This window comes from Pantoea coffeiphila (assembly GCF_016909495.1).
Taxonomy (GTDB): domain Bacteria; phylum Pseudomonadota; class Gammaproteobacteria; order Enterobacterales; family Enterobacteriaceae; genus Erwinia; species Erwinia coffeiphila.
Genome location: NZ_JAFBFW010000001.1, coordinates 345,123 through 460,465, shown reverse-complemented (window position 1 = coordinate 460,465; position 115,343 = coordinate 345,123). Strand labels below are relative to the sequence as shown.

Genomic DNA, 115,343 nt, shown 5'->3' with positions numbered 1-115,343 from the left:
ACCGCGTTCCAGGATCAGACCGTTTTCGAAGCATTTTTTCTGCAGCAGCGCGGACAGCGCGCCGTCAGCCGGGTAGCAACCCATATGATCCTGCGCTTCATTTGGCTTAACGATCTCAATACCGATCATCATGCCCAGACCGCGCACGTGGCCAATGACCGGGTAACGCTGCTGCAGTTCAGCCAGCTTACCTTTCAGCCATTCGCCCTGCGCCGCCACTTTTCCAGCAACGTTGTTTTCTTTCAGGTGCTTCAGCGTGGTCAGGCCGGTGGCCATTGCCAGCTGGTTGCCACGGAAAGTCCCGGTGTGGTGGCCAGGAGACCAGGCATCGAACTCTTTCTTAATGCCCAGCACGGCCAGCGGCAGACCGCCGCCAACGGCTTTCGACATCACAATGATGTCTGGCTCAATGCCAGCGTGTTCAAAGGCAAACAGCTTACCGGTACGGGCAAAGCCAGCCTGAACTTCATCAAGGATCAGCAGGATGCCGTGCTCGCGGGTCACCTTACGGATACGCTGCAGCCACTCGGCAGGAGCCGGGTTCACGCCGCCTTCACCCTGAACGGCTTCCAGAATTACCGCCGCAGGTTTACGCACGCCGCTTTCAACGTCGTTGATCAGGTTGTCGAAGTAGTAGGTCAGTGCTTTAACGCCTGCTTCACCACCGATACCCAGCGGGCAGCGGTATTCGTGAGGGTAAGGCATAAACTGCACTTCCGGCATCATGCCGTTGACCGCTTCTTTCGGTGACAGGTTGCCGGTTACCGCCAGCGCACCGTGGGTCATACCGTGGTAGCCGCCGGAGAAGCTGATCACGCCGGAACGACCGGTGACTTTTTTCGCCAGTTTCAGCGCGGCTTCAACGGCATCGGCGCCGGAAGGACCGGTGAACTGCAGGCAGTACTCTTTACCCTGGCCTGGCAGTAAAGAAAGCAGATATTCTGAGAAGCTGTCTTTCAACGGCGTCGTCAGATCGAGTGTATGTAACGGCAAGCCGCTGGTAATGACATTTTGGATGCTTTGCAGGATATCAGGATGGTTGTGGCCCAGAGCCAGCGTTCCCGCACCGGCCAGGCAGTCAAGATATTGATTATTCTCAACATCGGTAATCCACACGCCTTCTGCTTTTGCGATTGCAAACGGCAGCTTACGTGGATAACTCCTAACATTTGACTCAAATTCAGCCTGGCGCGCCAAATAGGTTTCATTGTTTCCTTTTAATGAATCTGCACCGAAATTATCAATACGGACTTTATCCGTCATCATATCTCTCCTACAACCGTGAGTTTCAGAACGTCACAGTTGAATAAATGAATGAAAAGTTAACTGCTGTGAAAAAACGCGGCCAATATAGGCCATTTTAAGTCGCTACTCAATGATTAATTTTAATTAGTTATACTTATGATTTTATCATAGGAATCAATACGTTGTTGATTTGCTGAACAATCGTCTTTCGGGGGATTTGTTCCAGTCGCTTTATGCATAAATTTTCGATTTATGAATATTTAAGGCAATAAGGGAGGAGGGGTTGTTGTTTGCAAAATCCACAAACAGAGCAAAAATCGAACAATATCAAGGCGAATCGCTCGATTAATAAGCAAACAAAGCGCGGGAATTACGTAGATTTACAGATGATGATGTTGCTGAATTTGCATAATCCACAGCACTTTTGCTGTCTCAGAACCGTGATTAAATACGCTATGGGTTAAATGACTTTTAAACTGGAAACTATCGCCCACCATTAACGTGACGCTGTCACCTGATACGGTAAGCGACAGTTCACCTTCCAGCAGCAGGCCTGCTTTTTCCCCGTTCCCCATCAACATTTCCCTGGGGCCGGAGCCGGGTGGAATGGCGATCAGCATAAACTGTAAGTCATGTTCACCGCCTGGCGACAGCAGCTCTTTGGCAACGCCGCTCTCACCAACGTGAAAATGAGGACGGTCCTGTCGCCGCCGCACAAAATGCTCCGGCCCGCCAGCGGGCGGTTCGTCGGCATCCAGCAGGGTGGTCAACGGCACGCCGAGGGCAATACGCAGCTGTTCCAGCATCCGCACCGTGGGATTGGTCTGGTTGCGTTCTATCTGGCTGATGGCTCCGGCTGAAACACCGGCCTTTGCGGCAAGCTCATTAATTGTCAGGCCGCGCAGTTTGCGCATCTGCCGCACTCGCAGGCCGATGTTGGCCTCAAGGGATAACGTGGGTGACTGACTCTGTTTATTCATTTGACCGAATCCCGTAGCGCATCAGAACTGCGATTAAGATTCAGTATAATGAATTAACCCCAGCCTTTGTCAATCTTGAATCGCTTTGCCTTCCTTATAATCCAAAAATTGAATAATTCATCATAATCATGAGCTTAAATGACTGATACATGATTTTCAGCGCGGGTTTGAGGGCAATAAGTATTCCCTATGCTCCAGCCTCTGTCGCGCGTTGACATCTTTTTTAGTGAAGCAGACATTCAATATGTTGAATATTTGCTGGCTATTTGAGCGCTAACATTATCACCGGGGAGAAAGAATGGACTGGAGCAGCGTGCATAATTATCTGCCTTTCTTGCTGAAGGGCGCGGAAATGACCATTACGATCACCGTGCTGGCGCTGATCATCAGTACACCGCTGGGCCTGCTGTGGGCTGCCGGGAAGATGAGCGGGTTGCGTATTATTGTCTGGCCGGTATCAATCATTATTAACATTACTCGCGGTCTGCCAATGATCGTGGTGCTGTTTTATATCTACTTCGTGTTTCCCGATATTGGCATCACGCTGACCGCATTTCAGGCCAGCGTGATCGGTATTGCCTTCTGTTTCTCCTCCTATATTGCCGAAATCTTCCGCGCCGGGATCGAATCCGTCGATCGCGGCCAGCTGGAGGCCGCGCGTTCCATGGGCATGGGATTCGGCAAAGCCATGGTTCGCGTGGTGCTGCCGCAGGCGTTTCACGTCGCGCTGCCGCCGTACAGCAATACGCTGGTAATGATGCTGAAAGATTCCGCCCTGGCTTCCACCATCGCCGTCACCGAGATGACCCGCCAGGGGCAGCTGATGGCCTCATCCACCTTTGATAACACCACCATTTATACACTGGTCGCCATTCTGTATCTGGCGATGTGTCTGCCGCTGATGGCGCTGACCAAACGCCTGGAAACCCGCCGCCTGAAAGGAGCCTGAGATGATCGAAATTAACGATGTGCATAAACGCTTTGGCCCGGTTGAGGTGCTGAAAGGCGTCAGTTTCAACGTCAAACAGGGGGAAGTAGTCTGCCTTATCGGGCCGTCCGGCTCCGGTAAGTCGACCATTCTGCGCTGCATCAACGGGCTGGAAAGCTATCAGGGCGGCGAGATCCGCGTGCTTGGTCAACGCGTGGATAATCAACAGCGTTCGATTAACGATCTGCGTCGCCAGGTGGGGATGGTGTTTCAGCGCTTCAACCTTTTTCCCCATCGTTCTGTGCTGGAAAACGTGATGGAAGGGCCAATTCACGTTAATGGTGAAGCGCGTTCCGTTGCCGAGAAGCGAGCGAAATCGCTGCTGGATCTGGTCGGTCTGGGCGAAAAAATCAATGCCTGGCCACAGCAGCTCTCCGGCGGTCAGCAGCAGCGCGTAGCCATTGCCCGTACGCTGGCGCTTCAGCCGAAGGCCATTTTGTTTGATGAGCCCACCTCAGCGCTGGACCCGGAACTGGTGGGCGAAGTGCTGCAGGTCATGCGCAACCTCGCGCAGGAGGGGATGACCATGATCGTTGTCACTCACGAAATGCAGTTTGCCAGCGAAGTGGCCGACCGCGTGTGCTTCCTGCACAGCGGCAACATCGTTGAGCAGGGTACCACCGATCGGGTGCTGGGAAATCCGCAGGAGCCGCGCACCCGGGATTTCCTGCGCCGCGTACTGCGCGAACCGGCCATTCATCACTGTGAGCACTGCCGAAAAAATGCCTGACCTTCACTCTCAATGGGACGATAAAAATGAAAATGATCTCCAATCTAAAGCGTACACGCCTGTCTTCTCTGCTGCTGGCCGGCGCACTGTGCTGCGGAACATTTGCCAGCGTTGCGCAGGCCGAAACGCTGAAGCTGCTCGCGGGTTCCACGCCTGCAAGCCGTCCGACCTGCTTTATGGATCTGGAAACCGGTAAGTTCCAGGGCTTTATGCCGGAAGTAGCGGAAGAAGTGGCGAAGCGGGCCGGATTTGAAGTGAGTTTTAACGCTATTCCGTTCTCTGCGCTGTTGCAGTCCCTGCTGTCCGATAAAATCGATATGATCGTGGCGGGCATGACGCCGACCGACCAGCGCAAAACCAAAGTCGACTTTTCCGAAGGGATCACCGGCATCGGCGAGGGGATTTACGCCCGCGATGATAATAAAAAGGTCTACCGCACGCCTGCCGATTTCAAAGGGGAAACCATTGGCATCATGGCCGGTACCGATTACGGCCGCCGTATTTCTGAAATGAATATCGCGAAAGAGGTGAAATTCTATGAAAATGCGGCGGATCTGGCACGCGATGTGTCTCTTGGCCGGGTCAGCATCGGTATGAACGATTATCCCATTCTGAAAGGCCAGGCCAGCATTGGCAATCTGAAGGGCATGCACGTGGTGGAAACCTATCAGGCCACAAAAGTCTCGCCGGTGGCATTTGCCGTGCGCAAGGGTAATGGCCCGCTGCTGGAAAAAATCAACGCGGCTCTCACCAGCATGAAACAGGACGGCACGCTGGAAAAAATCCTGAATAAATGGGGCATTCAGTATATCCCGGCCTGATTGGCTGATTGGCTGATTGGCCAGGCTAATATGTCGGCGCGGGCTGACAGGATTGTTGTCGCCAGCCAAAAGCGGCAGGCGGCAGGCGGCAGGCGGCAGGGAATCTCTCTGCCGCCTCTGGTGGAAGGCAACCGGCAGCGTTAATATGTCCGAAAAAAACGACAGGGTTTTTTATGTCCCGCCCCGAACTGCAAGACAGTCTCAAATTTGCCGATCACTACACCCATCCTGATTTTCCTTTATATAAGGTAACCTCGCTAAACGCCGATGCCGACTACAGCGAAGCGATCGCCTTCTTCGTTAATGGCGTTGAGGATGATCCACAGTGCCAGAACAATCTGGCGATATTTTTCGCCCTCGGCATTCACTATCAGCAGGATCTGGAAAAAGCACGTACGCTGCTTATCTCGGCTATCGAGCTCAAACTGTCGCAGGCGTACTTCAACCTGGGCCTGTTGGAGCACTACCGCCTGATACCGCGCACAGCATTGACGCTACATCGCTTTACCAGCGCGCTGTCACTGGGCATAAAAGAAGCCAGCTATTATCTTGGCCAGCATGAAGAACGGAACATCAGCCATGCGGATTTCGATGGCAATGCCATGGATCGCTCCGAGGCGTTTGGCGATGCGCGAGTCAGATCGTTGAGATACTACGCCGTTGCTGCGGACGTCGGGCACGTTCTGGCGCTGACCCGCATGGGGGATATTTATCATAGCGAAATGGAGGTGAGAGACGATGCGCTGGCGATGAAGTATTACTCGCAGGCGGCGCAAAAGGATCATCTTCCCGCCATGTTTTCGGCGGCAACGTTATTGACCCGTGGCTACAGTCCGCGGCTCAGCGTGACTGAAACGGATAAGTCCGCGTTTTACATCCATGAAGAATGCGACCCGGAGCGCATCACGGCATTGCAGGCGATAATTATTGAACAAACCCGCGATCCAGAGGCTGCAATCACGCTGCTGAACCGAGCCTGGAATATACACCGGTCCGTAGAAGCGCTGGAAATGATGGGGGATATCCGTAAAGAAGAGAAAGACTATCGGGGCGCGGGATCGTATTACATGACGGGGATGCATAAAGGCAGTATTCCCTGCCTGGCGAAGTGCGGCGAAATGTTTTTAATCTGTGAAGAGATACGGAGTAAAACAATAGCGAGAGATCTGTTTAAACAGTTCAAAGCGCGGCTGGCCGAGTCACGTCTTCTCAATCCTAAGATGCTGGAGCTGACCGAAATGATTAACAGCTATAAGGAAGCGCTGAAGCCAATCCCGAGGAAGAAAAAAACGGTCGACGGAGATAGCGATAAGACCGCCGAATGAAGCAATCAAAGGCTCAATCTGGCTATTGATGAGAATAATGCGGCTACTGTTCATGCCGGACAGCTTATCACAAGGTTCCGGCACATTGAGCTTGGGGATTTTACTCCCCCGGCACGAGTTCTCAGGGCAGCTTTCTGATCAAGCGCGCCGGGTTCCCGGCATAAATTCCTTTAACCGTCACCGGCCGAATCACCACGCTGCCGGCGCCAATCACCGCACCGCTGCAAATCGAGGTGGTCAGCACGGTAGCACCGCTACCAATAGTGACGTTGTCACCGAGAGTAATGGTAATCCAGCTGCTGGCATCCGGGTCCGGCGCGCCGCTGCGGAACAGATCGTTGGCGAAGGTAACGTTATGGCCGATAAAGCAGTTTTCACCCACGGTGACGTTTTCGCAGAGAAAGCTGTGTGACTGGATGCGGCTGCCGCGACCAATCACGCAGCCTTTCTGGATCTCAACAAACGGTCCGACAAAAACATCGTCGTCCAGCCGACACTGGTAAATATTTGACGGGGTGATGATTTTGACGTTTTCCCCGGTTTTGACATCACGAATGCTGCACTCAATGGTTTTCATCTGCATTTCATCCTTAAACTGCGTTGATACGTTAGTGGTTAAGAGGCCGATACTAACACCATCTGAAGCCGGTCGTCAGGCGCGACCTTTACCCTGCTGGCGCAGCAGATAAATAAACCAGGGGGCACCGATAAAGGTGGTAAGCAGCCCTGCCGGGATCTGGTTAGGGAACATCACGATGCGGCCGCACCAGTCGGCGATCAGCATCAGCAGCGCACCGATAATCGCCGCCATCGCCAGCTGCGGCATCGCCCGGCGGAATCCCATAATGCGCGCCATATGCGGCGACATCAGGCCGATAAAACTCAGTGGCCCGACCGTCAGCGTGGCGCCCGCGGTCAGTATCGACGCCAGCAGCAAAATTGTCATGCGGGACCCTGCCAGCGGTACGCCTAACGATCTGACCGTATCGTTTCCCAGCGGCAGCATGGCAAGCCAGCGGCGGCAGAGCGGCATCATCACCAGCAGCACCAGAGCAAGCAGCATACTGGAGGCCGCCTGCACAGGTTCCACGCCGTAGGTAGAGCCGGAAATCCAGTTAAGTAGATTGCCCAACCGCGGATCGCCGCTGGCCAGTAGCAGGGAAACGATCGCCGAAAACAGCGTGCCCAATCCCACACCCGCTAACAGCAGGCGCTGGGAGGAGAAATGCTGCCGCCCGGCGACGAGGAGAATGGTGGCCAGTGTCAGGGCCGCACCGCCGCTCCCGGCGTACAGCTGGGTGGCAAAACCGGCGGCGGGCAGGAAAAACATCACCGCAATGACCGCAGAGGCCGCCCCCGCGCTGATCCCCAGCACTTCCGGGCTGCCCATCACGTTGGCGGTCAGCTTCTGGATCAGCGTACCGGCCACGGCCAGCATGATACCTGCACTCAGTGCCGCAACCGTGCGCGGCCAGCGCCACGGCAGAACGTGCCACACATTATCACCCGCCCAGCTCAGCCCGTGACTGTTGCGGCCGACCATCAGAACAATGACTAACGCCAGCAGCAGCAGCCCGGCGGCGCAGGCTATCCATAGCCAGGGCCGCGCACGTTCAGCACCAGGTGCTGAAACCGAAGCGGAAGGCGGGGCGGAATGCCGCAGGCGCGGTAGCAGCCACAGCAGGATTGGCGCACCGATCAGCGCGGTTGCGGCCCCGGTCGGGACCTCCTGCCAGACCTGCGCCAGCAGCACCATCGACTGATCGGAGAGCCACAGCAGCAGCGCTCCGACCAGCGGTGCCAGCAGCAGGCGGGGGATCAGGCGACGCGCACCCAAAAGCCTCGCCAGCAGCGGGGCAAACAGCCCGATAAACCCAATAACGCCAACGGCGTTAACCAGCAGGGCGCTGAGCGTAATAGCCAACCCAAGCGCCATCAGCCGTGCCAGGTTAAGCCCCAGGCCAAGGTTGCGCGAAACGTCGTCATCCACACCTAGCAGTGTCAGTGGCCGCACCAGCAGCAGCGCGATTACCAGCGCAATAGACAGGCGGGGAGCCAGTGAAATGACCTGCTGCCAGTCAGTCTGATTCAGCGCACCGCTACTCCATAAAAACAGGCTTTGCAGGTCCTGATAGTGGAACAGCGCCAGCAGGCTGTTTATCGCGCTGCAGTACAGACTGAGCACCAGTCCGGCAAGAATTAATGTCACCGGCGAAAGCCGTTTTCCCCAGGCGGTGCCGAAAACCGCCGCGCCGATAACCAGCGCGCCGAGCAGGGCGGCAACCGGCTGCATCGCCGTGCCGCCGGGTAGCATACCCAGGCTGAAAAGCGTGATTCCCAGCTGTGCGCCGCTGGCCACCCCGAGCGTAGCCGGTTCCGCCAGCGGATTGCGCAGTACCTGCTGGAACAGCACACCCGCCAGCGCCAGCCCTGCACCAACCAAAAGCGAAACCGCCACGCGCGGTAGCGTTGTGTAATAAAAAATGATCTGACGGATATCGTTGCGATCGGGGTGAAAGAGGGCATCAGACCATAATTGCCGGGGCAGAACCTGCTGCGCGTTATACAGACTGAGCAGCAGCGCAACAAAGCCCACCAGTACCAGCAGCGCGAGGGATTTGTACTGAATTCTTACCATTGTTTTTCCTGTTGCTGCAGCATCCGGCAGAAACGCAGTGCGGAAAGGGTGGCACCGAATATCCACAGGGCGGGCACGGTTCTCAGCATATTTTCCCTGACGAAGGGAATAGCCTGCCACAGCGGCGTGGCGGCGACGCGTGCTCTGGCCTGCTCATCGCGATGGTCCAGGCAGATAGCGCGCAGCGGCGGCAGGGTCGCCAGACGCTCAAGGCCAACCATCGCCGTACCCCAGCCGTTATCGTCGCCCTGCCAGGCGTTTTCGATGCCCAGGCGGGCCATCACGTTACCAAACAGGCTGTTTTTACCGAGGATCATTACGTGGCGATCGTCAACCAGGGTGAACACCAGCAGCGGCTGGCGGCGAAATCCTGCAAGCTGCCCGCGTGCTTCCTCTAACTGGCGATCGAACCAGGCTAAATGATCATGCCCGGCCTGCGTTTTATCCAGCCGATCGGACAGCTTAAGCAGACCATCACTGACAGTGCGCAGCGGCTCTCCCCGTTCACTGGTAAAGCTAAATTCCATCGAAGGGGCGATGGCGTTCAGCTGCGATGAGCGTGGCCCGTAGCCTTCGGAAAACAGCAGCAGGTCCGGCTTCAGTTCGGCGATGTATTCCAGGTTGGGTTCGGAACGTCGGCCAATATCCAGCACCGACGCTGGAATAGTCGGTTCACCTACCCAGATGCTGTAATCGTGGGTATCGGCGGCACCTAACGGCGTCACGCCGAGGGCAAACAGCATCTCCAGCGGCAGCCACTCCAGCGCAATAATACGCTGCGGTACAGTGGCGCTTGCTGATGCCAGCGGCAAGAGCGGTAAAAGGGCCAGCGCCGTCAGCAAACGACGGCGCGGCAAATCAACCCAATGCGGAGACTTCCCGGCGAACCGCCGGGAAGAATAACCATCAGAAGGCATAGGAAACGCTGACCGAGTAGTTACGCGGCGCACCGTACACGGCGTAATCGCTCAGCCAGGAATAGTAGCTGCGGTCGAACAGGTTATTGACGTTGGCCTGCACGGCTACCTGCTTGTTAACCTGGTAGCGGGCAAACAGGTTCGCCAGCGGGTAGCTGCTCTGATAAACGCGGGTCGTTTCGCCATCCGGTCCTGTCGCATCCTGGAAGGTACGGCTCTGCCAGTTGACGCCGCCGCCGACGGTCAGCTCACGCAGCATCGGCAGCTGGTAGCGGGTGAACAGTTTGAACGAGGTCTGCGGCATATTGCTGTTGAAGCGGCCTTCCGTATCTTTCGCAACATAGCGCGTGGCGCCGAAAGTCATTTGCAGATTGTCGGTTACTGCACCGTTGATCTCAAACTCGGCACCCTTGCTGACTGCACCTTTGGTCGAATAGTAAGCCTGTTCGCTTGATCCGTTAACGAAGTTGTCGCCGTCGGCCTGCGCGGCGTTTTCCTGCTCGATGCGGAACACGGCGAAGGTGGCGGTCAGACGGCCGTTGTACCAGTCCGATTTCAGTCCGGTTTCATAGTTTTTACCGGTGACCGGCGACAGATACTTACCGTCGCGATCGCGGTAGGTTTGCGGCTGGAAGATCGAGGTGTAGCTGGCGTAAGCCGACCAGGTATCGTTAATGTCGTAGACCAGGCCACCGTACGGCGTAATGTTGTTTTTACGCACGTCGCCGCTGCTGCCCATGGTGCTCCATTCGGTATAGCGCGCGCCCAAAATCAGCGCTAACGGATCGGCCAGCGAGAAGCGCGCGGCGGTATAGGCGGATTTCTGCCGAACAATGTCATCGGCGTTCTGATACCAGTCGCCCCATTCTGGCTCCTGCGCGCTGCCATCCCAGCTGTTAAAATCGCCCATCTGATCATAATCCAGTGAGCCATCGGCGCTGTAGGTGGCATTATGCTGGCGGCTGTAACTGACGCCTGCAACCAGTTCATGCTGGCGACCGGCCAGTTCAAACGGACCGCTGGCGTAGGTATCCACCGACTCCAGCTTGCGCTTGCCGCGATCCTGGCTACCGAAGCCGGACACGCCCTGGCCGGTGGTCACATCCGGGAATTCCATCACGTACAGCAGTTTATCGTTAAAGGTTTCTTCCGCGTGGGTGGCATTAACGCGGAACGACCAGCCGTTATCAAAGTTATGGCTGACGTTGGCAAAAATTTTACGCGAATCGGTGCTGTAGCGCGTCCAGTCTGCCGCCGGGTTGGTACTGCGGTTAAAGTGGGTGCGTGAACCGTCGCTGTACCAGGTCGGCAGACCGCCCCAGGTTGGATTGCCGGTATTACTCTGCTGATAATCGTAGCCGAGCGACAGGGTGGTGTTGTCGGTGACGTCGGCATCAATCACGCCATACAGGAACTTTTTGGTTTTGTGGTAGCGATCCAGCCAGCTGTCCTGATCCTGATAACCGGCTACGATTCTGCCACGCACCGTGCCCGCTTCGTTAAGCGGGGAAGAGACATCGGCCACATAGCGCTGCTTGTCCCAGCTGCCGTAGCTGGCGGTGAGATTGCCGGTAACCTCTTTGCTGTCCGCATGCTTACGTACCATATTCACCGAGGCGCCCGGGCTGCCCGCGCCGGTCATCAGCCCGGTCGCGCCGCGCACGATTTCAATGCGGTCATAGATTGCGGTGTCTTCAGCGGCATCGCCGTAGTTCCAGGTATCGCTGACCGAGGTAGGAATATCGTCATAGGTGTAGCTGCTGATCTGGAAACCTCGGGCGAAATAGGCTGACCGTTCGCTGTCGATCAGTTCGGTGGCAACGCCGGTGGCGTTATCCAGCACGTCGCCCACCGATTGCAGATCCTGATCCTGAAAGCGCTGTTTCGTCACCACGCTAAGCGACTGTGGTACGTCACGCGGCGCCAGCAGCATTTTCGTTCCGGCATGGGTGGTTTTCACCTGATAGTCCTGTGCTTCGTTTGCATCGCCATCGTCTGCCGTCGCCGTTACCACCAGGTCCTGCTGCGCTTTATCCTTTTGCGACGGGGCCGTTGAATCTGCTGCGTGCGCCGGGTGGGTCAGCGTATGAATCGCCAGCGCCAGCAGTGAAACGGTAAAAGTATGTTTAACAACCGATGCGCGCTTAGCGGCACCGTTTTCCCTGCCAACAAAAGACATAAAAGCATTCCTTATGCGGAATAGTGGTTTAAATGATTATGATAATCATTTTTCTTTGCAGGCTCATTGTAAAGATTTCATTGTCTTGTGTAAAAAAATATAAAACATTACATTTCAATGAATTAAAGGACAGTTAAACGAAAGCATGCGCCGCCGAATGGATGCCAGTGTAAGGACCCGGATCTGTGGAGTCGGTAAGACTTCAAGGATGATTAATTCGCTGATTTCTCTGCAACATTACGATGAAAATCGGAAACAGTAGCGCCGCCACGGCAGCGATAATTAACAGCCTGTCAAGATGCCAGGCTGCCTCGTCTTCACCAAGCAGCAGCGGAGCCAAAAAGAATGCAACGGTAGTAGCGAGGTGCATTAACGACGTTTGTAGTGCCACAAATTGGGCGCGCTGCCCCTCGGAGGGATACGAAATGGTGACCGCCGATGACACCACCAGACGACTATAGGATGCGGCGAGAAACAGGACAATAAACAGTCCAGACAGCGGAGAACCGGACGCAGCCATGCCGAGACTGAGCAGAAAAATAAGCGTCGAACTAACGGCCAGTTGTCGTGCATTACAGTACGCCAACAGTTTCCCGGTTATTTTGGTGGCCAGCAGGCCTGCAATGCCTCCGGCAAGAAACACCCAGGGTAACAGCGGCAGTGCCAGCCCCATCTGCCGTGTCAGCAACGGAACCAGAATCGGAATAATCAACATCGGACTGAACTGCACCAGGGCATTTGCTGAGGCAAAGAGCAGGGTATTTTTACTTAACGTCAGCGGAGCAGGAGCATACCCAATCGACGTCTCCGCAGGAACGAAGAGGGTAACCAGTGGAATAGCAAGCAGGCACAGCAGGCCTATGACGTTCAGTGAAAGATGCCAGCCGAAATGGGTACAAATCAGTAATATCAGCGGCATTCCAGCAATGCTTACCATCGAAAACGCAGCAATGACCGTCGCCAGCATCTTCCCACGCATATCGGGTGGGGTTTGATTGATCAACAGACCGATGGCGACACCCATCGTTGTACCGCCAATCATACCGGCTAAGAACCGGAGTATCAGCAGCACGCCGAAACTCTGCGTTAGCGTGGCCATGACCGTCAACGTGCCCAGCAACGCCATATTCAGCATTAAAAAACGTTTTTTATTCACCCGACCCAGCCAGTAAAAAGCGGAGAAACCGGAAATAACAGCACCTGCGGTATACAAACCCGAGACATAACCTGAGTATGAGACGGGGACGGCGAAATCAGCGGCCATAAATGCGAACAGTGGATTAAAAACCATATATTCCAGCGCATTAGCAAACTGAACAAGAGCGATAACCAGTGCCATATGGCGCAGTTGACGGAGATGAGGATTCGACATGGCAGATAACCTGAATTGAAAGAAGAACCCAGCTTAATCTCTATCAATGATGATTATTAGCCGCAAAAAATTAATCGTTGCGTTATCAAAAATGGGATGATGAACGCAAAATTATTACCCGGCTGACACACCATGCCGCTCGAATTTATACCGTTGAAATGAGAAAAACGAATTCAATTTATGCCAGGCGAAAACCCGGTTTACTGATAATCGGGGAGAGGAAACGGGCCACTAAGGGCCCGTATATTCTCAGGCAGAAAGCGTCGCCAGACGGGCAGCGAAGCCCATAAACAGCAGTGCAATAATACCGTTTCCGGCGCGTGAAACATTCTGACGCTGGCGGAAAAATGTTGCCATCGCTGCACCGCCAAATATCAGCAGGGAGAGATAAATAAAGCTGAAGGCTTCCAGGATAGCCGCCAGCAGGAAATAGGACAGGCCGGTGTGCGCATAGTTGTAGTCAATAAACTGTACGAAAAACGAGATATAAAACAGAATGGCTTTTGGGTTGGTCAGGCTCAGGGTCAGCGACTTTCTGAAAATATTTTCCTGGCTGATGCTGACTTCTTCCGCGCGCTGGCTTTTAGCAAAAAAGTTGGCGTGAATAATTCTGATGCCGAGGTAGAACAGATAAAAAGCCCCCAGTAAACGCACCAGGGTAAATAACAGCGGCGACGCTTTGATAATCGAGGCTACGCCGATAAAGGACAGGAAAATCAGCAGAGCATCACCGGTAAACACACCCAGTGCTGCCCGGTATCCGGCGGCAACACCTCTGGATGCGGCGGTCTTCAGCACGTAAATCGAGTTCGGACCCGGCGCGATAATAATTAACAGCAGGCCCGCAATATACGTCCAGAGATTGATAACACCAAATTGTTCCAGTAACACCCCGACCTCCATACTATTCAGACTGGCGGCTGCCTTACGGCATACGCAGATTAAGAGCGGCATTCTAACGCCTGATATCGACAGGAATAAAGCCTTCTGCTGAAAGTGCGGGAATTTCATGTTCAGGTTACCGCCCGGGTGATAAGACGCACGTAGGTAAACCGGGGATGGGGGTTAAAAAAGCAGGAGGTCATTCTCCTGCTTTACGTTAACCACACTTATTTTTTAGCGGGTTCCTGCGGTAGAGCATAGGCAATCACGTAGTCGCCGCGATCCTTATTGGTACCGGTACGCGTAGCACCACCGGCCACGACCACCACATACTGACGGCCATCTTTGCCCATATAGCTCATCGGTGCGCCCTGGCCGCCCACCGGCAGCCGCCCACGCCACAGCTCTTCGCCGGTATCACTGTCCAGCGCACGCAGATAATAATCGAGGCTGCCGTGGAAGAAGGTCAAACCGCCTTTGGTGACCATCGGCCCTCCCATCGTTGGCATACCTACAGGGATATGCAGATGAGGAATAATGCCTTCGTCAGGCAGGAACGCGTTACGGATACGCGCGTCTTCCAGCGTTCCCATCGGCACCTGCCAGCGCGTTTCACCGGTCTGTAGGTTGATTGCAGTCATTGAACCAAACGGCGGTTTAAAGCAGGGAACGCCCAGCGGTGATATAAACATCGAACGCTCAACGCCCCACGGCGTACCCAACTGCTGCGAGTACTCGCCTTCGCTTGATGGAGCCAGACCCACCTTCGCCGCATCCTCCCGGCTCAGGAAGCGAGCCCACATTGCCATGCGGATATCGTTAACGTAGAGCATGCCCGTGGAGGCATCCAGCGCGCCGCCGCCCCAGTTCATCCCACCGTAATAGCCCGGCCAGATTAGCGTTTTCTTCTTATCGGACAGCGGCGTAAATTCGCCTTCCCAGCGCATCTGTTTGAACTGAATGCGGCAGTAAAGCTGATCGAAGATCGTGGCTCCCCACATGTCCGGCTCTTTTAGCGGCGCAACGCCAACGGACAGCGAGGAGTAAGGCTGAGTCGGCCACGGCTTCATGCCCGGCATGGCGTCTGTTGAAACTTTACGCTGTTCAACCGGGTACACCGGCTTTCCGTTACGACGATCGAGGACAAAAATCTGCCCGCGCTTGGTCATCTGAATCACCACCGGCAGGATCGAACCATCCTCACGCGGCATATCATAGAGAATAGGCTGAGTGGAGACATCATAGTCAAACATGTCGCGGTTGGTTGTGCGGAAATGCCACTTATCGATACCGGTTTTGGCATCGATGGCGACGATGGAGTCATTATACTCATCGGCGTAGTCGTGGCGGTTTCCGTTCCAGAAGTCCGGCGTCTGGTTGCCGGTTGGGATGTAGATTAACCCCAATTTTGCATCGTATGCCGCTGTCCCCCAGAAGTTTGGCGATTCCGGTGGATAAACTTCACCATCAGGCAGTGGCGTGCCGCGTTTAGGATTGGCCGGATCCCAGGCCCAGGTGATGGCGCCGGTACGGACGTTATAAGCACGAACTACGCCCGACGGCTGCCCAACGCTGTCGTTATCACCAATCAGGCCACCGACCACCACCAAGTCTCCAGCGACGGTTGGCGCCGCCGTCGGGAAGTAGACTCCCGGCGCACGCGGACCCAGTCCTTTCAGCAGGTCGACGCTGCCGTTATCACCAAAGCCCGGACACATCTGGCCGGTTTTGGCATCCAGCGTAAACAGTCTTGCATCAATTGAGGTTAATACGATGCGTGCCTGGCACTGTTCGGTTGGGTTCGACGTCGGCGTTTCGGTGTACGCCAGACCGCGACAGCGCTGCCATCCTTTACCTCCATCGCCTTCACCGGCACCCGGCTTCAGTTTTGGATCGAAACGCCAGCGCTCCTGGCCGGACTGCGGATCCAGCGCGATAACTTTGCTAAAGGGGGTACACAGATACACGGTGTCATCCACTTTCAACGGCGTAACCTGATATTCCGCGCCGTTAATCGCCAGGTCACCGGTGCGATAGGTCCAGGCAACCTCAAGGTCTTTCACGTTATCTTTATTAATCTGCGTGAAGGGAGCAAAGCGATGGCCGCTGGCGTTGCGCGCCCAGGAACGCCAGTCATCGCCTTCATTCTCACCGGCCTGCGGATTGACGATCGGCGCGGCCGATTTTCCTTTGGCGCTGACTTCAGGGTGAGGCTGGAACATACCGGCAAAAACGGCAACTACGCCCACGCTGAATACCCCGGTCAAGGCGATCGCCAGTTTCGGCTGCACACGATAGAGACCATCACGATTTTTCAGCATCGGAGAAAATGCGCTAACAATAACGGTGACGATAATAAATACGATTGTGCGCGGCACCAGCTGCCAGAAGTCTAAACCGACTTCGTAGAATGCCCATACTCCCGTGATAATTAACAAAATCAGTGCCAAAAGCAGGGCAGCAATGCGCTGCTTTACCAGCATCCAGCCGGTCAAAGCTAGCCCTGCGCCGGCAAAGACATAAAACCAGGAACCCCCTAACGAGATGAGATACGCGCCACCGGCGGCGAGAAGAACGCCCAGAAGCGTAAATATCCCTCCAGTTAAATAGAGTAGAAAAAGTCTTACCTTGTTCATTTAAAAACCTATGTAATTAAAACTTGTTAAATTATTGACGTAAAGAAACGCCCTGAAACTCTCAGTAAGAGTGCAAGGGTAGGGGCGGTAAAAATCATTCCCGAGCCGTCAGATCAGGCATATTGCTGAGCATTGCAGAGTCGGAATTAAATTTTATCCTGAGGGTCAGAGTTTGTGCAGCATCTTCCTGATGAACAATATCCGTATTTATTGACTGTATTATTTAAACGATAACTGAATTGCTTGTTGTTATGTTTCGCGACATTTATAAACCAATTGTCATGGTTGTGTTAACTAACTCATTAAAGAGTTTTGCCTTGCATCACAAATTAAGTATCTTGAACAGATCTGTTCAGTGATTAAATATCATTGCATTAAATAAAATGATAGCGGATATGCACACTACCTGTATGGATTTAAAATAAACTATTGCTGGTTGTTATTCGGCCTGTCTGTTCGAGAACTCATCTGACGGGTTAATCGATATTCAATTATGTGGTCGATCCGGGAATTATCCCGGATTGATGTTTCAGCTGCGAAGGTAGGGGCGGGAATGGTGATTGGTTGGGCAGAATAATCGAAACTCAACGGGACCGGTATCAGGCGAAACGTCGCCCAGTCCACAGGCATTCAGGGCATGACGGATTGCGGTAATAATTTGCGTATCCGGATCCTGATCGATGATCAAATCCATTGCGCCGTCTTTCAGGCAGCTAATATGATAGTCGTACATCTCATGACCAACCCAAGTTACGCTGGATACACGGTCAAATTCCTTCAGGGCTTTGAATATGCCATCCGATCCATCGCCACTGTTATAAATGCCAACCAGTTCACCTTTTTTAATTTCGTCAACCACGATGTCATAACAGGCCTGACTGCTGTTGTCGGTGATTATTTCAACTTCTTCAAAGCTGCCCGATGCGAGCATTTGCTGGCTGAACCCGTCACTGCGTTCTGAATGCGTACCAAAATGCTTATTACACAAGAGTTTCAATACTCTGCCAGGGCGCTGACTTAAGCGCTGAATAAACCAACCGGCCGTTTTACCCGCCTGGTAATTATCAATCCCTGAATATAAGCTGGTGGTGAGTTCCGGGAACTGGCTCATTAAGGTAATCACCACCGTTCCCTGGTCAATCATCGAATTAAGATGATTACGAATGAGTGGCGTATCACGGGCAACGACGATAATAGCATCCCGTCGGTGGCGAGAATGGATTAATGCTTCAATGACTTTTTCTTCCGCATCGGGTAGCGAAATACGATGAATGCGCACACGTTTATCAAGCAGATGGAGGATGCGGTTTAACTCTTCCAGATAACGTTTAACGATTGGCGTTGAAACATGGGAAATAAGCACATCAATATGTATAAGCTGGTGTTCTACATCGGGCAGTATTCTCCTGACGTCTAACTGCTTCGCAGCATTCACCACACGACGTCGAGAGGATTCAGAAACGCTGCCGATTTCATTCAGCACTCTGTTAACTGTTGATTCGCTAACGCCAGCGAGTCTGGCGATATCAGAAAAATTTGCCTTTTTTCTGTTTGAAGCCGTTTTCGTTTCTTTTTTGTGAGTTGCCAAAACCGTTCAGCCCTGAGTGAAATCATCTGCAGAATGCAAACTTGCGGGCTACAGTATATAACTGCCGTCATCAGACGGCAGCAAAATCAGTGAGGTAATTTCTCCAGATCCTCTGCCATCAGTCCGGTGACGGCAAGAACTGAGTCAGCATCCATACCACGGGTAAGAAGTGAGCGGGCAATGGTCAGTGCGGCTTCACGCTTACCTTTAATCACTCCCTGCTCTTCACCAAGGAGAATGCCTTTCTTAAGACCTTTCTTGATACCTTTCTTAACGCCAATCTGTTCAAGCTGTTGGGCAATAGTCATCAGTCCGTCCTTATGCTGAGGCATCCTTTGTGCCAGTTTCCGTACGAAAGCAGACGCATCCGGGGCTTCCCCTGTCTGCACCAGGTAGTTTATCAGCGAAACTAACTGCTGTCCTGTGAGATAGCCTGCAATTAAGACGGTGCAAAGCCGATCGAGTAATTCTGTCAGATCGCGCTGGTGGATATGTTTCTGCAACAGTGTCAATGCGGCCATGCTGCGGTGGTGCATAATGTCGTCGTCGGGGATTACCGTAACATCAATTAGGGGAAAATCTTCGCGATACAGTTTTTCCGCCATGCCAGGATCGTAGAATTCCTGCAGCCAGTTGGTCGAGTAAGGGTAAGGGCTTCGCCTGCCGTTATAAAACAGAAATGGAATCACCAGCGGAAGACGGCTGTGGCCAGCATCAAGGTGGCGCTGCATTGCCGCGATGGCATAGCGCATCAGTCTGAATGCCATATGCCTGTCGGGTGAGGATTGATGTTCAATCAGGATATGAATATAGCCCTGACCGGAGGTGGTTTGTACGCTGTAAAGCACATCGCTGTAAAAAGCGCGCAGGTTTTCTTCAACAAAGCTGCCTGATTCCAGCTTTAAGGTGCTGAGATCGCAAAGCGCGTAAATTTGCTCAGGCAGGTGCAGCGCGATAAAGTCTCGCGCCGTATCTGGATGGCTAAGGAATGTTTTAAATACCGCATCATGCGGAACGGATGTCGTCCGTGTCATCGTCCTGGTCGCTGGCTGTTGAAATATAAAACTCTACATCAGCGCCAGGCGTGTTTCCGATTGGCTAGTAAATTTCTGGAGGCACCTTCAGAGATTATTTTGTGGATGTAACATTGCTGATATTGGCGCAGGTTTAGTTAAACCCGTTCTCCATAAAATCAACCATCGCACCTTTGTGTGCATCGACATTACGGATATAACGCATCAGGGTTTCCGGTTTTTTCCACGTGCCTTCCTGCATAATTTGCGGAACGGAATAGCCCTGCCGGGCCATATCCTGCGCGGCCCCGACGCGGGCACTGTGTCCGCTCCATCCCTGATAGCGACCTTTATTTTTCTTTGCGGGCGTAGCCGGGCCCACCTCGCGCCACGCCTGCAAAAAAATATTTTCCAGCGCCGGGAGCGTTAACGGCCTGGCGTTGTTGATTCTGGCCGAATTAGAACGATGAACGGGGCAGAACAGATAAGCATCCGGTTCGGCTGCCAGCCCGGAAATCATCAGCCATTCCGTCAGGCGCTGCGAGGAGTGGCTGCTCAGCGCTTTAATCAGGCCGCCGGTCTGAACAATGGTTTTGGTCCACGCCACGTCCAGAATAATTCGTCCATCCTCCGTCCGGCTGATATCACCCACCCGCAGGCGGGAAAGTTCGCTAACGCGCAGCAGGGTATTGTAGGCCAGATGCAAAAAAGCCAGGTCACGGACCTGCTGCAGTCTGTCCGATCCTGCCCAGCGTGCATCCAGCCGGGAAAGATCGCTCAGCCGAAAAGGCACGGCCTGGCCGGTGCGTTCGCCGCTGACGACCGCACTGCGGTTAATCTTTTTGAGGGTGCGAAACACCAGCGGCGAAGTGCCGGGAGATACCAGACCGGCATTACGATGCAGCATAGCGATCAGCGCGGCGTGGCTGGCAATAGTTGAAGAAGACCGACCGCTGCTCTGTAGCCAGGACAGGTAGTCACGCAGATCGGCAGGGGAGATTGGGAAAAACGTTCGACCATGTTCTTCCGCCCAGCGATAGCAAATGCGCATCACGCTGAGCAACTGCCGCCAGGTGTTTGGCGAGAAGGCATCTTTGTCTTCGACGAATTCTTCAAGCGTTGTTCGCATCGCATCGCCAGCTGTTGAAGAAAGAAAAAAGGACTGATTCTGAATGGCTTTTGTCATTTTTACTCTCTGCCTTCCGGTGACGACTTAAGCCCGGCCATCCGGTCAAAGGTACCGTCACGCAGAACGAACCGATGGTAAAGCGCCGCCAGAATATGCATGGCCATGATGCCGCAGAGCACCCATGCCAGCAGAGCGTGAAGCGCATTGGCCGGTGCGATCATCCAGCCGATTTCCGTTCCGGTTTCCGGAATGAGGGGCAGCCCCCAGGGGCTCCATCCCTCTCCGCTGCCGTACACGCGCAGAAGAGCAATCGCCGGGATGATAAACATCAGGGCATACAGCATCAGGTGAGCGGCGTGGGCGGCGGTGCCCATCCATCCCGATGAACGGGGCGGGCGGCGGTGCCTGTTGGTGAACCCCCATGCGGCACGCACGACGACGAGCGCGATAGTCAGCAGGCCGACCGTGCCATGATCGGGGCCGAACCGGGCGATGTTTTCGACCGTTTCTGAAGGGTTGAACGCCTTCCAGCTCAACGCCATGATCAACTGCCAGAGAAGCAGGTAGGCCATTCCCCAGTGCAGGATGCGGGTGACCAGGCCGTAACGTTCGGGCGTGTCCATCCACTGGCGGCCGGTACGATTGGGGTCTTTCATGCTGCACCTTCCGGGTTCGCGGGGAGAAAAGAGGGCAGGTATTGGATGAATTCTGTCATATTTGCTGAATAAATCGCCTGTCATTACCATCGATCGCGCTACGTGAATTCTGCCGAATCGGCAGAGGGATTATGCGCAATCTTTCACGTAGCGACGCCATTTTTAACTGTAGAATTGCCCGGTTACAGCCCGGTAAAAATCAGGCACCCAGGCGTACGGTAAAGTCCGGTTCCGCAGCGGATCGTATGATAACGGAATTTTGATCCCAGATCCTGACTTTATATAATGCCTATTATATAAAGTTAGAAAACGATCCGAGAGATCATTTTTATAATTATTCATATTTATCATCAGGTTAGATTGTGAAGGGCGGCTGCGGTTTTATCGTCGCGATCCCGTGAACAGAATGCGAATCTGAATTAGCGGAATCCCGAGGGTTCAATGCCGTATCGATCGCTGAACTGTCTACTAAAGCTGGTCACGGAACTGTAGCCGACGCGGCCCGCCACCGTTTTTACCGGAAGATCGGAGGACATCAACAAACGCAGCGCTTCTGCCACGCGGGCCTCGATAATAATCGCCCGCAGGCTGGTGGATTCAGCGGCCAGACGGCGGCGCAGCGTGGCGCCACTAAAACCCAGCTGCTGTTCTATTTCAGCGGCATGCCATAAATGGGCAGGATCTTTTGCTACCATTCGGCGAATCTTCATTGCCAGGCCAGGATCTCGTGCGCGCAGCAATCCGTGGCAGCCCATGGCATAAAGCATCAGCACCACTTCGACCATGGCATGAAGAGAAAGGGGGCGTATACCGCCAGTCATCGCCTTTACCCAGCGCTTAAGCGGTGCAAGCAGATCGCCGACGGACACGGCAACCACATCGCCAATGTCCTGTTGCGCGGGGTCGGCAAGCAGCAGCCGCGCGGCCTCCAGCTGTTCCTCCGCCAGCGACAGGCTCAGCGCAACAAATTCTCCGCTGTCTTTGCAGGGTGCATATTCGATGTCCAGACTTCTGGCATTCGGGACGACCAGCATCTCACCGGGGTGTACGGTTACCCAGTCACCGTTTTCCCGGTAGCTGAAAGTGCCCTGAAGTGGAAAAGAGAAGGTCGCTACTTCCGCCTCAAAGCGTTTTACCTGATGGGTTTTCACCGCGCGCAGACAAACGCAGGGCAACGGCGACTGAGAGCGCGCAAGCTGGAGCAGCTGGTGAAGCAAATGCTGCACCTCAGTATCATGGGTTTCAGAAACCTGCATAGGACCGTCAAAAGGGAAATGGAGTTTTTACTATATGCCGCCCGGGTCTGTTTTCTCAAGCGGCCTGTGCTTTCATCGTGTTTTAACCTCAGATCGCTGGCGACCAGAGGTCGTAGTCCAGCGCAAATGTTGCGCCGTCACGTTTTACTTTACCGGTTGTGGGCAGATTAAAATGCATTCCGCTGACCGACAAATTATCACTGGCCGCGCGGTCAAGCAGCTGATGACGCACCGCCGATGCTGAAGCCGGATCGCTGTCGAAGGCAATAGTCACCTCCGGCTGGGCAATCTGAATATGAGGAAAATGCACAATATCTCCCCAAATCAGCAGCGATTCGCGCTCATCTCCCAGTAAATAACCACTGTGGCCCGGCGTGTGACCAAACAGAGGAACTGCCTGAATACCTGGCAAAATCGCTTCCTGACGGAACGGCACCAGCCGATCGTCGTAGGCATTAAAGGCGTTTCTTGCCAGATCGATAAACGGGCGCTGGGCGTCCGGCACGCTGGCATAGCGATTTTCATCCCGCCAGAAAGCCAGCTCTTTTTCATGCACAAACAGCTGCTGTACGTTGCGGAAAAGAGGCGTTTGTAGCGGACCGGCCAGGCCACCGATATGATCGGGATGGGCGTGCGTCAGCAAAACGGTATCAATCTGCAGCGGGTCGATGCCCGCAGCGGCCAGCGCCACCGGCAGTCGCCCGCCCCAGCCGTTAACGCCACCGGCACCGCTGTCGATCAGAATGGTACGTCCGGCCGTCTGGATAACGTAAACGTTGATATTGATACGCGGCACGGCTGGCGCACCGCGTCGCTCTAACAGCGCTTCTGCCCGCGAACCGTCGATGCCGGAAAGGAGTTCAAACGACACGTCCAGATATCCGTCGCTGAGCATTGTCACCAGCATGTCGCCGATTTTTTTGCGGTTAATGGCCGGTGCCTGCCAGGTAAGCTGAGTCATTATTTTCTCCGTGAGCTGATTTCATTCAGTCAAATCATGCCGTTAAGCATAGCAAGACCGATCTCATCGTTTCGCTCACTTTGGCTCGCCAAACGCTCAATCCCTCGCATTCACTTCCTGTATAAGGTCAATCAACGCTCGAAGCGCGACTGGAATATGGTGTCTTCCTGCATAGTAAAGTGACAGACCGGGCATCGGCTGTAGCCATGGAGACAACACGCTAACCAGCTCGCCGTTGCGCAGCTCATTTTCGATATACCAGCGCGGGATCTGCGCAATGCCTGAATCATGCCGTACGGCGGAAAGCATCAGCTGCGGGGAATCAAGGATCAGCGGACCAGGCACATGCAGCGTGAAGAGTTCCCCTTGACGATGAAACTGCCAGCCAGAAGGCAGCCCGCCGGGCAGGCGTCCGCGAATGCATTGATGATGCATCAGATCTTCCGGCCTTTGCGGCGGGGGATGGCGATCGAAATAAGCTGCAGAAGCCACCACTGCCAGCGGGATTTCACCGGAAATCGGCACCCGGATCATATCCTGCGGCACGCTATGGCTTGACCGTATTCCGGCATCAAATCCTTCACCGATAACATCCACCATCCGTCCATCGGTAACGATATCCAACGTCATTTCCGGATAGCGTTGCAAATAGCGATGCAGAATCGGTGTAAAAATCATCAGTGCGGCACCCAGCGCACAGTTAATCCTTAACGTACCCGACGGCGACAGGCTTCGGCCGCTGGCTTCTTCCATCGCCTGCTGGATCTCGGCCACGGCGGGAGCAATCCGTTCGACAAACTGCTTGCCTGCATCCGTCAGTGAAACGCTGCGGGTGGTGCGGTGAAACAATCTGATGCCCAGCCGGGATTCCAGTCCGGCGACGGTATTGCTCACCGCCGTGGTTGACATCGACAGCTCCAGCGCCGCCGCGCGAAATCCCCGCCGCCTGGCCACGGCCAGTACCACATTCAAGTCTGTCACATCTCTGGACATTGGTTCGATTTCCGGGATTCTTCATGCCTGATTAACTATATTATCAAAACAATAAGTCGTCGATACACTCCATTCTTCCTCCCCATGAAGACAGAACAGGAGCCATGCCATGTGGTATATCGACAAGGCCTATATAGGCGGTAAATTTGTTGCGGTCAGCGGCAGCAAGGAAATTGAGAGTATTAATCCGGCAAACGAAAAGGTTATTGGCCGCGTGCGTCTGGCGGATCGCAATGATGCCCGACGGGCGATTATTGCCGCATCACAGGCGCAAAACCGACTACGGGAAACCTCCCGAAAGGATCGTGTTGAGATGCTGATGGCGCTCAAATCTGCCGTTTTACGCCGGACGGCAGATCTTCAGCAGGCCACTATTGAGGAATATGGCGGGCCGCTTTCTCGTTCACGCTGGGTCAGTCAGTATGCTTCGCAGTGCTTTTCCGATGCTGCGGATACATTACAGAATTACCCCTTTACGAAGAAAATCGGTGCGGCAACGGTGGTCATGGAGCCTGTTGGCGTGTCGGCACTTATCGCACCGTGGAACAGCGTGACGGGCTCGGTATGCAGCAAGCTGGCCTTTTCGCTGGCTGCGGGCTGTGCATCGGTGATTAAACCCAGTGAACTGGGGGCGATGCAGACGCAGGTGCTGGCGGAGGCGCTGCACGAGGCCGGTCTGCCCGATGGGGTGTTTAACATTCTGCTGGGCAATGGCGATGATGTTGGCGATGAAATCTGCCGACATCCGCTGATTGCCAGAATCTCCTTTACCGGTTCAACGGCCACCGGTAAAAACATTGCCCGTACGGCCACTGAAACACTAAAACGCGTCACGCTTGGACTGACGGGAAAATCCGCTTCGATTCTGCTGGATGATGCCGATCTTGACGTTGCGATTCCGCTGGCGATAAACGCTGCATTTCTCAATAACGGACAGGCCTGCGTTGCCGGGTCGCGGCTTCTGGTGCCAGAGTCGCTCTTAGAAGACGTTATCACGCGGGTCCGATTGCATGTTTCCACGTTGAAAACGGGGCTGCCGGACGATCCGGCGACGGAGATCGGCCCTCTGGCTAACCGGAGCCAGTACGATCGTATCCAGCGCTACATTCGCCTGGGCATTGAACAGGGCGCGGAGATTATCGTGGGCGGCGAGGGGCGACCGGACGGATTGGAAAAGGGCTTCTTTGTCAGGCCGACGGTTTTTGCAAAGGTGGAAAACCAGATGGATATCGCCCGTGAAGAGATTTTTGGCCCGGTACTGTCCATCATCAGCTATAGCGATCGGGGCGATGCCATCCGTATTGCCAACGACTCGCTCTACGGACTTCAGGCGTATGTGTTTACCTCCAACACAGAAAGCGCGTTACACATTTCCCGGCACCTTCAGGCGGGCAGCGTGCTGATCAATCGCATTATCCCTGAACTTCTGGCCCCGTTTGGGGGCGTTAAGCAGTCCGGTATCGGGCGAGAATTTGGTATTTTTGGACTCGAATCCTTTCTGGAGCCCAAGTCCATTGTAACGGGTTAGCGTTCTCGGAAAGGCCATGTCGGTGCCAGAGACATCATTTCGCCGATGCCTCTGGCCGCTGACCTCATCAGCTACGTGCTTCGCTTAACAGCTGTTGTATAACCTGTTCCTGCTGTTCGTAATCACCTTCGCCAAAGGCGGTATAGCGCAACTGGCCCATGGCATCAAAAATGTAGTGTGCGGGCCAGTACTGATTACCGAAGCGGTTCCAGATGGCATAGTTGTTATCGGTGACCACGGCGTAGGGCAGTTTCCAGCGGGCGATAGCAGCGGAAACCGTCTGCGCATCGCGCTCCCAGGGATACTCAGGGGTATGAACGCCCACCACCACCAGCCCCTGGCTCTGGTATTTATTGGCCCAGTCGCGTACGTGCGGCAAAGTGTGCTGGCAGTTAATGCAGTCAAACGTCCAGAAATCAATCAGTACCACTTTACCCTTGAGCGAATCAGGAGTGAGGGGTTCACCGTTCAGCCAGCCGGTATCGCCGGTCAGCGATGGCAGTGCGCTGCTGGTTTGCTGAACGGCTACCGGCTGCAGTTTGATCTGCGGCTGCGGGCGGGCAAAGTGCTCGCTCAACCGCTGCTCCAGGCGCTGGGCAAATTCCGGTCCGCTCTGCAGCTGACTCTGCGCACCGCTGGCAACCAGTGCCACCGACCCGAGCATCAGCCCGCCCGCCAGCTGGCGAAAACGGGTGGTGATCATCATCCCCGGCCGCATCCGCGCTAACAGTTCACGGCCGGCAAACCAGAGCAGAGCCAGCATTGCGGCGCATCCGCTGCCGTAAGCGGTCAGCAGCAGTGCAACGGACACCGATGATGTGCCGCTGACCGACAGGCTGAGGATTGCGCCCAGTATCGGCCCGGCGCAGGGTGACCACAGCAGGCCAATGGCCATCCCGGATAGCAGGGCTGCGGCCAGCCCCTGCTGGCGATAGCTTTCATCGTTGATCCGGTTGCCGAGGGCAAGCAGCGGACGGCTGAGCCACTGGGCCATTCGGGAGGAGAGCAGCGTTAATGCAACAAGGGTGAGAAAACCGAGTGCTATCCAGCGCCCGGCGGCGGTAACGCCGGTAACCCACTGACTGGTCACCGACACCAGCAGTGCCACGGCGGTAAACATCAACACCATTCCGCCGAGCAATGCGATAATTTTACCTCTGCTCCCGCGCACGCCGGCAAATACAAAGGGGATCACGGGCAGAGTACAGGGGCTGAGTAAGGTCAGCATTCCGGCAATAAAAGCAATCAACAGCGTCATAGAGAAACTCCTTCAATAGCAAACGAGGTCAGGGTCTGCCTCCTCGGGCAGTGGGCCTATTTAACCGCTCGAATGTATTGGTGGTGTTTCTCGATCTGGCCGATTTTGTCAGCTCGTTTATCTGCGGGCGATAGCGATACACTTTGCTACAAACGCGTCTCACGCAGCATTACGGCTGCCTGCAATCCTCCCTGAGGAAGGTTGCTGAGCGTCAGCATGCCGTTCATCTGGCCGACCAACTGTGACGCAATCGCCAGCCCCAGCCCCGTGCCACCGGTGTGGCGACTGCGGGAGTTTTCCAGTCGATAGAAGGGTTCCAGCACCGCCTGCAGTTCCCGTTCGGGAATACCGGGGCCGCCGTCGCGCACGCAGAATTCAATGCCGCCCGAGCCGGGCGGGTAAAGCACAATATCGGCGCGATAGCCGAATTTAAGTGCATTATCGGTCAGATTAGTGATGACCCGCCGCAGCGCCTGCGGCCGAACGCTAAAGCGATCGTCGCCGTCACACGGTGTAAAACTCACCGGCAGCCCGATATCCTGATAATCGCAGGCAAGGGTGTCGATAAAGGCATTCAGGCTGACGGTTTGCGGTTTCTCTTCCAGCCCACCCGCGCTGCGGGCGTAAGCAATCCCTTCACGAACCAGCCGACTCATTTGATCCAGATCGCTCTGCAGCTTATCGCGCAGATCCGGCTGTTCCGACATCTCCACGCGCAGCTTCATCCGGGTAATCGGCGTTTGCAGATCGTGTGAAATGGCCGCAAGAATTTGCGATTTCTCTTTCAAATGTTCCTGTATACGGTTCTGCATATCATTAAACGCGCGGGCGGCCTGGCGAACCTCCAGCGGGCCGCCTTCCGGCATCGGCTGGATTGCCGGTGAGGCTGGCTTCAGGGTATCAACTGCGCGAATAAACTGCGTGAATGGCCGTGTGACCTGGCGAACCGCAAACCAGCCGCAGCCGATCAGCAGCATCAGCTGGGCGAACAGGACTATCGGTAACCAGGTGGCAATGGCAGGCATGTGCGGCCAGAGATTAATAGTCAGCGGGCTGCCATCATGCAGCCGAAGGTGGACCTGAATATGTTCGCGGCTGCCGGGAAGGGAGACGATCGTCATCGGCCACGTACTACCCAGCGCGGCCTTCAGTGAGTTAACCGCATCGCGCGAACGCAGGCTGGTGGGGGGATGGCCGGTCTCACCCGGCGACAGCTCGTAGCTGTAGTTTCCTCGCGCCAGTCGGCTCAGCCACTGCGGGCGTTCAGCCGCAGGGAGCCTGTCGAGGATCGCCACGCTGGTGGCAACATCGTACTCCAGATTCCCCAGCATCACCGTTTTGGCACTGTTCATGCGTTCAATCAGCAGGCTGGCCAGCGTCATGCCGTTAGCCAGCAGCAGGCCAAGCATGACGATCAGCAGCAGGCGGGCCAGTAATGTTCGTGGCCACAGCCTCATTCGAGAGCCTCTTTGATAATGGCGGCGGCAGCCAGTACATAGCCTTCACTGCGGACCGTCTTGATCAGCGACGGTTCCCGCGCATCTTCCCGCAGCCGCTGGCGTAGCCGACTGACCAACAGGTCGATGGAGCGTTCAAACAGCTCCGCATCGCGACCCTGGGTCAGATTCAGCAGCCGATCGCGGGACAGCACTCGCTGCGGATGATCGAGAAAAACCCGCAGCAGTCGATATTCCGCACCGCTCAGCGCCACCACCGTTCCCTGTGTATCCAGCAAGTGTCGGGAGGTGGTATCCAGCTGCCAGTCGCCAAAAGCAATGATCCGTCCGGCTTCCGTCACCTGCAAATTCGGCGGCAGGGCGCGCGTGCGGCGGAGGATCGCTTTGATCCTCGCCAGCAGTTCCCGGGCAACAAACGGTTTCACCAGGTAATCATCAGCGCCCATCTCCAGCCCAAGAATACGGTCAGCGTCTTCGCCGCGCGCGGTGAGCATCAGTATCGGCATATTTTTCTGCGGGTCGCTGCGCAGCTGACGACACAGCGTCAGACCGTCATCGCCCGGCATCATAATATCCAGTACGACCAGGTCGATATGCCTGTTCCCCAGTACCGACCGCATCTCGCGACCGTTCGCCGCCCCGGTTGCGGCGTAGCCTGATTTAATCAGGTAGTCGACGATCAGCTCACGAATGTCGCGATCGTCATCCACCACCAGTATGTGATCGATATGTTCCAGGGGAGGCTCCTTAGTTACATGCCCGCTGCGTCAACGACGGCCTGAACGAATCGTTCAGGATCTTCCTGCGGAGGATTGTGTCCGATATTACCGCTAAACGTGCGGTGTTCATATTTCCCGCTGAACTTAGCCCGATAGGCCGCCGGGGCCGGATGCGGTGCACCGTTGTTATCGCCTTCAATGGTGATGGTCGGCACGCCGATAGTGGGGAGCGCCGCCAGCTTTTGTTCATAGTCCGCGTACTTTTCTTCGCTCTTTTCCAGACCTAACCGCCAGCGGTAGTTACTGAGGGTAATCGCCACGTGGTCGGGATTGTCCAGCGCGCGGGCGCTTTTCTCGAAGGTGGCATCGGTGAATTTCCAGCCTGGCGACGCCTGCTGCCAGATCAGCCGGGCGAAATCTTTGGTGTTTTCAGCATAGCCTTTAGCACCGCGTTCGGTGGCGAAGTAAAACTGATACCACCATTGCAGTTCGGCCTGCGGCGGCAGCGGTTTACGGCCAAGCTCCTGGCTACCAATCAGATAGCCACTTACCGATACCAGAGACTTTACGCGTTCCGGCCACAGGGCCGCGACAATATCGGCGGTGCGTGCACCCCAGTCATAACCGGCGAAAACCGCCTGCCTGATATTCAGGGCATTCATCAGATCGACCACGTCCTTCGCCATTGCCGCCGGTTCGCCGTTGCGCGGGGTTTTATCCGACAGGAAGCGCGTGGTGCCGTAGCCGCGCAGCCAGGGGACAATCACCCGATAGCCTTTAGCCGCCAGTTGCGGTGCCACCCGGGAGTAACTTTGAATATCGTAGGGCCAGCCGTGCAGCAGAATAACCGGCTGACCATCGCGTGGGCCGATATCCACATAGCCGACGTTCAGCACGCCCGCATTAATCTGCTTAATCTGTTCAAATCCGGTGCTGTAGTCCTGAACCGTCTGCGTTGCTGATGCCTGGCAGGCTGCAATCATAGCCATGGTGCCCAGCAGTAAGGGCGATATGCGTGTTTTCATTTTGTACCTCAGGAGTTGTTTTGTTTGTTGAGGCTATGAAAACACGCTGATGTATGCGGAATGTTTTTATCTTTGCGGGTTGTGCATCAACCTGTATCGCTCAATAAGGCAGATACAGTGTGATACAAAAATGCCACAGGACAGTCCTGGGCGAGGATTGCGTGCGGTGCGGTGCGTGAGAGCCATGTTCGGTGGGGTCAACACGTTAATTTGCGGTCAGCCACTGTCGCTGACCGTTGCGCGTGTTGATGGAGGAAAAATGGAGGATAACTTGTGGGGCCGATCAGTTGGCGTCAAAAATCACATAAACCTTACGCATTTGCGTTTCCACCACCCAGGTTCCCTGCGTATTGGCTTCGAAAAACAGCGTATCGCCGCCTTTAAAGCTGACCGGTTCTTCACCGTCGGTGGTGAAGGTGCCGCTGCCGCTGAGAATATGCATGACTTCCGCCTGCTTCACGCCGCGACGATAGCTGCCCGCCGAGCATTCAAAGATACCGGTATCGATATCCTCCTTGCCGGGGATTTTTTTCTCCAGCCCAAAGACCTTAATCGGCGGGCTGCCCGGTAAACCTTCCACGCTACCGCACGCTTCAAGGGATTCAATGGCGGCGGGCTGTGCAATTTTCTGTACTTTCATTTCAGGGTATTCCTTGCAGTGGATGCCGGAGCAATATCGTAAGGTGATGAAAAAAATCAGGTTAATGATGTGATGGCATTAAGATTAGCGAATTGATTAAGCAGATGGTCTGATTTATCGGCAGGGGTTTAACATTTTTACGCGAAAATGAGCGGGGTTAAGGCAGGAAATTTTTGCTATGCCGGGAAAAGGTCGCCCGTTGTCCGTCAGGCGCGGGGCAACCTTTATCACTACCTGGCGACAGAGCCAGGCTTATTGCCCGGTCATCGCCCGTTGGCGTAGCTTACTCCAGCCAGCAGCGATCGCCGTCGCAGACTACCTTTTTACCTGGCTTATCGTCCGCCGGGATATTCTTCTGGCACTGCGCAGCCAGATCGTTAAGCGCCTGAATAATATCCTCATGCAGACCCGCGTGCTGCGCCGCGTCTATTGCCTTCAGCGCATACTGATGCGCATCCTGCCAGGCTTCCTGCCGGAATCTGACCAGCGTCAGGCTGCGGGCGATATGGCACCGGGTGATCCATTCACCGCTTTCTGCCGCCTGGCTTTCAGCTTCCAGCAGCGTATCGGCGGCAAAGGCGAGCAGGGCATCCTGACGATCGATTTCCGGATTCACCTCAATACCGTCAACGATGATATAGCCGAGATCCTGGCGGAGTCTTTCCGTCGAGTCGCCGAATTTTTCTTTCAGTTGGCGGGCGTAGCTCAGCGCCGCATCTCCGCCGGGCAGCCGCAGCATCAGGGCCAGTTTCTCCAGCCCCAGCACCTGTTCCAGGACCGGATTCTCAGCGAATGCGGCTTCGCAGGCGGCAATCGCGCCTGGCAGATCTTTATCGGCGGAGAAGGCCATCAGCTGCTTTTCCAGCACTTTCCTTTCCGCCACCATGCTGTCTTTTACCCACTGCCGGTACTCGCTGGCCGCACGTTCAATATCAAACGTACCGGCGACAACCTCGGCCAGCGGCGCATCCAGCTCCATTGGGTGACCAAACCAGGCGATACGGCCCTGCTGGTCAATCAGGAAAGCCGTAGGGATACCCTCCTGCCAGCTTGGCTTCAGCCAGCTGCCGGGGATATCACCCGGTTGTTCTGCCGTTGCCGCCGGGTTAAAGGCCAGGGTATAGCCCATTTCAGCCTCGCGTTCGCTGGCGAATTGACGCACTTCGTTAATATCGTCTTCCCAGATCGCGGCACCGAGTATCGTCACCTGCGGATATTGCTGCTGTAGCTGGGTGAGATGCGGGAAGGTGGCGACACAGGGCCCGCACCAGGTGGCCCAGCACTCCAGTACGTAAACCTGGCCGGGTTCAAACGCGGTAAACGCCCGCCCTTTGATAAATTCCAGGCGTGGGAATGAAGGTGCGGCATCGCCGATAAACAACGGGTTAACTGACATAGTGACTCCGGTAATGTTAACTGCCTGCTTATTCGCGCAGGGGATTTAATGGTGACCTGCCAGCAGGGTGATGAATTGCGCTTTTAGATGTGCGCGATCCTCTCGGATCTGTTTCTCTATAGTGCCGATCAGTGTGAAATAATCGGGATTGTTGGCAATTAACTGGCCGACAATATCGCTGCGCAGCGTGGTCAGCTGCTCTTCTGAATATTCTCCGGCTTGATTGGCAGTGTGATTCGCCAGCGCTTCTTCAAAGCGTTGATTAATTTCCTGCTCGCGCTGCTGCCACCGATCGCTCCATCCGCAGCGGATTTTGGCAATGTGGTAGTTAAGGCCCTGTAAGGGCGACAGCAGCTCGGTAAACAGGGTGACCGACTCAGCGAGCGGCCAGCACAGCGCTTCCAGAAGTGCGATAAGGTAATAATTCAATATCGAATCATCCGGCGACTGCGGCAAATCCATTACCGCCTGTTGTAGGCTCTGCCAGGGCGCAGCGTTACCCGGCAGCGGCGGGCTGGCGCGATGCAGCGCCGTCAGCCTCTCCAGCAGATCCAGGATCGGCGGTGCAATCTCTTCACGGCACACTTCCAGTTGTTCCTGCACCGTGCCCAGCAGTGCGCTTAACAGCGCGGGTTCAATGCCGCTGAGATCCTGGCCCGCAGCCAGAGTGGTAAACCACTCTCGCGCCCAGTGGATATCGAACGCCTCATCCTCAAACGCAAGCCGGTCGGCGAGCAGGGCAAAAGACGCGGGGAGGCCGGTCACGCTAACGTAATCGTCCAGCCCGCCGCGCACCGCGCAGCCGCTGAAGGTGCCGGACTCGCCCTGCCAGAAGGCGCCGTGAGGATGAATTTTTCCGCTCAGCCAGCTGTTTTCAAGCTGGCTGAGCACCTGCTGTTTTCGTTGCGGGCTGCCGCCAAAGGCGATACTCATACGGCGGGTCCCTTGTCTGATTGTCCCAGCCAGGCGTTCAGGCGCAGTTTATTCATCACGCCGCTGTGGCGCGCCACTTCACTACCGTGACGGAACAGGATCAGCGTCGGAATGCTGCGAACCGCCAGCAGACTGGCAATCTCGGGCCGCTCGTCGATGTTGACCTTCACCACCGCCAGTTCTCCGTTGCGCTGCCGCGCCGTTTCATCGATCAGCGGGGCAATCATCTGACAGGGCTGGCACCATTCGGCCCAAAAATCCAGCAGCACCGTTGCCTCTCCGGCCAGCAGATCGCCCAGCAGGTCCGCATGTTGATCGTCGGTTTTTTCTGTCACAGCGTTGGCTCCTGCGGTAGAACGTTGAGCGGGCTCAGTCCCGGTAAGTCGTTGTCTTTCAAACGGATGACCGGCAGTCCTGGCGGCAGTGCGCGACAGATATCCGCTTCTGACTCAGCCATGTCCGCCACCACCACCCACGCCATCTCCAGCGGCTTGATTAAAGTCGCCGCCAGCCGTTGCAGATCGTCGGTGGTCAGGGCGGACAGCTGTTGCGCATATCGTTGCCAGTAGTCATCGGTTTTTTGCTGGACAACGATAAAGCGGACATCCTGCAGCTGCTGACCTACGCCTTCCGAACCGCCGCGCAGCCGCAGCAGCTCTCCCCGGCGGAATTTTTCCAGCTCTTCCGCCGTTACGGGCCTGTCGCCGTCGATCGCCGTCAGCTGATGCAAGACTTCATTCAGGGCATCGCCGCTGCAGTCGGCCTGTACGGTGGTGTAGAACCCCTGAATCCGTGCGGCTCTGGCCTGCGTCAGGATGCCGTGAACGCCGTAGGTCCAGTTATGTTTTTCACGCAGCGAGGCGTTAAGCCGGGAAGCGAAGCCGTTGAGCAGCGCCTCATGCAGCAGGTTGAAAGCCGCATCGTCCTGCGTTTCACCCGGAGGGATCAGCGAGGCGGCGGCGATGGTCGTCTGGCTTACTCCTGGTTTATCAATCAGATACACGGCAGCCGGACTGGCAGTCAGTGCCGGCAGAACCAGGCTTTCGCTGGCGGATTCACTGCGCCAGTCGCCAAACAGCGTATTCAGCTGACTGATGAGGGCATCGAAATCACCGCTACCGGCGATCACAAGCTGCGCGCCGTCCGGCACCAGCAGCCGCTGCTGATGTTCTGACAGACCGGTAAAGCTCATCTCCGCCAGCGTGGCGGGCGTGCCAGAGCCGAACAGCGGCTGGGCGTACGGGTGCCCGGCGGAGAACAGCGTCTGCGACAGCAGCAGGGAAACCATGCCGTCCGCCGTGTTGAGGTGGGATTCCAGTCGATTAATTTTACGACTGCGGCTGCGCTCAAACTCCTGTTCGGTAAAGTGGCTGTGACGCACGCGGGCAGAGAACAGTGCCAGCGATTCGCCCAGACGAGAAGTCAGCGCCCGCAGCGTAACCAGCATATTGTCCTGGCCGATACTGACATCCATATCCGCGCCCAGGCGCTCAGCGCGATCGGCTATCTCATCGGCGGTGAAATCTCCGGCTCCGCATTCAGAAAGTAGCTGGCTCAGCAGCTGCCCGGCCCCCGCCGTGGCAAATACATCCCACGAAGAACCGCGCGGGATAACCAGCGAGATCAGCGTTTCCGGCTGCTGTGGGCGGGAGGAGAAAATAACCGGCATGCCGTTATCCAGCCGCGCGCGCAGCAGTTCAGGCTGGGCGAACTCGCCAGATAGTACGATCGGCGGCACTTCTCTCGATGGTGTTGGGATCTCCGCACTGCGGGCGGTGAACGGAATAATATGCAGACTGTAGCGGTCTTCATTTAACCAGCGTGCGGCAGTCTGACGAAGCGTCTCGCCGCTGACGGTCGCAACGCTGTTCAGCAACCGGTTGTAACCCTGCGCATCGCCGAGCATGCCGACGCTGAAAGAGAGCAGATCGGCGATATCCGTCACCGTCGAATAGCTCTTCAGCGCGCTGGTCATATAAACCTCACGTACCCGTTCCAGGTTGTCTGCCGGAGTGCCGCTGGCGATAAAATCGGCCAGAATCGCCAGAATCGCCGCCTCCAGTTCAGCGGGAGAAGCACCGTTCTGTGCCTGGGCCGAAATGGTCAGCTGGCTGCACACCAGCCCCGGATCGATCCACGCATTAACAAAGGTCGCTATCGCCGACTCCTGTACCAGCTGCCGGTGCATCACCGACAGCACACCGTGGGTCAAAAGCTGCGGCAGCAGCAGCAGGGCGGTGGTATCCGCATCACCGTACGGCGGTAAATTCCAGCTCAGCATCACGCGGGCATGGGTTACCCGATCCTCAAGGATCTCCCTGCGCCCGCCCCGGATCGCACTGACCCAAACTGCGGGGCGCTGTAACGGCTCCCCCGTTGGGATATGTGCAAAAAAGCGGCTGACTTTTTCTTTTGCCGTTGCCAAATCAATGGCCCCTGCCAGCGTCAGCACCGCGTTTGAAGGGCGATACCAGCGCTGGAACCAGGCGCGGGCATCCTCCAGCGTGGCATTTTTAAGATCGGCTTCTTCGCCCAGTACGGTATGTGCGTAGGGATGGCCGACCGGGAAGCAGGCTTTGATGCTGCGTACCGACGCCATGCCATAGGGGGCGCTTTCACGCTCCTGTTTTTCGTTCAGCACCACGTTTAGCTGGCGATCCAGCACGTCCTGCTGGAGTCCTTCAAGAAAATGCCCCATGCGATCGGATTCCGCAAACAGGGCAAAATCCAGCGCCTCCAGCGGTACGGTCTGATAATAATTGGTGCGATCGCGGCTGGTGGTGCCGTTCACCTGTAATGCTCCGGCCTCAAGCATCCGTTCCAGATACGAGCCGGGCAGGTTGCCGCTGCCGCCAAACATCAGATGCTCGAACAGATGGGCAAAGCCGGTTTTCCCTGCGGGCTCATCCTTCGCCCCCACGCGATACCAGACGTTCACCGCCACCACCGGCGACTGGTGATTTTCGTAAACGATCACGGTTAAGCCGTTTTCCAGGGTGAATGTTTCACAGGGAATGGCCAGCGTATCGCTATCCGACAGCGCTCCTGCGCTATGCTGTACGTTCAGATTTCGTGTATTCATGCAAACTCTCGATTTACCTGCTGCTGATTATCAGAATGTCCCGTCAACGCTAACCACCACATTGCGCGGCGCGCCGTACCAGTTACCGGAGTCCACGCCGCCGGTGGTGCCGTAATAGCGGCGGTCAAACAGGTTGTTGACGTTGAGCGCCACCGACCACTGGTCGTTAAACTTGTAGGCGGTGCGGGCAGAAAACACGCTGTAGAAACCCTGGCCAAACTGGTAGGCCACGTAGTTATCGTCGCAGGTGCCGTCGGCATTGACCTTGCCGCAGACTTCACCGGCGGTGAAGCTGCGGGTCTGCGCAATCACGCCCAGCCCGACGCGGGTTTTATTCAGATATTCGTTGCCGCTCAGCTGAACATCGTTCCACAGCTTGAACATATGCTTCGGGGTAAAGGACGACAGCGTTTTGTCCTGACTGGTGTTTTCCGGGTCGGGACGGGTTTTATTGTTGTTATAGGAATAACCAAAATTCACCGACCAGCGCGGCAGCGGTTCGCCGGTAATATCGAAATCGACCCCTTCACTGGTTTCTTCGGCACTGCTTATGCGATAGCAGCCGAGAGAGCAGTTGAAATTCAGGCTATCGAACTGCGCACCGTCACGACGCAGGGCGCGATAGGCGGAAAGCGAGGCATTGGTTGAACCGTTGCTGTATTTCACCCCGATCTCTTTCGTACTGCCGGTCATCGGCGGCAGCGGCGTATCGTTGGCGGTACGCATATAGGCCTGGAACTGATAAAGATCGGTATAGCTGCCGTACACCGACCACTCTGGTGAAAAATCGTAGCGCAGCGCGTAGTAAGGCACCGACGTGCGCGACGTTTTCACATTAAGCCCGACGACATCCATCACCTGATAGTTGGCGTCGTAGCGATCCCAGCGGACTGCGGACTGGAAGTGCAGATCCGGCAGGAAGGGCAGCAGCACAGCGTCAATTTTCGCCACCAGATTCGCGCTGTTATAGCGGGCGAGGGTTGAGCCTTCTGGCTCCCAGTCGGGTTCGGGAACAGAGAGAGAGGCATCGCCATAGGTGCGGTTGTACGAGGTGCCGGTATACTTGTTTTTCTGATAGCTGCCGGAGAAGGAAACCTGCTGCGGCAGGGAGAAAACATCAAACTTTCCCACCAGATTGGCATCCGCCAGATACTGCTTGCCGATGGCATCCTCCGCGCTCATATCGGTATAGCGCGCATCGTCGATCAGATCCGGCAGTGCGCCGACCAGCGATCCCTGGCGGTTGCTGTAGTCCTGACTGAAGTATGTTAGCTGAGAATTCAGCGCCCAGTGTTCCCCCAGCTCCTGTTTCAGCTGGGTAAACAGTTCGCGGGAGATCAGCTGACGATGGCTCCACGGCAGGGCCAGGCTGGTATCCCGGGCGTAATGCGCGTCGGCACCGGACTGATAGCGCGACAGGCCGCCTTCCCACGGCAGATTCTTTTTCTGCGTGTAGCTGCCGCCGACGGAAAACAGCGTGGTGGGCGTCAGATCGGCTTCGAGAATACCGTATAGCAGGCGGGTGCTGTCGCCGGACGGATGATAATACTGATCCTTATCCTGCCAGGTGGCGACGGCTCTACCGCGCAGTTTGCCGTCAAACGCCAGCGGGCCGGTGACGTCAACCGACGAGCGATAGTCATTCCACGAACCGGCCTGTGCACTTACCGCAACCTGGCCGTGATCCAGCGGTCGTTTGCGGGTCAGGTTAATACTGCCGCCGGGAGAACTGCTGCCGACGCTATTCAGGCTGTCGCCGCCGCGCAGGATTTCCGCATGGTCAAACATCGACATATCGAAAGAAGAAAACGAACTATTACTGTTGGAGAGATTGTCAAACAGCTGAATGGGCGTGCCGCCGTCCAGCTGAATATTGGTGACCCGCCAGCCGCGCGAATAATATTCCTCATTTGCGCCGGTTCGCCTGACGGTGATCCCGGCCACTTTTGACATTACGCCATCCAGATCGGTCAGGTTCTGATCTTTAATTTGCTTGCTGGTAATGACGCTAACGCTTTGCGGCGTTTCCTTCAGCGACTGTGGCGTTTTCGAGCCAATGCTGACTGCCGTGGTGGTGTAGCTGTCGCTGCCCTCGGTGGCGGTGACATCGGTACTGCCGTTACCGCCGCCTTCCGCGACGGTGGCATCGCCGTCCACCCTCACCGCATCCAGCACGTTTGCACCGCCGCCGGATGGCGTGCCGATCAGCGTGACGGCGTTATTCTGGCTGTCGAGAGTAAAGCTTAACGCGCTGCCCGCCAGCAGCTGGTTCAGCGCCTGCGTTGCGCTGAATTTCCCACTCACTCCCTGAGTTGCGTGTCCGTCGGTTAAGCTGCTGGGCGCAATTAACTGTAGCCCGCTCTGCATACTGAACTGCAGCAGCGCGGTGCCTAAATTACCGGCCGGTATGTGATATTCCGTTAGCGAATTCGCCGACTGCTGCGTATTTTCCGCCGAAGCGGAATAAACCACTGATGAGGGTAAAAATAACGCTGCTGCTATCATTAACGACAATGTTTTTATATTCATCTTGCCTTGCTTCACCATTGAATCCCCAGAGTCATGACTGTTTTAAATAAAACGTAATGACTATTTAAAAACCTCACTGCTTTTAAAAAATAACTTCTTCACGGTTTTTTTCAGGCGGATTTAATTGATATTCCTGCTGCTGCTGAACATCAATAACGGACGTATTCAGGCCAATACACCATTTTCCTTTCGGCTGTAATAGCAGCATTTCTTTATGGAATTCGGTAATTGAAGGGCGATGCCCGACGCTGATAAAGGTGGTGCCGATATCGGCCAGCAGCAGATAGAGACGGCGTTCAGTATCGATATCCACCGCGCTGGTGGCTTCGTCGAGGAAGGCGAACCGGGGCCTGGCGAGCAGCACGCGGGCAAAGCCAATCCGCTGCTGCTCGCCGAGCGACAGCACTTTCCCCCAGTCGCGTACGCTGTTGAAATCGCCGTATTTCTCGCAGAGGTCGGGCAGGCTGACCTTCTCCAGGGTGGCCTGAAGCTCATCATCCGACACCTCGCGTTCGGTGTTGGGATACAGCAGCTGGGCACGCAGGTTAGCCAGAATCATGTAGGGCCGCTGCGGCAGGAAAAAGCACTCTTCAATCGCGGGCATGACGATTTCTCCGCACCCGCGCTGCCACAGACCGGCCATCGCGCGCAGCAGCGAGCTTTTACCGACACCGGTCTGCCCCTGAATCAGCAGATGTTCACCGGGCGACACCGTCAACGAGAGATCCTGCACCAGCGCCTGCTCGCCGCCCGGCGTTTCCAGGCTGACGTTATGCAGGGCAATCAGCGGGCCACGCCGGATGCGGATGCTGTGCTGCTTTTCATCTTCACGCTGCTGGTCCAGTTCATCAAAGCGTTCGACAATCTGCGCAAGGCGTACCGCGCTCGGTGCCATGCTGGCGATAGTCGGGATAAACTGGGACAGGGTAGTCAGGGCGGTCATCATCTGCGTGGCGGCGGTGGTGGCCATGGCAATAGCACCGAACTCAATTTTATTTTCAAAAAACAGCGGGGCGATCAGAAAGAACGGCGCCAGGTTCCACAGCTGGCCCATACCGAAGTTGATCATCGACATTTTCAGCTGGTAGATCAGAATGGCCATCCGGCTGTCGGTGGCGCTGGCCAGCCGTCCGTCAATCTGCTTCTTTTCCGTCTTTTCACCGCGATAAAACGCCACGGTTTCCGCATTATCCCGGACGTGCAGCAGGCCGTAGCGTAAATCGGCTTCCGCGACCGTGCTGTTAAAATTCAGCCGAATCATCGGGGTGTACATCACCAGGGTTATCGCGGTGGAAATCACCGCGTAGATAATCACGTACCACATCATCGTTTCGCTAATCGACGCAATAATAATTCCGCCGGTGAGCAGCCCCATCAGCTGGCTGATGATTTGCAGTGGGATGCCGGTCAGTACGGTGACAAACGGGTCAACATCGCCCTGAATACGTTGGTCGGGGTTATCCAGATCCTCATGCACCGTGATGTTGTAGTAGGTGCGGTGGCGCAGGTAGCGGCTCACCAGCCAGTCGGTCAGCCAGCTGCGCCAGCGCACAATCAGCACGCTGCTCATGTAATACATCACCGACTGAATGAGCCAGGTCGCCACGGTAACGGCGGTGATCAGCCAGAACAGGCTGGCGTAGGTACTCTGCTTGCGCGCCACAATGGCGTTGGTCATCTCGGCCGTCAGGTTAGCGGTCCAGTAACCGATGGCGGCAAACGAGGGCGTCATCAGCAACAGCACCGACATCAGCAGCCACCAGCGGCGGTGATCGCGCTGCCGCCAGAACGGAAACGTCAGCATCCCTATCCGGCGCATCAGCAGGCGGGAAATACGGTAATCTTTTTTATTGATTTCGGGGGTTTTGCTGTCTTTCATCGCACAGCTCCCGGAGAGATCTCGCAGGCAGGATCGTTGCCAGTACGCATTACTTCACCTTAACGTTTAGACGGTTTGGCATCCTCCCCGGTTACGGAGAGGATGAACGTGTCTCATTTAGAACGCGTGGGGTGTAGCGAATCTGCAATCAGCAGGAGGGAAATAATTTTGCGGCGGCGACTGGCGTGCTGCGAAAGTCAGCCTGCGTCAGGTGCCTGACGTATCCAGATCACCGGGCCAAGGCGGGTCACACGCAGCGGCAGCGCTTTTTCCAGCTGGCTGTACCAGTCGTCAACGCGGGCAATATTGATGCTGGCATTGAGGCGCAGCGTATCTTTCTGCGGATAATCCAGATACACCGCCCGGCTGTCGTAGTGGCCCAGGGTGTGAACAATTTCGTTAAGCGTGTTGTTTTCAAAAATCAGCAGGCCTTTCTGCCAGGCGAGCTGCCGCGCGGCATCAACCTGCGCCACCGTCAGGCTATTATCGCTGGGGTTCAGGGTAACCGACCGGTCCGGGTCAACGGTCACGGTTTTCTGCCGGTCGCCGGACACGCTGACCTTGCCACGCTGCACGGTAACCACGGTATTTTCGCCGTCAATCTTCACGCCAAACGCGGTCCCCAGTACCCGGATATGGCCGCTGCCGGCGTCAACGGTGAACGGGAGCTGCTCGTCGTGCTTCACGTCAAAAAAGGCTTCGCCTCGCGCCAGGGTCACGTGACGCTGGGAGCCGCTGATCTCAACGTTGGCCGCGCTGTCGGTATTCAGCCACATGGTGCTGCCGTCATTGAGCGACACCTCACGAAACTCGCCCAGTCGGGTAGCATAGTTAAAGCGCCAGTAGCTCATCCACTGGTAGCAGCCCATCGTGCTGATGACCAGTAAAAAAAGCGCCATCATCGCCCGTTTTGGCGGCAGGGCAAAAGGCCAGCCGGAGGCAACAACATTGTCGGAAGGATAGAGGATCGCACGGTGGCTTGCTTCCAGCGGCTTACCGAGCTGTACCCACAGATCGGTCGCACGCGAAAGCGCAGCCTGATGCTCCGGGCTGGTCCGACGCCAGGCTTCAAACTGTTTTAATTCGGCGGACGAGAAGCTGCCGGACATCATTCTGACCAGCCAGTGAATGGCTTCATCTTCCAGAACTTCGTCCTCGGGCCTACAGGGATCGTTATTGAGCGCCACAGTTATTTTCCGTTTCGGAGCTTAATGTTCCATAAATTCATGGTGTTGCCAAAGCGTGAAGCGGTCATCCCCCGGACTTTTTAATCACGTCGCGGCACTGGATCAACGTTCTGACCGCATATTTTTCAACCAGACTGATAGAGATATCCATCCGTTTGGCGATCTCTTTATGGGTCAGCCCCTCAACGCGGTTGAGGTAGAGGATCTCGCGGCACTTTTCAGGGAGTTCAGACAGCGCGGCATCAAGAAGGTTAATTTTTTCCACGCTGTAGTGGCTGTCTTCCGGTGAGGGCGAATAGCTCTCGAACAGATGGAGTGCGCCGCTGAGGATCTGTTCCCGTCGCTTTTCGTTACGACGATAGTCGTTTGACGCATTTAACGCAACGCGAATCAGGTAATTCCTGGCATCGCTGTACTGCGGGAACTCATTGGCTACATTGATGATCTTGAAGTAGATCTCCTGAGTAATGTCCTGGGCAATATGGGTTGCGCCAGTGCGATAGCTCACAATTTTAAACAACGTGGCGTAAACGTCGACAAAGACATCAACAATGTTGACGTCAGCTTCTTTGGCTAACATAGCGGTGCCTTATTAGAATGGTTGAAACCAACCCCGGTTGGCGACAAAGTGGCACAGCGCATGAAAAAGTTACAGTCTTTGCGTTATATGATATTCGTATATCATTTTTCAACTGACGGAAAAGTACCGCAACCAGTGATATTACGAATCGGTTAAGAATATTTTAATTGTCATCACCCATGATTATTTAAATCTCTAACTTTATGAATTGTAATGAGTTGGCTATATCTGTAATTCTGCATACGTAACCCGTAATTATTATTATCTTTCAGATAACAGGCTATTTACCCTCTGCCGTTGTTTAATTCAATCCATACGGCGGATTTAAAAAGTGAAAATTGCAATTATCGGTCTGGGGCTGCGCCTGGGCTATGTGGCAAGGATTTTTTCCGAACTGGTGCCCAATCTGGAGATCGTCGGCTATGCCGATCCTGAGCCGGTTGGACTGCCCTACACCAAAGAATTTGGGGTAAACACCGGAAAAGCGTTCTCCGCGATCGATGAACTGCTTGCCGTGCCCGATCTGGATTTAGTGCTGATCGGGTCGCCGAATCATCTGCATCTTGAACATATCACCGCCGCGCTGGAAGCCGGCCACCGGGTGCTGTGCGAAAAACCGATCGTCGCCACTGAAGAACAGACCCTGGCGCTGGCCCGTCTGATCCATCGCTTTGGCGCAGACCGCATTCTGGTCGGGCTGGTGATGCGCTACACGCCGCTGTATGCCGACCTCAAAGCCCTGAAAACCAACGGTACGCTGGGCGAAATCTCCAGCATTGAAGCCTCTGAACATATCCCGCCTTATCACGGCGCGTTCTTTATGCGCGACTGGCGGCGCTATGAGAAATATTCCGGCGGTTTCCTGCTGGAGAAATGCTGCCACGACCTGGATATCTACCAGGGGATCGTCGGCGCGCGCGCCGTTCGCGTGGCCAGCTTCGGCGGTAGAAAGCTGTTCGTACCGGAAAATGCGGCGCTGGAGCGCGAGGACATTCACCACAGTAAACCGGCAGGCTGGCAGGGCAGCACGGCCGTATTTGATAACGACGGCGATATCGTTGACTACCAGACGGCGATTATTGCATACCAGAACGGTGCAACCATGGCATTTCACGCCAACCTCAACGTACCGGATCTGTTCCGCCGCTTCTGCATCGTGGGTACTACGGCCACCGCAGAGGGCGATTTCATCCGCAATACCCTGCAGGTGCACCGCTCGCCGGACGGGGAGAAAATTGTCGACAACCATCACTATTCCCGCACCGAACTGGGCCATCACTACGGCGGCGATGAGCGGATGGTGAAGGACATTGTCGATCACCTGCTGCATAACCAGCCGCTGCCGGTATCGGTGATCGACGCGCTGGAAGCAGGGCTGACGGCGATCAAAATAGATGAAGCGCGCCGCAGCGGCAGCCTGCTGGATCTGACCGAAAGCTGGCGGCGTTTTGACGCGGCGCTGAACGGCGAAGTCTGATGTCCCGCTCGTATCGCCGCGACAGGCGGCTGGCGCTGCTGCTGATGGCTCCGGCCGTGTTCTATCTGCTGGCTCTGGTGCTATGGCCGCTGATTAACACCGTGATCCTGTCGTTTACCAATGCCTCGCTGCGGCAGAGCTATCAGTGGACAGGGTGGCAGAACTACCGGACTCTGCTTAACGACGACTTTTTCAGCGTGCTGCTGCGAACGCTACTGTGGACGCTGTTTGCCGTGGCAATGAAACTGCTGTTTGGCCTGATTGGCGCACTGCTGCTGAATGCCTCGCTGGCGGGAAAAAAGCTGTTCCGGCTGCTGATTATTCCGCCGTGGGTGATCCCGGTGGCCATCAGCATGTTCATCTGGAGCTGGCTGTATAACGGCCAGTTCGGCGCGATTTCCGGCCTGCTCCAGCGCAGCGGCCTGCTGGAAGGGCCGTTTGAGTTTCTGGCCTTCCCCAACAGCGCTTTTTTTGCCTCAGCGATTGCTGATATCTGGGTCGGTATTCCCATGGTCGCGCTGTTTCTGCTGGCGGCCCTGCAGGGTATACCGGGCGATTTGTATGAAGCGGCATGGGTGGACGGAGCAGGGCGCGGCTACCGTCTGCGGCGCATCACGCTGCCTCTGATGTGGCCCGCAGTCGCCAGTATGGGTGTGCTCTCTTCGCTGTTCACTCTCAATGCTTTCGATGCCATCTGGATACTGACACGCGGCGGGCCGCTGGATGCGACCAACACGCTGATTATTGACGCTTACCGTACGGGGATTGGCAGTTTCCGCTTCGGGCTGGGTGCCGCGAAAAGCGTGATGATCGCCGTCGTTACGCTGCTGTTTGCCTTTGGCTATTTTGTGCTGCTGCGAACCCGGCAGCCGGGAGAAGTGCGTCCGTGATTAACCGCTATCGTCTGCATGAAAAAATCGCGCTGTATGCGGCCATTTTCCTGTTTCTGCTGGTGCTGCTGTTTCCCTTTTTTGAGGCGGTCAAAGCCGCATTCAGCCCGCTGTCTTCGCTGTTTCGCGCGCCCTGGCATCCTTTGCCCCAGCACTTTTCACTGGAGGCCTGGCAAAACATGTGGCAGCGGGTGCCGTATCTGCCACGTTACATCTTTAACAGCGTGCTTATCGCCGGTGTTTCAACGCTGCTGACGCTGCTACTGTCCGTGCCCGCCGCCTACGCGCTGACCCGGCTGCCCATACCCGGCGTGCGCTACTTCTGGGCGCTGTTTCTGGGGGTGAACGTCTTTTCAGGCGCGGTACTGCTGATCCCGCTTTACCGCATGATGAAAGCGTGGGGGATGCTGAACAGCTATGCCGGGATGATCGTTCCGGGCACGGCGTTTTTAATCCCCACGGCAGTGTGGCTGCTGAGGACCTATCTGGTGCAGATCCCGCGAGATCTGGAGGATGCGGCGCGCTGCGACGGCGCAGGCCGGATCTATATTCTGCGCCGTGTCATCCTGCCGCTGATCAAACCCGGGCTGGTGGCCGTGGCGGTGATTACCTTTATCAACAGCTATGCCAATCAATTTATCTTCGCGCTGACCTTTAACTCAAAGCGTGAATACATGCCCATCGCGGTCGGCATCTTCGACTTCTTTGGCCGCAATACCGTGCAGTGGAATGAATTAATGGCGGCCTGTCTGGTCGGCATCGTTCCCGCACTGCTGATTTTCGTCGTCCTACAGCGGTATTTAATCGATGGGTTAACCAAAGGTGCCGTTAAGCATTAATTTATCTTTCATTCAGGGGAAATATGAACAAGTTAGCCATGGGGATTTTACTGGCGCTGGCGGCATCCGGTGCGCAGGCGGCCAATGAAAAAATTATCAATTTCATCCAGTGCGGCAGCAAAGCCTCTCCGGGAATTGAAGAGAATATCAGCGCGTTTAACCAGGCCAATCCCGGTTACAAAGTCGTGCTGGAGGTGGTCGGCTGGGATCAGTGCGAGCAGAAGGTCACCACGCTGGCCTCTGCCGGTAATGCCCCGGCGCTGGCTCAGGTAGGCTCGCGTACGCTGACCCGCTTCTATCAGAACGACCTGATCGTGCCGGTGCCGCTCAGCGCGGCGGAGAAGAGTAGCTACTATCCGGCGGTGCTGGATACCGTCCATTATGAAGGTGAATACCTTGGCCTGCCTGTGGCGCTGTCCACCCGCGCGCTGTTCTGGAACAAAGCACTGTTTAAGCAGGCGGGCCTGAACCCGGAGCAGCCGCCGAAGACCTGGCAGGAACTGCTGGACGATTCGCGCATTATCAAAGAGAAAACCGGCGCGGCGGGCTTCGGCCTGACCGGTAAAGCCTTCAGCAGCACCACGCACAGCTTCCTGCTGTGGCTGTACAGCAACGGCGGCGCGGTGCTGGACGGCGACAAAGTGGTGTTTAACTCACCGCAGGCGGTGGAAACGCTGGAGTGGTACAAGAAGATCCTGCCGTACGCCGAGCCGGGTCCGGTGGCCTACGATGCTGAAGCGCTGCGTCCGCTGTTCCATCAGGGCAAAGTGGCGATGTTTATGTCCGGCTCGTGGGAGCGCGGTCAGTTCCCGGCGGGTCTGGAGTGGGGCGTTGCGCCGCTGCCGTATGGCCCGCACGGTAAGCCGAGCAATCTGCTGGTCACCGACAGCCTGGCGATTTTTAAAGGCACCGGCGTGGAAGATAAAGCGATTGCCTTTGCGAAATTCATCACCACCCCGGACCGTCAGCTGGCCTATGAGAAGGGCTATGGCTTTACCCCGGTGCGCCCGGATCACGGACCGAAACAGCTGGTGGCGGAAGATGCCAGCTGGAAGCCGTTTATCGACGGCGTGGCCCTGGGGAAAGCGGAACCGCTGTTCTACGATCCGGAGCAGTTCCAGCAGACGATCAACACCGCTACCCAGCAGGTGTTACTGAATCAGGCCACGCCTGAGCAGGCCGTGAAAACCGCCGCCCAGGCACTGGAACAGAACGGCAAATAAATGCCGGTGGCCCGTCTGAGTGCGGGCCATGACCTGAGGAAGCTATGCGTCAGTTACGTATTGAACATCTGGAAAAACGCCATCAGGGTCAAATAATCCTGCATGACATCAATTTAACCATTCAGCAGGGCGAATTTGTGGTGTTTGTCGGACCGTCCGGCTGCGGGAAAACCACGCTGCTGCGCAGCCTGGCGGGGCTGGAGGAGATCCACGGCGGCCGCATCCTGCTGGACGATCGCGACGTCAGCGAGGCATCGCCCATTGAGCGTGAAGTGGCGATGGTCTTTCAGTCCTACGCGCTCTATCCCCATCTCAGCGTCTTTGAAAATCTGGCCTTTCCGCTGCGGGTGGCAAAGCTGCCGGAAGCGCAGATCGTCGCGGCGGTCCACGCGGCGGCAGAGTCGTTACAGCTGACGGCATATCTGCGGCACAAGCCCGGTATGCTCTCGGGCGGGCAGCGCCAGCGGGTGGCTATCGGCCGCGCGATCGTACGTAAACCGGCGATTTTTCTGTTCGATGAGCCGCTGTCTAACCTTGATGCCGGGCTGAGGGGCAGCATGCGGCAGGAGATCTCACGCCTGCACCGTACGCTGGGCGTCACCACGCTGTACGTCACCCACGATCAGATTGAGGCGATGACCATGGCCGATCGCATTGTGGTACTGAACAAAGGTCGCATCGAGCAGAGCGGCACCCCGCAGGAGCTGTACTTCCAGCCGCGCAGCCTGTTTGTGGCGCAGTTTATTGGTCATCCGCAGATCAACACCTTTACCACAGCGATTGAGCAGCAGCGCGACGGGCACCTACAGCTTGCGCTGCCGTCATTGCCGCATATCCCGCTGCTGACGCTGTCTGAGCCCCATTTAAGTGACAACGTCACTCTGGCGATCCGCCCGGAGCATATCCTTCTCAGCCAGACGGCGACGGGCATTGAAGGTGAGCTGCCGTTTGAGATCGGCAACGTGGAATGGCAGGGAAATCAAAGCATGCTGTACGGCGAAATCGGCGGGCAGCCCGCTTGTTGCGTAACGGCGGACTACATTGACAGGTCGCAGCTTTCCCGCTGCTATGTGCGCTTTCCGGCTGACCGCATTCTGTTGTTTGACGCCGGGGGAAATCGCTGCGTTACTTATCCAGCGCCACCCAGCGTTTGCCAACCAGAATAGTCAGCGCCACAATCGACAACACTGCAGCAAGATGCATGACAAAGTCCAGCACGTGCAGATGTACCGGGTGGCAGAAGGCCAGCAGGCTGACCGCCAGGCTGGAAATGCCCACACCCGCCATCGCCAGGCTGCGTACCGGATGCAGCGAACGGCTGCGGCGCAGGCTGGCAATCATCAGCAGCATCATCGGCGTACTGACCACCATCAGGAAGGTGAAACAGCGCGTGCTGTCGTCATCATGCAAGATCGCGCCGTTGCCCTGCATATTTATCACGCTCAGCCCCAGCCACATCAGCGCAATCGGCAGCAGCGCTTTCCAGCTGATGGCCCGCCGCCCGGCAATGCTCAGCGTGAAGGCGCTGCGGATCGCCAGCGTCCCGAGTAAAAAAGCCAGGGCAATTTGAAGGATCGCCAGCTTCGCACCGGGCTGCGACCAGTCGGTCAGCCCGCGCGGCACCAGAAAGCTGGCGGCGACGGCGCAAGGCAGGGCGACGGCAAGCCAGGCCATCACCCGCAGACCCGTGGGCCAGATGCGCCTGACGGGCTTGATTTCCCGCCCGAGTTTTTCAATTAAAGCATTATGATCGGTCATGACTGGCTCCAAAACGGCGCAGGTTTTTTAGCGCCCGGTGCAGCAGGGATTTCACTGCGGCGACCGTCAGATGGTTATGCGCGGCGGCTTCCGTCAGGCTCATTTCGCGCAGGTGAACGTGTTCAACAATTTCCCGCTGCCGCAAAGGCAGCTGGCTCAGATAGCCTTCCAGCTCCTGCTGGTTTTCCGCACGCTGCATGTTCGGCTGGCTTACCGGCTCCGGCAGCGTCTCTTCCGGAATTTCCCATTGCTGGTAGCGCCCGCGCCGCCGCAGGGCATCGATCGCGCGCGCGGAGATAATGGCCATCAGCCACGGCAGAAAGGGAAAGGCGGGATCGTAGGTATGGCGCACACGATGTACCGTCAGCAGCACATCCTGCACTACATCCTCGGTTAACACATCGTCAGCAACCTGTCTGCGCACCTGTGAACGGATCACCGGCACCAGCGCTTTCAGCAGCCGGGTATAGGCAGGCCGATCGCCTGCCTGCGCCTGTTCCATTAGCGCGGGCCAGCTTTCGCGCGCGCTGTCGTTCATTTCCATCTTCCGCCTTGTTATTACGCTTTTTTACCGGCTGCCTGGTTCAGTGCGTTGACCACAATGCCCGGCGTCAGCACCTGCGGCAGTACTTTCGGTGGTCCGCCGTCGGCGGGATACACCACGTACAGCGGCAGGCCGCCCTGACCAAACTCGTTCAGGGCATCGTCCACGTCGGGGTTAAATTTGGTCGAATCCGCCACCATATACCGCGTGCCGGTTTTGGCCAGCGCCTCTTTCACCGCCTGGGTGGAGAGCGAGGTTTTCTCGTTAACCTGACAGGTTATACACCAGGATGCGGTAAAGTTCACAAAGATGGCTTTACCCTGTCCGCGCTCGGCGGCAACGGTCTGCGGCGTCCATTTTTCCTGCGCGATTTCCGCTGCGGCCGCTTCTCCGGGCAGTGCATCCCCCGGTTTGATCAGGCCAGGAAGCGGGGCCAGCACGGCCACAATCAGCACGGCGGTGAGCGCATACATCAGCCTGTGGCCTTTCCCCTGCAGGTGGCGATGTTGTGCCATCCCGTACAGCCAGGCTGCGAAACTCAGCACCACGGAAGCGGCCAGCAGGGTTGCCAGCGCGGCGCTACCGGCCTGCTGCGCCAGTACCCACACCAGCCACGCGTAGGCACCAAACATCGGGAAGGCCAGCCCGCGCTTGAGGATATCCATCCACGCTCCCGGTTTCGGCAACAGCCGTGCCAGCGCCGGAAACAGCGAGATCAGCGTAAAGGGCGCGGCAAACCCCAGCGCCAGCGAAAAGAAGATCACCAGCGCCACCGCTGGCGGCTGCACCAGCGCATAGCCAATCGCGCTGGCCATAAACGGTGCGGCGCACGGCGTGGCGACGATAATTGCCAGCGCGCCGGTCAGCGCGGAGCGAACAAAAGCGCCACGGCCCACATCAAGCGCACCCACGCGCTGCGCGGATAAGCCGACTTCAAAAACGCCCAGCAGATTCAGCGCCGCCGCAAGGATCACCAGCGACAGCAGGGCGATAACCAGCGGCGACTGCAGCTGGAATCCCCAGCCCACCGCCGCGCCTCCTGCGCGGGCCGCAAGAAGTATTCCCGCCAGTGCCATCATGGTCACCGTTACGCCCAGCAGAAAGCCCAGACCTTCGCGACGGGTGCCGGCGGAGTTATCCGCATGGCGCAGCAACCCGAACGCCTTCAGTGAGATCACCGGAAACACGCAGGGCATAAAGTTCAGAATGATGCCGCCAATAAAGGCGGCCAGCATGGCAGTTAACATCGCTGGCCTCGTTGTTTAGTGGGTACGTGGATGAGCCGCGTCGTACTGCTTCACGGCGGCCAGCGTCTTCTCGATATGGGTTTCCGGGTTTCTGTCAGTGTAGCTCAGCAGAATGTTGCCATCCGGTGCGATCACATAAGAGGTACGGTCCGAGAGGGTTTTGCCCTTCATCTGCATCTGGGTCTGGTATTCACCGGCGACTTTGGCTCCCGGATCGGCGGCCACGGCAAATTTATCCCGGCACTCCAGTTTGGAGAAGTCGCTCACCTGCTCGGTATTTCCGGCGGTTACGCCAATGACCGTTGCGCCCATTTTCGTAAAGTCATCGGTCGCTTCGGCAAAGTCGTGAGCTTCAATCGTGCAGCCCGCGCTGAAGGCCGCCGGGAAGAAGTACAGTACGACCGGGCCTTTTTGCAGCGCCTTTTGCAGCGAGAAGGTGATCGGCTTACCGGCGAGTGCGCCCTGCAGTTCAAAATCCGGGGCCTTCGCCCCGGCGGGCAGAGCGGCTCCGGCATTAAAGGCGAGGGCGGACAGGCCCAGCGCGGCGGAGAAGGTCAGTGTAGAGGCGAGTTTTTTCAGTTTCATTATCTGCTCCTGCGAAGTAAGTGAGTACCGGTTTGGTTGACTCCTTAATCAGTTCGCAGCAGCAGACAGAAAAGTTGCGCCGGGCAGAAAATAATTATTCTCCCCAGCGTTTCCTCAGATAGTTGACCGCGTCCTGCGTCTGTGGCTGATTCAGGTAGTTCTCCCGGAACAGAATGGTGCCACTGATTTGCGGCAGCGACTCATTCAGATCGAGCTGTTTCTTCAGCTCCGGCACGCCGCCGCCGATGGTCCAGTCCGGCTCGTTCTTCGACGGTTCGCCGACTTTATACAGCGCAATGCCGATATAGAGACGGGTTTTGGTCGGTTTCACCACCTCCGCCCACCACTTCGCCAGCACGTCATAGCGGGCGGCATCGCGGGCGAAAGGCCAGTAGATTTGCGGGGCAATGTAGTCCAGCAGCCCCTGCTGCACCCAGCGGCGGGTATCTGCATAGGATTCGTCATAGGCGGCAGCGCCGCGCGTGTCGGAGCCTGCGGCGTCATGGGAACGGTTGCGCCATACTCCGGCCGGGCTGACGCCAAACTCCACATCTGGCTTCAGCTGTTTAATGGTGCGGGAAACCTGTTCAATCAGCAGCTGGGTGTTGTGCCGCCGCCAGTCGGCTTTGGAGGCAAAGCCCTGGCCGTACTGTCTGAAGGTCTGGCTGTCGTTAAGGGCAGATCCTGGCGACTCGGTATAGAAATAATCATCAAACTGCACGCCGTCAACGGGATAGCGCGCGACCACCTCCGCGACAATGCTGGTGATCCAGTCGCGGGCGTCGGGAATGCCCGGGTCAAGCACATAGCGATCGCCGGAAGTACGAATCCAGTCGCGGTGCAGCACAAAAACGCTGGCCGGATTCTGCGACAGAGTGCGGTTCAGTTCGGCAACGGTTCCGGGTTTAGTATTGACCGTGACTCGATAGGGGTTAAACCAGGCGTGAACCTTGATGCCGCGCCGGTGCGCTTCATCCAGCATAAACTGCAGTGGATCGTAGCCCGGGTCCCGGCCGATTTTGCCGGTCATCATATCCGACCACGGCAGGATTTTTGACGGCCACAGCGCAGTACCGTCCGGTTTCACCTGGAAGAACACCGTATTGATACCGAGGCTTTTCAGCTTGTCCAGCTTATCGGTCAGCGCTTTTTTTTGCTGGCTGATGCGTACGGCATCGTTGCTGATATTGACCGACGCGATCGGCGGCCAGTCCAGGCGGGAAACGGTGGTTAACCACACGCCGCGCATCGGCTGCTGGCTGTGTGGCGATATCGGCGGCTGAGGCTGATTCGGATTCGCTACGGGCGGTAGCGGCGTAACCAGAGAAACCGGCGGTTTGCTGGCACAGCTGGCAAGGAGCAGCGCGGCGGCGATAAGCATGCCGGACTGACATTTAGCCCGAGGCGAGAGATGACGGAACCGGACGATGATGGACTTCCTTATTTAGGCCAGGGTTAAGTGAACGGTATTTTCTTATTATTTATAGTGAAGTCAATGTAGCATCTTACGCACGAATCAGCGCTTCGTGCTCGCCATAAATTTATACTGTAAATGCCCACCACGATAACGAGTGAGCATGATGAAAATCCGCAAAATCGAAACCATTCCGTACCGTATTCCCTATACCAGGCCGTTGTCTTTTGCCACCGGTACCATCACCGCCGTCGAGAATGTATTCGTTCGTATTCACACCGATGAGGGGATTGTCGGTGAGGCGGATGCTCCGGCACGGCCTTATATTTACGGTGAGTCGCAGCAGTCGATTATCACCGCCATTAATCAGTGGTTCCTGCCTTCGTTGAACGATATTGACCTGTTGGATAATGAGAAAGTTGGCCACGCCATGGCCTGGGTTACGGATAATCCCGCCGCCCGAGCCGCCGTTGATTTGGCTATCTGGGATGCGACAGGTAAATACCGCCAGATGTCATGTGGTCAACTGCTGGGAGGATGGTGCGATGAGATCCGCGTCAGTCATATGATTGGCCATGATCTACCGCCGAAGATGGCGGAAAGCGCAGTTTCAATGGCAGAAAAATATGGTATCAACACTTTCAAAGTGAAAACCGGGACGGCGCTGCAAACCGATATTCTCGCCTGTAAACTGATAAGAAAAGCGTTGCCGGAGGCGAATCTCTACCTTGACGCCAACCATGGCTGGAGCTCCGCCGAGGCGATTGCTGCCGGACTGGCGCTGAAAGATGAGGGGTTTTTATTCTTCGAAGAGCCGTCACCGGCAGCAGACAGAATCGGGCGCAGGAGGCTCAATCAGCATCTTGGCCTTCCCGTTTGCGGCGATGAGAGCTGCCGCTCGCTTGAGGAAGTGGGCAGGGAGATTAGCGATAATATTGCCAGTATGATCTGTATTAAAACGGCCAGAACCGGCTTCAGTGAATCCAGGAAAATTGCCGCGCTGTGTGAAGGTTTAAACGTGCCGGTATACGTTGGCAATCAGGGGGATACTAAAACCGGTACGCTGGCCAATATTCACTTTGCCTGTAGCTTGCGCCATACCAGTCTTTATGCGGCAGAATTGACCAACTTCCTTGATATTGCAGATGATTTACACGCGGAGGATATTCCGATAGTGGCAGGGAAAATTAAGCGGCCAGCAACGGCAGGAATGGGAATCAGTATCGACCCGGGCAAACTCAGTTATTATCGCTGTGATAAGTAGATAAGAGCTGAGCCTGCCCGTGATGAGATTATTTCAGATGCTGTTGCAGTTCGGCACCTGCCTGCGACAGGGCGGTTTTCACCGTTGGCTCTTCGCTTAACGGATTCAGTAAGCCGTAGTCATGGATCATACCATTGTAGCGGGTGACGGTCACCGGCACGCCTGCTGCATCCAGCTTACGTCCGAAGGCTTCACCCTCGTCACGCAGCACGTCCAGCTCCGCCGTCTGGATCAGCGTCTGCGGGAAGCCTTTCAGCTGTTCCGTGCTGGCTCGCAGCGGGGAGGCCAGAATGTTGTTACGATCCGCGGCACTGGTGGTGTAGTTATCCCAGAACCACTTCATCATGTTGCGGGTCAGGAAATGGCCGTTGGCGAACTGATGATATGACGCGTCGTCGAAGTTCGCATCGGTTACCGGCCACAGCATCACGTTGTAACGAATTTTCGGTGCGCCGAGCTGTTTGGCCTGCAGGGCAACCGCTGCCACCATATTACCGCCCACGCTGTTACCCACCAGAGCCAGACGACTGCCGTCAACGCCGATTTCACTGCCGTGCTCGGCAACCCAGCGGGTGGCCTGATACGCCTGATTAATCGCTACCGGGAAGTGCGCTTCCGGGGAAGGCGTGTAATCAACGTAAACGGCCGCCGCACCGGAATCACGGACCAGATCGCGGATCAAACGTTCATGAGTCGGGTAATCGCCCAGCACCCAGCCGCCGCCGTGGAAGAACATAAACACCGGAAGTGTGCCCGTCGCATTTTCCGGTTTGACGATTTTCAGCCTGATGTTCTGACCGTTCACCTGAATTGTTTTATCGCTTACCTGGGCGGCAGGCAGCTTCGCACCCTGCTGGGCACCGATCAGCACCTGACGGGCTTCCTGCGGGGTCATCTGTTCCATCGGTTTACCTTTGCCTGAATTCAGCACGTCCAGGAAAGCTTTTACACCGGCGGTAGGGGCAGGCGCGTTCAGTGGCTGAGTGGTCGCTGCGGAAGCGGCTGAAGCAAAGACGGCGGATGTTAATAAAATCGATGCAATTTTCATTAGTGTAGCCCTCTGTATTTTTTGAATAAAAACTTAGTGTTGGATTATCCCGGTTAGTGATGTCTGACTGCTTGCTCACTTACCTTGTGCGAATAATACTTGCACGCAAGATACTTATGGTCAAACTTTATTTATAATAAAATTCTGCAATCTCGTTCAGCTGGTGGAAAAAATGAAAGAAAACAGCATATTAGATGGGCAACTTTGTTTCTCACTCTATTCGGTAACCAATGCGCTTATCCGTCAGTACCGCCCGTTACTGAAAGAATTCGATCTGACCTACCCGCAGTTTGTCGTGCTGCTGGCGCTCTATGACCAGGATGATATTCCGCTGCGTGAACTGAGCGAAAAAACGTTGTTCGACTCGGGGACGCTAACGCCGCTGGTACAGAAACTGGAGGCGAAGGGATTCCTTAACCGGGTATCGATTGCCGAAGACGAAAGGGTGAAAAAAGTGGTTCTGACGCCAAAGGCGAGGGATCTTCAGGATAAAATCGTCGCCATTCCGAAGCAGATGCGCTGCTTTATGCGCATGGACGATGAAGAATTGGAAATGTTACGAACCTTCTCGAAAAAACTTTTACAAGACCTTTAACAGACGCGATCTGCGCTGATTCTCATTTCGTGCAGATCGCTGTTTTACTTTCAACTTCATCGTCAGCCCGTTATCCCGCTCTCTCGTTTTGATATCTGCTCCGCCGCCTCCGTCGCCAGGTTAAACGCCGCGTTCCCATCTGAGATCTCACATCCATCGTCACGTCATCGATCTGCTGTAAGCAGGGCGCAGAGTCGTGCTTCATCACAACCTAAACCCCTGATCTTAGTGTTACAAATTGGTTGAAAATTTGCATAGTTAGTTGACAGAGTATTTACAAATGTAAATAATAAAAATACTTGGTGTATACATGCAATACACAAAAGAAATGCATGAAGCCTGCTTTCGGGGTCTTCAGGGCAGATCTGTTCTCATCACGGAGTTTATTCTTAATGGGTATTTCACGAAGAAAATTGCTGGTTGGCACCGGGATCGGCGCTGGTATCGTTGCAGCGGGTGGGGGAGCTTCCCTGCTGACCGACAATCTTCCCGCCGCGCCGGATTCATTACTGAAAATTGATGCGCTGCCTTCCGACGATCCAACGCCGGGCTGGTTCCACACCAGCCGTAAACGCCAGCCGCAGCCCGCGCTGGTGGGCGATGCGAAAGCACCATGGGTAGTGATTGGTGCCGGTTTCACCGGACTGGCCGCCGCACGTCAGCTGGCGCTGAACTTCCCGGACGATCAGATCATCCTTGTTGAAGCGCAGCAGGTTGGATTCGGCACGTCCGGCCGTAACGCCGGATTCCTGATCGACGTACCTCACGATATCGGCGCACCGGACTATATCGGTGATAAAAAAATTGCCCGTAATATCCTGAATCTGAACCAGACCGGGCAGCGCATCCTGAAAGAGCAGGTGGAAGAACACAATATCGTTGATGCCCAGATGCGCCATTCGGGTAAATACCAGGCCGCAGTGGAAGACAGCGGTATTGCGGTGCTGGAAGCCTATCGCGGCGGTCTGGAATCATTGGGGCAGCCATGCAAGATTATCGACGGTAAGGATCTGCCCGACCATCTCGGCACCAAATTCTACCGTAAGGCACTGTACACGCCGGGCACCATCCTGGTTCAGCCGTCAGGGCTGGTGAAGGGCCTTGCGGACAGCCTGCCAGCCAACGTTAAGCTCTACGAAGAAACGCCAATTACCGCCATTGAATACGAGCCGGAAATTGTGTTGCATCACGCAACCGGCCGCATCTTTGCCGATAAGCTGATCCTCGCCAACAACGCGTTTGGTACGCACTTTGGCTTCGGCGAGCGGACCATTTTCCCGATTTTCACCTACGGCAGTCTGACCCGCCCTCTGACCAAAGCGGAGCAGGACAGCATTGGCGGCCAGGAATTCTGGGGCGTTATTCCTGCCGATCCGTTCGGAACCACCTCGCGTCGTACCCACGATAACCGCATTCTGATCCGTAACAGCTTCAGCTTTAACTCGGACGGACGCTACAAACCGGGCTACACCCAGAAGTATCGTGAAACCCACCGTCAGTCGTTTGAGCGCCGCTTCCCGACGCTACAGGACGTTAACTTTGAACATACGTGGGGCGGTGGTCTGGGCATGACCCGTAACGGATCGAGCCTGTTCGGCGAACTGAGAAAGAACGTCTACGGCTCGCTGGGCTGTAATGGCCTGGGGACCGTGCGCGGCACCGCGATGGGCACCATGCTGGCCGACTGGCTGGCGGGCAAAAGTAACGACACGATTAACTTCCTGCTGTCGCTGCCAAAACCAGAGTGGAACCCGCCGGAACCGCTGCTGACCATGGGCGTTAACTTCACCCTGCGTAAAGGCATGCACGACGCGGGCCAGGAAGCGTAAATCCGACAGTAAGTCGACATCCAGGCTGTGTTCGTTAACCGAATGCAGCCTTTTTTTATGCTTTATCAAATGCATGATCTGCATTGCATGTTGAAAACAACACACTGCATAAAACGTGTGGGATAGATTAGACTCGATTTTTAATATTTGATTATATTAAAAAAAGAGAAAACTATGCACATCAGGGACAACCGCATATCACATTTATCAACGCTCGACGGTGATAAATGAACATTCCCAACCTCTCAGGCTATCTGAATCAGTTTCAAATCTTTATTAAAATTGCCGAAACCGGCAACCTCTCGCGAGCGGCCAGGGAACTGGGGCTGACGCCGTCGGCGGTAAGTAAAAGCCTCTCCCAGTTAGAAAGCATCACCGGCAATCTGCTCATCAATCGCGAAAGCCGACCCTTCCAGCTGACTCTGGATGGACGGCGTATTTTACAGCTGGCCAGGCGGGTTATTGCGGACATCGAAAGCATTGCCGACGGCAGTCGCGTGCCGGGTATGCAAGGTGAGACTCTGCGCATCAGCTGCTCGGTGGCCTTTGGCTGTACGCATATTCCCACGCTGTCGAGCGATTTTCAGGCCCGGTATCCGGGCGTGGGTATTAACGTGATGCTGGACGATCGCTTTATCAACCTCGATCGTGAGGATATCGACGTGGCGTTCAGAATTACCTCAGAAGCGGCAACGCAGAACGAGGACGCGGAGCAACTGATGGATATCCGCTGGTTTTACTGCGCTTCCCCCGAATACTTACGCTGTCATCCGCCGATTACCGTTCCCGCCGATTTACGTTTCCATCACTGCCTGGTTTATCCGCAGATGACCCATGATGGTAAATGGATGTTCCGTCATCATGCCAAAAGTGAAACCGTAGCGGTGACCCCACATCTGTCCTGCAATTCCAGCCTGCTGCTGCTGCAAAGAGCGCTGCTTCATGGCGGAGTGGCCTGCCTGCCGGATTACCTGGCCTGTCATTACATTAATAGCGGCAAACTTGTCCGCGTGCTGTCGGACTACGATCCCGGCGTTACCCATCGGCTACAGGCAAGAGTCCGTCATTCGGCCAGAGATAATAAAACACTGACTCTTTTTCTGGCATTTATTAAGGCCCGCCTCGCGAAAAACTGTGACCCGACAACCGATATTTAGGACACTAACTGTGAAAGGCATTCACAGTTGACGGAGAGAAAGCCGCGCACATCACAAATCATCTTTTCCGTGGAAAACACTTCATGGCAAACGATCGCCGTTCACGGAATATAAGCCTGCGGAACGGAGAGTTAAAAACTTCGAGCGCGTTTTCTACGTTAATGCGGCTTTCTGCAATGCAGATAATTCGCGGGCATGTCTCTTGAACCGAGGTTTAAAATGACGATAAATAATGAAGAGGCGGTAAATCATCTTAAGATCCCATTCACCAGTTACGATCTTGGCTGGGTGGTGTTATGTATTGGTATGGCGATTGGGGCAGGGATTATTTATATGCCCATCCAGGCCGGGGTGAAGGGGATTTGGGTCTTTGTTTTCGCTATTGTCCTGAGCTATCCGGCGATTTACTGGCTGCAGGATCTGTATCTGAAAACGCTGACGCAGACGAAATCCTGCGACAGCTACGCCGAGATTATTACCCAGTATCTGGGGAAAAACTGGGGAGGTCTGCTGGGTATTGCTTATTTCCTGATGCTGCTGATGGGTATTCTCAATTACTCGATGAGCCTGGTGAACGACAGCGCAACTTACTTACACAGTTATCATCTTACCGATACGTTTCTTTCTAAAACCAGCTGGTATCCGTTGATCCTGCTGGCAATTATTGTGGCAATTGCCAATCAGGGCGAAAGGCTGCTGTTCCGTATCTCCGGGCCCATGATTCTGTTCAAGCTTGGGGTGATCGTTTTTCTTGGACTGGTGATGCTGCCTTACTGGAGCCTGAGTAATATTTCGGCTTTCCCTCCGCTGCTGGCATTTTTCCGCGATGTGCTGCTGACGCTGCCGTTTACGTTGTTTTCTATCCTGTTTGTGCAGATCCTCAATCCGATGAATATCGCATTTCGTAAGGTTGAGCGCGATCCGCTGGTGGCCTCTTATCGCGCGATTCGGGCAACCCGCATCGCCTATATCGTCCTGGCGGTCAGCGTGCTGTTCTTTGCTTTCTCCTTTAGTTTCGCGATTACCAAAGAAGAGGCGATATCAGCTTTAGATCAGAATATTTCCGCACTGGCGCTCGCTTCCCAGATTATGCCGGGGAATATGGTGAATATTTTATCGGTGACGCTGAATATCTTTGCCATACTTACCGCGTTTTTCAGTATCTATCTTGGTTTTAAAGAAGCCGTTGTTGGTCTTGCAGTGAATATTATTTCACGCATTGCCGGAACAAATAATATCAATCGTGCAAAATTATCCCTCGCCGTTGCGGTCGGAATTGTGATCTTCCTGTGGATTTGGGTCAGCTTTGACTTCTCCGTGATGCTGCTGATGCAGATTTCCGGCCCGATATTTGGGCTGGTGGCCTGTTTAATTCCTTACTATCTGGTATCGAAGGTTCCCGCGCTGGAAAACCTGCGAGCTAAACGAAATTACTATATTGCCTTCTACGGCATCCTCCTGTGTATATCACCTTTTTTGAAATTCGTAGAGTAATCCGCTGGCAGAGGCTGGTGGCACACTGAATGGACGTGAATATGAAAAATCTTAATCCCGAAAAATTAACCCTGGCAACCCGATTAACCCAGTTGGGCAGGAGCACGCAGGATCAGCGGGGCTTTGTTAACTGCCCGGTGTATCGCGGATCGACGGTAGTGTTTAACAGCGTCGAGGATCTTGAACACAGCCGGGCGGAGTTCGCCTACGGCACGCTGGGTACGCCAACGATTAAAAACCTTGAAGATGCCTGGACCGAGCTCGCCGGTGCGGCGGGAACGGTAATGTCACCCTCTGGCCTCGGGGCCGTGGCGCTGGCGCTGATGACCACGCTGAAGGCGGGCGATCATCTGCTGATGCCGGATACGGTTTACCGGCCAACCCGAAGTTTTTGCGAACTGACGCTGAAAAAATTCGGTGTGACGACCACCTATTACGATCCGCTGGTGGGAGAAGGTATCGTCAACCTGCTGCGGCCGGAAACCACTACGCTATTCCTTGAATCCCCGGGATCACAAACCTTTGAGATTCAGGATGTACCGCTGATGACTCGCATCGCCCGCGAGCGCGGTATCAAAACGATTATCGACAATACCTGGGCCACGCCGGTGTTCTTCCAGGCGCATCGTCACGGCTGCGATCTCTCGGTGGAAGCGGGAACCAAGTACCTGAGCGGCCACTCGGATCTACTGATGGGGATGGTGAGCGCCAATGCCGAAACCTGGCCCGATTTACGCGCCACCTATGACAGCATGGCGATGTTACCCGGTGCGGAAGACTGTTTCCTTGCCCTGCGCGGGCTGAGAACGCTGCATATCCGCCTTAAGGAGGCGGAAACGCGCGCGCTGAACGTTGCATCATGGCTGGAGGAACAGCCGGAGGTAAAGACCATTTTACATCCCGCCTTCGAGAGCTGCCCCGGGCACCATTTATGGCAGCGTGATTTCACGGGTTCGACAGGGTTGTTCTCAATTATCCTCGAGCCGGCATACGATAAATCGGCGGTCACTCGTATGCTTGATGGTCTGGAACTGTTCGGTATGGGCTATTCATGGGGCGGTTTCGAAAGCCTGATCATTCCGTTCAACTGTCAGGATTATCGTACCGTAACGCAGTGGAAGGAGCAGGGCGCAACGCTGCGCCTGCAGATTGGCCTGGAAGATCCGCAGGACCTGATAGCAGATTTACGGGCGGGGCTCGACCGTCTGCACGGGGAGGAATAGCGCTTTAAGCGTAAAATCTGTGCGTCGAGTTAACATCGACATCCCGGTCCTGATTAACCCCAGCCAGGACCGGGAACCTGAGATAAATCTTTAAATACGTGATAGCCCGGTGATATCTGTCTCAAAGTGCCATACTGAGCTAATCCGATTTGCAACAAGGATTTGTCCTCTTAATATGAAAAATATATTTTCCTCACTCTTTGCCAGCCCCGAATCCCTTCTTCAAGTCATGAGCCGTCAGGATATTATGGAGTCGATCCAGGAAGGCGATCGCATTATCGTTGATGAAGATGGCAACGTCTCTGTTAACCCGACCAGCCCGGAAGTGCAGGATGTCTTTTTTCAGCACGTCCAGACGTTAAAGGATGTCTGAATGGGTACCGCTATTTTTATGGTTCTGATGGTCTGTGGATACTGGTATACCAGCCGGGACCTCTCTACGCGGCTTAAAATCAAACGATCGTTTGGCTGGGATGTTTACTTCCTTGTGGCACTGTACGGCTGCATATTTGTATTACAGGGCCTGTTAGCGACAGCGATTATATGGTCGGTATTATTGGGTATTTCTACGGTAAACAATCTACTTTATCCCGCACCCGGCGCGCATCTTAACCTTCACAGTGAGTTTATGACCTGGAGCTTTCTTGGCATTCAGGCACCCGTGGTGATCATGCTGGGGCTGGCGATAATCTTTTGTCTCTATCGATCAAACTGGGCGCTCAGCGCAAGGCTGAATGCCGGTAGCAGAAAGGATCTCTATCAGCGACTATCGCGTTCTAACGGCATCGAACAGCTGCTATTTCAATGTATGGAAGAGGGCGAGTTAGCCTGGGTGACACTCAAGTCACGCAGAATCTATATCGGTATGATCCATGCAGCCACGTTTGAATATGAAGGTACGGCCAACATTGTGCTAATCCCCATGTTGAGCGGTTATCGCGATTCGAGAACGTTGAAACTGGCTATTGAGCATAATTACAGTCATTGGTATGAACAGCACGGGATTGATTTCACCTCTCAGCCGAAGAACGTGCTGTCTTTCCGCAAAGTTATTATGGTTTCCCAGATTGAAAGTTTGTCCCTTTTCGATCCTGCACTCGCTAACGCTCTGGCGCCAGAAAGTGGAATTGACAAGGGGTAAGCGCAGTGCACCTTGTCTTATTTGTTGACATTAACTTAATTAACTTTTGGTTAATTTTCATTGCTGCCGTCAGTCATAGGAATTATCTATTTGTGCCGCTTCACTTCGTAATCTTGCCCTATACTGAGCTTCTCAGAGGGTTATGCATTACCTGTGGAGGAGTAAACGATGTTGCAGATGCTGATAAAGCGAAAGAAGGGCCGAACGCATAATGAAGACCGTAATTTAGCCTTATTATTAGCCACCACCGCCGGAATTCTCAACGCGATGGCGTTGGGTGCTTTTGGTATATTTCCCTCACATATGTCAGGCAATACTTCGCAGATTTCTTCTGAGGTCACTAACTCCGATTTGAGTGATTTATCGTTTCTTGCCGCGATTATTTTGGCATTTGTCGTCGGGTCGATGGCTTCGCGGATGCTGGTGATTAGCGGCATCAAAAATAATATCAGAACCATTTTCAGCATCATTCTGTTACTGGAAGGTATCGCGCTGGCGGTGATGTCGCTGTTTGAAAAATTCTACTATTCCCACGCCAACAACCGCGAAGTGATCGTGTTCCTGGGCTTTCTGATGGGGCTGCACAACTCAACGTCTACGCAGCTTTCTAACGGGCGGGTTCGTTCAACACATATCACCGGGACACTGACCGATGCCGGAATCGCACTGGGGTCGCTGCTCTGCGTCAGCCTGCGCAGGGACCCGTCGCGAGACCTGAAGGCGCACAGCAATCAGCTTTTTACGCATCTGGTCACTATCGTTTCCTTCCTCGGTGGCGGTATCTGCGGGCTGCTGCTGTTCAAGCTTTTTGGCTTTAACTCGATGATCGCCATGGGCGTGTTTCTTACCCTTGTTGCCGTGCTGTCGATTACCGCGACGGTCTATCAGGTAAGACGCCGCGGTTTGAGTCCCTGCTGATTCACGCAGAGGTATCCCATAACTGCATCATCTGAGTAATCGCGCTATTCAGCTGGTCGAGGCTGGCACCATCACGTGCCTGGATCGACAATCCGAACAGAAAGGTGGTGAAAAGGGTGGCGAGGGCGTTGACATCAGCCCCCTTTTTCAGCTCGCCGCTGGCCGCGGCGCGTTGAAAAGCGGCCATAATGCCTTCACGGGTTCGGTTGCGCGAGCGGGTCAGTGGCTCAGTGACGTCCGCGTGCTCAGCGGATGTTGCGCTCATTGAGCCTAATGTCACCATACATCCCGGTGGATGGCTGGGGTCGCACTGCATTTTTGCTGAAGCTCTCAACGTTGTTTCTACCGCTTCACGCGGGGACAAACGGCTGTCCCACAAGAATTCGCTAACCTGCCCGTGAGTGGCCAGATATCGCTGCACGCATTCGCGAAACAGCGCTTCTTTTGAACTAAACGCCGCGTAGAAACTGGGCGCGGAGATGCCGTTATTAATTCCGGCCTTAAGCTGGGCAAGAGACGTTGATTCGTAGCCATGCTGCCAGAACAAATGCATGGCATCTTCAATCGCTTTGTCCCGGTCAAAAGTTCTTGGTCTTCCCATCGCTGCCATGTCTGCCTCCGTTTTCCAGGTCTGCGGATTACTATACTAAACGATACATATATCGTTGACAAAAGAATTGCCACCCACTAACGTACCGATCGTTACACATGTAATCAGCCGATGAGTATCCGATGCTGAGGGATAACTCATCGCCATATATATACCAATCGATACATTTATAAATAAGAAGGGCATATGGAGAAAGACATCGCGTTACCTTGTTCAAATGAAATCGCCGCTTCACTCTCGCGAACGAAAACGCAGCCGCTGCCGGTTTCAGCGCTGCTAGCGCTGGCGATGACGGGATTTATCTGCATCATTACTGAGACCTTACCAGCGGGGTTACTGCCACAGATTGCGGCAGGGCTGAACATTTCAAATTCGCTGGCAGGGCAAACGGTTACCGCTTACGCCCTGGGTTCTCTGCTGGCCGCCATTCCATTGACCATTGCCACGCAGGATACGGCAGGCGAGGGTGCAGACATTGCGCTGTCGATGAACGTGGTGGCATGGAATGGTGCGATTGCCGCGGCGGGTATTTCCGGCGGGATACTGCTGGATAACTGGGGAGCACCGGCGCTGCCGCCGGCACTGATTCTGTTGCTGACCGTCGCTTTTGTTATCACCTGGCGGGCACGGCAGTATGGCTTTCGAAAAGGAGCGCGAATGGGGCATTAATTGACACGTTGTTCGCTCTGCGGAAAATATCGTCAGGCCACGGCAGCTCTCGCAGGTAACTGAATAAATTACGGTTCATTTCCTTCATTTAGAGACGGTTCAAACCATAACGAGCGCTGCGCCCGCCGCCGGGACAGGCCAGCAGATATCCGAGCTCAACCAGCTGTGCCAGATGGCGCGTGGCGGTGGCGCGACTGACCTTTGCCACCGCCTTGTACTGGCTGTTATTGATGCCCTCGCTAAAATCGCCGTCCAGCAGGCGGTTCAGCACTTTAATCTGCTCGGTGCCAATCTGCGCGGCGTCGAACTGCTGCCAGTAGCGAGTTTTAAACACGGTTTTATCGATAACCGCCAGCGTTTCTTCAATCGAGGCTCTGAGCATGTCGATAAACCAGCTCAGCCAGACGGTGATATCCAGCTCGCCGCGCTGGGTATTTTCCAGCACCTGATAGTAGTCCTGCCGGTGGAGATTAATCGTGCGGGACATCGCGTAGAGCCTGACCGTGTTGCTTTCCGCCTGGGCCAGCGCCAGGTCCATAATCAGGCGGCCGATCCTGCCGTTACCGTCCTCAAAAGGATGAAGCGTTAAAAATCTCAGATGGGCAATCCCGGCGCGCAGCAGCGGGTCTAGTTCCGGATCGTTGCGGCTGTCGTTAAACCACTGTAAAAATGCATCAACGTCGTCGGCAATCGATGCGCTATCCGGTCCTTCAAAATGCACAACCGGTTTTTCAAGACGGCCCGAAACCACCTGCACCGGACCGCTGCGCAACTGGCCGCCAACGATCGGATACAGCAGGCCGGAACCGGCGGGGAAAAGCAGGGCGTGCCAGTGCAGCAATCGCGCCAGAGACAGCGGCTGGTCGAGGTTTTCGATAGCGTCCAGCGCCGATGCCACCAGGCCTTCGGTTTTTTTATCCACGGCATAGGTCATGCCGTCCTCGATACCGAGATGATGCGCCAGCGAGGATCGCACCGAGTGGGCGTTGACGCGTTCTCCTTCGATATCACTGGAGTAGAGAATGTTGGCCAGCACGTTATCCAGCGTGCTGTTTGCCTCATCCAGCAACATGCTGCTACCGTAGAGTTTCCCCTGCAAAAAACGCGTGGCGCGCAGCAGCGGCTCGATGCGCTGACGGTCCCAGCTGAACGCTGGCCAGTTTTCCTGCTGCCAAATCCACATGCTGCGGCTCCTGAGTTGAATAGATACCTTATTCTACTCATAGAATGAGTCAAATGTAATGCGTATTTGCATCATGGCGGATGAAGATCAACTGATGTCGCTACGTGAATTGTCGCTGGTTATCCCACACGATAAACTTCAGAATTCGCGTAGCGCGATCGTTTTTAAACGGAAAAATCGAGACAAAAGGGTCATCACAGTGCGTATTCATCATACTACTAAAGCCAGAAAACTTTACCGCAAGATCAATACAACCACGTGGGGCGTTGATCGCAACGATCACGGCGGTGAGTACCGCTGGCAACGACACAGCAAAAATAAGGTGGATGAAAATCTGCCATCGCGTGAAGGCATGCATGGCCAGCGTGGCCGGGGCCGTGACTACACGCCGTTATATAAATTCCTGCTGAGCAAAGTGGGCCAGGTCTGGGACGACGTCTACAGTGAGGCAGTCAGCCGACTGGACAAGCCAGATCCGATTTTCTATATGGTTATGCTGCGCAGAAAAGAATGGCGCAGCTATGTTCGCTGCGATGAATCGAGTTTTTACAGTGGGCTGTGCATCGATGATGCAGGTTTATTGCAAAAGGTGAACCCGGCATTTACCGCAGAAGACATCCCGGTGAGGTGTGATTGCTGCACATATACATTTAACGGCGAGCCGGTGCCGGTAAGCAGTAAGAACTGGATGAAGCCGCTTGAAGAGGAGAATTGGGAATGATGGATTCTGGTTATGCAGCGAGCCGGTGGAACGGTTTTACAGGAAGCAACTCCGGTCGTTATTTGAGGGGAGGTAATGTGGCTGAGTCTGGTGCTGCCGGAGATAGTTAATTTAACATAATATACATTATGCGCACCTGTGATGTCAGCCCAAAGCGATAATGTCGTGTTTTACCAAAGTTAAAATGTCGCGTTTCCGGTAGCCTGCTTTTTGTTCTTACAGACAATCCGGAGCGTCGTAATGTTGGTGACCATGAGCCAGAAAGAACTGAGTCGCATTCCAGTACTGCAGCAGATTTGTGACAAACGCCTGACCCAGTCTGCTGCCGCAAAACTTCTCAACATCAGTGTTCGGCAGATCCAGCGTCTACTTATCCGTTATATCTCAAACGGAGCTGAGGGACTTACTTCGCGAAAACGTGGCCAGCCGGCAAACAATCGCGTACCAGAAGCATTGAAAATGCATGTTCTCGCGTTGCTACGTGAAAAATACAGCGACTTTGGCCCTACGTTAGCCACCGAGAAGCTTCTCGAACGTCATAGCATCAGGGTCTCCATTGAGACACTGCGTAGCTGGATGACTGCTGATGTCTCTGGGTACCACACTCGCGCCGTAAGGCCCGGATTTATCAGCCCCGTTATCAGCGTGACTGCCTGGGTGAACTGGTCCAGATTGATGGTTCTCACCATGACTGGTTCGAAGGCCGTGCAGATAAATGCTGCCTGTTAGTTCCATTGATAGGCGTTCAGGCCAAGTCTGAAACGCCAGCCCCCTGCTCTTTTGGTTGGATGCCGGTTTGGGCAAAATCAATGCTGTTTCTCACCCATGATCTCTCGACATCGCTGCTGGTCTTCGATGATAGCTGATTGCTCCTGTGTACTAAGCTTCTTCCAGGTGCTGAGCATCCTTTCACCCAGTGCGGGGATATAGTGATTTTTATGCAACGCGTAATCAGAGTTTCCACCTTCGACGAGGTTTTCCATATCACGCAAAAAAAACTGTGAGTCACTGTGATCAATCGAGCAGAATACCGCGCGGTAATAGCTTTCATCTTCCTCGGAGTAGTGCGGTGTAAGCCAAAAAGCGATAGCGCCGCTCAGTGCAAGTGCAGGGAGAATGAAACGTATTTTTTTTATCATTGGTGCATTTAGCAGAAAGAATTAAGCGCGCAGTGTACCTTATCGGCCACCGCGCACTACGTTTTTTTCTGGTCCTCGCCCTTCTCATGGAGTAAAAAATGACCGGGACGGGGGAAAAAACGGCTGCGTGAAACCTGCTTAGCACCTCAGACCCGAAGTCAAAATTCTGTCCCACCTATGGAGCTATTATGACGGTAAATGAAGACCACACTCTCTTGCACTACGGTATTACTGGCGACGGTCCCCTGGTTATCCTGCTGCATGGCCTGTTAATGGATGGCAACAGCTGGGTTTCCAACGGACTGGTCGATGCATTACGTGATGATTTTACGGTTGTTTATCCTGATCTATTAGCCCATGGCAAAAGCGTAAATATCATCAACGCCGCATTCGATCAAAAAAGTCAGGCAGATGGCATCAGGCACTTAATTGACAGTTTAGGCGCTAAAAAAGCCCATATTGTCGGCTATTCTTCTGGCGCATGGCTGGCGATTAGCCTGGCCAAATATCATCCAGAGAAGTTATCTTCATTAGTCATTGGCGGATGGGATGTGCAGAATGGCTTACCCGAAGGACCAAATGGTCGCCTTGATTTCGATGCATTTTTCGCCTTTGCTCAGGAAACGGCTCCCGCATTAACGACATGGGTATCCACTGAAAATAAAGCACCGTTGCGCTCAACCTTTGAGGCATTAGCTGGATATGAGGGCTTTAAAGACGCCCCGCAGATCGCTGATATCAACATTCCCAAACTGTTTTGGGCAGGCGAACAGGATATCTATTATCAGCCGTTAAAAGACTGGTCGGAAAAAAATCGGCAGGCATTTATATCCGCACAGGGCGACCATGTCAGTGCAATAACAGAACTTGCACCGGATACTATTGCGCGAATTCATCACTTCCTGAAAGACGCGCGTTAACCGCAATCGGCAGGAATAGCCGCCTGCCTGATTAACCCCGTAATCACTGATGGAGCAAACGTGCGCCCCGAACGTATCGTCATTTTAGGTAATGCAGGAAGCGGAAAATCAACGCTGTCCCGAATCCTTGGTGCAAAAACGAATTACCCGGTGGCGCATCTGGATCGGTTATTTTGGGGACCACAGTGGACAAAACCAGAACCGGAAGCTTTCCGCGCCCGGGTGAGCGATGTGGTAAACACGGAAACATGGATCATTGAGGGAAACTATCCTCGCAGAACATTCGACCTGCGTATACCTGCTGCCGACCTGATCGTCTGGATGGACACGCCCCGTATCATCTGCCTGTTCAGGGTATTAATGCGGTCACTGCGTAATCAAAAAAGATCTGATTTACCAGACGGCTGCACGGAGAAAATCAATGCCGAGTTTTTCGCATTTCTGCACTACGTCTGGAAATTTGAAAGTAACGACAGGCCAAAAGTCGAGAGGCTTCGCCTTGAATATGGTCCGAAGGTGCCAGTGATCCACCTTAAGAATAAACGCCAGATCGAGCAGTTCCTGTCCTCTCTTTAACTTCCCTGCCCCATTTCTCCCAGTTGCCAGTAAGGTGGCGTTCCGTAAACGCCAACGAAATGGTCAATCACCGCCCGTACATTCAGCGGTGGATGGCGGGCGTTGGGATAGATGGCGGCGATATGCTGCGGCTCGGTGTGAATGGCCGCCTCGAAGTCGGGCATGATGCGCACCAGTCCACCTTTATTCAGGCTGTCATTGATCAGCCAGTCGGGAAACAGCACCAGTCCCATCCCATCAAGTGCGCTGGTCAGCAGAGATTCCGCATTATTGGAAGTCAGTAATCCTGCCACCGGATAGTGTGTCCAGCTCTCCCCTGGCTGACGGAAAAGCCAGCGATTGGGGCCGGAAGAACCGCGGTAAACCAGACACTTATGTTGACTGAAATCGGCAGGCGTTGCCGGCTGGCCGTGCTGTTCTAAATACTCGGGTGATGCCGCCAGATAATAACGCTGCGTGGCGAATATACGCGCATGAAAGGAGGAATCGGTCAGCGTGCCTATCCTGAACAGCACGTCGGTGGCATCGCGGTGTGGATCGATGAAATCATCCGTCAGCATCAGCTCCATCTGTAAGCGGGGATATCGCCGGGACAGCGCAGTCAGCCAGGGCGCAATATGGCGCTGGCCGAAGAAGACCGGCGCGTTAATACGTATCAGCCCGGCGGGTTCGAGGGATCGGTCCTGCATCTCTTTACGGGCTTTATTCAGCTGTTCGGTCATGCTGCGGGCGTAGTCAATAAACAGTCGGCCTGCTTCGGTGGGGATAACGGCGCGGGTATTGCGGTAGAACAGCTGCTGGCCAAGCGTGTCCTCTAACTGAATGATCACGCGCGAAACCATAGAAGCCGACACCCCTTCCCGCCTGGCAACGGCGGAAAAGTTCTGTTCATCATACACGCCGATAAAAAATACCAGCGTGCGGAAATTTATGCTGCCAGCATCAAACATTATCCTGATTCCTGCAAAGGTGTTTCCTGAATTATACCGTTTTTCATGATGCAGCGCTGCTATACCATCGCAACCCTAAATTATCGGGGACTGATTTATGCAGCTTATTTTTATATTACTCGTCGTTGCCGGCGGCATGGGGTTATCGGTTGAGGCGGGATTACTGGGGCCATTAGGAAATGAAGTCGGCGGGCTGTGGGCAACGTTCAGCGTTTTTGGCGTGGGTGCCGCGCTGACCTTCCTGCTGATGTTGTTCTTTAGCCCCCGCAGCAGCCCTTCCTTCTTCACGCAGCCATCATGGACCCTGCTGGGCGGTATTCTTGGCCCGGTGTACGTGGTGATCCTGACCGTGGCCGTGCCGGTGATTGGTATTGCAATGACGATGATCGGCATTCTTGCCGGGCAGGTTTTCAAAAGCGTGGTGATTGACCACTACGGACTACTGGGTACGGAGCATCGCAAAATTGACCGTAAGCGGTTTATTGCGCTGATTTTTATTATTGCTGCACTGATTCTGGTGGCAAAGGGCTAAGGTGAAACAATGAATATAGTGATGATTATCCTGGCCGTGATCGGCGGTGCGGTACTGAGTATTCAGGCGGCTATTAACGGCAAATTAGGCAGCCAGGTCGGCGTGTTTCGCAGCGCGTTTCTGACCTTCTCGCTCGGTGCGCTGGTCAGCGCCCTGCTTATTTTCTTCTTTGAACCGGCGCATAACTTAACCCTGCTGGACGTGCCGAAATGGCAGCTGCTGGGCGCGCTCTGCGGTGTGCCTTATATCGTGATCATGGTACTGGCCGTTCAGCGTATCGGTGCGGCAGTAGCGACGGTGGCGGTTATTTTTGGGCAGCTGGCGATGAGCATGCTGATTGATAATTTTGGCTGGCTGGGGAACGAAGCGATCCACTTTTCCGCAACGCGGCTGGGGGCGGTTGTCTGCCTGGGGATCGCGCTTTACTTTATTTATTCCAGCAATAAAACCGATGCCGAAAAGTCCAGCGACAGCCAGGCCTCAGCTGAAGCCTGAAGCCTCCTGACAATATTCGGCTCCACGAATGCCCTGCGGTAACAACTATCTCGTTGCTGCAGGGCTTAATCTTCCCGCTTCCCGCGCCGCAGTAAATACAGAATCACCATGACGGCGATGCCAATCAAAGCAGCACCCGCAAAAATCACCGATGCATTGCCGGGGATAAACTCCATAAAGGAGGACAAAAACTGCCCGGAAAAAATCGCCATCGACAGCCAGGCAAGATTTCGCCCGCGTACGTGCGCCTCGCTCAGTTCGACGGTCATGTGATTAACCAGCGGCACCGACAGGCCGAAACCACATCCCATCAGAACCCCTCCGGCAATAAACGGCACTACCCCAGATGATACAGAAAAGATCAGGTGCGCCGCGGCATAACAGGCAAAAGCGGCGTAAAGTGTACCGAACTCCCCCAGATGCCTGACCATTTTCGGCATTGTTGCTGCGGCAAATACGGCGATTAGCGAGACAAATGACAGGAAATAGCCCGTTTCCGCCGCGCTGATATTGAGATGATGAAACTGCTGCGGAATAACGATTACCCCGTTAAAGAAGCACAGCATAGAAGCTAATGCAGCAAATAAAACCGTTTTAAGCTTACCGCTGGCCGGAGCTGAATTTCGGATCGCCTCCCCGCTATCGTCGCCTTCCGGCTCGGCGGATGGCCTGGGCACAAACATTAACTGCATCGCCAGTAACAGCCAGGCGACAAGATAAAGCAGAAACGGCCAGCGCCAGCCCAGACTGGCCAACAGTCCGCCAATGAAAAGGAAGATCACACCGCCAAGTTCGATCGACATGCCCTGGGCCGCGATCATTTTCATCCGCGCCTGCCCGCTGTAGAACAGAGAGATCAGTACGGTACCTGCGGCCATCACCACCGCCGTTGCACCGCCAAGCAGTAACCTGTCTATCATTACCGGGAGCGTGCCGTGAAGAAGTACGCCACCGCTGCCTAACAGACCGTAGCAAAATAGCCCCCACAATAGCGCCCGGTAAGCCCCTACCCGGTCAATAAAGCGGCCAGCCAGTGGCCCAAAAATTACCACGCCCAGCGACGGAATGGTTACCAGCCAGCTGGCCGCTGAAGGCGTGCCCAGATTTTCAGCGACCGCCGTTAATCCGGGTACGATTACACAGCCCACCATAATGGTCAGGCAGGCCACCGCCAGTAGCGTAAACGCACCCGTTTTCTTTATCTTATTCATTGCCATGCTATCCAAATAATGGGATTAATGTCCGATATGTGGTCATTATATTCAGATCATCATCCAGTCAAGTCAACGGACAAAAGGTAAACTGAATGTCAGCGAAGCGCGTTCGTTAAGAGAGCCAGCCATTTTATCCATCAGGCGGATAACGCGTGATATCCTGCTGCAAGATGTTTTAAACCGGAGATGAAGATGAGCAATGATGCAGACAGCAGTGGTTCACAGGTAATTGCCCGGGCAGCCACAATTCTGCGGGCGCTGGAGCTACAGCCAAAAGGCATGACCATCTCCAGCCTGTCGCGCGAAACGGGTTTGCCCCGCACCACCGTTCACCGACTGGTCACCTCGCTGGAGTCACAGCAGCTGCTGATATCGGGCAGCACCGGCGTTCGGCTTGGACCGGCGCTGGCACGCCTGGCGGCCTCCGCGCACACCGATGTGATTGCACTCGCGCAGCCGTCGATGGAAACGCTGGGACGCCGTACGCGTGAAACGGTGGATTTATGCGTTTATCGCGGTAGCCATGCCGTCTCCGTCAGCCAGTTCGTTTCTGACCAGGAGCTGCGCGTGGTATCCGCGGTGGGCACAGCGTTTCCCTGCCATTGCACCGCACACGGTAAAGCGATTCTGGCGATGCTTGCCGATGAGAAAATTGCGGACCTGCTCGGCGGCCAGCCGGATGTGAGAACGGATAATACCCTGCGAACGCTGCCTCTGCTGCTGGATGACATCCGGCAAACCCGCGCGCGACGTTATGCGATCGATCGCGAGGAACATGCGCGTGGCGTCTGCGGGATGGGCGTTTATCTGAATACCGGGGCCGGTGAACATTACGCGATTTCGGTTGCCGTCCCGGCCCTGCGCTTTGAGGAGAAGTTCGATCACCTGCTCAGCTCGTTAATGCAGTGCAAAGCGGAGATCGAAGCGCTAACGAGCTAACATTTACAGTTTTTTCCTAAAGCCATAGGTATCTTCGCGTGGCATTGTTGACCACGTTGTTAACACTAATGACGTATTTTATGAGGGAATATTTATGAAAAAGACGATTATCGCCCTGTCAGCCATTTTACTGGCCACTTCCGCATTTGCCGCCACACACGCAACCGATGAAACCGTCGCCAACGCGCAGGCCGGTGCAAATACCGCTAAAGAAAAACTGCACGAAGCGCAGCATCAGGGCCAGGAGCAACAGCTGAAAGCTAAACATGCTGCCGAAGGTAAAAGCGACAGTTTAAGCAGTAAAGTGAGCGAAGGCTCGCAGAAGACCTGGAATAAAACCAAAGAAGGGACTGAGAAAGGCTGGAATGCGACCAAAGAAGGCACACAGAAAGGCTGGAACAGTACCAAAGAAGGTGCCAGCGACCTGAAGAAAAAAGTGACCGAGTAAACGCTCCTCGCTAATTAACCGTTTGATGCCGCAGCCCGTCTGCGGCATTTTCTCGTTCAGCACCGGGTTTACAGCCTGCACAATTTTTGCCACTATACCTTCTTCACCTTCCCTGAGGATGTCTGCCGACATGATTTAATGCCTGTATTCCATCGCAATATCTCCCGCATCTTATCCGGTGTGAATTTTGATATTGGGCAGGCAGCTATCCTCGTCAGTATTTATTTCCGATCCGGCATCACGGCCTGCCCTGTTTATTCAGGAGCACAACTATGCCTGTACACTGCCATTTTTCTGAACTCTCAATTACGTTCAACGACACTGCTCTGTTTCAACAGATTAGCGGTACTCTGACACAGCAAAACCAGGGACTGACCGGTATTAACGGCTGCGGCAAGTCAGTGCTGATGTCGATACTGGCACTGCGTCGCCAGCCTTCAAGCGGCACGATTAACTGGCTGACGCCGTTTTATTACGTCCCGCAGTTAACACGTTTGCCCGGAGTGACTCTGGCAGATGCGCTGGGGATCGCCGACGTCCGTGCGGCTTTTCGCAGAATGGAAAACGGCAGTGCCAATGCCGATGATTATGATTTTCTTGCCAACAAATGGGATTATCCACTCCGCTGGCAGTCGCTGTTGGACAGTGCGGCGCTGGGTCATCTTTCGCTGGAAAGCCCTTCCGCGCAGCTAAGCGGCGGCGAACAAACCCGCCTGGCGCTGTGCCGTGCATTTTTGCAACAGGACTCATTTTTACTGCTCGACGAGCCGGAAAACCATCTCGATAGCACCGGTCGCCGCTGGCTGAGCGAACAGCTGCAGCGACATCCTTCCGGGTCGCTGGTGATTAGCCACGATCGGCGGCTACTGAATGAAATGCAGCGCATTTACGAACTCAGTTCTGGCGGGCTGGTGGAATATGGCGGTAATTACCGCGATTTCTCGCAGCAGAAAGAGCGTCAACTCAATGCGTTACGCAGTGAGGAAAAGCAGTTACAGTCCGGCCTGCGTAAAGAAAGGGATGAGCTACAGCGCACGCTGGAGAAAAAAGCCCAGCGACGGCGTCGGGGCGATCGCGTCCGTTCTTCGGGGTCGCAGTCTCTGTTGCTGCTGGATATGAAGAAGAACAAAGCGGAGAAGCAGCAGTCAAAAATTACCCAACGCCACGAACGCGTCATGGCCAACCTGGCTGAGCAACGAAGTGTTGTTAACGAGAAAATCGAGCACGTAACACCGCAAATGCTGAAATTTTCCTACACCGATGAGCAAAAGCGCGTTCGCGTTAATACTCAGGATTTACGTCTGCCTTTTGGCTCGTCGCAGCCGCTTTCCCTGACCATTTCCGGCGGCGAGCACTGGCATATCGCCGGGCGTAACGGCAGCGGAAAATCTACCCTGCTTAAAGTGCTGACGGGCCAGCTGGCGGCAGCGTCGGGGCGTTACTCACTACATGGCCACTGGCGCTATCTGGATCAGCACCTTACCCTGCTGAATTCCGCACTGCCGGTGGTTGAAGCCTTATGCGAATTTGACCCTTTAGTTACCGCTGAAAGCTGGCGTACCCGCCTGGGTGCGCTGCGCATCAGGGGCGATAAAAGTCTGATTCCGCTTGAACAGTTGAGCGGCGGAGAACAGCTGAAAGTTATCCTGCTGGCCTTAACCTGTTCATCCCCCCTGCCGGATATCTTATTGCTGGATGAGCCAGACAATCATCTGGATCTTGATTCACGTCGGCTGTTAGAGGGGGTGTTGAGATCATATAAAGGAGCGCTGCTGTTAGTCAGCCATGACGAAGAGTTTGTGAATAACTGTGGCGTGACGCAGACCCTGCAATTATGATCGGGCGGACTTGATTTCAACCGTAATCAGACCCGCCATTTATCCTGACTCACCGATGCTGGCACAGAATCTATTCATCGCCAGCATCGGTAAAGTATCGCATTAAGCCAGCGTTAACACTTCCGCCACCGGTTTACGCGGCTTCTGCGGCCAGTTGTTATCCAGCGGATACCCCACGACGACCACCATCAACGGCAGCTCCGTTGGCAGCAGAGCAAAGTCTTTTGCCACCTGTTCGGCATCAAAGCCAATCATCGGGCATGAACCCAGCCCCATTCCCTCGGCGGCCAGCATCAGTGTCATTGCCCCCAGAGAAGCGGAACGCACGGCCTCATCACGCTGTAGCACCGCGTTATTTTCATGGGACGCCGTGGCCTGCTTTACCCAACCTTCTACAGTACGCTGCTCCATGATCTGCGCGTCCACGCTGGGCTGGAGTGCAGCCGCCAGCTGCTGGTGTGCAGAGAGCGTACCGCAGATGATGAAAGCCACGGAAGCGTCGACGATCTTCTGCTGGCCCCAGGCGGAGTCTTTCAGCAGATTTTTCGCCTCAGGCGAGCGCACGGCAATAAACCGCCAGTTCTGCATATTAAATGCCGTTGGGGCTTTGGTTGCCAACGTGACCAGAGAGGTAATCGTTTCATCATCAAGAGGACGATCGGCCTGAAAACGGTTAATGGAGATACGTGATTCAATAGCGTTCTGTACGGAAGATTTCATGTAATTACCTTATATAATAGTCTGTTAAAGAGAGTCATTGTCCACGGCGAACCGTTGTCCACTGCACGGCGAATACGCTAAGCAGCACGACGATTAGCCCAATAAAGGCGGTACCGGTCATTGACTGGGAAAGCACGATCCAGCCCAGTGCTACGGCGGCCAGTGGGCTAAGCAGACCGAGTGAGGCAACGGCCACGCCGGGAAGCCGGGTTATTCCGCGGAACCACAACGCATAGGCAAGTAGCGCACCGGCAAGGCTGAGATACGCATAGGCACACCACTGCGGCAAGGTCAGCACTGGTAGTGGCGCATCGACCAGCCACGCAACGGGGGCCAGCATCAGCCCGCCAATCACCAGCTGCCAGCCGGTAAGCGACAGTACGGGCAGATCGACCTGCCAGCGCCGGGTCAGCCATACTCCGGTGGCCATACAGGAGGCACCCAATAGCGCAGCGATCACGCCTATTGGTTCAAAGGTGGTTTGCGGTGACAGCAGTAAAACCGCCATTCCGATCACCCCGGCCACGGCGGACCACAGCGTAATTTGTGCGGGCGCACGCCGATCAACCGCCCATGCCAGCACCATCACCAAGAGCGGCTGAATGGCACCCAACACGGCGGCCAGTCCTCCCGGCAGACGGTAAGCAGCAACGAATAACAGCGCCTGGAAAACCCCGATATTCAGCGCGCTCAGCACCACTAAGCGCCACAGATCGCGCCGCAGCGGAATGCGGCGAGTGAACAGCAACAGCAGCAAACCCGCCGGTAAAACTCGGATCAGCGCAGCGGTAAACGGCCTGTCCGGCGGCAGGATTTCAGATGTGACGATATAAGTAGACCCCCAGATCGCGGGGGCCAGTGCCGTGAGGATCACGTCACGCCAGTAATGCATTGAGGATGTAATGTTCATGACTTTACCTTCAGTTCAAGATAATATTAGTGTGTCGATCGGTTATCTTGAAGTCAAGACAAATGAGTGTACCTATGAAAAATCGTGAACATGATGCCGTGGATGCCATTCTGCAACAGTGGCAGCGCGAACGGCCCGATCTGGACGCCAGTCCGATGGGACCAATTGGACGTATTAATCGATGCGCGGCCCTGCTGCAGCAGAAACTGGAAACGGCCTTTGCCCGATTCGATCTCAGTATGTGGGAGTTCGATATGCTGGCAGCTCTGCGCCGTTCAGGTGAGCCAAGCCTCAGCCCGACCGAACTGTTTTCAACGCTGATGGTCACATCGGGGACGATGACACATCGGCTTAAGCGACTGGAAACTCGTGGATTTATCGAGCGAGTGCCCAATGCTCAGGATGCGCGCAGCATGCTGGTTAAACTGACGGAGAGCGGGCGGGAGCTGATCGATCGGGCGGTTGAAGAACACATCGAGAATGAGCGGCAGATCCTGTCGGGGCTGTCAGCTAATGCACTAAGTGATCTGGATAATTCGCTTTCGGCGTTTTTACGCACGCTGGAGCAGTGATTTTATTCTTTTTTGATTACCGTAACGCTACCGATCGGGCCCGCCCTACCGACGGGCCTGATGTTTTTTACGCCAGCGTTACCGGGCGCCCCTCGCGCGCGCTGATAAGCGCAGCATCCAACACGGCCAGCGTCTGGATTGCCTGCTCGGTGGTCACCGGGGGCTCCACACCGCTTCGGACGGCTTCAACAAACGCTTCATAGTAGGCATGGTAGTTCCCCTGTTCGGAGGGAATGGCCTCTTCGCCGTTAGCGGTACGTAGCACGCCCCACCGCTCCTGTTTTTCATAACCCCAGGCCGCCAAATCGTCGGCCGGGCGCTGACCGGCGAAAATCGCCTGCGCCTGCACATCGGTGCCGTTAGACGTATAGCTACCCTTGTCGCCGTAGATTATCAGCTCGCGGGTGGCTAACCGGTTGAGTTTGCTGGCAGAGATATGCGAGTGAACGCCGCTGGTATGGGTCAGCGTGATAACGAAACTGGCATTGGTCGGGCCGTCCGGATGGTCAACAATATCCGTATGGGCATAGACCGATTTCACCGGCCCCAGCAGCCAGAGAGTCTGATCGACCAGGTGGCTGCCGATATCCCGCAGCAGGCCGCCCGCCTCACCGCCTTCCAGCGTATGCGGATCGTCGAGGTCCATGCGATTATGCAGACGCCACAATTTGCCAACGCGCTGCTGTTCAATCACCTTGCGCAGCGTCTGAATGTCAGCATCGAAACGGCGGTTATGATAAACGCTCAGCACCACGCCTTTGGCCTTCGCCGCATCGGCAAGCTCGCGACCGGTTTTCGCATCCGGTGCAAAAGGCTTATCGGCAATCACCGCCACGCCTGCCGCAATCGCTTCCAGAACCAGCTCGCGGCGGGTAGCGGGCGGCGTGGTGATGGTAACAATATCAATGCCTGCAGCCAGCATAGCCGTCAGGCTGGGGTAGATCGGCACATCGGGAAAATCTGCCTGAGCGCTGGAGATGGTTGCCGGTGCGCGAGCAACGATTCCCGCCAGCTCCAGACCTTTGGCCGCCGAAATAAACGGCGCGTGAAAATTTTTACCGCCTGAACCGTATCCTACGATGCCTATTCTCATGCTTTCCTCATTGTGGGTGGGTAATTAATGTTATGAGTGCTATCTGAGTACTTAAAAGTCGGATGCAGGAGGCGCTATACGCGCAGCCGCTGGCCGACATCAATGCGGTTTCCGTGGGGATCGGCGAAGACAAATGCACGCAGGCCGTAATCTTTATCCTGCACGCCTTTTATTATTTTTGCGCCGTGCTGTTTGCAAAGCGCAAACATTGCGTTGGCGTCGTCGACCAGCAGATGGGCTATCGGGAACGGGGCGGCTTTATGCCCGGGCTGAAGCGATAAATGCAGTTCGCTTTCGTCGCGTTTCAGGATGATAAAACCGACGGGATCGCCATTTTGAAAGGTTTTGGTGAATCCTAATCCATCAATATAAAAACGCTGCGCAACTTCCATATCCTGCACGGGCAAAATAGCCGCGATACGGCCAAAATTCATCGCAGTGAGTGTCATATACACCCTCAATATTTTCAGAGCGATCGCATATATCAGACGGTGCTGTTGCCGGAAGGCGTCGATCGAATGGCTGGACGTTGCCAGAACAGCCTTCAGCATATCCGGCAAGCGCCATCCGTTCAAATTGTTTTCACACGCTTTTCGGGTGAAAATCGCTGAAAATATTCTGTTTTATCCCTGATAGCGAACCGCATCGATGAGCTTTGAAAATGCCGCAGTGTGCTGTTTTCGGCTGGGATAATAAAGATAGTAACCGGTGAACGGTTCGCACCAGTCCTGTAATACGCTTTGCAGTTTACCCTGTTCTATGTATGTTCTGACCGAATCTTCAGGAACGCAGGAGACCCCCATTCCGGATAATGCCGCATCAATGCGCGCAGAGAGCGTATTGAACACTAACTGCCCTTCTACCTTGACCCGAATGGCTTTGCCATCCTTGCTGAATTCCCAGTGATACAACCCGCCGAGCGTGGGCAGACGCATGTTAATACAGCGATAATTTTGCAGCTCATACGGCGTTTGTGGCACGCCGTGTTCTGCAAAATAGTCCGGCGTGGCAACGATCGCCATTTTCCAGTCAGGGCCAATACGCACCGCTACCATATCTTTTTCTATCGACTCACCCAGGCGTACGCCGGCATCAAAACGCCCGCTGACGATATCGGTCAGCGCGTTATCAATGGACAATTCGACGTTCACATCTGGATAGCGTTGTAAAAAGGGTTTCAGCAGCGGCCACAGCGTGCTGGAAAGCGCATGTTCACCGGCGGTAATGCGGATATTTCCCGAGGGATTTTCCTGATTATCCGCCAAATCCTGTAGCGCTTTTTCAATTTCCGTAATCATCGGCGCGACGCTCTGAATCAGCCGCTCCCCGGCTTCCGTAGAGGCAACGCTGCGCGTCGTTCGGGTTAACAGGCGGGTATTCAGCCGTTCTTCCAGTCCGCGGATGGAATGGCTCAGCGCTGACTGTGATACGCCCAGCTTGGCTGCCGCTCGGGTGAAACTGCGCTCGCGTGCGACCATCACCAAATAGATGAGATCATTAAAGTTTTCTTTGAGCATTGTCCGCCTTTGACAAGTAAGTTTGACCCTCACTCACTACTATACACAAAATGAAATACATGTGTATTCTTCACAAATCTTTCGGAAAAATTTTACTTTATGTGAGAAAGGTCGAATTTAGAGCACACAATTTTTGCGAGACAACTCGCAAACTCCTCTGCCAGGCATTTCAATAAATGAATTAAAATCATAAACCCTATCATTTTTACCCCGTTAATCGATCGTAATCCGTCATGTTATTCTGCTCCCGCATCAGGCCGTTCTGGTCATCTTTTTAATCCTGAAATTATGGCAAAGGTGAAAGAATGGATAGACAGGAACTCATCATTCATGAACTGATTGCCTGGATTGACAGTAATATCCGTCAGCCGCTGAAAATTGAAGATGTTGCGCAGCGCGCGGGGTATTCGAAGTGGCATCTGCAGCGTATGTTTCAACGTATTATGCGAATCAGTCTGGGAAATTACATTCGCGATAAAAAACTGGCGTCCGCCGCTCAGGATTTAATCGCTGGCGGCGAAAGCGTGATTGATATCTCCACCAAGTATGGCTACGACTCGCAGCAGTCATTTAGTCGTTCATTCAGCAGAAAATATCATGTGCCTCCGGCTACATGGCGTCGTTTAAATTCTCAACAATCCCATTTTTGAGGTTATTCCTCTCTTAATACCGGCTTCCGGGAGAAAATAATAATGCCCATCAAGGTGGCAATTAAGCCTCTGGCTTTGCTATGCGCGCTGTTCGCTTTAAATCTAACCGGCTGCGATGATTCCTCCGTTAACTCAACGCAGTCAACGGTGGTTCCCGAAGTTCAGGTCGCTACGCTGGCCGCGCAGTCGCTGCCGGTCACGGCGGAACTGCCGGGGCGCATGCTGGCTTACCGCATTGCGGAAGTCCGACCGCAGGTTTCCGGCATCATTTTGCAGCGTCTTTTTACCGAAGGGAGTGACGTTGTCACCGGTCAACCGCTCTATCAGATCGATGCCGCTCCCCTGCGCGCTGAATTCAATCGTACCGTCGCCGCTCTCGCACAGGCCAGGGCCAACGCGCAGCTGGCGCAGGCCACCCTTGCACGCTATCGCACATTGATCGGTGCGCAGTACGTCAGTCGTCAGGACTTTGACCAGGCGGAGGCGACGGCGGCTCAGACGCGTGCTGCCGTTGAGGCGGCCAGGGCCGCTGAGGAAACGGCGCGGATCAACCTGGGGCGAACGACGGTCACCTCGCCGCTTAACGGCAGAATCGGGCGTTCTTCGGTAACGGAAGGCGCGCTGGTGCAGGATCAGCAGAGCGATGCGCTGGCCACGGTGCAGCAGCTTGATCCGCTTTATCTGGACGTAACGCAGTCGAGCCAGGAATTTCTGCGCCTGCAGCAGGAACTGGCCTCCGGCAGACTACAGCGTCAGACCGGCAGTGTGCCGGTCAGCGTAATCCTCAGTGATGGTTCACTTTATTCGCATCCCGGAACGCTGGCGTTTTCGGACCTGACCGTTGACCAGACCACCGGCGCAATTACCCTCCGCGCTATTGTACCTAACCCCGATCGTCAGCTGCTGCCGGGCATGTTTGTGCGGGCGCGTATCAATCTGGGGAGCGATCCACAGGGGCTGACCATTCCGCAGCAGGCGGTCAGCCGCACTCCGCGTGGCGAAGCAACCGCACTGGTGGTGGATCAGGATAATCGTGTTGAAGTCCGCCATATCACCGTTTCAACAGCCTCGGCCAATCGCTGGGTGGTCACCAGCGGTCTTAAACCCGGTGAAAGAGCGATCGTTTCCGGGCTACAGCGTGCACAGCCTGGAATGAAGGTCTCTCCTGTTGATATTGCCGCTACGCCAACCGGAGGCGCAAACTGATGTCCAGATTCTTTATCGATCGCCCGGTTTTCGCCTGGGTTCTGGCGATTATCGTCATGCTCGCCGGGGGCATTTCCCTGCTGAAAATGCCCGTGGAGCAGTACCCCGACGTCGCACCCACCGCCGTGCAAATCCGTGCCACTTACCCCGGTGCCGATGCCACCACCCTGCAAAACAGCGTTACACAGGTTATCGAGCAAAATATGAGCGGGCTGGACGGGCTAATGTACATGTCCTCGACCAGCGATTCTTCCGGCACGCTGCAGCTGACGCTGTCGTTTGAAAACGGCACCGACGCAGATATCGCCCAGGTGCAGGTGCAGAACAAGCTCCAGCTGGCCACGCCGCTGCTGCCGCAAGAGGTTCAACAGCAGGGAATTACGGTGCGTAAATCTTCCAGCGTGTTCTTCCTGGTGCCGGGATTTGTTGATGAAAGCGGCCGGATGAGCATGGAAGATATTGCCGATTACGTGGCGGCAAACCTGAAAGATCCCATCAGCCGCATCAACGGCGTGGGTGATACCACGCTGTTCGGCTCACAGTACGCCATGCGTATCTGGCTGGATCCGAACAAGCTGAATAACTACCAGCTGACGCCGGTGGATGTTATTGCACGGATCCGCGTGCAGAACGCTCAGATTGCCGCAGGTCAGCTCGGTGGTGCGCCGCCGGTGAAGGGGCAGCAGCTTAATGCGTCGATCATCGCGCAGACGCGGCTGACCTCGCCGGAAGCGTTCGGCAATATTCTGATGAAGGTTAACGGCGACGGATCGCAGGTGAGGCTGCACGATGTGGCGCGCATCGAGCGCGGCGGCGAAAACTACAATTTCGTGGTGAAGATTAACGGTAAACCGGCCTCGGCGCTCGGCATCCAGCTGGCGACCGGAGCGAATGCGTTGGATACGGCGAATGCCATCCGCGCGCGCATCAACACCCTGAAGCCCTTCTTCCCGCAGGGACTAAAGGTGGTGTATCCCTATGACACCACGCCATTTATCAGTATTTCGATCAATGAAGTGGTGAAAACGCTGATTGAAGCCATCGTGCTGGTTTTCCTGGTGATGTACCTGTTCCTGCAAAGCTTCCGCGCCACGCTGATCCCCACCATCGCAGTACCGGTGGTGTTATCGGGAACGTTTGCCATCCTCAGCGCCTTTGGTTATTCGATCAACACGCTGACGATGTTCGGCATGGTGCTGGCAATTGGTCTGCTTGTCGATGATGCCATTGTGGTGGTGGAAAACGTTGAGCGGGTGATGGCGGAAGAAGGCCTGAAGCCGAAGGCCGCCACGCGCAAATCAATGGGGCAGATCCAGGGGGCGCTGGTCGGCATTGCGCTGGTACTCTCCGCAGTGTTTGTGCCGATGGCGTTCTTTGGCGGCAGTACCGGTGTGATTTACCGGCAGTTCTCTATCACTATCGTGTCGGCCATGGTGCTCTCGGTGCTGGTGGCGCTGATCCTTACCCCGGCACTGTGCGTCACCCTGCTTAAGCCGCTGAAGCCGGGCGAACACGGGCAGAAACACGGTCTGTTCGGCTGGTTTAACCGAAAGTTTGAGCAAAGTACGCAGCACTACAACAGCTCGGTGGCCCGGATGCTGCACCGCAGCGGCCGCTATCTGCTGATCTACGGCGTCTTGGTGGCGGGTATGGCGCTGCTGTTTGTGCGTTTGCCGACCTCATTCCTGCCTTCAGAGGATCAGGGCGTGCTGGCAACGCAGGCGATTCTGCCCGCCGGGGCAACCCAGGAACGAACCCAGGCGGTGCTGGATCGCGTCAGTGACTACTACCTCAACGCGGAAAAAAGCAACGTTGAAAATGTGCTGACGGTGAACGGCTTTGGCTTTGCCGGGCGCGGGCAGAACGTCGGCATCGCCTTTATCGGCCTGAAGGACTGGTCTGAACGCGGGGGCGATGAGAATAAGGTCGATGGCATTGTCAGCCGTGCCGCCGGGGCTTTTGGTAAAATTATGGATGGAACCGTAGTGGCGTTTAACCTGCCGCCGATAATCGCGCTGGGCAACGCCACCGGCTTTGACTTCGAGCTGATCGACCAGGCCGGGCTTGGCCATGAAAAGCTATTGCAGGCGCGTAACGTTCTGCTCGACCTGGCGCGCCAGCATCCGGAGACGCTGACGGCGGTGCGAGCCAACGGCATGGAAGACAGCCCGCAGTTCAAACTCAATATTGATGAAGAAAAGGCCACCGCGCTGGGTGTCGATCTGACCGATATTAACAGCACATTAAGTACCGCGTGGGGCGGCAACTACGTCAATGACTTTATTGACAGCGGCAGGGTCAAAAAAGTTTATGTGATGGCCGATGCCCGCTGGCGCATGCTGCCGCAGGATCTGGATAACTGGTACGTGCGTGCAACCAACGGCAAAATGGTGCCCTTTGCCAGCTTCTCTACGGCGGAATGGATTTACGGTTCTCCGCGCCTGGAGCGCTACAACGGCCTGTCATCGGTGGAGATCCTCGGTCAGCCCGCCGTGGGTAAAAGCTCGGGCGAAGCGATGGCGTTGATGGAACAGTTGGCACAGCAGCTGCCCGAGGGTATTGGTTTCGACTGGACCGGGATGTCGTATCAGGAACGGATGACCGGAGAGCAGGCTCCTGCACTGTACGCGCTGTCTCTGATCGTCGTATTCCTGTGCCTGGCGGCGCTGTACGAAAGCTGGTCGGTGCCGTTCTCGGTGATGCTGGTGGTGCCGCTCGGCGTGTTCGGTGCGCTGACAGCAACCCTGCTGCGCGGACTGAACAACGACGTTTATTTCGTGGTAGGTCTGTTAACCACGATCGGGCTGTCGGCGAAAAACGCCATTTTGATCGTCGAATTTGCAAAAGACCTGATCGAAAAAGAAGGCAAAGGCGTTATCGAGGCCACGCTGGAGGCGGCGCGCATGCGGCTGAGGCCGATACTGATGACCTCGCTGGCCTTTATCCTCGGGGTACTGCCGCTGGCTATCAGCACCGGCGCCGGTAGCGGCGCGCAGAACGCGGTAGGCACCGGCGTTATCGGCGGGATGGTCGCCGCAACCCTGCTAGCGGTTTACTTCGTTCCCCTGTTTTTTGTCGTCGTGCATAACCGCTTCGGCGGCAGTGCTCGCGGCGAAGACGACGATGCCTGATTGATCGGGCTGACCGGCAGCCGATCGGGTTTTCTACCCGCTTGCTGCCGGTCACTTTCTACGACTTATGCCCTGCGACTCAACGAGATAACACCCGTGAATAATTCCACCATTGCCAAAACCGGCATCGCCTTTATTGCCATCCTCAGCGCGCTGATGGCCTTTACTTCACTGTCGACGGATATTTATCTGCCCGCGATGCCAGCGATGTCGATTTCGCTACACGGTGATGCGGCGCTGACCGTAACCGGTTTTTTGATTGGTTTCGCCATTGCCCAACTTATCTGGGGGCCGATTAGCGACAGATTTGGACGCAAGCCACCGCTGTATATCGGCATGATCCTGTTCGCTATTGGCTCAGCGGGATGTGCCCTGTCTACTGAAATGTATCAGATCGTATTCTGGCGAGTTTTCCAGGCGGCAGGTGCCTGCACCGGTCCGATGCTGGCACGCGCCATGATCCGCGATCTCTTCAGCCGCACCCGTGCCGCACAGATGTTATCCACGCTGATTATCGTGATGGCGATTGCACCTATTGCCGGTCCGCTGCTCGGCGGACAAATTATGCGCTATTCACAGTGGCCGGTGATTTTCTGGTTTCTCGCAGCCGTTGGCGTGCTGATGTTTTTCGCCCTGTTCTGGCTGCCTGAAACTCTCCCTGCGGAAAAACGCACGGGTGATTCGCTCGGCAGCGCCTTCACTAACTACCTGCACCTGCTGGAAAATCGCAGCTTTATGCGCTTTACGCTGTGTGTGACCTTTTATTATGTCGCCGTGTATGCCTTCATCGTTGGTTCGCCCGCGGTCTATATCAGCGGGTTCGGCATCGATCCCCAGCATTATGGCTGGCTGTTTGCAGTCAACATTGTCGGCGTGGTGGGCATGAGCTTTATCAATAAGCGGCTCGTTCAGCGATTTCCTCTGGCGGGAATAATGACGACATTTACCCTGCTGTGCGGGATGATGGCATTTGGACGAATGGGGGATCAGGCCATAACCGACGCTGAATAACCAGGCAGCGAAAGGAAAAAGATCGAATTTAGCACCCATCGTCATTTTACTGACAAAAATGTCAGCAAAAAGTCAGCCTGCGGACCAGAGCTGTAATTATAATAGCGGCCGTAAACCGAGTAAGAACAGAGAAACACCCGATCATGAAAATACTGCTGGTGGAAGACGAGCTGAAAACGTCCTCCTATATCACCATGGCGCTGAGAGAACAGGGATTTATTGTCGATACCGCCCATGACGGCAGAGACGGCCTGTTCCTGGCCGTCGAATACGATTACGACGCGATCATTCTTGATGTCATGCTGCCAGAGATGGACGGTTATGAAATGCTCGCCAGCCTGCGCGAAAGCAAAAGAACACCGGTGCTGATGCTATCCGCGCGCGGCTCGCTTGATGAGCGGGTCAAGGGCCTGCGCCTGGGGGCCGATGACTATCTGCCGAAACCATTTTCACTGACCGAACTGATTGCCCGATTGCAGGCGCTGCTCAGACGCCGTTCGATGGACAGTTACGATATTGCCCATTTACAGGTTCACGATCTGACTATCGATCTGCTGGCGCGCCGGGTAATTCGCGACGGCAGCCGGATTGATTTAACCCAGAAAGAGTTCGCCCTGCTCAGTCTGCTGGCCCGACATCAGGGCCAGGTCATGTCAAAAATGATGATCGCCGAACAGGTATGGGATATGAATTTCGACAGCGATGCTAACGTCGTTGAAGTCGCCATTAAACGGCTGCGGACCAAGGTCGATGCGCCGTGGGATATCAAACTGCTGCACACCGTGCGCGGTATGGGCTACGTGCTTGAGTTTCGAGATTAACCATCATGCTCAATCTGTTCAGAAAATCCATTTCCGCCCGTCTGGCATTAATGTTCACTGTGGCGACGGTAAGCATGGCGCTGGCCTACGCCGTTTGCCTGCGCGTGACGTTGCAGGAGTCGCTGGAAAAGCAGATGCATAACGAACTCCAGTTTCGTTATTCGCTGGTTGAACCGATGATTGTCTCCCGGGCTTCTGCCTATGACTGGCAGCTGCTAAAAGCGAAATTCGTTAATCTTTCTACCTCCGAAGGGGGGCGCGTACAGTACTGGATTATCAGCGACGACCCGTTTTATCACCTCGGTGGACCGGTGCCGCAGGGTGTGAACCTGAGAGCGCTGGAAGATGGTTTCAGTAAAGTTGACCTGCCCGATGCCAAAAAATGCCCGCTGTTCCTGATGGCAAGTACCCTTCCCGCCAGCGGTAACAGGCCCGCATTACGTTACGTTGTAGCGATTGACTCCACGCCCTATATGGGCACGCTGGAAGAATTTACCCGGGTACTGCTGTTTATCACCTTCTTCGGCGTGATTATGGTCGCTCTGCTGGGTTACTGGATTTCCCGCGCGGGCATGAAGCCGATAAAAGCGCTGAGCGCGCAGTCGCATCAGCTGGTTCCCGGGAAACAGAAACAACGGCTGTGTATCGATTCGCTGCCGGAAGAACTGCATGCGCTGGCAGAGGCCTTTAACGGCGTACTGGTCCGCCAGGAAAAGGCCTGGGAGCAGCTTGAGAGCTTTAATGCCGACGTCGCGCACGAGCTGAAAACACCGTTAACCAATTTAATAGGCCAGACCCAGCTGGCGCTTTCCCGCGACCGCAGCGTAGAACAGCTGCAAAATATGCTGGGATCGAATCTTGAAGAGCTTGAGCGCATGTCGTCGATTATTAATGACATGTTATTCCTGTCTCATGCCCAGACCGGTAAGTTTGCCGCTCAGATGGCGCAGGTTTCCCTTCGCAATGAAAGTCAGAAAGCGGCTGAATATCTTGAGCCGTCACTAACGGAACGCCATTTGTCAGTGCGCATCAACGGCGACGCTACGGCATATGTAGACCGCAGATTGTTTACCCGCTCTCTGGCTAATCTTCTCAGCAACGGTTCACGCTACGCCCGCGAAGGCAGCACGATCGATATTAATATCGTGCAGTCCGAGAGGTTCATTTCGGTGTCGGTGTTAAATGAAGGTGCAGAGATTGAGTCTTATCACCTTGAACGCCTGTTTGAACGCTTTTATCGCGTTGACGGTTCCAGAACGCAGAGCAGCAGTAATCACGGGCTGGGACTGTCGATTGTTAAAGCGATTGCGCTGGTTCACGGAGGCGATGTTTTTGTTAACAGCCGCGATGGCGTGAATACTTTCGGTTTTACCCTTGCCGTAGCCGAAAAGCGCTAACCTTACCGCGCTGTCAGCCAGCGGTCACCTTAATGACAGCCCCTGTTTGCCAGGATGATAATGAACTTTCATCCTTCCAGACAAACAGGGATCTATCATGTATGAAAAAGTCGTTTTAATTATTGCCCGCATTATTATCACCCCGCTGTTTATTTATAGCGGCATGGGTAAAATTCTGCATTTTTCAGATAACGTGGCCAAAACGCCTTTCGGCGATACGTTGGTCGGACAGTTAATGATCGTGGCGGCGATAATTATTGAGTTAGGCGGCAGTCTCTGCTTCTTAATTGGGTATCGATTAAAGGCCGTGTCGATTATCTGGATTGTCTATGTATTCCTCACCAGCGTGCTTTTCCATCAGTTCTGGCTATATACCGGCGCCCAGCAGAGCAGCCAGTTTATTGCCTTCGGTAAGAATCTGAGCATTATTTCCGGGCTGCTTTATTTCTCCCTGTTCTCTCCTGAGCGCCGTCAGTCGTAACGTCCGTTAGAGTGGAGAACGGTTAAAACCGGCGGTCTGTCCCTGCCGCCGGCGATCTCGCCATGATACACGACAGAAAGGTTCAGACGTCAAAAAGCCAGCCTGATTATCAGGCCGGCTAAGTGTTTCATTATAAGGAGTAACGCGATTCAGCGGATTACTGGTAAATAATCGCCGTTCCGCTCAGCAAGTTATGCCCACCGGCAGCGATAATTTTATAGCGGCTGGCGTGCTGTTTATCCGCTTCCTGTTTAATCATGCTCTCAAGATTTGACAGCGTGGTGGCACCAGAAACGGATACGGTTCCTTTCTTCACCAGGCCGCTGGTATCTTTAACGGCTTCCGCCGCATTAGCGAAGGATGAAATAACCAGAGCACCGGTTAGCAAGGTCATAGCGATACGCTTTTTCATAAATATCTCCCATTTGAATTCATTATTTCTGATGGGATAATTATATTTCATCGACCCTGTTCTTTAGCTGACATGAAAATGACATTGCTGTCATAATCCGGAATTAACGTGCTTCTTTACCCCTGGTTTTCCTGGATTGACAATAATGTGTCAGCCTGTTTCAGGCCCCGGTTAATATATCGACAGCGTATTGGCAAGAAGGTCATTTAAGTTCTCAGGTATTTCTCTTGCCGTCCTTTTATCCCCTGCCAGAACCAGGTTAACACTGTTGCAGAGGTAAAGTGTATTCATGCCAATTTGTATGTTGTAACTAATGGAGACCTCTATGATAAAACCGTTCGGAACTGCATAGGCATACGGGATATTGACGGGGGATTGATCTTGCCAGACGCAGGCGACGAGCAGTTTCACCTGCCCGCCGCCTGCTGCGGATTACTTATCGTGGTTTTCCATATACTGCTTGTCTTCGATACGGTTGCGCTCTAACTCAAACTTCGGCGCGATAAAACCATACAGATTCCAGCCAAGGAACGTTGCCAGCGCGCCCCACGTCAGGGCTTCAAAGCCTGCGCTGTACAACGCATAGTAGGTATAGAGCGTTGCGATAATCATGATGGTATTGGTTATCCGCATCTCGCGTTTACTGACGTCGGCCAACCGCTGCATGGTTACCAGAGCCGCCATCGACAGCAGATACGGGATCAGGTTGGTAATCACCGCCAGGTTAACCAGAATATCAAACTGCTTGGTCAGCGACGGGCTGATGGTCATAAAGGTGACAATAGTCTGCCCTACTACCAGAATCAGCATGCCTTTTACCGGCGCGCCCATCTTGTTCACGTGGGTGAAGACACGATGGTAGAAACCGGCTTCTGCCCCGGATTTACACACCTGAGCAAAAGTAAACTGCCAGCCCAGCAGCGAGCCGATACAGGCCAGGCACATCAGCGCCATAATGATTTTACCCACCAGCGGCGTAAACATATGGCTGAACGCCACACCAAACGGCGCGGTGGAGTTAACCAGATCCAGGTTCGGCACAATCCCGGCGATGACGTTGGTAGAAATGATATAAATCACCGCAGCGCCCAGCGTTCCGCCCAGTACCGCAATCGGCACGTTGCGCTCGGGATTTTCAACCGCATCGCTATTGGCGCAGGCGGATTCCAGACCCAGGAACGCCCACAGCGTAATAGAAATCGAGGAGCTGATCGCCGAGAACAGCGGCTTGTGATGCGGATTCCATGCCTCTATATACTGCTGTGGACTGAACCAGAACCAGCCGATAATGCACAGCCCGACAACCGGAATGATCACCCCCCAGATAGTGATTGAACCGAGCTTACCGGTAACGGCGGAACCGCCGAAGTTGGCCAGCGTGGTCACCCACAGCACGGCCACGGTGGCCAGACAGACCCCCACCGGCGTCAGCAGCACATCGAACAGTTCAACCCCATAGCCAACCGCCGTAATGCCAATCGTCACGTTGGTGACAAGGCAGGAAATCACGTAGGTGTAGTTAGAGATAAAGTTACCGCCGGTGCCCAGCGGATACTGTGCGTAACCAAACATCCCGCCGGGTTTACGGCTGAATCGACCACATTTCGCAAAAGAGTAGGCCAGCGCCAGCGAACCCAGCGCGGTTACCAGCCAGGATAATATTGAGATGGTGCCGACTTCCGCCAGCTTGGTCGGCAGCAGGATAATCCCCGAGCCCATCATGTTGATGATGGTCAGGATGATCAGCTGCACGACGCCCATTTTTTTCGTCGGTTTTGAATCAGACATAGTTTCTTATCCTTATGACGGCCGCCCGGCAACACTGCCCGCGCGGCCGTTCTTATTATTGTTTAATAACGTAACCGCAGACCTGAACGCTGCCCTGTGCATTAACCTGCGAATAGACGCCCTGCAGTTCCGGCGCGAAGCCAGGCAGGAGATCGATAACCATCTCCCAAACTTTGAAATACTTCAGTACCGCCCCGCCCCACACTTCGCCAGGTACGATACAGATAATTCCCGGTGGATAAGGTAAAGCCCCCTCTGCCGCGATCCGTCCTTCGATCTCATTCAGGGCCACCAGCTCGGTGTGGTTACGCACAAACTCCAGATTGGCTTTTTGTGGCAGCATTGCCTGCCGTGGCAGAGTCTCCTTACGGAACAGCGCCTTTTGCAGATCCTTGATGTTGTTACGAACGTAAATATCGTGCATTTCCTGGCACAGACGACGCAGGGTATAGCCCTGATAGCGTTCGGCGTGATCGGCATAGATTGACGGCAGAACATCACACAACAGCGCATCTTCAGCCACCAGCTGTTCAAAGCGAGAGATCAGCGCGACCAGATACTGAATTTTTGGTAAATCTGAAGAGGGAGTAATCAGGAACAGGATCGAGTTGAGATCGCTTTTTTCCGGCGTAATGCCGTGTTCACGCAGGAAGTTACACAGGATAGTGGCCGGGATACCGAAGTCGGCATAGCCGCCGGTGTCAATATCAATGCCCGGCGTGGTCAGCAGTAGCTTGAACGGGTCAACAAAGTACTGATTTTTTTCGAAACCCTGATAGGCGTGCCACTTTTCGCCCGGAACATAGTCAAAAAACTTCAGATCGTTGGCGATTTCGTCGGTGCTGTAATCCTGCCACGGTTTACCTTCAATCATCGGAGGAATAAACGGTTTGATCATGGTGCAGGTTTTCAGGATCAGTTTCCGCGCTTCAATGCCAACCTTAATCGCATCCTGCCAGATTTTCACGCCGGCTTTGCCTTCGTGCATCTGGGCATTCACATCCAGCGAGGCGAAAATAGGATAGTTAGGACTGGTAGAGGCATGCAGCATATAGGCATTGTTCATATGCTTGTGGTTGCAGTAATAAGGCTGATGCTTCATATGACGATCTTTTTTATGGATCTGTGATGCCTGGCTGAAGCCCGCCAGCAATTTATGCACTGACTGGGTTACCAGGATACCCGGATCGTTCTCTTTCAGCTCCAGCAGCATCGGCGAGCAGTCACGCATCATCGGGATAAACTGTTCGTAACCGACCCAGGCCGAATCAAACAAAATGTAGTCACAGAGATGACCAATTTTGTCGACTACCTGACGGGCGTTATAAATACAGCCGTCATAGGTGCCAAGCTGAATAATCGCCAGACGGAATGGACGCGGGCAGTCGACCTTCTCCGGCGCAACGGCTTTAATCTCTTCTCTGAGGTAACTTTCTTTAAAACAGCGGGCATCAATTCCGCCGATAAAGCCAAACGGATTACGACAGGTTTCCAGGTAAACCGGCGTTGCTCCCGCCTGAATCAGCGCACCGTGATGGCAGGACTTATGGTTATTTCGATCGAAGAGAACCAGGTCGCCCGGAGCAAGTAGCGCGTTGGTCACAACTTTATTCGAAGCCGACGTGCCGTTTAACACGAAGTAGGTTTTGTCGGCGTGGAACACTTTGGCGGCATGCTGCTCGGCCTGACAGGCAGCGCCTTCATGAATCAGCAAATCGCCCAGACGCACTTCGGAACTGGCCATATCGGCGCGAAAGGCCGTTTCACCAAAATAGTCAAAGAAGCGCCTTCCCGCGGGCGTCTGACGGAAGAACTGGCCGCCGTTATGGCCCGGCGTTGAAAGCGACACATTACCTTTTTCGGTATATCGAGTCATCTCTTTGAAAAATGGCGGCAGCAGGTTTTCTTCATATTCACTTGCCGCAAAATTGATTTGCTTACCAAAAAATTCTTTCGTCACACCATTAATATTAATGACGCCGCGCATCCGTTCCAGAATGTCTGGCGGCAATATCTCATCGTTCTTGAGTGCAGCAAAAACGGGGATATTAAACTGGGTTTGATTAACGGAATCCAGATGCCCATCCCTGATGTCCTCCATCGTTAAAACAACGGCGCCAACATCGGTAAAATCCGTTTCTGTAATATCAATAATTTCCCGTTCAATGATAAAACTATTTAACGTTTTCTGGGTTGCAGCAATTTTAAGTTTTTTCATGATTTTCCCTTGGCTTTTTTCAGATCCATTTATGGCGTGTGCGTTACCGCAGCGATTAAATCCTGCAATCGCCATGCCAAATAAACAATCCATATAACTCAATGGGTTAACACAAATAGTGCTGTTTAAAACCCAGACATAATTCAAAACGTTGTACTTCCGTCTGTTTTTCGACACACTCCTCGTTAACCCTGTCAGGGATAAAAACTAAGGAAAAAAAATTTTCAGGAGCCGTAAACAGAATGGAATCGCAAAAAGAACTGGTGCGCATGGTGTCGCTGTTTTCCCGTTTTTTTGACTTAATTCATCAACCCATCACGATTATCGATCGGCAGGCGAAATTCATTTATTACAACCAGGAAAGTGCTGGTATAGACGGTTACAGCGTCCAGTCTGCGCTGGGGAAAAGCGTGCAGGACGTCTATGGTCTGTGCAAAGAAAAGAGCACCATGCTGCAGGCGCTGTATGACGGCAAAGAATTTATTGGTAATTATCAGATTTATTACAATCGGAAAGGGAAAGCCGTTGAGTTTCAGCACACCACCGTTCCGCTGTATAACAGCAGCGGAGAGATCCAGGGAGTGATTGAAATTGGCCGCGATATCTCCTCTACGCGGATCTTGCAGGACCAGGTGGTTGAGCTGAACAGCCTGCTTTACAACCATAACCAGAGCGAGAAGAAGTACGAAATTGTTACCGCTGACCCGCAGATGCAAAAGTTAATCGGTCAGGCCAAACGCCTGGCCGCAGGTGACGTTCCTGTGATGATCGTCGGTGAGACGGGAACGGGCAAGGAGCTTTTTGCCCGCCTTATTCATCACTACAGCAACCGGGCGGACAAACCGTTTATCGCACTGAACTGCGGAGCCATTCCGGAAGCGTTGATTGAAAGTACCCTGTTCGGAACGGAGAAAGGCGCGTTTACCGGTGCCGAACATCGCCAGGGTTATCTGGAACTGGCTCAGGGAGGTACGCTGTTTCTGGATGAGCTGAACTCCATGCCGGTCGGTTTGCAAAGCAAGCTATTGCGCTTTTGCCAGGATAAAACTTTCTGGAAAGTGGGTGGTTCACGCCAGCAGACGTCAGATATTCGAATTCTATCAGCGGTGAATGAACCCCCGTCGGAGCTGCTTAATAGCGGCCATCTGAGGTCCGATCTCTATTATCGTTTGTGCGTCGGTCAGCTGGTGCTACCGCCTCTCTGCGAGAGGCCGGCTGACATCCGCCTGCTTTCAAATTATTTTATTGAAAAATATAACAATATTGTCAGCTGCCAGATCACCCATATCAGTGAAGAGGTAACCCGGCGGCTCACTCAGTTGCCCTGGCCCGGCAACGTGAGAATGCTGGAGAATGTGATACTGCGCAGTATGCTACAGCAGGAGCACAACGGCCCGCTGGACGTGCTGGCCTATGATGATGAAATTTCTTCCCCGGTCTCCTTCCGCCAGGTGAGTAAACCCGAAGAAGACGTCGGCCCACAGTCTATTCCTCAGGAGGGCCTGGATGTGGCAATTGATAAATTTGAACGTCAGCTGATTATCAACGCGCTTAACAGTACTCAGGGCAATATCGCCAGGGCCGCACAGGAGCTGCAGATAGCCAGGACCACGCTATACTACAAAGTGAAAAAACATCGCCTTACGCTGTGCGTCAGCGACGGGCGTATGCCGGAGAGTCAGGTGTAGATTTTTCTGATAAGTTGCACGCGGCGGTGCTTCGGTGTCAGAATATTATTTCACGATAAAAGAAGGTAGAGATCTGCTATGCAGCACATTGTTGAAGGTTTTCTGAATTTCCAGAAAGATGTTTTCCCTAATCAGAAAGAATTATTCCGCAGCCTTGCTTCCAGCCAGAATCCCAAAGCGTTGTTTATCTCCTGCTCCGACAGCCGTCTGGTGCCTGAACTGGTCACCCAGCAGGAACCCGGACAGCTCTTTGTCATTCGTAATGCCGGCAATATCGTGCCCTCTTTCGGCCCTGAACCGGGCGGCGTTTCTGCGACCATCGAATATGCGGTAGTGGCTCTGGGCGTCACCGATATTGTTATCTGCGGCCACTCCAACTGCGGCGCAATGAAAGCCATCGCTACCTGCCAGTGTCTGGACCCTATGCCTGCCGTTCAGCACTGGCTGCGCTACTCCGATGCAGCGAAAGCCGTTGTCGAGAAGAAAACCTACACCACTGAAGAAGAGAAAGTGAATGCGATGGTGCAGGAAAACGTCATCGCTCAGCTGAACAATATCAAAACGCATCCGTCCGTGGCGGTTGGCCTGCGTGATAAGGCGATTCGCCTGCACGGTTGGGTTTATGATATCGAAAGTGGCGCGATCCGCGCACTGGATAAGAATACCCAGGACTTCGTACTGCTGTCCGAGAATCCGGGCGTTTGCTACGAGTAATCGCCAGAGGGGCACGGACGCCCTCTTCCCCCTGTTACAGAATCAGTACGTCGCCACTCCTGAACGGACCCCACGATTGAGCCGAAAACGAAAGAGAACCGGCGGTAATCCGGCTATACATCCCCCCAAAGCCCCGCTTGCCACACCGATGCGGCGCTATTTACGCAGCGGAGAATTTGGCTGGAACTTTCTAAGCGGCCTGCTTTTTTATGGTATCGCAATGTTTACCTTAATTAAGGACTTTTCCCTCTGGTTTCTTCTGCCAGCGCTGCTATTTATTGCTTTGTATCCCTTCGCGAAAAAGGCAATGGATTCCCTGGTGATACACCTGTTCTCCGTTCGAGTCTGTAATTTTCTGAACGGGTCGCCACGAGGTCTGGACGCGATTTATAATATCCTTGTCATTATGCCGCTGACGTTGCCACTGGCGCTGGGCTGGTTTATCTATTGCCACCGTGCGGCGCGCAAGATGCGGCAGCAGGAAAGTATGCAGTAAAAGCGCGGATAAAAAGAACGGGCAGCAAGCCTGGCAGAATGTCTGGGTGAGAGTGAACCGAACCGCGGGGGATAAGCTGCCGGGGCAAATTCGTCCCCGGCAGAACAAAGCTTAGTTCAGCGCGATGCGCGCTACGCTGTCCGGCCCTTTTGCCGTATGCGATTTATCCAGCCCCTGCTTGACGCTGACGTACAGCGTCTGGCCGTCCGGGGAAAGCTCCAGGCTGTTCGGATGGCTGTCAAACGACCAGCTGTTTTTCACCGCGTAACTGGTCGCATCCAGCTGCAGTACCTTCTTCGATTCGCGCTGGCTGATGTAGATCTCGTTGCGTTTGGCGTTAAACTTCACCGCCAGCGCATCACCAGGCAGGCGCTTAATCACTTTGCCGCTGCGCTCATCAAATACCAGTGTCTCTTTCGCTTTCGAATTATCGGTCACGAACAGACGTCCGGTGGCAGGATCTTCCGCCAGGTTGAGGAACAGATACGGTTTATCGTCACCCGCCGTCCAGCGCTGTTCGATTTTGTGGCTGCGCGGATTGATCACCAGAATTTCACCGCCGCCGTTGGCCGCGTAAACCTTATTGGTCAGCGGAGACCAGATAATGCCGGTAACCCATTTTCCGGCGTTTTTAATGGTGGTTTTCAGTTTCAGCGTTTTCGCATCCACCACCCAAATCACACCCGGATCGCCCACACCGCCAACGTACAGCAGACCATCGTGAGCCAGGATTTCGCGACTGCCCAGCGCATCCCCTTTCTTGCTGCGATCCTTAAACATCAGGCGCTGTAATACTTTACCGCTCTGCGCATCAACCTTAGTGATGCCGCCGTCCACCGTGTTGGTAATGTAAATCGCGCTGCCGTCAGCGTCCTGCGCCACGCCAAAGTTTTTCAGATCGGTGTGCGTTTCGCTAACTGTCTCGAGCGTTTTGGGGTCCAGACGGTAGATAACTCCGCCGTTAGACGTTTTGAATCCCTGAGCGCTGGCAACGTACAGCCCTCCCGCAGCCGGAGAATAAGCCATCTCATACAGCCCGGCGGCGAGTTCGCGCTGGGTGAGCCGACTATCTGCGGGTTTAGATTCGCTGGCGCCAGCAGCAGGCTGCTGCGCGGCCTGCGCCTGTTTCTGCGGAGCCTGACAGGCCGTCAGGCTGAGTGAGGTCACAATCGCCGCAGCGACCAGGGCTTTACGTGGGGTAAACAACGATCTCATTTCTGGCTCCATCAATGGACAGGCATCCCGCCCGGCTAATCCGGCGCGGGTGCATATAAGAGAATGAGAATCATAAGCATTTACAAATCTTATGTAAATGCGTTGTTTACAGAAGGGGTAACAGAATGAACCATTCAGAACATCGTGCTGTGCAACACCGTACGCAGCAGAATACCCACCAGCGCACCGGGCAGCGCAAAGCGGAACAGCCTGACAAAGCGGCTGGCAATACCGAGGTAGATGCCAATACCGGGCAGATCCAGCGTCTGCACCATAAACCCGGCAGAAGCGTTAACCTGCTGGGCGGTCATTAATCCCCTGTGCAGCAGATCGGATACCACGCCAAAATAAGCGGTTCCCCCCGCCAGGCATTTGGTTAACGCCGGAAGAATAAACACCTCGGAGACATGAAAGAAATCCAGCACCGGTGCAATCAGCCGGGTCAGCAGTTCAATCGCACCCGCCTCTTTCAGGATACCCACCACGGTCAGCGACAGGATCAGCATCGGGACCGAGCCCAGCGACAGGCGGATTGCATCCGACCCGGCGCCGTTGATAATGGCAATAAGCCCGGTTGCGGATTTATCTTCCGGCGGCGTGTCATCCCGCTGCAGGGAGGCGACCGACAGCCTGCGGCCGAAGAAATACCAGGTGATTGCCGCAGCGGCCAGTCCGCCCGCCACCGAAATACCCAGCGCCGCGCCCCAGTGCAGGCCAAAAGGGATCAGCGGATAGAAGACGTTTCCCTGCCCCATGGCAAACAGCATGGCCAGCGTCGCTGCAAGATGGCGGTCCGATGCGCCTCTTTTTTCCATAATGGCCAGCGCGGCCAGCGGTGCGGCAAAGCTGACAAAGTTAAGCTGGATCAGCGCAAAAATCCCCATCCCGGTAATACCAAACGGCTTCAGCACCGGCGTCATCACCTGCACAATGCGGTCCAGAATTCCCCGGACCTCCAGGTATTTCATAATAATCAGCATAACGACCATAATGGGGATCAGCGTATAAAGCGCCACATTCACCGAGGCTTTACCGGCCGACATAATGATCCCAATGATATCCATCAACGACTCCGAACGGGGGAAATTGCCAGTACGTTAACTCAGCCAGGGATTGACCGCTATGGTCGCGAGGATTCTTTTTTTGAATAACCGCTTAGCGGCTTAAAATAACAACGCAGCTAAAATATAACCGCCAGGAATCATCCTGGTTGGTTAACCCCCCTTTTTCGGTGAATAACCGGCCATGGCATGTTAATCTCTGACTGTAAAAAATATCGCATATATAAAGGGAACACGGTGACAACCTATATCTTTGACCTGGATGGTACCATTATTACGAACGGAAAACCGTTACACTGTAACCTGGCAGAAAATATTATCTCGCTCGCCAACTCCGCCCGCGTTATCTTTGCCTCCGCCCGCCCGGTGCGCGACATGCTTCCTCTGCTACCGCGTGAACTGCACGACTGCCTGATGGTCGGCTGTAACGGGGCGATGGCCTGGCAACAGGGTGAGTGCCTGTTCAGTAACCGCTTTGATAATCGGGCAGCTGAAATGATGATCGGCCTGCTTCAGCAGCATCAGGTGCCTTATGTGCTCGACGGCCACTGGAGTTTTTCCACGTCGCAGACCGCGCATACTTTCCACGACTATATGCGCACTCTTACCGACAGTGAAATCCCGGAAAGTGAACTGGTCAGTCAGGGAGTGAGTAAAATTCTTATTCTTGATGGTGAATTCCGCGCGAAGACGGATGCATTTCTGCAGCAGAATGGTTTCGAATTTTCTCTTCACCACCATCGTCACGAGAATATATTCGACATTACTCCCCGACAGGAGAATAAATATCTGGCACTGAAGACGCTGGGAGTGGATTTCAACCGCAGCATTGCTTTTGGCAATGACAGCAATGATTTTGAGATGCTGAATAATGCCGGAATATCCATCTTTACCGGCGAACCGCATTATTACGTTGGTGCCAGCCACTATTGCAAAACCGAGCAGCTGCCTGCCCTGCTGCGCGAATTTTCAGTGGTCCAGGCGTAAGAATATTAGTCACCCATGGAGTATGCAATGTTTGCCGTTTTACCATCAATCGACAATCGGATCGGGGAAATCGCTCCAGGCTTCAGGGCCTTAAGTATCAGCGTTGAGGCCGCCCCGCTTACGCGGCCTGAATTCGCCGCAGAGGCGTTGAAGGCGGCCTGTCTTTTTGTCAGCGAACAGCAGCCCGACTGGGCAGTGGCGCATCTGGCTGCCTGGGCGGACGTTTTTCAGAAATTCGGGGCAAAACCGAAGCGCACGCCCTGTTCCGCCGAGGCGCTGCGCAAGCGTGTACTGCGCGACGGCACGCTGCCGGCTATCGATCCGGTGGTTGACCTGTATAACGCCATCAGTATTCGCTATGCCATTCCGGTGGGGGGCGAAAATATCGCGGCATATCAGGGCCAGCCGCGTCTTTGCGTGGCGGAAGGCGACGAGCAGTTCGATACGGTGAAGGATGGGGCAACGGTGCTGGAAACGGTGGATCGGGGAGAAGTTATCTGGCGCGATGACCTGGGCATAACCTGCCGTCGCTGGAACTGGCGTCAGGGTGTCAGAACCCGCCTTGATGCCAGCGCGACCCGCATGTGGTTTATCCTTGAAAGCCTTCCCGCGATGCCGCTTTCTGCGGTGCAGGATGCCGGGGATGCGCTGATTGCCGGGCTGGAAGCCATGATGCCGGGAGCGGTATGCCAACAGCAGTGGCTGGGTAACACCCAGGCATAACTGACAAACGTTAAAACGGGCGCAGCATACAGCGCTGCGCCCGTGGCTACGGCTTACTACTACACTCAGGAATTACAGCGCCAGGTCGACGACGATACGTCCTTCAATCTTACCGGCGTGCATACGGGCAAAGATATCGTTGATATTAGTCAGCGGTTCAACGGCAATGTTCGCTGCCACTTTATGGCGGCCTGCAAAGTCCAGGGCTTCCTGCAGATCCTTACGGGTGCCGACGATGGAGCCACGAACGGTTATGCCGTCCAGCACCATGTTGAAGATCGACAGATCGAAGGTTCCCGGCGGCAGACCGTTCAGGACCATAGTTCCGCCACGGCGCATGGTGCCGATAGCCTGCTCAAACGCCTTCGGTGATACCGCCGTCACCAGCACGCCGTGCGCGCCGCCAAACTCTTCGTGGAACACTTTTGCCGGGTCAACATTGCGGGCGTTAGCAGTGACGGTGGCACCCAGACGCTTAGCGAAGGCCAGCTTCTCGTCATCGATATCCACCGCCGCGACGTTCAGGCCCATCGCCACCGCATACTGCACCGCCATATGGCCCAGACCGCCGATACCGGATACCACCACCCAGTCGCCCGGCTTGGTGTCGGTCATTTTCAGGCCTTTATAGACGGTTACACCGGCGCAGAGGATCGGCGCAATTTCGTTGTATTCGACGTTGTCCGGCAGGATACCCACATAGTTAGCATCGGCCAGGCAGTACTCAGCAAAGCTGCCGTTAACGGAATAACCGGCGTTTTGCTGCGAATGGCACAGGGTTTCCCAGCTGTCCAGACAGTGTTCGCAGTGGCCACAGGCGGAATACAGCCATGGCACGCCCACGCGATCCCCTTCCTTTATGTGCTTTACGCCTTCACCTACCGCAACCACGTAACCGACACCTTCATGACCTGGAATGAACGGCGGCTGCGGTTTCACCGGCCAGTCACCTTCGGCAGCGTGCAGGTCGGTATGGCATACGCCGGTCGCCACTACTTTCACCAGCAGCTGGCCGGGACCAACGTCAGGGATCGGTACCTGCTCAATGACCAGCGGTTCGCCAAATGCCTTCACTACTGCGGCTTTCATCGTTTTCATCTTGTCACTCCGTAAAAGATAACAGGCTCAGAACAGCCCTAAAGGTGCCGTGTCGTAGCTGACCAGCAGATTTTTGGTTTGTTGATAGGCAGACAGCGCCATCTTGTGCGTTTCACGCCCGACGCCGGACTGTTTGTAGCCGCCAAACGCCGCGTGTGCCGGGTAGATGTGATAACAGTTGGTCCACACGCGTCCGGCCTTGATGCTGCGCCCCATGCGATAGGCCAGATTGGTATCACGCGTCCAGATCCCGGCACCCAGACCAAACTGGGTTTCGTTGGCAATCGCCAGCGCTTCGGCTTCGTCCTTAAAGGTGGTCACGCCGATCACCGGCCCGAAGATCTCCTCCTGGAAGCAGCGCATCTGGTTGTTGCCTTTAATCAGCGTCGGCTGAATGTAATAGCCGGTATCCAGCGCTGGGGTAATCGATGCGCGATCGCCGCCGGTGAGGATCTGGCCGCCTTCCTGGCGGGCGATATCAATATAAGAAAGGATTTTGTCGAACTGCTGGCGAGAGGCCTGTGCGCCAATCATCGTATCGGTGTCCAGCGGATCGCCACGGCGAATAGTGGCCACCTTCGCCATCACGCGTTCCATAAACGGCGCGTAGATCGATTCGTGGATCAGCGCGCGCGACGGACAGGTACAGACTTCGCCCTGATTGAAGAAGCCCAGCACCAGACCTTCTACCGCTTTGTCGATAAACTCCGGCTCGGCATTCATGATGTCGGCAAAATAGATGTTCGGCGACTTGCCGCCCAGCTCGACGGTGCAGGGAATAATATTCTCCGCCGCGCAGGCCATAATGTGGCGGCCCACCGGCGTTGAACCGGTAAAGGCGATTTTCGCAATACGTTTGCTGGTCGCCAGCGCTTCCCCGGCCTCGCGGCCAAAGCCCTGTACCACGTTCAGTACGCCAGCCGGGAAGATGTCGCCGATCAGTTCCAGCAGCAGCGTAATGCCCAGCGGGGTCTGCTCTGCCGGTTTCAGCACCACGCAGTTACCCGCCGCCAGCGCCGGAGCCAGCTTCCACGCGGCCATCAGCAGCGGGAAGTTCCACGGGATAATCTGCCCGACCACGCCCAGCGGTTCATGGAAGTGGTAGGCGGCGGTGTGCTGGTCAATCTCTGCCGCGCTGCCTTCCTGAGCGCGCAGGCATCCGGCGAAGTAGCGGAAATGATCTACCGCCAGCGGCAGGTCGGCGTTCAGCGTCTCACGCACTGCCTTACCGTTGTCCCAGCTCTCGGCAACCGCCAGGTATTCCAGATTGGCTTCAATTCGATCCGCAACCTGCAGCAGCAGGTTAGCGCGATGCTGTACGCTGGTTTTTCCCCAGGCGTCGGCCGCACGGTGAGCGGCGTCCAGCGCAAAATCAATATCGCGGGCATCGGAACGCGGGAACTGAGCAATGTCGCTACCGTTCACCGGTGAGGTGTTCATAAAGTACTGACCGCTAAGCGGTTCGACGAATTTGCCATCAATAAAGTTACCGTAGGCCGCTTTGAAAGAGACTAAAGCGCCGGGCGTTCCGGGATGTGCATAACGCATCGCAAACTCCTTAATGTAGGGTAAACAGGCAGCCGTGAATGAATCCTCGTAGCGGGTGTTTTTTTGGCTGCATTGAGGTATTGCAGTTAGCGTGCCAGTTTTTTTAGCTTGCGATATTCTAAAAAATGATGATACTTATCATGCTGTTACAACGCTAATAACCTTCTTTTCGGCATGGACTATCGGATAATTTCTCTATCTGTGTCGCAAATCGCAACACTAAAAAAACCAGATAGCTACAATGCTGCAACACATTCGCTACAGGCATGGGGTTACCAATGCAGGGAAATACGTCAGCTGCCAGCACATCGAACGTCGCCACTACGCCGCTATTGAACGACTCATGGTTTCGCAGCCAGCTCTACGGCCTGGACCGTACCGCTGATGACTTTCCCCGTATTCGCCCTGGTGAACTGGCCGATGTGCTGGCCAGTAATACCGGCCTGCAAAATTTCGCTCAGCACGCAGTGAAGCGGCTCGCGGAAAAGGTTTCCGGCAAGCAGTCGGTGGTGATCCTGTCCGACGCCAGCGGGCTGGTGCTGAATACCTTCGGCGATATGCACGCTCTACAGAAAGCCCAGCGCTTTGCCCTTGCGCCGGGAAACTTATGGAGCGAGTGCGGCCGCGGCACCAACGCAATCGGTACCGCGCTGGCAATAGATGATGGCTGCGAAATATTTGGCGACCAGCACTACCTCACCAGCAATCAGGACCTCTACTGTGCGGCGATGCCGCTACAGGCACCGAACGGACAGATTGCCGGGGTGCTGGATATCTCCGGCCCGGCTCACTATCCTCATCCCGCCACGCTGGCCTGGGTGAAAGAGGCAGCGAAGCAGATTGAATATCTGTGGGTGAAGCAAAGCCTGCATCCCGACCAGTGGCTGATGAGCCTGCATCCGCAGATTCAGGGCATCGATCACGTTGAAGAGCTGCTGCTGGTGTTTTCCGACAATGTGCTGATGGCGGCCAACCGGCTGGCAATGCGCGAGCTGGAACTGAGCGCCGATCTGTTTGGTATTCTCACCTTTGCCGATCTGTTCCCGCAGGCCGAGCAGGCCGCGAATTGCGTGCCTCAGCCGGTACAGACCCGCAGCCAGCAGCGCTACTTCTACCGACTGCGCGCCCCGGCGCGAGTCAACTTCCCCGTAGCCCCTGCCGCCGCGCCGGTGCTGCCGTTCTCGCTGGGTGCCGCCGGGGATAAAATGGTTCGCCTGCTGAACGCCGGGGTATCACTGTGCATTCACGGCGAAACCGGCAGCGGTAAAGAGTACGTCAGCCGCGCGCTGCACCAGCAAAGCCGCTGGCGTGAAGGAAAGTTTGTTGCCATTAACTGCGCGGCCATTCCCGAATCGTTGATAGAGTCGGAGCTGTTCGGCTATCAGCCCGGTGCATTTACCGGTGCCAGCAAAAACGGCTATATCGGTAAAATCCGCGAAGCGGACGGCGGCGTGCTGTTCCTTGATGAGATTGGCGATATGCCGCTGGCGATGCAGACGCGTCTGCTGCGCGTATTGCAGGAAAAAGAAGTGGCACCGCTGGGATCGAGCCGCAGCTGGCCGGTGAATTTTGCGGTGATCTGCGCCACCCACCGTAACCTGCCGCAGCGGGTGGCAGATGGCGAATTCCGCGAGGACCTGCTCTACCGCCTGCAGGAGTTCTCCCATACCATTCCGCCGCTGCGCGAATGGCCCGCGCTGCCAGAGTTTATTTCACAGCTCTGGCTGGAACTGGGCGGCGGCGAGCGCGGCATTGTGATGACCGCTGAGCTGCTGGATACGCTGGCACAGCAGCCGTGGCCGGGTAATGTCAGGCAGATGCGCAGTCTGATGAAAGTGCTGCTGGCGCTGGCGGATGATAATGAAGTGCTGGACGTGGACAGCCTGCCGGAAGAGTACCGGCTGCTGCGCAGCGAGCCGCTGCCTGCTTTGCAGGAACATGATGAGAAGCTGATTGCCGCTACCCTGGAGCGCTTCAGCGGTAATATCAGCAAGGCCGCGCAGGCGCTGGGCGTGGCGCGCAGTACGCTGTATCGCCGTGCGGCAAGGCGCGAGACGGGCGAGAACGGTTAACCCATTTAGCTAAATGATCCGCTCTCTGAACCGTTGAGCCCGCAAATTACCGAGCAGCCGAGCAGCCATTATTTCAGTCGGGCATCGAACTGGAAGTCAATCTTCACCGCCCTGCTGACGATAGATAAAAACTGTGGGTGTCGCGGATTCAGCAGAAAGTTAAACTCCACCGGCGACAGCGCGCTCGGCACTCTGAGCGCCACCGCATCCCCGCTCTCAACCCAACGATCGCCAATCTCCGCCAGCTCCGGCGGGGCTTCCGCTGCCGCCCAGCTGGCGGGAAGAATCTGGTTATCGATCATCTGAATCAAATCATCATCGACATCAATGGACAGCAGGGTAAAACTGTCCAGCAAATTCGCCGCATGCAGATGCACCAGCGTTTCCAGCATAGTCAGTGAAGCCGCCTCGGCGGCGTACACCATTGCCGTGCCGACGCTGTTCCAGCGCCCGCCCGCTTCCTTTGCTCCCTGCCCGCTCCAGGCTCCGGCCACGAAGCGGGTTTTGGTCAGGCGATAGAGGATCAAGACCAGACCCCGTGCTCCAGACGGGTGATCAGCCGCATCACCTCCCAGGCACCGGATTCAGAGGCCAGCAGGTCGGCGGGTGCTTTCCATCCCAGCGCGCGGCTTGGCTCATTCAGCCACTTCTGCGCGGCAAGCTTATCGCCTTCAAACAGATCGACTGCGCGATCCAGTACGCGAATAAAACGCACCAGTCGCTCGCTCTGATCCGGACTGAAGCGCTTTTTGATATTGCGGCTGAAGGTGGTGCTGGGGATACCGGTGATGCGGCGCAGTTCGGACTGCGTGATGTGCGCCCAGCTGGCAATGCGGTTAGCCACTTCGCCCTCCAGACCCTTATCAATTTCGCCCACCAGCAGAACGCCGTCGGCTACGTTAAGGCCAACGTGCTGCCACAGCGTTTCAACACGCGGCACGGATACGGCAGGGGTAAACATTTTCATCGCATATCCTCCATATGGTCATTTCAGTATAACCAAATGGGCAAGGCGGACGCAAATTTAACCCGTTCGGTTGAGGGACCGATTCTCAGAGTCAATGGCATGCGCGTTTTATCGCCAAATATCACGCTGTATCAACGAAATATGACCAGATGTGAAAAAAAGTGAAGAAAATTTTTATCTGGATCACAATTTACGTTAAAATAATCATCCAGTTTTTAAACTTTTATTGATGTGTGTTAAAGAAATGTCTAATTCCAGAAGATTTATACCCGTTCTTTCCCTGTCAGCGCTGCTGGTTTGTTCTGCCAGCTATGCTGAAACGCCAGTCAACCAGAAAACCGACGTACTGCTAATCGGCGGCGGCATCATGAGTGCTTCTCTGGGTACCTGGTTGCAGGAACTGCAGCCAGACTGGAAACAGCTGATGGTTGAGAAACTGGACGGTGTCGCCCTCGAATCTTCCAACGGATGGAACAACGCCGGTACCGGTCACTCGGCCAATATGGAGCTGAACTACACGCCGGAGCGCGCGGATGGTTCCATTGACGTCAGCAAAGCGCTGGAAATCAACGAACAGTTTATGATTTCCCGTCAGTTCTGGACGGCGCAGGTTAAGCGCGGCATCCTGAACGAGCCACACTCCTTCATCAACTCTACGCCACATATGAGCTTTGTCTGGGGTGATGCCAACGTCAACTACCTGACCAAGCGTTATCAGGCGCTGCAGCAGACCACGCTGTTCCAGGGCATGCAGTTCTCCACCGATCAGAACCAGATTAAAAAGTGGGCACCGCTGGTGATTGAAGGCCGCGATCCGCAGCAGAAAGTCGCTGCGACCTGGACTCCGGTCGGCACCGACGTCAACTATGGCGAAATCACCCGTCAGCTGATCGGCAGCCTGAAGAAAGATAAAAACTTCACGCTGGAAACCTCTGCGGAAGCCACCGAATTCGCGCGTAACGCCGACAACAGCTGGCATGTCACTATCACCGACGTGAAAAGCGGTGAGAAGCACAGCGTCGACGCAAAATACGTGTTTATCGGTGCCGGCGGCGGCGCGCTGAAGCTGCTGCAGAAAACAGGTATCCCGGAAGCGGACAACTATGCAGGCTTCCCGGTAGGCGGTTCCTTCCTGGTGTCTGAGAACCCGGAAATTACTAAACAGCATCAGGAAAAAGTGTACGGTCAGGCTTCAGTCGGTGCACCACCGATGTCCGTTCCTCACCTGGATGCCCGCTTCCTTGACGGTAAGCGTGTCGTGCTGTTTGGACCGTTCGCCACCTTCTCTACCAAGTTCCTGAAAAACGGCTCGCTGTTCGACCTGCTGAGCACCACCACCACCAGCAACTTTATGCCGATGACTCACGTAGGCATGGATAACTTCGATCTGGTGAAATACCTGGTGGGCCAGGTGATGCTGAGCGACGACGACCGCTTTGCCGCGCTAAAAGAGTACTATCCGAACGCGCGTAAAGAAGACTGGAAGCTGATTCAGGCCGGTCAGCGCGTGCAGATCATCAAGAAAGATGCGGATAAAGGCGGCGTGCTGAAACTGGGTACGGAAATCGTGACCGATCAGCAGAAAACCGTGGCGGCCCTGCTGGGTGCTTCGCCGGGTGCATCTACCGCTGCACCAATCGCGCTGAACGTGGTGAAGAAGCTGTTCCCTGAGCAGTTCAACAGCCCGGAATGGCAGAGCAAGATCCGCGCTATCGTACCAAGCTACGGTCAGGAGCTGAACGGTAACGTTGCGCTGACTCAGCAGGTGTGGAATGACACGGCTGCCACACTGCAGCTGACCACGCCACCGGTTATCCAGATGGGTAACTCAGCCGACGCGGCCCCACAGGCTCAGCCGGAAAAACGCGCAGAAAGCGCTAAACAGGATATGGCGCTGTAATTTAACGCCCCTGCTGCCCCGGCATTCGCCGGGGCTTTTTTTTATCCCGCCGTGACCATCAGCAGTTCCAGCATTCGGCTTAATGTTTCAAGGCTCCCTTCTCCCTGCTTCCTGCTTCCTGCTTCCTGCTTCCTGCTTCCTGCTTCCTGCTTCCTGCTTTCAGCTATTCCCTTTCTTAGTCAGCGTAAAGCCCGGTTTATCTTTGGTGACCGCATAGGAAATTTTGGTGGCGGCCCAGGATGATGTGGTGATATCCAACGCGGGGATGGTCACGCGGCCCATGCCAAACAGCGTGCGAACGTAGCCGCCCAGCTTATGCTTACCCGGTGCCACGCTCAGCGACGTCACTTCACCGCGTTTAAGCACGCCCGCTTCCTTGCCGTCCACCGTGAGGATAATTGACGAACCGTCGTCGGTCTTAGTTAATGCGTGATAGACGTGAATGACAGACTGCGCGGGGGGCTTGTTCACCGGATCGGTTTGCATCTGAGCTGCGGTGGTGACCACAGGAACAATCGGTGGGGTGATGCCGGCGGTTTCTGCCGGGGCACTGTCCGCAGGGGCAGCGGGCGTCGATGCTGTCGATGCAGCGGTTGTTGCGCCCTGAGCCTGTGCGCTCGCGGTGACCGTTGAAGTCGCCGGAGTTGCCGAAGCCTGAGCCGTGCTGCTATCAGCTGAGGCCGATGGAGCTGCCGTTGTAGCCGCAGCGGTAGCAGAGGTCGTCGCGGTGCCCTGAGCCGTGGCGTTCGATGCATCCGCCGCCGTGGTCTGAGTGGAAGCACTCGCCGTATCTGCGGCAGCATTCTGCGCCGTTGCGGTCTCGGTTTGCGTTGACGGAGTCTGAGAACCCGCAGACGCCGAGTTGCCAGCACTGGCATTAGCGCTGCTTGAAGCCGGAGCCGGGCTGCTGTTAGCCTGCGTGCCCGTCGAGGCAGTCGAAGCAGTTGATGCAGTTGATGCAGTTGATGCAGTTGATGCAGTTGATGCAGTTGATGCAGTTGATGCAGTTGATGCAGTCTGATTTTGTGCCTGCGTTGCAGAGCTATCCACCGCCGCCACAGTCTGATCCTGAATATGCGTGGTGTTCACATAAACGCTGGACGCCTGAGCAGCGGCGGGCGAACCCTCGTCAATGGCGCTGATGGATGCAGTACCGGAAGACTGCGGCGCGCAGCCGGTCAGAATACCTGCGGCAAAGATAACGGTGAGGGTGGAACGGGTAAACATCCGGCAATTTCTCCAGCCAATAATGAACGGTCAATTATAGCGTCCATCACGTGCCGGAGTAAGCGGAACAGGGTTAAGCCTGTTCTGAAACTGCATCGATCGGGCAAAAAAAAGCCGCTATCCGCTGAGGGATACCGGCTTTTTTCACGCGGTTCTCGCGGTGACGGTGAATTACCGATCGCGCCCGCGATGGTTGGCCCACGGACTGTCAGCGGGGATATCCTGCGGCTCGTCAAGCGAGGCGATATACAGCGCTTCCACTTCGCTACGCGCCCACGGCGTGCGGCGGAGAAATTTCAGGCTGGACTTGATGCTGGGCTCGTTTTTAAAACAGTTGATGTTGATACGTGCGGCCAGTTCGTCCCAGCCGTAGCGTTCCACCAGACGGGTTAGCAGGGCTTCCAGGGTCACGCCGTGAAGCGGGTCTTTTGAGTGATTCGCAGTCATGTTTTGTCCGGGTCGGTAACGATGCGCACACCATACTGACGGCGCATCCGTTATGCAAGCTACAGCGGCTGGGAGGTTCGAACGCTGAAGGCCCCTGCCGTTTCGGATTCAGCTTCCTGCATCACCGTCACGATGCGCCGCAAGCCTGCCTCGGCGGGATGCTGCGGCAAATGCCTGAGCATAATGCGCAGCGGCAGCGAAACCTCGCCGGTCAGCACATCCCACAGCGCATCAAGGTTATTACCGAAGCCGTGCAGGCCGAATTTCTCCGCAAACTGCCGGTAGAAATCCTGCTCATCACGCACATCATGGAGATCGAAGCTGACCAGCTGCATTTCAGTTCACCTGTTCAAAGTGGCGATAGTGATCGCGGGTGACGTAAATCAGACCATCGCTGGACCAGAGCATCCGGTCGCTGCCACGACGACCGCACTGATAGTTCACGTCCGCTTCAAACCATTTCCGCCCTGCCTTTTCCGGCAGCCCTCCTTCGCGGTTACTGAAACGATCGCCGCCGATAGCCCTGCCCGGCAAAACCTGGCACAGATTACCGCGGGACGGGTCCCAGCCCTGGCGGCGCGCTTCATTCTTACGGATATAGTAGTCCGGCAGGCGCTGATGCTGCTGGAGGTAGTTCGCCACGCGAGTTTGCTGAGTCAGTGCGCTGATATCATTGCTTTGCGGCGCACTGGCCGTGCGCGTATCCTGCACCGACTGCCCGGAACGTTGCTGATTCTGTTCGGTAACCGACCTTTCTGATGCTGAACTCGAAGAGTGTTGCTGTTGCTGAGACTGCGGCTGACGCGGGCTGTGTTCGGCCGAAGGCCTGAGCCCGGCGTAGCTGGCGATAAGAGCGAGGATTCCGGCGATAATCAGTTTTTTATTCATATTCCGTTCGGTAACTGGCGTTCTCGTGCTGAGAATCAGAAGGTTCGTCAAAGGATTATAAAGTAAAAAAGGGACCACTGAGGTCCCTTATCTGATTAAGTCCGTGCGGTTCGTTATTTATTCTCGTATTGCTTCATATTGGCCTGCGTAACCAGTTCGAACGGAATCCAGTGATAGGAATCCAGTTTCTCACCTTTGATCATCCGCTGCGCCACATCAACCGAAGCTTTGCCCTGGCCTACGGCATCCTGGAAGACGGTGACCTGCATTTTACCACTGGCCAGCGCTTTCAGGCCGTCCGGCGTCGCATCAATCCCGCCCACCAGCACTTTGCTGTCCTTTTTACCGGCCTGCTGCAGCGCCATAATCGCACCAATCGCCATCTCATCGTTGTTCGCGGCGACGATATCAATCTCTTCCCCGTTGGTCAGCCAGTTCAGCATCAGGTCCATCCCCTCATTACGGGAATAGTTCGCGGTTTGCTTCTGCACGACCTTCATTTTCGGGTATTTGGCCACCACCTCTTCCACATCTTTAGTACGCTGCAACGCACCGGCATCAGTCAGGTTACCGATCATCACGGCGACTTTACCTTCGTAATTTGCCTGGCGCGCCAGCTCCTCCATTTGCAGCGTGCCGGACTGCTTCTCATCAGAACCGACAAACACCACGCCCGGCGGCAGTTTCGGATCGCCCGGCGTACGGTTGACGTAAACCAGCGGAATTTTTGCCGCAGTAACCAGTTTGGTCATCGCAGGGGTTCCGGCCGAGTTCACCGGATCGACAATAATCGCATCCACCCCGGCGCTGATAAAGCTCTGCACCTGGTCCGTCTGCCGACCGACATCACCGCGTGCATCTTCGAACTGCACCTTGATACCACGCTCTTTCGCTTCTTTATCGATGGCATGGCGGATAATAGTCAGGAAGTTCTGGTCAAAATAGGCCATCGAAACGCCGATGGTTTCTGCCAACGCAGACGTGGAACAGCTGAGTGCGGCAACCAGCAAAATTTTCTTCAGATGCTTCATTATTCTTCTCCAGAGGCAGATCGGGGTAATGTCTTCGGATGCAAAATGAAATGCATAAACCGTAGATGGAGAATAATGAAATAAATGATTTCATCGCAATCGCTATCTAACAAAATCTTAACATCCGTCACGCTTTACGATCGGATATCACCTTTTAACGCTAGACTTAGCGGTATGGGATCGCGCTTTTTCAAATAACCAACAGGGAGATACCGTGAAAAATACGCTGCTGCTTTCACTGGCTTTACCACTTATCCTTACCGCCTGCTCGGAGAAGCGCTCTGAGCAGGCGCGAGAAGAAACCACGGCCTGCCGTAACTACCGGATGATGATGACCGCACCGATTCCACCGGACGTGCACAACCGGCTGAAGCTCGCCTGCGAAGCAAGCAGGGCTGAGTAAATATTCGCGCCAGTCATCCAGATTAAGATCCTTGCCCGCTCTGGTACATCGGCGGGCCATAATTTAAGATTCAACGCACACCGGCCTGAATTGATTATTTATCCAGCGGATCCCTTTCATCATCGTCGCTATTATCTGGGGTGCGCGGTATTTCTCCGTGCTCCCGCGGATCGTCCTTCGCCGGATGATCCTTCTCTTTTCTGCGCTGCTGGTCGGAATTGTGTTCAGACTTCGACATTGCTTTCTCCTTTTACTGGCTGAAACTTAAGTTTAGACGATGATCACGCCCTCCACTTTTCCCCTTTACGCCAACCGCAACAGGCATAGTTCGCTCGTCGCCGAAGCATAACTATCTGATAGCGATAAAGTGAAGCCCAGTCTCCACAATCAAAGGGCAGGAAAATGATTGCCGTACTTTTTGAAGCAGATGTGACTCCGGCACAGCAGGCGCGTTATCTGCAGCTGGCCACAGAGTTAAAACCGCTGCTGGCGGATATCGAGGGTTTTATCTCTATTGAACGGTTTCAGAGCCTGACCACTGAGGGAAAGATACTCTCCCTTTCATGGTGGCAAAATGAGGAAGCCGTCCTGCAATGGAAACGCAATGTGATGCATAAAGCCGCCCAGGAAGAAGGCCGAAAATCGATTTTTGCTTTTTATCGCATCAGAATTATGCAGCTGGCGCGGGAGTATTCATCAGAAAACAGGGAGAAAACTCATGCATGATATCCATATTATTTTACGCAACGCACCCGGGGAACTGGCGGCGATGGGCACTTTACTGGGGCAAAACGGCGTAGGGCTGGAGGGCGGCGGCGTATTTACCGCTGGCGCACAGGCGCACGCCCATTTTTTAGTTGAGGACGGTAGTCGAGCCAGGGACGTACTGGAAAAGGCCGGCTTTCAGATTGCCGCCGTGCGCACGCCGCTGATTCGTAAACTTAAGCAGGAACGCCCGGGAGAACTGGGTGAAATCGCCGCCGCACTGGCTAATAACGGGATCAATATTGTTGTGCAGTACAGCGATCATGCAAACCAACTGATTCTGCTGACGGACAATGATAAGGTTGCCGCTACGCTAACCCAAAAATGGGCGGTCAATCCGGAGTGATATGCTAAAACCCGTTGAGTCAGAGGAAAACAGCCATGCGCTTGAGCACGCCATGGCGAATGTTGCAGCGGCGATGGCCGATCCTTCCCGGATAAAAATCCTCTGTGCCCTGATGGATGGCCGGGCGTGGACAGCGACGGAGCTGGCTGCGGTTGCCGACATTGCGGCATCTACCACCAGCGCCCATCTTTCCCGGCTGGTCAGCGGCAGTTTAATTACCGGCCTGTCACAGGGCCGGCATCGTTATTTCCGGCTTGCCGGGCAGGATATTGCCGAGCTGTTGGAAAGGATAATGGGCATTTCCTGGCGCTCCCCCTCCGCAGCCAGGATCAGCACGCCGGTGCCGCTGCGTCTTGCCCGTACCTGCTACGATCATCTGGCCGGTGAGGTCGCGGTCGATATCTTCGACGCTATGGTCAATCTTGCGTGGCTTACCGATGACGGCACGGTACTGACGGATAAAGGGCATCAGCAGTTTGCCCAAATGGGTATCGAACTGAACGGCAAAAACCGGCGAAAACTCTGCTGCGGCTGCCTGGACTGGAGCGAAAGGCGCTTTCATCTGGGTTGTGAAGCCGGTGCCGCATTTTTCAGCCACTGTGAACGCCAGCAGTGGATCGCCCGGACAACGGGGTTTCGGGAAATCACCATCACGTCGGTCGGTCGGCTGGCCTTTAAAAAATGGTTTGGCGTTGAACAACGCTGAGTAGCACTCTTAATGTTGAAAAATTGCAGGTCAGTGGAAGTTCGAGTGCATCTTCACAATAGCGACGATATTGCGCCCCTGCCCGACAGTCATCGCAGCGACACAGGGACGAAACCATTTGGCAGCGTCATCTATCAAACCGGGGATTCCTGTATCCCCAACAGTTCATCGATATTTGCCAGATCTTCATGATGCAGCAGAATAATCGAATGCGACAACGCTAACTGGCGGGCAGAAAGCGTGTAAGTGTTATTACTCACCACCAGCCCAACATCCGCACCATAAAATCCTTTACCGGCAATAATTTCCTGAACGGCTTTATTCCCCACGGGCGACGCGTATTTTTTACACTGCAACGCCAGCTGGATGCCGTACTTCACCGCCAGAACATCCACTCCCTGATCGCCAGAACCTTGTGTGACTCGAGTATCCCATCCCTGCTGCCACAACAAATCGGCACAGTGATGTTCATACTCGATCGGTGACATTTCTTCAGAGTAAACGCTCTCCTCATCATGAGAGGCCATGTATTCATCGACAATATCATCCAGTAACCGGCGCTGTTCACGAGGATAAAGCCCATTATAAAATGGCGTAGAGTACGCAACATAATCCAGTTTATTAATGTAATACTCTTTTTCTTTTGCCCATCGATCGTAAATGACGTTGCCATAATCATCACAGGTCACCAACATTCTTTTTTTACGCGCCAGAACAGGAAGGTGTTGAGCGATCAGAGAACGAAACTGTTCTTCATCCAAATCGCGTGATTCCTCAATATGTTTATCATGCTGCTCCTGCCATTCTTCTGGATAAATTGTATTTTTTAAATACCCATATCCCGCAGTAACAGCCAGAGCAATGAGTGCGATTGTTCCGAAAGAAAAATGAAATAAAACTAACAGAGCGAGAATAGCTAAGCTGGCAAAAGTAATGGGTCGCATCTTTTTCTTAACATACGATTCCCGATCGATCAGAGTCATCATGCACCCTACGCTAAATTCTGGAACGGCGATTGTATTGGATAATTCTTAATTATGGAATATGACAACCGCTTATGAACAAAATCATCGCGTTCTGAGCCGATGAAAGACCTGCACTCTGACAGCATATTATGCTGCACTTAAAATTATAACCTCGGGAATCGCGGAGACCAGCACAACAAAAAACAGCGCTATCGTGCTGGTAATTGCATGAATTTTAATCAATTTGCAGAATTTTGTAAAAAAATGACTTAAGAGTCAAACTGAACCAACAGGAGGCGAGCGGCTGTACTGACAAAGTTTATCGCTAACATTAAAACACCTGACAGCGCCTTTATCCATTGCAAGAATTATCTTATGTTTAGCTCTGACGTTAACCCATACACTTACAGTCTTGTATTTCATGCTAACGCAAGAGGTATTAGATGAAAGACTGGCTGCTTCTTATATTTGCTATTGTATTATTAATCGTCACTATTTATAGTTTTGTTTCTTATTACCGCCAGAGAAGAGCAATTAAGCTTCAGTTTAAGAGAAAATGATTATTTTACATTAATATTTTAACACCATCGGGTATTCAATTATTTCTATCAAAACCCGAGTTAAGGTTGTGCAACGCCAGTTTGCACCCTTCTCGGGCTTACTTAAACCTCGCCACCGCAGCCCGACTCGCCACCCAACTTGTAGCATGTGACATCATTCACATTTTTTTAAAGAATCACGTACCCTCTTCCTTCCCAGTATCAAAG

108 protein-coding genes and 3 pseudogenes (1 of these 111 only partly in view) are annotated in these 115,343 nt (G+C 54.7%); 49 read left to right on the top strand and 62 right to left on the bottom strand.

Annotation, left to right across the window (positions count from 1 at the left end):
- Together JOE09_RS02125 and JOE09_RS02120 are read right to left on the bottom strand one after the other, a co-directional pair.
- Positions 1-1,266, bottom strand: partial view of a diaminobutyrate--2-oxoglutarate transaminase gene (locus JOE09_RS02125; protein WP_205064620.1) — the 5' portion only. Its footprint begins 120 nt before the window's first position; the window shows 1,266 of its 1,386 coding nt (coding positions 1-1,266); its start codon is at positions 1,264-1,266; the stop codon falls past the left edge of the window.
- Between the two features lie 359 nt (positions 1,267-1,625).
- On the bottom strand, positions 1,626-2,225 hold the full coding sequence (locus tag JOE09_RS02120; RefSeq protein WP_205064619.1) for a helix-turn-helix domain-containing protein: 600 nt from the start codon (positions 2,223-2,225) through the stop codon (positions 1,626-1,628).
- Between the two features lie 298 nt (positions 2,226-2,523).
- Here JOE09_RS02120 and JOE09_RS02115 point away from each other — a divergent pair, with 298 nt between their 5' ends.
- From JOE09_RS02115 to JOE09_RS02100, 4 genes are all read left to right on the top strand, one after another.
- Positions 2,524-3,174, top strand: a complete 651-nt coding sequence (locus JOE09_RS02115; RefSeq protein ID WP_105593830.1) for an amino acid ABC transporter permease — start codon at positions 2,524-2,526, stop codon at positions 3,172-3,174.
- 1 nt (position 3,175) lies between these two features.
- Positions 3,176-3,943 (top strand): amino acid ABC transporter ATP-binding protein, encoded by a 768-nt coding sequence (locus tag JOE09_RS02110; protein WP_205064618.1) that lies wholly within the window; start codon positions 3,176-3,178, stop codon positions 3,941-3,943.
- 26 nt (positions 3,944-3,969) lie between these two features.
- Positions 3,970-4,764 carry an ABC transporter substrate-binding protein gene (locus JOE09_RS02105; protein WP_239552897.1) on the top strand — a complete coding sequence of 265 codons (795 nt, stop codon included), beginning with the start codon at positions 3,970-3,972 and terminating at the stop codon, positions 4,762-4,764.
- Between the two features lie 173 nt (positions 4,765-4,937).
- A complete protein-coding gene (locus JOE09_RS02100) occupies positions 4,938-6,089 on the top strand; it encodes a tetratricopeptide repeat protein (protein ID WP_205064617.1) in 1,152 nt (383 codons plus the stop codon).
- Between the two features lie 121 nt (positions 6,090-6,210).
- Here JOE09_RS02100 and JOE09_RS02095 read toward each other — a convergent pair whose 3' ends face one another.
- The 14 genes from JOE09_RS02095 to JOE09_RS02030 all read right to left on the bottom strand — a co-directional run bounded on the left by JOE09_RS02095 (position 6,211) and on the right by JOE09_RS02030 (position 24,309).
- Positions 6,211-6,666: an acyltransferase gene (locus tag JOE09_RS02095; protein ID WP_200558827.1), complete on the bottom strand. Its 456-nt coding sequence runs from the start codon at positions 6,664-6,666 to the stop codon at positions 6,211-6,213.
- 75 nt (positions 6,667-6,741) lie between these two features.
- Positions 6,742-8,727, bottom strand: coding sequence for a Fe(3+)-hydroxamate ABC transporter permease FhuB (gene fhuB, locus JOE09_RS02090; RefSeq protein ID WP_205064616.1), 1,986 nt, complete (start codon positions 8,725-8,727; stop codon positions 6,742-6,744).
- On the bottom strand, positions 8,721-9,644 hold the full coding sequence (gene fhuD / locus JOE09_RS02085) for a Fe(3+)-hydroxamate ABC transporter substrate-binding protein FhuD (RefSeq protein ID WP_205064615.1): 924 nt from the start codon (positions 9,642-9,644) through the stop codon (positions 8,721-8,723). The genes fhuB and fhuD overlap by 7 nt, the downstream gene beginning before the upstream one ends.
- A complete protein-coding gene (gene fhuE / locus JOE09_RS02080; protein ID WP_205064614.1) occupies positions 9,634-11,823 on the bottom strand; it encodes a ferric-rhodotorulic acid/ferric-coprogen receptor FhuE in 2,190 nt (729 codons plus the stop codon). The genes fhuD and fhuE overlap by 11 nt, the downstream gene beginning before the upstream one ends.
- 202 nt (positions 11,824-12,025) lie before the next feature.
- Complete coding sequence (locus JOE09_RS02075; RefSeq protein ID WP_239552896.1) at positions 12,026-13,162, bottom strand: MFS transporter; 1,137 nt, start codon at positions 13,160-13,162, stop codon at positions 12,026-12,028.
- Between the two features lie 282 nt (positions 13,163-13,444).
- Positions 13,445-14,098, bottom strand: a complete 654-nt coding sequence (gene leuE / locus JOE09_RS02070; RefSeq protein ID WP_205065092.1) for a leucine efflux protein LeuE — start codon at positions 14,096-14,098, stop codon at positions 13,445-13,447.
- Between the two features lie 206 nt (positions 14,099-14,304).
- Positions 14,305-16,713 (bottom strand): membrane-bound PQQ-dependent dehydrogenase, glucose/quinate/shikimate family, encoded by a 2,409-nt coding sequence (locus tag JOE09_RS02065; protein ID WP_205064612.1) that lies wholly within the window; start codon positions 16,711-16,713, stop codon positions 14,305-14,307.
- 529 nt (positions 16,714-17,242) lie between these two features.
- Positions 17,243-18,301, bottom strand: coding sequence for a LacI family DNA-binding transcriptional regulator (locus tag JOE09_RS02060; RefSeq protein ID WP_205064611.1), 1,059 nt, complete (start codon positions 18,299-18,301; stop codon positions 17,243-17,245).
- 86 nt (positions 18,302-18,387) lie between these two features.
- Positions 18,388-19,335 carry an Rpn family recombination-promoting nuclease/putative transposase gene (locus tag JOE09_RS02055; protein WP_205064610.1) on the bottom strand — a complete coding sequence of 316 codons (948 nt, stop codon included), beginning with the start codon at positions 19,333-19,335 and terminating at the stop codon, positions 18,388-18,390.
- Positions 19,336-19,468: 133 nt separating this feature from the next.
- On the bottom strand, positions 19,469-20,443 hold the full coding sequence (locus JOE09_RS02050; RefSeq protein ID WP_239552895.1) for a tyrosine-type recombinase/integrase: 975 nt from the start codon (positions 20,441-20,443) through the stop codon (positions 19,469-19,471).
- Positions 20,444-20,502: 59 nt separating this feature from the next.
- Complete coding sequence (locus tag JOE09_RS02045) at positions 20,503-21,099, bottom strand: cytochrome b (RefSeq protein ID WP_205064608.1); 597 nt, start codon at positions 21,097-21,099, stop codon at positions 20,503-20,505.
- A gap of 419 nt (positions 21,100-21,518) precedes the next feature.
- On the bottom strand, positions 21,519-22,325 hold the full coding sequence (locus JOE09_RS02040; RefSeq protein ID WP_338049273.1) for a helix-turn-helix transcriptional regulator: 807 nt from the start codon (positions 22,323-22,325) through the stop codon (positions 21,519-21,521).
- A gap of 118 nt (positions 22,326-22,443) precedes the next feature.
- Entirely contained in the window at positions 22,444-23,316 is an 873-nt protein-coding gene (locus tag JOE09_RS02035; protein ID WP_205064606.1) for an MBL fold metallo-hydrolase, read from the bottom strand.
- A gap of 96 nt (positions 23,317-23,412) precedes the next feature.
- Positions 23,413-24,309, bottom strand: a complete 897-nt coding sequence (locus JOE09_RS02030; protein WP_205064605.1) for a LysR family transcriptional regulator — start codon at positions 24,307-24,309, stop codon at positions 23,413-23,415.
- Between the two features lie 109 nt (positions 24,310-24,418).
- On the opposite strand from JOE09_RS02030, the gene JOE09_RS02025 reads away from it, so the two are divergent.
- Complete coding sequence (locus tag JOE09_RS02025) at positions 24,419-25,837, top strand: aldehyde dehydrogenase family protein (protein ID WP_205064604.1); 1,419 nt, start codon at positions 24,419-24,421, stop codon at positions 25,835-25,837.
- Positions 25,838-25,904: 67 nt separating this feature from the next.
- On the opposite strand, the gene JOE09_RS02020 is transcribed toward JOE09_RS02025, so the two are convergent.
- The 13 genes from JOE09_RS02020 to JOE09_RS01960 all read right to left on the bottom strand — a co-directional run bounded on the left by JOE09_RS02020 (position 25,905) and on the right by JOE09_RS01960 (position 42,522).
- A complete protein-coding gene (locus JOE09_RS02020; RefSeq protein ID WP_205064603.1) occupies positions 25,905-27,095 on the bottom strand; it encodes a cytochrome c biogenesis protein DipZ in 1,191 nt (396 codons plus the stop codon).
- Between the two features lie 146 nt (positions 27,096-27,241).
- The gene (locus tag JOE09_RS02015) at positions 27,242-28,552 is read right to left on the bottom strand and encodes an ATP-binding protein (RefSeq protein ID WP_205064602.1); all 1,311 of its coding nucleotides are present in this window, start codon (positions 28,550-28,552) and stop codon (positions 27,242-27,244) included.
- On the bottom strand, positions 28,549-29,289 hold the full coding sequence (locus JOE09_RS02010) for a response regulator (protein WP_205065091.1): 741 nt from the start codon (positions 29,287-29,289) through the stop codon (positions 28,549-28,551). Before JOE09_RS02010 ends, JOE09_RS02015 begins: the two co-directional genes overlap by 4 nt.
- A gap of 14 nt (positions 29,290-29,303) precedes the next feature.
- Positions 29,304-30,296 (bottom strand): alpha/beta fold hydrolase, encoded by a 993-nt coding sequence (locus JOE09_RS02005; RefSeq protein ID WP_205064601.1) that lies wholly within the window; start codon positions 30,294-30,296, stop codon positions 29,304-29,306.
- 283 nt (positions 30,297-30,579) lie between these two features.
- Complete coding sequence (locus tag JOE09_RS02000; RefSeq protein ID WP_200546430.1) at positions 30,580-30,936, bottom strand: cupin domain-containing protein; 357 nt, start codon at positions 30,934-30,936, stop codon at positions 30,580-30,582.
- 283 nt (positions 30,937-31,219) lie between these two features.
- A complete protein-coding gene (locus JOE09_RS01995; protein ID WP_205064600.1) occupies positions 31,220-32,332 on the bottom strand; it encodes a TlpA family protein disulfide reductase in 1,113 nt (370 codons plus the stop codon).
- 45 nt (positions 32,333-32,377) lie between these two features.
- Positions 32,378-33,265 carry a hypothetical protein gene (locus JOE09_RS01990; protein WP_205064599.1) on the bottom strand — a complete coding sequence of 296 codons (888 nt, stop codon included), beginning with the start codon at positions 33,263-33,265 and terminating at the stop codon, positions 32,378-32,380.
- Entirely contained in the window at positions 33,262-33,600 is a 339-nt protein-coding gene (gene trxA / locus JOE09_RS01985; RefSeq protein ID WP_205064598.1) for a thioredoxin, read from the bottom strand. The genes JOE09_RS01990 and trxA overlap by 4 nt, the downstream gene beginning before the upstream one ends.
- A complete protein-coding gene (locus JOE09_RS01980) occupies positions 33,597-36,347 on the bottom strand; it encodes a M16 family metallopeptidase (protein WP_205064597.1) in 2,751 nt (916 codons plus the stop codon). The genes trxA and JOE09_RS01980 overlap by 4 nt, the downstream gene beginning before the upstream one ends.
- A gap of 30 nt (positions 36,348-36,377) precedes the next feature.
- The gene (locus JOE09_RS01975; protein ID WP_205064596.1) at positions 36,378-38,876 is read right to left on the bottom strand and encodes a TonB-dependent siderophore receptor; all 2,499 of its coding nucleotides are present in this window, start codon (positions 38,874-38,876) and stop codon (positions 36,378-36,380) included.
- Positions 38,877-38,958: 82 nt separating this feature from the next.
- Positions 38,959-40,755: an ABC transporter ATP-binding protein/permease gene (locus JOE09_RS01970; protein ID WP_205064595.1), complete on the bottom strand. Its 1,797-nt coding sequence runs from the start codon at positions 40,753-40,755 to the stop codon at positions 38,959-38,961.
- 197 nt (positions 40,756-40,952) lie between these two features.
- Complete coding sequence (locus JOE09_RS01965) at positions 40,953-41,942, bottom strand: FecR domain-containing protein (RefSeq protein WP_205064594.1); 990 nt, start codon at positions 41,940-41,942, stop codon at positions 40,953-40,955.
- Positions 41,943-42,006: 64 nt separating this feature from the next.
- A complete protein-coding gene (locus tag JOE09_RS01960; RefSeq protein ID WP_200558850.1) occupies positions 42,007-42,522 on the bottom strand; it encodes an RNA polymerase sigma factor in 516 nt (171 codons plus the stop codon).
- A 331-nt stretch (positions 42,523-42,853) separates the two neighbouring features.
- Between JOE09_RS01960 and JOE09_RS01955 the strand changes: the two genes are divergently transcribed.
- The 5 genes from JOE09_RS01955 to JOE09_RS01935 are packed head-to-tail and all read left to right on the top strand — an operon-like array spanning position 42,854 to position 48,117.
- Positions 42,854-43,999 carry a Gfo/Idh/MocA family oxidoreductase gene (locus JOE09_RS01955; RefSeq protein ID WP_205064593.1) on the top strand — a complete coding sequence of 382 codons (1,146 nt, stop codon included), beginning with the start codon at positions 42,854-42,856 and terminating at the stop codon, positions 43,997-43,999.
- Positions 43,999-44,889, top strand: a complete 891-nt coding sequence (locus JOE09_RS01950) for a carbohydrate ABC transporter permease (RefSeq protein WP_205064592.1) — start codon at positions 43,999-44,001, stop codon at positions 44,887-44,889. Before JOE09_RS01955 ends, JOE09_RS01950 begins: the two co-directional genes overlap by 1 nt.
- Complete coding sequence (locus JOE09_RS01945) at positions 44,886-45,728, top strand: ABC transporter permease subunit (RefSeq protein WP_205064591.1); 843 nt, start codon at positions 44,886-44,888, stop codon at positions 45,726-45,728. Before JOE09_RS01950 ends, JOE09_RS01945 begins: the two co-directional genes overlap by 4 nt.
- Before the next feature lie 23 nt (positions 45,729-45,751).
- The gene (locus JOE09_RS01940; protein ID WP_205064590.1) at positions 45,752-46,951 is read left to right on the top strand and encodes an ABC transporter substrate-binding protein; all 1,200 of its coding nucleotides are present in this window, start codon (positions 45,752-45,754) and stop codon (positions 46,949-46,951) included.
- 44 nt (positions 46,952-46,995) lie between these two features.
- Positions 46,996-48,117: an ABC transporter ATP-binding protein gene (locus JOE09_RS01935; RefSeq protein ID WP_205064589.1), complete on the top strand. Its 1,122-nt coding sequence runs from the start codon at positions 46,996-46,998 to the stop codon at positions 48,115-48,117.
- On the opposite strand, the gene JOE09_RS01930 is transcribed toward JOE09_RS01935, so the two are convergent.
- The 5 genes from JOE09_RS01930 to JOE09_RS01910 form a co-directional block, all read right to left on the bottom strand.
- Positions 48,077-48,709, bottom strand: coding sequence for an NrsF family protein (locus tag JOE09_RS01930; RefSeq protein ID WP_205064588.1), 633 nt, complete (start codon positions 48,707-48,709; stop codon positions 48,077-48,079). The genes JOE09_RS01935 and JOE09_RS01930 overlap by 41 nt on opposite strands.
- Positions 48,696-49,253, bottom strand: coding sequence for a sigma-70 family RNA polymerase sigma factor (locus JOE09_RS01925; protein ID WP_205064587.1), 558 nt, complete (start codon positions 49,251-49,253; stop codon positions 48,696-48,698). The genes JOE09_RS01930 and JOE09_RS01925 overlap by 14 nt, the downstream gene beginning before the upstream one ends.
- A gap of 14 nt (positions 49,254-49,267) precedes the next feature.
- On the bottom strand, positions 49,268-50,500 hold the full coding sequence (locus tag JOE09_RS01920) for a protein-disulfide reductase DsbD family protein (protein ID WP_205064586.1): 1,233 nt from the start codon (positions 50,498-50,500) through the stop codon (positions 49,268-49,270).
- A gap of 15 nt (positions 50,501-50,515) precedes the next feature.
- Positions 50,516-51,085: a peroxiredoxin gene (locus JOE09_RS01915; RefSeq protein WP_172606622.1), complete on the bottom strand. Its 570-nt coding sequence runs from the start codon at positions 51,083-51,085 to the stop codon at positions 50,516-50,518.
- Between the two features lie 94 nt (positions 51,086-51,179).
- On the bottom strand, positions 51,180-52,466 hold the full coding sequence (locus tag JOE09_RS01910; RefSeq protein WP_205064585.1) for a glycoside hydrolase family 10-like protein: 1,287 nt from the start codon (positions 52,464-52,466) through the stop codon (positions 51,180-51,182).
- A gap of 196 nt (positions 52,467-52,662) precedes the next feature.
- On the opposite strand from JOE09_RS01910, the gene JOE09_RS01905 reads away from it, so the two are divergent.
- On the top strand, positions 52,663-53,763 hold the full coding sequence (locus JOE09_RS01905) for a mandelate racemase/muconate lactonizing enzyme family protein (protein WP_205064584.1): 1,101 nt from the start codon (positions 52,663-52,665) through the stop codon (positions 53,761-53,763).
- A gap of 28 nt (positions 53,764-53,791) precedes the next feature.
- Here JOE09_RS01905 and JOE09_RS01900 read toward each other — a convergent pair whose 3' ends face one another.
- Positions 53,792-54,811 (bottom strand): alpha/beta hydrolase, encoded by a 1,020-nt coding sequence (locus JOE09_RS01900; RefSeq protein ID WP_205064583.1) that lies wholly within the window; start codon positions 54,809-54,811, stop codon positions 53,792-53,794.
- 172 nt (positions 54,812-54,983) lie between these two features.
- Here JOE09_RS01900 and JOE09_RS01895 point away from each other — a divergent pair, with 172 nt between their 5' ends.
- From JOE09_RS01895 to JOE09_RS01860, 8 genes are all read left to right on the top strand, one after another.
- On the top strand, positions 54,984-55,406 hold the full coding sequence (locus JOE09_RS01895; protein WP_205064582.1) for a MarR family winged helix-turn-helix transcriptional regulator: 423 nt from the start codon (positions 54,984-54,986) through the stop codon (positions 55,404-55,406).
- Between the two features lie 392 nt (positions 55,407-55,798).
- On the top strand, positions 55,799-57,235 hold the full coding sequence (locus JOE09_RS01890; RefSeq protein WP_205064581.1) for an NAD(P)/FAD-dependent oxidoreductase: 1,437 nt from the start codon (positions 55,799-55,801) through the stop codon (positions 57,233-57,235).
- Positions 57,236-57,462: 227 nt separating this feature from the next.
- A complete protein-coding gene (locus JOE09_RS01885) occupies positions 57,463-58,392 on the top strand; it encodes a LysR family transcriptional regulator (RefSeq protein WP_205064580.1) in 930 nt (309 codons plus the stop codon).
- Between the two features lie 219 nt (positions 58,393-58,611).
- On the top strand, positions 58,612-59,886 hold the full coding sequence (locus JOE09_RS01880) for an amino acid permease (RefSeq protein WP_205064579.1): 1,275 nt from the start codon (positions 58,612-58,614) through the stop codon (positions 59,884-59,886).
- 41 nt (positions 59,887-59,927) lie between these two features.
- Positions 59,928-61,109 carry a cystathionine beta-lyase gene (gene metC / locus JOE09_RS01875; protein ID WP_239552894.1) on the top strand — a complete coding sequence of 394 codons (1,182 nt, stop codon included), beginning with the start codon at positions 59,928-59,930 and terminating at the stop codon, positions 61,107-61,109.
- Between the two features lie 175 nt (positions 61,110-61,284).
- On the top strand, positions 61,285-61,482 hold the full coding sequence (locus JOE09_RS01870) for a hypothetical protein (protein WP_105593804.1): 198 nt from the start codon (positions 61,285-61,287) through the stop codon (positions 61,480-61,482).
- The gene (locus JOE09_RS01865) at positions 61,483-62,250 is read left to right on the top strand and encodes a hypothetical protein (protein WP_105593803.1); all 768 of its coding nucleotides are present in this window, start codon (positions 61,483-61,485) and stop codon (positions 62,248-62,250) included.
- A 168-nt stretch (positions 62,251-62,418) separates the two neighbouring features.
- The gene (locus JOE09_RS01860) at positions 62,419-63,168 is read left to right on the top strand and encodes a YoaK family protein (protein ID WP_205064578.1); all 750 of its coding nucleotides are present in this window, start codon (positions 62,419-62,421) and stop codon (positions 63,166-63,168) included.
- A gap of 1 nt (position 63,169) precedes the next feature.
- Here JOE09_RS01860 and JOE09_RS01855 read toward each other — a convergent pair whose 3' ends face one another.
- On the bottom strand, positions 63,170-63,778 hold the full coding sequence (locus JOE09_RS01855) for a TetR/AcrR family transcriptional regulator (protein ID WP_205064577.1): 609 nt from the start codon (positions 63,776-63,778) through the stop codon (positions 63,170-63,172).
- Between the two features lie 288 nt (positions 63,779-64,066).
- On the opposite strand from JOE09_RS01855, the pseudogene JOE09_RS26415 reads away from it, so the two are divergent.
- Positions 64,067-64,228 (top strand): annotated as a pseudogene (locus JOE09_RS26415) (MFS transporter); the annotation flags it as partial.
- A 307-nt stretch (positions 64,229-64,535) separates the two neighbouring features.
- On the opposite strand, the gene JOE09_RS01845 reads toward JOE09_RS26415, so the two are convergent.
- Entirely contained in the window at positions 64,536-65,630 is a 1,095-nt protein-coding gene (locus JOE09_RS01845; RefSeq protein WP_205064575.1) for a Fic family protein, read from the bottom strand.
- Between the two features lie 199 nt (positions 65,631-65,829).
- Between JOE09_RS01845 and JOE09_RS01840 the strand changes: the two genes are divergently transcribed.
- Together JOE09_RS01840 and JOE09_RS01835 are read left to right on the top strand one after the other, a co-directional pair.
- Positions 65,830-66,351 carry a hypothetical protein gene (locus JOE09_RS01840; protein ID WP_205065089.1) on the top strand — a complete coding sequence of 174 codons (522 nt, stop codon included), beginning with the start codon at positions 65,830-65,832 and terminating at the stop codon, positions 66,349-66,351.
- A 252-nt stretch (positions 66,352-66,603) separates the two neighbouring features.
- Positions 66,604-67,082: pseudogene (locus tag JOE09_RS01835) on the top strand (helix-turn-helix domain-containing protein); the annotation flags it as partial.
- A 75-nt stretch (positions 67,083-67,157) separates the two neighbouring features.
- Here JOE09_RS01835 and JOE09_RS01830 read toward each other — a convergent pair.
- Entirely contained in the window at positions 67,158-67,490 is a 333-nt protein-coding gene (locus JOE09_RS01830) for a hypothetical protein (protein WP_205064574.1), read from the bottom strand.
- Positions 67,491-67,678: 188 nt separating this feature from the next.
- Here JOE09_RS01830 and JOE09_RS01825 point away from each other — a divergent pair, with 188 nt between their 5' ends.
- On the top strand, positions 67,679-68,410 hold the full coding sequence (locus JOE09_RS01825) for an alpha/beta fold hydrolase (RefSeq protein ID WP_205064573.1): 732 nt from the start codon (positions 67,679-67,681) through the stop codon (positions 68,408-68,410).
- A gap of 60 nt (positions 68,411-68,470) precedes the next feature.
- A complete protein-coding gene (locus JOE09_RS01820; protein WP_205064572.1) occupies positions 68,471-68,986 on the top strand; it encodes a P-loop NTPase family protein in 516 nt (171 codons plus the stop codon).
- On the opposite strand, the gene JOE09_RS01815 is transcribed toward JOE09_RS01820, so the two are convergent.
- Positions 68,983-69,936 carry a LysR family transcriptional regulator gene (locus tag JOE09_RS01815; protein WP_205064571.1) on the bottom strand — a complete coding sequence of 318 codons (954 nt, stop codon included), beginning with the start codon at positions 69,934-69,936 and terminating at the stop codon, positions 68,983-68,985. The genes JOE09_RS01820 and JOE09_RS01815 overlap by 4 nt on opposite strands.
- Before the next feature lie 97 nt (positions 69,937-70,033).
- Here JOE09_RS01815 and JOE09_RS01810 point away from each other — a divergent pair, with 97 nt between their 5' ends.
- Positions 70,034-70,468 (top strand): DMT family transporter, encoded by a 435-nt coding sequence (locus JOE09_RS01810; RefSeq protein WP_205064570.1) that lies wholly within the window; start codon positions 70,034-70,036, stop codon positions 70,466-70,468.
- Between the two features lie 9 nt (positions 70,469-70,477).
- The gene (locus JOE09_RS01805) at positions 70,478-70,963 is read left to right on the top strand and encodes a DMT family transporter (protein WP_205064569.1); all 486 of its coding nucleotides are present in this window, start codon (positions 70,478-70,480) and stop codon (positions 70,961-70,963) included.
- A 65-nt stretch (positions 70,964-71,028) separates the two neighbouring features.
- Here JOE09_RS01805 and JOE09_RS01800 read toward each other — a convergent pair whose 3' ends face one another.
- The gene (locus tag JOE09_RS01800) at positions 71,029-72,174 is read right to left on the bottom strand and encodes an MFS transporter (protein WP_205064568.1); all 1,146 of its coding nucleotides are present in this window, start codon (positions 72,172-72,174) and stop codon (positions 71,029-71,031) included.
- Positions 72,175-72,369: 195 nt separating this feature from the next.
- Here JOE09_RS01800 and JOE09_RS01795 point away from each other — a divergent pair, with 195 nt between their 5' ends.
- From JOE09_RS01795 to JOE09_RS01785, 3 genes are all read left to right on the top strand, one after another.
- A complete protein-coding gene (locus tag JOE09_RS01795) occupies positions 72,370-73,116 on the top strand; it encodes an IclR family transcriptional regulator (RefSeq protein ID WP_105593790.1) in 747 nt (248 codons plus the stop codon).
- 94 nt (positions 73,117-73,210) lie between these two features.
- A complete protein-coding gene (locus JOE09_RS01790) occupies positions 73,211-73,564 on the top strand; it encodes a hypothetical protein (protein ID WP_205064567.1) in 354 nt (117 codons plus the stop codon).
- Positions 73,565-73,836: 272 nt separating this feature from the next.
- Entirely contained in the window at positions 73,837-75,402 is a 1,566-nt protein-coding gene (locus tag JOE09_RS01785; RefSeq protein ID WP_205064566.1) for an ATP-binding cassette domain-containing protein, read from the top strand.
- A gap of 102 nt (positions 75,403-75,504) precedes the next feature.
- Here the strand turns inward: JOE09_RS01785 and JOE09_RS01780 are convergent, their stop codons facing one another.
- Entirely contained in the window at positions 75,505-76,122 is a 618-nt protein-coding gene (locus tag JOE09_RS01780; protein WP_205064565.1) for a nitroreductase family protein, read from the bottom strand.
- Between the two features lie 34 nt (positions 76,123-76,156).
- Complete coding sequence (locus JOE09_RS01775) at positions 76,157-77,032, bottom strand: EamA family transporter (protein ID WP_205064564.1); 876 nt, start codon at positions 77,030-77,032, stop codon at positions 76,157-76,159.
- Positions 77,033-77,106: 74 nt separating this feature from the next.
- Between JOE09_RS01775 and JOE09_RS01770 the strand changes: the two genes are divergently transcribed.
- Positions 77,107-77,604 (top strand): MarR family winged helix-turn-helix transcriptional regulator, encoded by a 498-nt coding sequence (locus tag JOE09_RS01770; protein WP_205064563.1) that lies wholly within the window; start codon positions 77,107-77,109, stop codon positions 77,602-77,604.
- Positions 77,605-77,671: 67 nt separating this feature from the next.
- Here the strand turns inward: JOE09_RS01770 and JOE09_RS01765 are convergent, their stop codons facing one another.
- The 3 genes from JOE09_RS01765 to JOE09_RS01755 form a co-directional block, all read right to left on the bottom strand.
- Complete coding sequence (locus tag JOE09_RS01765) at positions 77,672-78,697, bottom strand: Gfo/Idh/MocA family protein (RefSeq protein ID WP_205064562.1); 1,026 nt, start codon at positions 78,695-78,697, stop codon at positions 77,672-77,674.
- A gap of 74 nt (positions 78,698-78,771) precedes the next feature.
- Positions 78,772-79,248: a VOC family protein gene (locus JOE09_RS01760; protein WP_234480147.1), complete on the bottom strand. Its 477-nt coding sequence runs from the start codon at positions 79,246-79,248 to the stop codon at positions 78,772-78,774.
- A gap of 72 nt (positions 79,249-79,320) precedes the next feature.
- Entirely contained in the window at positions 79,321-80,214 is an 894-nt protein-coding gene (locus JOE09_RS01755) for a LysR family transcriptional regulator (protein ID WP_205064561.1), read from the bottom strand.
- Positions 80,215-80,519: 305 nt separating this feature from the next.
- Here JOE09_RS01755 and JOE09_RS01750 point away from each other — a divergent pair, with 305 nt between their 5' ends.
- The 7 genes and pseudogenes from JOE09_RS01750 (at position 80,520) to JOE09_RS01720 (ending at position 88,911) form a co-directional block, all read left to right on the top strand.
- Positions 80,520-80,864, top strand: a complete 345-nt coding sequence (locus JOE09_RS01750) for a helix-turn-helix domain-containing protein (protein WP_200546465.1) — start codon at positions 80,520-80,522, stop codon at positions 80,862-80,864.
- Positions 80,865-80,906: 42 nt separating this feature from the next.
- A complete protein-coding gene (locus JOE09_RS01745; protein WP_205064560.1) occupies positions 80,907-82,070 on the top strand; it encodes an efflux RND transporter periplasmic adaptor subunit in 1,164 nt (387 codons plus the stop codon).
- The gene (locus JOE09_RS01740; RefSeq protein WP_205064559.1) at positions 82,070-85,201 is read left to right on the top strand and encodes an efflux RND transporter permease subunit; all 3,132 of its coding nucleotides are present in this window, start codon (positions 82,070-82,072) and stop codon (positions 85,199-85,201) included. The genes JOE09_RS01745 and JOE09_RS01740 overlap by 1 nt, the downstream gene beginning before the upstream one ends.
- A gap of 87 nt (positions 85,202-85,288) precedes the next feature.
- Positions 85,289-86,170, top strand: a pseudogene (locus JOE09_RS01735) (multidrug effflux MFS transporter); the annotation flags it as partial.
- A 185-nt stretch (positions 86,171-86,355) separates the two neighbouring features.
- Positions 86,356-87,033 carry a heavy metal response regulator transcription factor gene (locus JOE09_RS01730; RefSeq protein WP_105593777.1) on the top strand — a complete coding sequence of 226 codons (678 nt, stop codon included), beginning with the start codon at positions 86,356-86,358 and terminating at the stop codon, positions 87,031-87,033.
- A 14-nt stretch (positions 87,034-87,047) separates the two neighbouring features.
- Positions 87,048-88,430 carry a heavy metal sensor histidine kinase gene (locus JOE09_RS01725; protein ID WP_205065087.1) on the top strand — a complete coding sequence of 461 codons (1,383 nt, stop codon included), beginning with the start codon at positions 87,048-87,050 and terminating at the stop codon, positions 88,428-88,430.
- 97 nt (positions 88,431-88,527) lie between these two features.
- On the top strand, positions 88,528-88,911 hold the full coding sequence (locus tag JOE09_RS01720) for a DoxX family protein (protein ID WP_205064558.1): 384 nt from the start codon (positions 88,528-88,530) through the stop codon (positions 88,909-88,911).
- Between the two features lie 157 nt (positions 88,912-89,068).
- Here the strand turns inward: JOE09_RS01720 and JOE09_RS01715 are convergent, their stop codons facing one another.
- From JOE09_RS01715 to speC, 4 genes are all read right to left on the bottom strand, one after another.
- Positions 89,069-89,323 (bottom strand): YdgH/BhsA/McbA family protein, encoded by a 255-nt coding sequence (locus tag JOE09_RS01715; RefSeq protein ID WP_234480149.1) that lies wholly within the window; start codon positions 89,321-89,323, stop codon positions 89,069-89,071.
- A 171-nt stretch (positions 89,324-89,494) separates the two neighbouring features.
- On the bottom strand, positions 89,495-89,734 hold the full coding sequence (locus JOE09_RS01710; RefSeq protein ID WP_205064557.1) for a hypothetical protein: 240 nt from the start codon (positions 89,732-89,734) through the stop codon (positions 89,495-89,497).
- Positions 89,735-89,755: 21 nt separating this feature from the next.
- On the bottom strand, positions 89,756-91,111 hold the full coding sequence (gene potE / locus JOE09_RS01705) for a putrescine-ornithine antiporter (RefSeq protein WP_205064556.1): 1,356 nt from the start codon (positions 91,109-91,111) through the stop codon (positions 89,756-89,758).
- A 55-nt stretch (positions 91,112-91,166) separates the two neighbouring features.
- Positions 91,167-93,329 carry an ornithine decarboxylase gene (gene speC / locus JOE09_RS01700; protein ID WP_205064555.1) on the bottom strand — a complete coding sequence of 721 codons (2,163 nt, stop codon included), beginning with the start codon at positions 93,327-93,329 and terminating at the stop codon, positions 91,167-91,169.
- Positions 93,330-93,571: 242 nt separating this feature from the next.
- On the opposite strand from speC, the gene JOE09_RS01695 reads away from it, so the two are divergent.
- The 3 genes from JOE09_RS01695 to JOE09_RS01685 all read left to right on the top strand — a co-directional run bounded on the left by JOE09_RS01695 (position 93,572) and on the right by JOE09_RS01685 (position 96,227).
- Entirely contained in the window at positions 93,572-95,017 is a 1,446-nt protein-coding gene (locus JOE09_RS01695) for a sigma-54 interaction domain-containing protein (protein ID WP_205064554.1), read from the top strand.
- Between the two features lie 78 nt (positions 95,018-95,095).
- The gene (locus JOE09_RS01690; protein WP_205064553.1) at positions 95,096-95,731 is read left to right on the top strand and encodes a carbonic anhydrase; all 636 of its coding nucleotides are present in this window, start codon (positions 95,096-95,098) and stop codon (positions 95,729-95,731) included.
- A gap of 76 nt (positions 95,732-95,807) precedes the next feature.
- The gene (locus JOE09_RS01685) at positions 95,808-96,227 is read left to right on the top strand and encodes a hypothetical protein (RefSeq protein ID WP_205064552.1); all 420 of its coding nucleotides are present in this window, start codon (positions 95,808-95,810) and stop codon (positions 96,225-96,227) included.
- Between the two features lie 111 nt (positions 96,228-96,338).
- Here JOE09_RS01685 and JOE09_RS01680 read toward each other — a convergent pair whose 3' ends face one another.
- Together JOE09_RS01680 and JOE09_RS01675 are read right to left on the bottom strand one after the other, a co-directional pair.
- Positions 96,339-97,442, bottom strand: coding sequence for a YncE family protein (locus JOE09_RS01680; protein WP_205064551.1), 1,104 nt, complete (start codon positions 97,440-97,442; stop codon positions 96,339-96,341).
- 134 nt (positions 97,443-97,576) lie between these two features.
- Positions 97,577-98,506 carry a nucleoside recognition domain-containing protein gene (locus tag JOE09_RS01675; RefSeq protein ID WP_105593770.1) on the bottom strand — a complete coding sequence of 310 codons (930 nt, stop codon included), beginning with the start codon at positions 98,504-98,506 and terminating at the stop codon, positions 97,577-97,579.
- 234 nt (positions 98,507-98,740) lie between these two features.
- On the opposite strand from JOE09_RS01675, the gene JOE09_RS01670 reads away from it, so the two are divergent.
- Complete coding sequence (locus JOE09_RS01670; protein ID WP_338049272.1) at positions 98,741-99,490, top strand: HAD-IIB family hydrolase; 750 nt, start codon at positions 98,741-98,743, stop codon at positions 99,488-99,490.
- 27 nt (positions 99,491-99,517) lie between these two features.
- Positions 99,518-100,213, top strand: a complete 696-nt coding sequence (locus tag JOE09_RS01665) for a B3/B4 domain-containing protein (protein WP_205064549.1) — start codon at positions 99,518-99,520, stop codon at positions 100,211-100,213.
- 72 nt (positions 100,214-100,285) lie between these two features.
- Here JOE09_RS01665 and adhP read toward each other — a convergent pair whose 3' ends face one another.
- Both adhP and exaC read right to left on the bottom strand, forming a co-directional pair.
- Complete coding sequence (gene adhP / locus JOE09_RS01660) at positions 100,286-101,311, bottom strand: alcohol dehydrogenase AdhP (RefSeq protein WP_105593766.1); 1,026 nt, start codon at positions 101,309-101,311, stop codon at positions 100,286-100,288.
- 27 nt (positions 101,312-101,338) lie between these two features.
- Complete coding sequence (gene exaC, locus JOE09_RS01655) at positions 101,339-102,859, bottom strand: acetaldehyde dehydrogenase ExaC (protein WP_200546480.1); 1,521 nt, start codon at positions 102,857-102,859, stop codon at positions 101,339-101,341.
- Positions 102,860-103,137: 278 nt separating this feature from the next.
- Between exaC and JOE09_RS01650 the strand changes: the two genes are divergently transcribed.
- Positions 103,138-104,931, top strand: a complete 1,794-nt coding sequence (locus JOE09_RS01650; protein WP_205064548.1) for a sigma-54-dependent Fis family transcriptional regulator — start codon at positions 103,138-103,140, stop codon at positions 104,929-104,931.
- Between the two features lie 68 nt (positions 104,932-104,999).
- Here JOE09_RS01650 and JOE09_RS01645 read toward each other — a convergent pair whose 3' ends face one another.
- Together JOE09_RS01645 and parS are read right to left on the bottom strand one after the other, a co-directional pair.
- Positions 105,000-105,458 carry an RES family NAD+ phosphorylase gene (locus JOE09_RS01645; protein ID WP_205064547.1) on the bottom strand — a complete coding sequence of 153 codons (459 nt, stop codon included), beginning with the start codon at positions 105,456-105,458 and terminating at the stop codon, positions 105,000-105,002.
- Positions 105,455-105,898, bottom strand: a complete 444-nt coding sequence (gene parS / locus JOE09_RS01640; protein ID WP_200546482.1) for a type II RES/Xre toxin-antitoxin system antitoxin — start codon at positions 105,896-105,898, stop codon at positions 105,455-105,457. Before parS ends, JOE09_RS01645 begins: the two co-directional genes overlap by 4 nt.
- A 244-nt stretch (positions 105,899-106,142) precedes the next feature.
- Between parS and mqo the strand changes: the two genes are divergently transcribed.
- Positions 106,143-107,798, top strand: a complete 1,656-nt coding sequence (gene mqo, locus JOE09_RS01635) for a malate dehydrogenase (quinone) (protein ID WP_205064546.1) — start codon at positions 106,143-106,145, stop codon at positions 107,796-107,798.
- Positions 107,799-107,957: 159 nt separating this feature from the next.
- Here the strand turns inward: mqo and JOE09_RS01630 are convergent, their stop codons facing one another.
- From JOE09_RS01630 to JOE09_RS01610, 5 genes are all read right to left on the bottom strand, one after another.
- Complete coding sequence (locus JOE09_RS01630; protein WP_205064545.1) at positions 107,958-109,025, bottom strand: hypothetical protein; 1,068 nt, start codon at positions 109,023-109,025, stop codon at positions 107,958-107,960.
- Positions 109,026-109,196: 171 nt separating this feature from the next.
- Positions 109,197-109,472, bottom strand: coding sequence for a VF530 family protein (locus JOE09_RS01625; RefSeq protein WP_205064544.1), 276 nt, complete (start codon positions 109,470-109,472; stop codon positions 109,197-109,199).
- Between the two features lie 59 nt (positions 109,473-109,531).
- A complete protein-coding gene (locus JOE09_RS01620) occupies positions 109,532-109,807 on the bottom strand; it encodes a barstar family protein (RefSeq protein ID WP_205064543.1) in 276 nt (91 codons plus the stop codon).
- 1 nt (position 109,808) lies between these two features.
- Complete coding sequence (locus tag JOE09_RS01615; RefSeq protein WP_239552892.1) at positions 109,809-110,360, bottom strand: ribonuclease domain-containing protein; 552 nt, start codon at positions 110,358-110,360, stop codon at positions 109,809-109,811.
- Positions 110,361-110,473: 113 nt separating this feature from the next.
- Positions 110,474-111,391 carry a sugar ABC transporter substrate-binding protein gene (locus JOE09_RS01610; RefSeq protein WP_105593759.1) on the bottom strand — a complete coding sequence of 306 codons (918 nt, stop codon included), beginning with the start codon at positions 111,389-111,391 and terminating at the stop codon, positions 110,474-110,476.
- Between the two features lie 214 nt (positions 111,392-111,605).
- Between JOE09_RS01610 and JOE09_RS01605 the strand changes: the two genes are divergently transcribed.
- The gene (locus JOE09_RS01605; RefSeq protein ID WP_205064542.1) at positions 111,606-111,794 is read left to right on the top strand and encodes a hypothetical protein; all 189 of its coding nucleotides are present in this window, start codon (positions 111,606-111,608) and stop codon (positions 111,792-111,794) included.
- A 94-nt stretch (positions 111,795-111,888) separates the two neighbouring features.
- Here the strand turns inward: JOE09_RS01605 and JOE09_RS01600 are convergent, their stop codons facing one another.
- Positions 111,889-112,032 carry a hypothetical protein gene (locus JOE09_RS01600; RefSeq protein ID WP_172606619.1) on the bottom strand — a complete coding sequence of 48 codons (144 nt, stop codon included), beginning with the start codon at positions 112,030-112,032 and terminating at the stop codon, positions 111,889-111,891.
- Positions 112,033-112,196: 164 nt separating this feature from the next.
- Between JOE09_RS01600 and JOE09_RS01595 the strand changes: the two genes are divergently transcribed.
- The 3 genes from JOE09_RS01595 to JOE09_RS01585 are packed head-to-tail and all read left to right on the top strand — an operon-like array spanning position 112,197 to position 113,611.
- Positions 112,197-112,520 (top strand): antibiotic biosynthesis monooxygenase family protein, encoded by a 324-nt coding sequence (locus tag JOE09_RS01595; protein ID WP_205064541.1) that lies wholly within the window; start codon positions 112,197-112,199, stop codon positions 112,518-112,520.
- Positions 112,513-112,905 carry an amino acid-binding protein gene (locus tag JOE09_RS01590; RefSeq protein ID WP_205064540.1) on the top strand — a complete coding sequence of 131 codons (393 nt, stop codon included), beginning with the start codon at positions 112,513-112,515 and terminating at the stop codon, positions 112,903-112,905. Before JOE09_RS01595 ends, JOE09_RS01590 begins: the two co-directional genes overlap by 8 nt.
- Position 112,906: 1 nt before the next feature.
- On the top strand, positions 112,907-113,611 hold the full coding sequence (locus JOE09_RS01585) for an ArsR/SmtB family transcription factor (RefSeq protein WP_205064539.1): 705 nt from the start codon (positions 112,907-112,909) through the stop codon (positions 113,609-113,611).
- Between the two features lie 134 nt (positions 113,612-113,745).
- On the opposite strand, the gene JOE09_RS01580 is transcribed toward JOE09_RS01585, so the two are convergent.
- A complete protein-coding gene (locus tag JOE09_RS01580; RefSeq protein ID WP_205064538.1) occupies positions 113,746-114,597 on the bottom strand; it encodes a restriction endonuclease in 852 nt (283 codons plus the stop codon).
- 422 nt (positions 114,598-115,019) lie between these two features.
- Between JOE09_RS01580 and JOE09_RS26260 the strand changes: the two genes are divergently transcribed.
- Positions 115,020-115,136, top strand: coding sequence for a small membrane protein (locus JOE09_RS26260; RefSeq protein WP_146114155.1), 117 nt, complete (start codon positions 115,020-115,022; stop codon positions 115,134-115,136).
- Positions 115,137-115,343 lie beyond the last annotated feature (207 nt).

Bases quoted from the DNA above. Each gene is read 5' to 3' on its own strand.
- JOE09_RS02045 (WP_205064608.1), bottom strand. From the start codon at position 21,099: ATGAAAGACCCCAATCGTACCGGCCGCCAGTGGATGGACACGCCCGAA.
- JOE09_RS01830 (WP_205064574.1), bottom strand. From the start codon at position 67,490: ATGATAAAAAAAATACGTTTCATTCTCCCTGCACTTGCACTGAGCGGC.
- JOE09_RS02015 (WP_205064602.1), bottom strand. From the start codon at position 28,552: ATGAGGCTGTGGCCACGAACATTACTGGCCCGCCTGCTGCTGATCGTC.
- JOE09_RS01935 (WP_205064589.1), top strand. From the start codon at position 46,996: ATGCGTCAGTTACGTATTGAACATCTGGAAAAACGCCATCAGGGTCAA.
- JOE09_RS02005 (WP_205064601.1), bottom strand. From the start codon at position 30,296: ATGAAAACACGCATATCGCCCTTACTGCTGGGCACCATGGCTATGATT.
- JOE09_RS01865 (WP_105593803.1), top strand. From the start codon at position 61,483: ATGGGTACCGCTATTTTTATGGTTCTGATGGTCTGTGGATACTGGTAT.
- JOE09_RS01610 (WP_105593759.1), bottom strand. From the start codon at position 111,391: ATGAAGCATCTGAAGAAAATTTTGCTGGTTGCCGCACTCAGCTGTTCC.
- JOE09_RS01995 (WP_205064600.1), bottom strand. From the start codon at position 32,332: ATGTCAGTTAACCCGTTGTTTATCGGCGATGCCGCACCTTCATTCCCA.
- JOE09_RS01980 (WP_205064597.1), bottom strand. From the start codon at position 36,347: ATGAATACACGAAATCTGAACGTACAGCATAGCGCAGGAGCGCTGTCG.
- JOE09_RS01755 (WP_205064561.1), bottom strand. From the start codon at position 80,214: ATGCTCAAAGAAAACTTTAATGATCTCATCTATTTGGTGATGGTCGCA.
- JOE09_RS01780 (WP_205064565.1), bottom strand. From the start codon at position 76,122: ATGAAATCTTCCGTACAGAACGCTATTGAATCACGTATCTCCATTAAC.
- JOE09_RS01650 (WP_205064548.1), top strand. From the start codon at position 103,138: ATGCAGGGAAATACGTCAGCTGCCAGCACATCGAACGTCGCCACTACG.
- JOE09_RS01815 (WP_205064571.1), bottom strand. From the start codon at position 69,936: ATGTTTGATGCTGGCAGCATAAATTTCCGCACGCTGGTATTTTTTATC.
- JOE09_RS01665 (WP_205064549.1), top strand. From the start codon at position 99,518: ATGTTTGCCGTTTTACCATCAATCGACAATCGGATCGGGGAAATCGCT.
- JOE09_RS01740 (WP_205064559.1), top strand. From the start codon at position 82,070: ATGTCCAGATTCTTTATCGATCGCCCGGTTTTCGCCTGGGTTCTGGCG.
- JOE09_RS02065 (WP_205064612.1), bottom strand. From the start codon at position 16,713: ATGAACAAGGTAAGACTTTTTCTACTCTATTTAACTGGAGGGATATTT.
- adhP (WP_105593766.1), bottom strand. From the start codon at position 101,311: ATGAAAACGATGAAAGCCGCAGTAGTGAAGGCATTTGGCGAACCGCTG.
- JOE09_RS01910 (WP_205064585.1), bottom strand. From the start codon at position 52,466: ATGCTTATCGCCGCCGCGCTGCTCCTTGCCAGCTGTGCCAGCAAACCG.
- JOE09_RS02020 (WP_205064603.1), bottom strand. From the start codon at position 27,095: ATGACGCTGTTGATTGCTTTTATTGCCGGAATGCTGACCTTACTCAGC.
- JOE09_RS01925 (WP_205064587.1), bottom strand. From the start codon at position 49,253: ATGGAAATGAACGACAGCGCGCGCGAAAGCTGGCCCGCGCTAATGGAA.
- JOE09_RS01845 (WP_205064575.1), bottom strand. From the start codon at position 65,630: ATGTGGATTTGGCAGCAGGAAAACTGGCCAGCGTTCAGCTGGGACCGT.
- JOE09_RS01920 (WP_205064586.1), bottom strand. From the start codon at position 50,500: ATGTTAACTGCCATGCTGGCCGCCTTTATTGGCGGCATCATTCTGAAC.
- JOE09_RS01975 (WP_205064596.1), bottom strand. From the start codon at position 38,876: ATGAATATAAAAACATTGTCGTTAATGATAGCAGCAGCGTTATTTTTA.
- JOE09_RS01800 (WP_205064568.1), bottom strand. From the start codon at position 72,174: ATGAATAAGATAAAGAAAACGGGTGCGTTTACGCTACTGGCGGTGGCC.
- JOE09_RS02075 (WP_239552896.1), bottom strand. From the start codon at position 13,162: ATGGCACTGGTTATCGCTCTTGTTCAGTTTGCTAATGCGCTGGAATAT.
- JOE09_RS01795 (WP_105593790.1), top strand. From the start codon at position 72,370: ATGAGCAATGATGCAGACAGCAGTGGTTCACAGGTAATTGCCCGGGCA.
- JOE09_RS02000 (WP_200546430.1), bottom strand. From the start codon at position 30,936: ATGAAAGTACAGAAAATTGCACAGCCCGCCGCCATTGAATCCCTTGAA.
- JOE09_RS01880 (WP_205064579.1), top strand. From the start codon at position 58,612: ATGACGATAAATAATGAAGAGGCGGTAAATCATCTTAAGATCCCATTC.
- potE (WP_205064556.1), bottom strand. From the start codon at position 91,111: ATGTCTGATTCAAAACCGACGAAAAAAATGGGCGTCGTGCAGCTGATC.
- parS (WP_200546482.1), bottom strand. From the start codon at position 105,898: ATGAAAATGTTTACCCCTGCCGTATCCGTGCCGCGTGTTGAAACGCTG.
- JOE09_RS01890 (WP_205064581.1), top strand. From the start codon at position 55,799: ATGGGTATTTCACGAAGAAAATTGCTGGTTGGCACCGGGATCGGCGCT.
- fhuE (WP_205064614.1), bottom strand. From the start codon at position 11,823: ATGTCTTTTGTTGGCAGGGAAAACGGTGCCGCTAAGCGCGCATCGGTT.
- JOE09_RS01870 (WP_105593804.1), top strand. From the start codon at position 61,285: ATGAAAAATATATTTTCCTCACTCTTTGCCAGCCCCGAATCCCTTCTT.
- JOE09_RS02105 (WP_239552897.1), top strand. From the start codon at position 3,970: ATGAAAATGATCTCCAATCTAAAGCGTACACGCCTGTCTTCTCTGCTG.
- JOE09_RS01860 (WP_205064578.1), top strand. From the start codon at position 62,419: ATGTTGCAGATGCTGATAAAGCGAAAGAAGGGCCGAACGCATAATGAA.
- JOE09_RS02100 (WP_205064617.1), top strand. From the start codon at position 4,938: ATGTCCCGCCCCGAACTGCAAGACAGTCTCAAATTTGCCGATCACTAC.
- JOE09_RS01970 (WP_205064595.1), bottom strand. From the start codon at position 40,755: ATGAAAGACAGCAAAACCCCCGAAATCAATAAAAAAGATTACCGTATT.
- JOE09_RS01675 (WP_105593770.1), bottom strand. From the start codon at position 98,506: ATGGATATCATTGGGATCATTATGTCGGCCGGTAAAGCCTCGGTGAAT.
- JOE09_RS02025 (WP_205064604.1), top strand. From the start codon at position 24,419: ATGTGGTATATCGACAAGGCCTATATAGGCGGTAAATTTGTTGCGGTC.
- JOE09_RS01905 (WP_205064584.1), top strand. From the start codon at position 52,663: ATGATGAAAATCCGCAAAATCGAAACCATTCCGTACCGTATTCCCTAT.
- JOE09_RS01775 (WP_205064564.1), bottom strand. From the start codon at position 77,032: ATGAACATTACATCCTCAATGCATTACTGGCGTGACGTGATCCTCACG.
- JOE09_RS01915 (WP_172606622.1), bottom strand. From the start codon at position 51,085: ATGAAACTGAAAAAACTCGCCTCTACACTGACCTTCTCCGCCGCGCTG.
- JOE09_RS01760 (WP_234480147.1), bottom strand. From the start codon at position 79,248: ATGCTGAAGGCTGTTCTGGCAACGTCCAGCCATTCGATCGACGCCTTC.
- JOE09_RS01625 (WP_205064544.1), bottom strand. From the start codon at position 109,472: ATGACTGCGAATCACTCAAAAGACCCGCTTCACGGCGTGACCCTGGAA.
- JOE09_RS01895 (WP_205064582.1), top strand. From the start codon at position 54,984: ATGAAAGAAAACAGCATATTAGATGGGCAACTTTGTTTCTCACTCTAT.
- exaC (WP_200546480.1), bottom strand. From the start codon at position 102,859: ATGCGTTATGCACATCCCGGAACGCCCGGCGCTTTAGTCTCTTTCAAA.
- JOE09_RS01940 (WP_205064590.1), top strand. From the start codon at position 45,752: ATGAACAAGTTAGCCATGGGGATTTTACTGGCGCTGGCGGCATCCGGT.
- JOE09_RS02035 (WP_205064606.1), bottom strand. From the start codon at position 23,316: ATGACTCAGCTTACCTGGCAGGCACCGGCCATTAACCGCAAAAAAATC.
- JOE09_RS01580 (WP_205064538.1), bottom strand. From the start codon at position 114,597: ATGATGACTCTGATCGATCGGGAATCGTATGTTAAGAAAAAGATGCGA.
- JOE09_RS01805 (WP_205064569.1), top strand. From the start codon at position 70,478: ATGAATATAGTGATGATTATCCTGGCCGTGATCGGCGGTGCGGTACTG.
- JOE09_RS01600 (WP_172606619.1), bottom strand. From the start codon at position 112,032: ATGTCGAAGTCTGAACACAATTCCGACCAGCAGCGCAGAAAAGAGAAG.
- JOE09_RS01720 (WP_205064558.1), top strand. From the start codon at position 88,528: ATGTATGAAAAAGTCGTTTTAATTATTGCCCGCATTATTATCACCCCG.
- fhuD (WP_205064615.1), bottom strand. From the start codon at position 9,644: ATGCCTTCTGATGGTTATTCTTCCCGGCGGTTCGCCGGGAAGTCTCCG.
- JOE09_RS02030 (WP_205064605.1), bottom strand. From the start codon at position 24,309: ATGTCCAGAGATGTGACAGACTTGAATGTGGTACTGGCCGTGGCCAGG.
- JOE09_RS01680 (WP_205064551.1), bottom strand. From the start codon at position 97,442: ATGAGATCGTTGTTTACCCCACGTAAAGCCCTGGTCGCTGCGGCGATT.
- JOE09_RS01990 (WP_205064599.1), bottom strand. From the start codon at position 33,265: ATGAGTATCGCCTTTGGCGGCAGCCCGCAACGAAAACAGCAGGTGCTC.
- JOE09_RS01810 (WP_205064570.1), top strand. From the start codon at position 70,034: ATGCAGCTTATTTTTATATTACTCGTCGTTGCCGGCGGCATGGGGTTA.
- JOE09_RS01950 (WP_205064592.1), top strand. From the start codon at position 43,999: ATGTCCCGCTCGTATCGCCGCGACAGGCGGCTGGCGCTGCTGCTGATG.
- JOE09_RS01930 (WP_205064588.1), bottom strand. From the start codon at position 48,709: ATGACCGATCATAATGCTTTAATTGAAAAACTCGGGCGGGAAATCAAG.
- JOE09_RS01730 (WP_105593777.1), top strand. From the start codon at position 86,356: ATGAAAATACTGCTGGTGGAAGACGAGCTGAAAACGTCCTCCTATATC.
- JOE09_RS01765 (WP_205064562.1), bottom strand. From the start codon at position 78,697: ATGAGAATAGGCATCGTAGGATACGGTTCAGGCGGTAAAAATTTTCAC.
- JOE09_RS02050 (WP_239552895.1), bottom strand. From the start codon at position 20,443: ATGCGAACAACGCTTGAAGAATTCGTCGAAGACAAAGATGCCTTCTCG.
- JOE09_RS01695 (WP_205064554.1), top strand. From the start codon at position 93,572: ATGGAATCGCAAAAAGAACTGGTGCGCATGGTGTCGCTGTTTTCCCGT.
- JOE09_RS01715 (WP_234480149.1), bottom strand. From the start codon at position 89,323: ATGAAAAAGCGTATCGCTATGACCTTGCTAACCGGTGCTCTGGTTATT.
- JOE09_RS01885 (WP_205064580.1), top strand. From the start codon at position 57,463: ATGAACATTCCCAACCTCTCAGGCTATCTGAATCAGTTTCAAATCTTT.
- metC (WP_239552894.1), top strand. From the start codon at position 59,928: ATGAAAAATCTTAATCCCGAAAAATTAACCCTGGCAACCCGATTAACC.
- JOE09_RS01745 (WP_205064560.1), top strand. From the start codon at position 80,907: ATGCCCATCAAGGTGGCAATTAAGCCTCTGGCTTTGCTATGCGCGCTG.
- JOE09_RS01615 (WP_239552892.1), bottom strand. From the start codon at position 110,360: ATGAATAAAAAACTGATTATCGCCGGAATCCTCGCTCTTATCGCCAGC.
- JOE09_RS01630 (WP_205064545.1), bottom strand. From the start codon at position 109,025: ATGTTTACCCGTTCCACCCTCACCGTTATCTTTGCCGCAGGTATTCTG.
- JOE09_RS01590 (WP_205064540.1), top strand. From the start codon at position 112,513: ATGCATGATATCCATATTATTTTACGCAACGCACCCGGGGAACTGGCG.
- JOE09_RS01900 (WP_205064583.1), bottom strand. From the start codon at position 54,811: ATGAAAATTGCATCGATTTTATTAACATCCGCCGTCTTTGCTTCAGCC.
- JOE09_RS01690 (WP_205064553.1), top strand. From the start codon at position 95,096: ATGCAGCACATTGTTGAAGGTTTTCTGAATTTCCAGAAAGATGTTTTC.
- JOE09_RS01825 (WP_205064573.1), top strand. From the start codon at position 67,679: ATGACGGTAAATGAAGACCACACTCTCTTGCACTACGGTATTACTGGC.
- JOE09_RS02120 (WP_205064619.1), bottom strand. From the start codon at position 2,225: ATGAATAAACAGAGTCAGTCACCCACGTTATCCCTTGAGGCCAACATC.
- JOE09_RS02115 (WP_105593830.1), top strand. From the start codon at position 2,524: ATGGACTGGAGCAGCGTGCATAATTATCTGCCTTTCTTGCTGAAGGGC.
- JOE09_RS01960 (WP_200558850.1), bottom strand. From the start codon at position 42,522: ATGTTAGCCAAAGAAGCTGACGTCAACATTGTTGATGTCTTTGTCGAC.
- JOE09_RS26260 (WP_146114155.1), top strand. From the start codon at position 115,020: ATGAAAGACTGGCTGCTTCTTATATTTGCTATTGTATTATTAATCGTC.
- leuE (WP_205065092.1), bottom strand. From the start codon at position 14,098: ATGGAGGTCGGGGTGTTACTGGAACAATTTGGTGTTATCAATCTCTGG.
- JOE09_RS02095 (WP_200558827.1), bottom strand. From the start codon at position 6,666: ATGAAAACCATTGAGTGCAGCATTCGTGATGTCAAAACCGGGGAAAAC.
- speC (WP_205064555.1), bottom strand. From the start codon at position 93,329: ATGAAAAAACTTAAAATTGCTGCAACCCAGAAAACGTTAAATAGTTTT.
- JOE09_RS02055 (WP_205064610.1), bottom strand. From the start codon at position 19,335: ATGACACGGACGACATCCGTTCCGCATGATGCGGTATTTAAAACATTC.
- JOE09_RS01770 (WP_205064563.1), top strand. From the start codon at position 77,107: ATGAAAAATCGTGAACATGATGCCGTGGATGCCATTCTGCAACAGTGG.
- JOE09_RS01855 (WP_205064577.1), bottom strand. From the start codon at position 63,778: ATGGCAGCGATGGGAAGACCAAGAACTTTTGACCGGGACAAAGCGATT.
- mqo (WP_205064546.1), top strand. From the start codon at position 106,143: ATGTCTAATTCCAGAAGATTTATACCCGTTCTTTCCCTGTCAGCGCTG.
- JOE09_RS01750 (WP_200546465.1), top strand. From the start codon at position 80,520: ATGGATAGACAGGAACTCATCATTCATGAACTGATTGCCTGGATTGAC.
- JOE09_RS01785 (WP_205064566.1), top strand. From the start codon at position 73,837: ATGCCTGTACACTGCCATTTTTCTGAACTCTCAATTACGTTCAACGAC.
- JOE09_RS01585 (WP_205064539.1), top strand. From the start codon at position 112,907: ATGCTAAAACCCGTTGAGTCAGAGGAAAACAGCCATGCGCTTGAGCAC.
- JOE09_RS01790 (WP_205064567.1), top strand. From the start codon at position 73,211: ATGAAAAAGACGATTATCGCCCTGTCAGCCATTTTACTGGCCACTTCC.
- JOE09_RS01620 (WP_205064543.1), bottom strand. From the start codon at position 109,807: ATGCAGCTGGTCAGCTTCGATCTCCATGATGTGCGTGATGAGCAGGAT.
- fhuB (WP_205064616.1), bottom strand. From the start codon at position 8,727: ATGGTAAGAATTCAGTACAAATCCCTCGCGCTGCTGGTACTGGTGGGC.
- JOE09_RS01595 (WP_205064541.1), top strand. From the start codon at position 112,197: ATGATTGCCGTACTTTTTGAAGCAGATGTGACTCCGGCACAGCAGGCG.
- JOE09_RS02110 (WP_205064618.1), top strand. From the start codon at position 3,176: ATGATCGAAATTAACGATGTGCATAAACGCTTTGGCCCGGTTGAGGTG.